Here is a 111,033-nt window from a genome sequence, read left to right as displayed (position 1 = left end):
CGCCGGGCCGCTTGCCCTTGAGGTCGTCGACCTCCAGCTGCTCCATCCTCGCCAGGGCGATGCGTTCGGCCTCCTTGCGGCCGGTGCCGTTGAGCCGCAGAGGCAGCGCGACGTTCTCGACGCAGGTCAGCTCGGGCACAAGCTGTCCGAACTGGAAGACGAACCCGAACTCGGTGCGCCGCAGGGCACTGCGCTGCGTGTCGTTCATCGTCGCCATCTCGCGGCCGTTGTACCTGATCGAGCCCGAGTCGGGCGTCACGATTCCGGCGAGGCAGTGCAGCAGCGTGGACTTGCCGGAGCCGGAGGGGCCCATCACCGCGACCACCTCGCCGGGGTGGATGGAGAACTCGGCGCCGTCCAGCGCGGTCGTCGTTCCGTACGTCTTGCGAAGGTCCGCCGCGGTCAGCAGTGAACCGGGAGGTGCAGTCGGCTGGCTCATCTCGCTCATCGAAGTCGTAGGGGTGGTCGGGCTGATCGGGGTGATCGGGGTGTTCATCGGGGCGTCACCGCCTCGGCGAGTCTGCTGAGGCGCGCGGCGGTCAGTTCCAGCCACCGCAGGTCGGCCTCCAGATGGAAGAGGGCGTGGTCGCAGATCAGTTGGTCCGCGAGATCGCCCTTGCGCTTGCGGTCCGTGAGGATGCGCATCATGCGCAGGTGCTCCGAGCGCTGCGTGTCGAGGATCCCGCTCGCGTCGCGGTGGGTGAGGAGCGCGAGGACGACCTTCGTGTAGAGGGTCGACTGCAGATACGGCTCAGGCTTCTCGGGAGTCGCGAGCCACTGCTGTACGTCGGTGATCCCGGCCTCGGTGATCGCGTACCGCTTGCGCTCGGGACCGTCGCCCGCCTCTATGCCGTCGACCTCCACGAGACCGTTCTTCAGGAGGCGCGACATCGTCGAGTAGACCTGGCCGTAGTGCAGCGGCCGGTCGTGACCGAACTTCTCGTCAAAGGCCCGCTTCAGGTCGTAACCGTGACGGGGCCCGGACTCCAGGAGTCCCAGGAGGGTGTGACCGATGGACATGGAGAGGACTCTACACACGGCGTATACATGGTGTGTATACACGCTGCGTATAGAGGGAGGTGGAGAGGAAGTAAGCGCAGGCCAGGGCCCTTTGTCACGGTTCTGTCACCGGCTGAGCGGAGGGCGGGCTTCAGCCCGTCCGGCGTTTGAGGACGAGCGCGTTCAGCGCGAAACGGGGGTCTGGGGGCGGAGCCCCCGGGACAAGGGACGGGTAGGGGCGGAGGGGGCGAAAAACCCAGCCCCCGCGAGCGCACGCGCTACGGCACCGGCCGCCGCACCGGCGCCACTTCCACCGCCGTCGCGCCCCCGGGTTCCTCGGAGGTGTACGACCGCAGATAGCCCACCACCGTGTTGGTGACGGCCACCAGCGGAACCGCCACCACCGCCCCACCGATCCCGGCGACCATGCCACCCGCGGCGACCGACAGGACGACCGCCAGCGGATGAACCCGTACAGCGCGGCCGAGAATGAACGGCTGCAGGACGTGCCCCTCGATCTGCTGCACCGCAAGCACCACGGCCAGCACCATGACGGCCGTGAAGGGCCCCTGCGTCACCAGCGCGACCACCACCGCCAGCGCCCCCGAGATCACCGCACCCACGAGCGGGATGAACGCGCCCAGGAAGATGAAGACGGCGAGCGGTACGGCCATCGGGACGTCGAGGAAGTAGATGCCGAGCCCGATGAAGATCGCGTCGATCAACGCCACCACGACCGTGCCCCGGACGTACGCCGTCAGCGTGCGCCAGGCCCGCGGGCCCGCGCCCGCGACGCCCGGACGGGCCGCCGCCGGCACCAGCTTGAGCGTCCACTCCCAGATCTGCTTGCCGTCGTAGAGAAGGAACAGCGTCGAGAACATCGTCAGCAGGATGCCGGTCAGGGCCTCGACGATGACGGTCACGCCTTCGAGGCCGGCCGACGTGATCTGATCCGTGTTCGTGCCGATCGCGTCGCGCAGGTTCTTGGCGATCTCGTTGATCTGCTTGTCCGTCACATGGAACGGGCTGTTGAGGAGCCAGTTCCGCAGCTCGTCGACGCCGTCCTGGATCTGGTCGGAGAGGGTGTCGATGTTCTCCTGGACCTGCCAGACCACGAACCAGCCGATCAGGCCGATCACGACGAAGCCGAGGATCGCGGTGAGTGCGGTGGCCAGCCCGCGCGGCACCCCGTAGTCCTTCAGCCGGGCAACGGCGGGTTGCAGTATCGCGGTGATGAGGAGCGCGGCCACGAAGGCGAACACCACCAGCTGTACGGCGCCGATGACCCGCATCAACACCCAGAGAGCGCCCGCGAGTACGAGCAGCCGCCAGCCGGCCTCGGCAGCGACCCGCATCCCCCATGGCACGGCCACGGCGGGGTCGGGGCGGGCGGCCACGGCTGTCACGTAGGCGGGAGGGGCGGGCGCCGAGCCAGGAGCCGGAGCGGAGGCCGAGGCGGGTTCGACAGGGGCACCGGAGAGATCAGTGACGCCCGAGGCATCTGAGACACCCGCGGCACCGGCGGCCCCTGAAGCCGCGGCCGCGTCGTCGCGGGGGCCCCGCGCGTCCGGGCCACCCGACGAGGACCGGACATTCGACAAGGGCGGGACATCACCCGGGGACTTGTTGTCTCCCGAGGCCCCGACCGTCTGCGCAGACGACGAGTCCGCCGAGGATCTGCCGCGCGACCCGGCACCCCGTGCCGACTGTTCGTCCGGCCCGGACTGCGACTCCCGCTCCACCTCGGCCCGTCGCTCGTCCAGACGTCGGCCCAGTTCGGTCAGTCCGGCCCCGGCCCGGCCGAGCCATCCTGGTACGCGCGACATGATCCGTCCTTTTTCCCGGCCCCCGCTGCTCCCCACCACTCCCCCTGGAGTCGTCGGATCCGACCGTACATGGCCGAAGCCCCTCACCGTAGGACGGGGAGGGGCTCCGAGTGGTTGAGCGGCCGTTGTGCTGAGCGCGGGCTCAGTACCAGTTGTTGGCCTGCCAGAACGACCAGGCCTCACAGGGACTGCCGTAGCGGTCGTTCATGTAGCTGAGGCCCCACTTGATCTGGGTGGCCGGGTTGGTCTGCCAGTCGGAGCCGGCGGAGGACATCTTGGAGCCGGGCAGGGCCTGGAAGAGACCGTAGGCGCCGGAGGAGGCGTTGACGGCCGTGTAGTTCCAGCTGGACTCGTGGTCCACGATGTTGCTGAAACACTGGTACTGGCCGCTCGGCACCATCGACTGGGCCATCGCCTGGATCTGCGCGGTGGAATACGAGGACTGGACGGCGAAGCTGCTGGCGTCGGCCGTCGCGGCCTTGCTGGCCGCTTCCTCGGCTTCCTTCTTCTCCTTGGCCGCCTGCTCGGCTTCCTCAGCAGCCTTCTGCTTCGCGACAGCGTCGTCGGCGGCCTTCTTACGGGCGGCCTCTTCGGCGTCCTTCTTGGCGCTCGCGTCGGCCTGGATGGCCTGAGCGGTGGCCTGCTGCGTCAGGGATGCGGTCTGTACCTGTGCCTGCTGGCCGACAGGTATGTCCGCGAGGAGAGTCGCGTCGCTTGCCGTCGCCTCGGCGTCGTTCGAGGGGGCAGCGACGCTGCCCGAGGCAACTCCGACGACGCTTCCGACAGCGGTGACCGCGGTGGCCGAGGCCACTGCGAATCCCCGGACCGAAATCCGGCTCACACGGTTTCCTTCCAGCATCGACCGCTTAGGTGACCCTCGCGGACGCAATCGTGCCCCTCGGCGCTGGCCTCCCAACTGCGGGGTCACGGGAGGCGCGGGCCCGGTGGGCAACTCCCTTGCGGGGATCGCCACGTGGTGCGCGGGCGGCATACGACGGCTCTATGGAGTTCTGAGGTTCCTGTGGTGCCGTACCGCTGGGGGTACAGGTGTGTCGTATGCGGGGCCTGACAGGAGTGAGACTCTGCCGTACCTCGACGCCGCAGGGCAATTCCGAGTTGCGTGTGAAAGCTCACACCTCGTTTGCCCCGGGAGTTTCGCGGAAACAAGCGCGCACCAAGACGCCGCCCGGCTAGGCTCTTCGCCTTTGCCGGACGGCGCCAACTACCGTGCATCCGCCACCCATTGCCGGAACGGGGCCAGCTGGGTCAGACGGTTCAGATGTGCCCTTCCTCCAGCATTTCGGTCACTAGTGCCGCGATCTGGGACCTCTCGGACCGGTTCAGGGTCACATGCGCGAAAAGCGGATGGCCCTTCAACTTCTCGACGACGGCGACCACTCCGTCGTACCGGCCGACCCGCAGATTGTCCCTTTGTGCCACGTCATGGGTCAGAACGACCCGTGAATTGGCCCCGATCCGGGACAACACCGTCAGGAGCACGTTCCGCTCCAGCGACTGCGCCTCGTCCACGATCACGAACGCGTCGTGGAGGGAGCGGCCGCGGATGTGGGTGAGCGGCAGGACCTCCAGCATGCCGCGTGCGGTGACCTCTTCGATGACCTCGCGCGAGGTGACGGCCGACAGGGTGTCGAAGACCGCCTGCGCCCACGGACTCATCTTCTCCGACTCGGAGCCCGGCAGATAGCCGAGCTCCTGCCCGCCCACCGCGTAGAGCGGCCGGAAGACCATCACCTTCTGGTGCTGACGCCGCTCCAGGACGGCCTCCAGACCCGCGCAGAGCGCGAGTGCGGACTTGCCGGTGCCGGCCCGGCCGCCCATCGACACGATCCCGATGTCCGGGTCCAGGAGCAGATCGAGCGCGATGCGCTGCTCGGCACTGCGGCCCTTGATGCCGAAGGCCTCGCGATCACCGCGTACGAGCCGGACGTTGCCCTCGGACGTGACGCGCCCCAGTGCCTTGCCGCGCTCCGACTGGATCGTCAGGCCCGTGTGCACCGGCAGGTCGGCCGCCTCGGGGACGTAGGCGTGGCCTTCGTCGAAGAGGAGGTCCACCTGCTCGCCCGCGAGGGTCAGTTCGGACATTCCGGTCCAGCCGGAGTTGCCCGTGATGGCGAGCTCCGCGCGGTACTCCTCGGCGAGGAGTCCGACGGAGGAGGCCTTGATCCTGAGCGGCAGGTCCTTCGACACAACCGTGACGTCGTACCCCTCGGCCTGCAGATTGCGGGCGACCGCGAGGATGCGGGAGTCGTTGTCCCCCAGGCGGTAGCCACTTGGCAGCACGCTGGGGTCCGAGTGGTTGAGCTCGACTCGCAGGGTCCCTCCGAGATCCCCGATCGGGAGAGGAGCGTCGAGGCGGCCGAACCGCACCCGGAACTCGTCGAGCAGGCGCAGGGCCTGCCTGGCGAAGTAGCCGAGTTCGGGATGGTGCCTCTTGGCCTCCAGCTCCGTGACCACGACGATCGGAAGCACGACTTCGTGCTCGTCGAAGCGGTTCAGTGCGTTCGGGTCGGCCAGCAGGACGCTGGTGTCGATCACATAGGTGCGCCGGTCTGGCATACGGCGCTTTGTGCTGGTCACCACGGAAGGACGTACCCCCTCGGATGAGGTCGGGGAGCGACGGAGAAGATCTGGACCGGTCTGCGGCGCCGATGCGCGGGCCGAAAACCGGCCCTCCGCTTCGTCCGTACTGACCGCACGGTCGGGCTGGTGCAAAGGGCCTCCCGGGCGGACGGCCCCGTGCCGCCCGCTGAGATCCGATGCCCGTGGTTCGGGCATCGACCTGGAAGGCTTATGCCCTCGAACGCACGCTGCCATGCCATGACTCATCACGGCGCGTTCGTTAACTCCTGATGACGTACGTCCCTGACGGCGTCCTGAGTGGACCTGCGGGTCAGCCGCCGAAGCGGCGGTGTCGCGCCGCGTAGTCGCGAAGGGCGCGCAGGAAGTCGACCTTGCGGAAGGCCGGCCAGAAGACCTCACAGAAGTAGTACTCGGAGTGGGCCGTCTGCCAGAGCATGAATCCGGACAGCCGCTGCTCACCACTCGTACGGATCACGAGGTCGGGGTCGGGCTGGTCGCTGGTGTAGAGGTGCTTGCCGATGCGGTCGACGTCGACGGACTCGGCGATCTCCTCGATGGAGGAGCCCTTGTCGGCGGCGTCGAGGATCATCGAGCGCACGGCGTCGGCGATCTCCTGGCGACCGCCGTAGCCGATGGCGACGTTGACGACTATCCCGTCGACGTGCGCGGTGGACTCCTCGGCCTCTTTGAGGGCGTGCTGCAGATGGCCGGGCAGCAGGTCAGCCGTGCCCACGTGGTGGACGCGCCAGCGGCCGTCGGCGGCGAGGGTGCGGACGACGTTCTCGATGATGCCGAGGAGGGGGACGAGTTCCTCCTCGGGACGGTCGAAGTTGTCCGTCGACAGCAGCCACAGGGTGACGACCTCGACGTCGGTCTCGGAGCACCAGCCGAGGAACTCCTCGATCTTCTCGGCCCCGGCCCGGTGCCCGTGGGCGGCCGTGGAACCCGCCGCCTTCGCCCAGCGCCGGTTGCCGTCCATGATGACGCCGATGTGCTTGGGCACCTGGTCGTGGTCGAGGTGGCCTTCCACCCTGCGTGCATAGAACCTGACCAGCAGTCGGCGCAGGTTGTCGCGCAGCAGGTTCACGTGTTTGTCAGCCCCTCCGTGCAAATGGCGGTCCCCCAGGGGCGACACCCTACCCCCGTCGGAACGCAGTGTTCCCTTGGGGTACAGGGCTCTCCTGTGATGAAGGCAGGGCTCTCCTGAGAGTTGTCAGTGAGCTGGCGTAGCTTCGTATTCATGAACGACATTTCTGTATACGGCGCCACGGCGGAGCGGTACGACTCGATGGAATACCGGCGTACGGGGCGCAGCGGACTGCTGCTGCCCGCCGTCTCGCTCGGCCTGTGGCACAACTTCGGTGACGACCGGGGCCTGGAATCCCAGCGCGCGATCCTGCGCCGCGCCTTCGATCTGGGTGTCACCCACTTCGACCTGGCGAACAACTACGGGCCGCCGCCCGGCTCGGCCGAGCTCAACTTCGGCAAGTTGCTGAAGCAGGACTTCGCGCCGTACCGGGACGAGCTGGTCCTGTCGACCAAGGCGGGCTACCTCATGCACCCCGGCCCGTACGGCGAGTGGGGTTCCCGCAAGTACCTGCTGTCGTCACTGGACGCCTCACTGAAGCGGATGGGCGTCGAGTATGTGGACATCTTCTACTCGCACCGCTTCGATCCGGACACCCCGCTGGAGGAGACGATGGGCGCGCTCGCGTCCGCTGTCCAGCAGGGCAAGGCGCTGTACGTGGGGGTGTCCTCGTACACCGCCGAGCAGACGGCCGAGGCGGTCCGCATCCTGATGGAGCTGGGGGTGCGTCCGCTCATCCACCAGCCCTCGTACTCGATGATCAACCGCTGGACCGAGGACGACAGCCTGCTCGACACCCTGGAGGCGGCCGGCATGGGCTGTATCTCCTTCGCACCGCTCGCGCAGGGCCTGCTGACGGGCAAGTACCTCAAGGGCATCCCGGAGGGCTCACGCGCCACTCAGGGCAAGTCGCTCGACCCGGGCCTGGCGGGCGACGCGGATGTCGTACGCCGGTTGAACGGGCTGAACGACATCGCGGCCCGCCGCGGCCAGTCCCTCGCCCAGCTGGCGCTCACCTGGGTGCTGCGCGACGAGCGGATGACCTCCGCCCTCATCGGCGCGTCCAGTGTGCGACAGCTGGAGGAGAACCTGGCGGCGCTGTCCGCGCCGCGGCTGACGGACGAGGAGCTGAAGGAGATCGACGCGTTCGCGGTGTCGACGCCGGGGACGAACATCTGGGCCGGTCGGCGCTGAGTCACCGGAGCTTCGGTTCGCGGAACCGAGGGGCGCGCGGGGGCGCCCGTCGGGCGGGCCGGGTGCGGGGACAAAAAACGGGCCGGTCCGTGGGGGGGAGACGGACCGGCCCGAGGGGGGGTTTCCACCATAACCCTTCGTAAGTGATGCTGCGTGCATCGGCGTGCCACAACTACTCTCCGGAGTTGCCCGACGACGCCGGGGTGGGCGCGGAAGCCCGGATTCAGAGTGTGATCATGGCCGAATAACAGCGGATTCAAAGGGATTCTCCTGCGCTCGCGGAGGATTCGGAAAGATCCGGGGGATTTGCACACCGTTGTGCTCTTCACTGGCGGCCCACCGGACGTACTCCAAGAGAGTGACCCGCGTCAGGAACGTCCGCTTGACGCCCCCGCTAACTTCGCAGCCATGGCCACGTTCACCACCCCCGAGACGTCAGAGCCGGTGCCACTGGAGTTCGCCGAGTCGGCGCGGGCCCGGGCGCGCGGGCTGCTCGGGCGGGACGGGATCGACGGGGCCCTGCTGCTGAGTCCGGCGAACTCGGTGCACACGCTCGGGATGCGGTTCGCGATCGACGTCGCTCACCTGGACCGCGAATTCCGGGTTCTGGCGGTACGGACGATGCGTCCGGGCCGGGTGGGGCTGCCGCGCCCGCGGGCCAGGCATGTTTTGGAGGCGGAGGCGGGGGCGATGGAGCGGTGGGGGGTACGGCGCGGGGTGCGACTCGCGCTCCAGGCCGGGTGATTCGGGCCGAGGCCGGGCGGCGGTCCGTAAACCGAGGGCAGCGGCGCCACCGCGGGCCGGTGACATCGCATCAGGTCGGTCGGGCCACCTCAAGGGGCGGAAACGGCACCGCGCAGCCCCCTCCACTGCGCGGTGCCACACGCGCAGCTTTGCTCACGCGAATTACCTTGGTCTGAACTTACGTGAGGCAAACGGTCGAGGCGAGCCTGTCTCGATAACGATGCGGACAACCCGTGAGCCGTGCGCCACACCCCGGACATATGCGCGCCAGGCCCCAAACGCCGCCCGTCTCCCGCCCGTGCGGCGGCCATACGCCCGCGATACGCCCGGCATGCGCCCCCACGCCTCCGCCGTAGTCCGCCATTCGGACGGACATCTCACGCAGACCAGTCTGCATCGGCATGTTTTCGGTCAATCAGCCGGACGGTCGGCTCCGGCCCCCTCAGAGGACGGAAACGGCCGAGCTCCTCGGCACCGCTCAGGGGACCAGCGGCCGAGCTCCTCGGCACCGCTCAGGGGACCAGCGGCCGCACCTCGCCGGCCACGAACCGTACGAAACCCTCGGGGTCGGGTTCGTCGGCGGTCGGCTGGAGGATCACGGTGTCGGCTCCGGCGTCCGCGAGGCGGTGGACGGCCTTGGCGACCGCGCCCGCGTCACCGGCGACTCCGTGCTCGGGCAGCGGAGCCTCGCCGTTGGCCTCGATCTCGGCGCGCAGACGGGCCTCGGCATCGGGCCCGGTGGCCGCGTGCAGATAGACGACCACCCGGTGGTCATCGGTCCGCCCGGCTTGCGCCCGTCCCTCGTCGATGAGCCGACGCGCTTGCCGTACGCCCTCGGGTGCGGTGGCCGCGGTGAGGATGGTGCCGTCCGCCGCCGCGCCGGAAAGCCGGAGCGTACGGGGCCCGGTGGCGCCGGTGAGAACCTCCGGCACCTCGGTCGGCGGCCAGTCGAGGGCGACACCGTCGAGCTTCACGTACCGCCCGTCCGTGCTGACCCGCTCCCCGCGCAGCAGCGCGCGCAAGGCGTCGAGGTACTCGCGCAGCAGGGTCACGGGCGACTCGGCCCGCGCCCCGACCTGTCCCATCCAGTCCTGCACGCCGTGACCGACGCCCAGGATCGCGCGCCCCGGGAACAGCCGGTGCAGCGTGGCGGTCTCCATCGCGGTGACGGCGACATTGCGCAACGGAACGGGGAGCAGGCCCACGCCGACCCGCAACCGTTCGGTCCAGGCGAGTGCGGCCGTCGCGGCCGAGATCCCGCCCTCCAGGAAACAGTCCTCCCAGAACCAGAGCTCCTCAAGGCCCGCCTCGTCCGCCACGCGCGCGACGGCACGCAGACGCTCGGGGGGCAGTTGAGGCCGGAACACCGCGCCGAGTCCAGTCATAGGGCCTTCTTACCTGCGGTGGTCCCAGGGGACAACTGCTTTAACCCGCACCGCCGTTGTCGGAGAGTCAGTCCTCCCCCTCGCCCTACGGAGTGCGGGCGGTCTGTCGGACCGGCGAGGCCCCATTGCCGCCCTCTCCTCCCATTGCTAGCCTCGCGCGAGCCCGCAAGATCAACTCTCGTACCCCGCAGGGGAGATGGAGATGAGACGGATGGGAACAGCACAACGCCCGTGGGAAGCCGACTTCGACGCCGGGTTCGCCCGGCGGCTGGGGCGGTCGCCGCAGGAGCTGGGGCTGACCAGCGCCACCGAGAGCTGCCCTGACATATGGGAACTCGACAACGGCGACTTCGCGTTCATAGGACGCGAGGCGACGGACGCGTACGACGAGAGGCTGCCGGCCGGGGTGTCCGTGGCGCAGGACGAACGCATCGTGATCGTTCCGCGCAGTACCCTCCTCGCCGCGAAGCGGGACATCCCGGATGCCTGACACACCTGATCTCCACCCTGCCCATCACCGTCGCCGTCGCCGTCGCCAGGGCTCCGGCAAGTCCACCCTCGCCCGCATCGCGGAGCTGCGCGACGCCGGAACCCCACTGTCCCGCGCGGACTACCTGACGCGTTTTCGTGAGGAGTACCCGCGCTCCGCTCTCGTCGACAAACTGGAGGCCGGGCAGAGCTTCCGGGAGCCCGGATACGGTCCGTGGGAAGCCGCGCACCAGGGTGAATGGAGCCGTGCGCTGCGGCTCGCCGAAGCCGAACGTCCGGCGCTGGCACGCCAGTACGAGGGCGCCCGGAGTCGGGGCTCCCGTCTGCGTCGCGTTCGCATCGTCCAACTCCCGCCCTCCGACTACGTGCTGTGGGAAATGAGCATCCTGCGCCTGCGCGCCGAACTCGGCGAGGAGATCCGCGTGATCTGCGACGCCGAGCCCGACCCCGAACCGGTCCAGGACGGCATGCAACACCCCCCCCCAGCGCATATGCCGGAACTCGTCCTCCTCGGGACCATCGCTCTCTACGAGTTGCGGTACACCCATGACGGAGACCTTGCCGGCGCGGTGCGCCACACCGATCCGGAGCTGATCGGAGGCTGCCGCCGGGACATCGAGCAGCTCCTTGCCGAGGGTGAGGAGCTGCTCGCGTTCCACAACCGCGTGACCGGTCCGCTGCTGGCCGCCCGGGTGACAGCCGGTTCGGCGGAAGCGGGTCCGGCGACAGTGGGTTCGCTGGAAGCGGGTCCGGCGACAGAAGGTCCGACGGAAGAGGGTTCCGCCGATGAGCGGTGACTCCTCGGGGACCGGGCGCGACGGGCACACGGCCCGGCGTCGGTTCAGCAGGCCTTCTCCCCCGGTCAGGATCGCCCTGAGCGTCCTCGCCCTCGTCGCCTCCACGGCTCTCGTCCTGCTGTCCCCGCTCGCTCTGCGCGCCTTCGGCCCGAGTGACACCGGCTCCGACCGCGACTGGCAGCGCGTGGGCAACATCGCGCAGGCGTACGGTGCCGTTTCCGCCCTGATCGCGGGCCTCGCCCTCGCCGGTATCGGCGCGTCGCTCGTGTTCCAGGCCCGGGAGAGCAAGGCCAACCGCGAGCAGGGCATGCGTACCGCTCACACCGAGCTGATACGGATGGCCATGACCGACCCATCCCTCATGGCCTGCTGGGGCAGGCTCGACGCGAACACCTCGGAGGTGGCCCGGCGCCAGCATCTGTACCTGAATCTGGTGCTGTCCCACTGGGAGATGATGTACGAGCTGGGCGCCCTGACCGAGGGCCAGCTGCGGCAGGCAGCCGACAGCATCTTCAGGGCGACACCGGGCCGCACCTTCTGGGCAGCGTCCCGCGGCCCCCGCGGCGATGCCGCCGAAACCCGTCGCGCCCGGCGCTTTCATCAACTCGTGGACGAGAGCTATGAGAGGTCTGGGGCCGCTCCCCCCAGCCTGCCGGGTGGGTGATATCGGGTGAGTGGGCACCTCGGCGGACGGGGACTGCACGGACTGTCTTGGGAGCACCGAGTCCCCCCGATCTCGTTCCTCGGTCCAGTCCGTTCCCGTCCCATCGGCTAAGCCGCGCGTTCGCCGAACGCCACCGTGTTGTGCCCGTCGGACACCACATGAAGGTCCACGGTGACCTGGAGCGCCGCCGCCAGTCTGACCAGGAGGTCGGCGGTGACGGGCAGCATTCCTCCCAGCTCCAGTGTTTCCACCTCGTCGACAGTCATGCCGAGGCGCTCGGCCAGCACAGGCTCCGAGAGCCCAAGAGCCGTACGGCGGTCGTAGACCAGCTGCCCCAGGTCGTGCGCCAACCGAATCTGCTCACGCTCGGCGACGACCTCCGCGGGCTCGGTGTATCCATCGACAGCGGCCCGCTCGCGCGCCAGCTTCCAGCGGGTGTGGTTCACAGCGCCTCCCGGAAATCGCGGGTGAACTCCTTGTGTGCGGGACCGTGCTCGGCCTCGCACAGCGCCTTCGCCTGTTTGGCTCGCTTGACCTCTGCGTCCTCCCGCATCTTCGTCTTCCTGAAGACTGTCAGCAGGACGATGCGCCGATCTGGCGCCAGCCAATACGGCACCCGTATGGCATTGCCATCCAGGGCGAACCGCAGCTCACGTACGACGTCCCCCAGATTACGGGAGTGCGGCTCGCCGAGCGTGGTCGCAGACGACGCCAGGAGCTCGGCCTTCTCCTCGGCCTGTCGGTAGAGCCGAGGCAGCAGGGTCTCGAGCCAGAGTCTGACTTCCGGTTCCAGCTCGATCAGATAGGGCTTGATCACGCCGAGACCGTAGGTGTCAGCGTCGGTTCGTTGCGGCTGCTGAGGAGCATCTCGATCAGGCGGCGGTCGTCGGTCACGGCACCGTCGGCGTCGACCTTGTAGACGCGGAGGGTTAGGCGGGAGCGGCGAGGGACGGGGTTTCCAGGTGTTCGCGTACGTCCGATCCCCGTCCCGGTTGTGGGCAACCAGGCCGCCAGAGAACCACACGCCATGAAAGGCGCCGCCGGTCAACGCTCGCGGAAGGATGAACGGCATGGCGCACGGAGTCCCAGTTCGTGGCTCGATGTCTTGGCAAGGGGCATGGAGAACGGGAGAACGGGAGAACGGAGGTAACTAGGACGGCGCGTCCGGCGAGGCACCCTCCTCCGGTTCCAGATCCCAGACCGCCACGCTCACCTTGTGCGCCAGCTCTTCGATGTCCTGGGCGGCCCGGATGACCCGTGCGGTGTCTTCGGTGGCGGTCCACAGCACCACGTCGGCGCCGACCTCCTCGTCGCGCCAGGCGTAGCGGAGTGAGGCGATCACTTCGGGGGTGTCGTCCTGCCGGAGATAGCGGAATGTTCGCAGCCCCGCCCCGAGACGTTCCGTGTGGAATGACTCGACGACCGGGGGCTCGACAGCGTCCGGGTCCTCCGCTCCGACGAGGAAGCGCAGCGTCTCCTCTCGGTCACCCTGCGCGGGCTTGACCATGCTGAAGACCTGGAGGGGCATGCTCGTCGGTTCCCACATACGCAGCAGCACCCGAGTATCGAAGGGCTCCGGCGCAAAGGCTTCCGCGAGGCGCCGCAGCACACCCGCCAGGAAGGCGATGCCTGACTCGCCTGGATCCTGTCCGTACGACCGCCAGAACAGCTCGGCGCACGAGCGCGTCCAGACGTCGATGTCCCGCCACTCCTCGGTGTCCCAACGAGGGGGAAGCTCCAGCCATCGGCTCGGGTCGTACTCGATGTCGAGGCTGAACTCGTGCTCCAGTTCAACCAGGGGCTCAGTCATGTCCAGCTCCACCGGAAGGTCGTCATCAGGGCGTCGAACCACTCGACCATCGCATCAGCCAAATCGTCTCGGGGGTCCCCCGCGCCGATCGTCGAGAAAGCGACCACGAGCCACTGGCTGGGGTCACCGGGTACCGCCACGAGGTACTCCACCCTGCGGCTGCCAAGCTCCGCACCACGCTCCGGGGCCGCAGGCACAACGCGCTCCCGGCGAACCGCAAGGGCTCCATCGACCTCGCCGCTGCTCAGGTCCATCTCCGAAGCACTCGCCATACCGTCAACGGAGAGCAGCTGTACGGCGATCTCCGCGGGGTCGGACACCTCACCCGAGGCGGCAGGGTCAGGCTCGGAGCGCGCCGGAAGACGCGCGTTGGAGACGGTGAACGATGCCCCGAGGTTCACCTCCCCCGCCGGCTTCACCGGCAGATACATCTCCAGCGCCCTAGCCCTGCGAGCCTCGGCAACGGCTACCCGGAGTCTGCGCTCCAACTCCAGCCGAAGAGGCGTCAGTTTGTCGCGCGGCACGTCCGCCGGCACGCGTGCAAAGGCGGACGTGACGAGGGAACGTACGGCGTCCTCCGCGTCTCCTTGCCGTAGTGGGATCTGCACCCAGTCCTCGGGCAGGAGGAACCCGTAGTCGGTAGGCGGCGAGGCCGGTTCGGTCACGGGATCAGTCATGACTGCGGGCCCGCGTGTTCGAGTACCAGATGCCCGCGTGCACCGCAGCGCTGATCACTACCCCGGGCCACAGCTGCCAGTATCCGCCGAGTGCGGCTCCCAGGAGGGCCATGAGGAAGTAGAGACCGCTGATGACCCGCAGGTCGAATTCCAGGGTGTCGCTCTTCCTCCTGGTCTCCGGGTTCCAGAACCGCATCAGCACCAGCAGAGGACTGAGCGCGGCAATGTCCAGCGCCCACGTGGGCATGGGCAGTTCCAGTCCCCATGTCTTGTGGCTCTGCATCGCGACGATGAACCACAGCAGCATGACGAGGGCGAGGGCGAGCAGCACGTAACGCACTTGGGCTGCCCGCCTGAGGAACCTCTCGTCTCCTGGGTCGGACGCACGTGTTCCGGAGTCGGCGGTGTTGGTCCCGGGATGGTCTTCCGCTCCACGGGGAGTCCGCGCAGACCCATGAAGGTCCTGATCCGCTTCTACTCGGACGCGCTCTTGGGCCTGGCGCGCCTGTCGGGTACGAGCGCTCTCCGTGAGGCCGGTTCTCCGCTTCTCCGGTTTGGGCCTCACCATTGCGACCCGAGCCCTGCTGCTGGCGCTGTCATGTCTGCCTTTGCATTCACATAGGTAGGAGACCATGCGTCTCCGGCCCGTCCACCGAGGTCGAGTGCCGTACTCGTCCCCCAATAAGCTTGGGATACGCCCTTCTGGCGGGCTGCTTCCGAGGCGACCTCGCTCAGTCGCTGATTGTCCGGATACCTGCCGCTGATGCGCTCGACGTCCTTCACCTGCTCCGCCATGCGCTTGTCTCCGAGGGCCTTGTAGGTCTCTTTCCGCGTCACCTCCGGCATGGCCTCGTCCCGGGTCTTCACGCCCGCCGCCCGCCCCCGCTGGTTGTCCGCGGTTCTGCGGAGTTGGCCGAGCCGTCCACTACCACCCCGTCCGCCGACGGCACGGTTCATTCTGGCCGCTCGCTTGGCCTGCTGCTCCGCGACGTCCTTCGCGATGCCTCGCCCTTCCTTCTGCAGCGCCTTGACCGCCTTGGCCGCCTTGACGCCGTTCTTGGCCATCTTGAACGCTGCGATGTCGGTGATCACATCGAACCAGGAGCCGTTGCCGGTCAGGGCCATGAGGAGGTGGATGCCGAAGACGATTCCGGTGAGGATTCCCGCCAGCACGCCAAGGGCGGGGAAGAAGATCGCGGCGAAGGTGAGCAGGGTGGTGATGTTGCTCAGCACCTCGGCGAGCGTCCCCAGCCAGTCCGCGTCGCCCACCCACGCCTTCAAGTCGTTCCACCAGCTGTCCTCCATGTCGTCGTCGATCGACGACCGGATCTTGCCGGCGTAGTGGTCTGCACGCTCGTCGTAGAAGGAGACCGCGGTGTTCAGCTTGCCGCGGGCGGTCTCCAGGTCCTCCTTGGCCCGCTTGACGGCTGGGTCGTCTGCGGGGTCCGAACCGTCTTCCGCGGAACCCGTCTTCCCCTGGTTCTCCGGCTTGTGGCTGTCCAGGACCCGCTGGGCGTCCTTCGCGTCCTCCAACGCACGGTCGGCCTTCTTCTGCGCGGTCTCCATGTCGTCCGCCCAGCCCTTGAGGTGCCCCTTCACCTCCCGATAGCGGTCCTCGGCCAGGTCCAGCCTCTTGGACAGCCCGCCCGCCTTCTCACTCAGGGTGTCGGCGTACTTGCCCTTCAGGCCGTCACTGTCTCCGATCGCCTTCATCGCCGCGGCCTGCGTGCGGAGCTTCTCCGCCATCTTCTTCATGTGCTCGACCTCGTCGCGGATCCCCTCCGGGTCGCCCGGAACGGGATCCGCCTCGGCGAGTGGTGCCCAGTCAGCGGGCCGCGCCATGGATGTTCCCCCTGCGAAGAGTCATCGGTCCGTCCACGCCCGAGGCGCTACTTCTTCCCCTTGTTGACATTGGCCAGGTCGTCGTCGAGGCCCTTGAAAGCGTCACTGGTCGTCTTGACCATCGCCCCGACCTCTTCGATCTCCTTGACCAACCGCTTGCGGTTCTTGTCCCAGTTGTCCACGAAGTCGCCCATGGCCTTCTGGACACGGGAGTCACCGACGAGCGCCTTGACGTCCTTCTTCCACTCCTCCAGACCGTTGAACTCGTCGCGGATCTGCCGGAGTTGCCTGGCGCTCGTCGCCAGCAGGTCGTAGTCGACCTGAAGATCGGATCCCTTCGACATGCTCAGTCCTCGCCCCTCATGGTCCGCCCGTCAGCGGTTGACAGCCTGGATCTCCTGGACCTGCACGTCGGTGGTGGTGGCGAAGGTTCCGTTCGGAAGGTCGCCGGCCGTGCCGCCCGCGCCCGTCCAGGAGATCTCCCAGGTGAGAGTCGCCTTGAGCGCGTACGAGTCGTCTCCCGAGGACCTGAGATACGTCACGCCACACGGCGGCGTCTCGTCCGCCTTGCCAGTGGCGTACGGCTCACCGATCGACCCGTCGTCCTTGATGGTGCACTCACCGGACGAAGGCGAGGTCAGGGCGTCATCCGAACCGGGATCGATGTGCAGGCTCACCGGCTTCGCGGTCGTGGTCGCCCACAGGCCGGTGCCGGCCAGGCTCGCCGTGACGGAGACGGTCTTGAACGTGGCCTTGTCCAGCCAGGCCCAGGTAGGCAGATTTACCGTCGACTTGCCGGCCGGGGCCATGGAGATCTCGGTGTCCGGCACCTCGGTCCGCTGGTAGGCGAGACCGGCGAGGGTCTCGGTGTCGATGGCCTGCGGGACGTCCGGGTTCTCGCCGTTGACCACCCAGAAGGGATCACGCGTACAAGTTCCGGCTGCCGGGTCATCCTTCATGTCCGGGTTCTTGACGGCCACCCACCACATGCCCTCGTCGTTCTTGTCAGCGTTGAAGTCCTTGTAGCGCGCCTTGTCGTCCGCGATGTCCTCGGCCGCACCGCCGACGGACTCGTGGATCGACCACTGGGCTTCCATGAAGGTCTTGAAGTCCTTGGCTTTCCAGTACGGCTCGTACCAGCACGCCGGGGGCTCCCAGTCCACGGAGGTGGAGGTGAGAGGGCCGGAGCCTTCGGACTGGGCGCTGCCCTCGACTTTGAAGCTGACCCGGGACTCCAGGGCCGGACCCGAGGAGTCACCGCCTGTCTTGACCTCGCGGGAGCCGGCGCCACCTCGCCCGCCTGCCACCGCGGCGTGCGTACCGAGGAGACAGAGCAAGGCTGTGAGCATCGCGGCTGTCCTGTACCGCGTCATGGCTGGCACTTCTGCGACCCCCGGTCCTCGGTGAGGCTCCAGATCTGCCAGACGCCGTCCTTGTTCTTCTTGACCGCGGTGTTGTAGTAGACGTAGCTGTCGGCCGAGGTGTCCGTCTTCTGGACCTCGTTCGTCTTGCTGTTCTTCAAGTTCGACTGGCTCTCGTCCACGCAGTACGTCACCGCTGCCGACGCCGTGCTGAACACCGTCACTTCCCGATCGAAGTAGCGCACGGTGCCGGTCCAGCTGATGTTCTCGGCAATGGCGTTCTTGGCGTACTCGTAGACCCCCGTCAGCGCAGTGTCCGTGTAGTAGAAGGCCATCCCGGAGCTCTTCAGATCACCGGATGCCATCGCCTGGTCCACCGAACTGACGCTCCGCGCGTTGTCCGCCAAGATCACGTCCTTCACCGCGTCACCGGCGCTTTGCCCCTCAAAGACGTTCTTCATGTCATCAGGAAGCTTGATCTCCGGCCGGTCGATCCCGTCCGCCGGAGCGGACACCGACGGCGATGCCGACTTGGTCTCGCCCGTGCCAGCACCGGCGATCTTGTCGGAGCTCGAGCCGTCACCTCCTGCCGAGCCACAGGAGGTCAGCAGCAAGGCCGCAGATGCGGCGAGCGCGGCTGTCACGAGCCGGGCGGGGCGGTTCACTCTGGACTCCTGGCGAGGTGGGGGGTAACTCAAGCGAACTAACGCTATCCAAATGGCGCCTGAGGACACCAGGCGGGTATCCGTCTGGTTCGAGCCATTCAACGCCGGGCTCAACCCGATTAGCCCGCATTGCCCTTTACGCGATGCCCTCTGTCGTGCGCATCAAGTGACCAACGGCATTCCTGTCGATCACCGCAGGCAAGCTGCTGCGGCTACACCGTTTGCCAATGCGCCCTTCGCTCCTGTCTGCACCGCCGCTCCGCAATCCAGGTAGGGCGGCGAGGTCGCGGATCTGGGGCGGCGGGCAGCTTCAGGGAGGCGGCGAAGTCGAACTCCTCCAGGGCGACCTGCCACTCGAACTTCGCCCGGTCCAGGCGGCGCTGGAAGGCGACGGTGTCGCGGCGGGCGATCTCGTCCTGGCAGAGCGTCTGCAGGAATTCGAGGTGTCCGAGTTCGCCGCCGTGGGCCTGGGCGAGGCAGGCGTTCCGCCCCTACCTCCGCGCGTACGAGCGCGACGAGAAGGCCCGGCTCCAGCAGCTGCGCCGCGACACCCTCTGGTACGCCACCTACGGCATCGACCTCGACACCCGTGACATCCGCGGTTGGTTGGAGGCGGCCTGATGGAAGGCGCCAGGGATGACGACAACCACCGGCACGTACGCCTGCTGCCCTGGACCGGCACCGACGGCAAGCGCTGCTATCTGCTCGGCGACGGCACCGGGACCGGAGTGCTGTCACGGCACGCGGACCACATCGAGGCCGTACAGCTCGGACTCGCGGGCAAGTTGCTCGACCGCGCCCGGCAGCTGACCGACGTACTCGACACGAACGCCCAGACGGATCAACTAGGGCTGTTGGCATCCCAGTTGACTCTCGCCCTGCATGACGCGCTGCTCATCGCCGAAAGCCGCGGCGCCCGCCTTGCTCACGGGCTTCCGTCGACCGCGGTCGACGCGGTGGGGCGCGGGACGCAGCACGCGGACGACCCTGCGGCGACGAACCCTGCGAGACGCGTGAAGTGTGGCGGAGCAAGGAAGACCGTCGACGGCGGTCAGGCAGATCCCGGCGTAGTCGGCTCCGACCGCCAGCAGGTCGTCGATACCGAGGGCGCACATGACTGCGAACCTCGTCCTGTCCTCCTCCGGCGCGCCAGGGAGTGCCTTGTCCGCGAGTTCCCCCAGCAGCCGTACTGCCTCGTCGTCGTCCGTTTCGTGGATGGGGAGATCATGGAAGATCTCCGGCATCACCCAACGGACATGAATGTCATCGACGCGCAGGACAGTTGGTGCGGGCTGAGTCGGTATGAACGCGGACGGCTCGAGTTCGGTCGTCACCTAGCCTGGTCCCTCTCTGGAACGGGGCGGTCCGGAGCCTCAGGAAAGAACTTCTGGGACGTGGCGTACATCCCGTAGTAGGGGTAGAGGCGTGGGATGTCAGCACCACCCCGGCGAGCAATACCGGTGATCTTGCGATAGAGGCGGGCTCGACAACGCGTGTTCCGCAGGGTCTTGTCGCGTAGATCGCGCAACCTCCGGAGGAAGAGCAGCGCCGAAATGGTAAGCAGCAAGATCGCGTCCACGACGATGAAGGCGATCTGGAACCGCTGGGACTTCTGGGACGCGACCAGATCCCAGAACGGCCAGGCACCGAAGCCGAAAATGAAGATCGGAATGACAAGCAGACAGCCCTGGAGGCTGGCCTTCTCGGTCTCTTCTCGCCGTTGGAACAACATCCAGTGCACGGCCCGGTCGTCCAGGAAGTCGAAGCGGACCTCGCCACCAAAACGTTCGGCCGCTGCTTTAGCCGCAGGAACAGCTGCGATCACCGACGAGGAGACCATTTCGTGGACTGTTCCTTGGTCATCGACGAACTTTCCGAACTCGAGGGCTTGGTAATCACCCATGAACTGAGTCTCCTTATCCGGCGGGCGCCAAAGCTGCGTGGAACGACGTCGACGACGGGCTGGGCTGCGGCGTCGGCGACGGGAACTTCGAACCGCCGGAAGGACTGGGAGTCCTGTCCGGCACGGGAGTAGGCCTGACATCACCGGGTGGCGGGCTCACCTGATGCGGTGTGTCGTCGGCGGAAACGTAATGCCGCAGCTTCACCACGCCATGCACGAACGCGTTGCCCAGCGCGGCACCTTTTATGTACCGCGTGAGGACCTCCGGATCGAATCCTCCCCCGGGAAGCTTCACCCTGGTGATGCCCTTCTCGGAAAGGATCAGCTGCGGAGAGCGCGACTGTCACGAGCCGGGCGGGGCCGTTCACTTGGGACTCCTGGCGAGGTAGTGGTAACTCAAGCGAACCAAGTTATCCAGGAGACCTGGGTGACACCAGGGCGGGTTCCGTCAAGGGGTTCCCACCGGCCAGGCGAAGTAAGGCGATTTACGCAGATTCGCCGACACGGCATGCACTGCCGCCCCGTCGAGAGCCAGAGGCAAATATCGAATGACGCACATGGATTTCACTTGGCGCACATAAGGCCTGCATGTCGCACGTCGCTGTATTCTGTTCGACATGACCGAAGACGAGCGGGATACGACCATCACGGTCCGTGACCTTCAGCGCAACGCCGCCGCCGTACTCAAGCGGCTGGAGCATGGCGTGACCATCACCGTGACTCGCCACGGCCGTACGGTTGCCCGGATACTGCCCCCGGATCCCGTTGAAGAGGCGATCAACCAGGCCGTGGAGGACGGTGTCATCGACCGCGCCGACCTGACCCGCGCCCGCACGGCGGCGCAGACCGCCAAGATCCGGCGAGCCCCGGCCTCACCGGATGGCGACGTGGCCAGCCAGTCGCTCCAGGAACTCCGGGACATGGAGGGGGATCGCTGATGTCGGTGATCTACCTGGACACATCGGCAGCGATCAAGATCTTCAAAACCGAGACGGAAAGCGCCGCTCTCGAACGATGGCTCACCCAGCAGGGCTCCCTGACGGTTCTCACCAGCGATCTGACGCGCACAGAACTACGACGGGCCCTGACAGCCTGCGGATCGGCGGAGGAAACACTCCGCGAGGCGGACGAATGGCTGGAGGACTGTGCGCTCGTACGTCTGCGCCCCGCAGTGTTCGACAGGGCCGGCCGCCCGCCGCACACCGGACGTCTCCGTTCACTCGACGCACTGCACTGCGCCGCGGCACTCAGTCTGGGCAGCGCTGTCAGCGCGTTCGTGGCGTACGACAAACGGCTCATCGAGTGCGCACACGCGCTGAGTCTCCCGGTCCAGAGTCCCTCGGACCTGTGAACCGGCGTCCGACCGGCGCTTCCCGGCCCCCGCTTCAGGGTCGTCTCAACTCCACGTGACATGCAGGAGCCGGCAGCGACTGTGCGTGTGCGGAGCATCTCGTCGTGATCCGCGTCTGGTCCTCGACGGACGCCCAGGTAGTAGGGCCTACGCAGGTGCCTGGAAGCCGCCGATTTTCTGCTCGAGCAGGTCGGCCAGCCGTAGCGGGGTGCGGTCCTCGAACATCGGGCCGATGAGCTGTACTCCCACCGGCAGGCCCTCGGGGGACCGGCCCGCTGGTATGGCGGTGGCGGGGAGACCGGGCATGGTGGCCAGGCCGGCCCAGACGAGCTGGTCGAAGTACGGGTACTCGACGCCGTCGATGTCGATCCGGCGATTCATCAGGTCGGGGTCGTGGTCGTGCGGGAACGCGGGGGTGGGGGTGATGGGACACACCACGGCGTCGAACTCGGCGAAGAACTGCCGCCAGCCGTGGCGGTGGAACTCGCGACGGCTGTTCGCCTCCATCCAGTCGCAGTGCCTGAACAGCATGCCGCGCAGCCGCGCCGCGTCGAGACTCTGGTCGTCTGCACTCAGTCCGGCGGCGAGGGTCTGCAGCTGCTCGTACGACTCGACGGGGAAGCGTGCGACGGAGCTCGAGAACAGCAAGTGCGTGTAGAGGATGGCGGATTCGGTCAGATCGGGCAGCAGTGCACTGTGCCGCTCGACGCGGGCACCGCTGTCGACAAGCGCGTCGGCGACCCGGTTCACGCCCGCCCGCACAGCGGACCCGGTCGCGATGAGCGGATGCTCGTCGAGGATCAGGACCCGGAAGTCGCCGAGCCGCTCGTGGCGCGCGGGCGGCAGCCTCAAGTCGTACGCCATACCGAGGGTCAGCGGGTCCGGGCCGGCCATGACGTCCAGCAGGAGTGCGAGGTCACGGGCAGTTCGCGCCATCGGACCGACGACGGCAAGGTCACCCTCGGCAGGCAGTGCCGGCCCGGGCGGCGGGACCATACCGCGGATCGCTGCCAGCCCGAGCGTCGGCTTGTGTGCGTAGACACCGCAGAAATGTGCGGGGGTGCGCAGTGAACCACCGAGGTCGGAGCCGATGGACAGCGCGCCGAACCCGGACGCCAGGGCCGCCGCCGATCCACCGGAGGATCCGCCCGAGGTGCGAGCGTGATCCCACGGGTTGTTGGTGGTGCCGTAGATCTCGTTGAAGCTCTGTATGTCCTGCAGTCCCAACGGCACATTGGTCTTACCGAGCACCACCGCGCCTGCGGCCTTGAGCCGCGACACCTGCACCGCATCCTCGGCCGGCATGTAGTTCCGGTGTGGCGGCATGCCCCAGGTCGTGGGCAGCCCGGCGATGTCGTAGCACTCTTTGACCGTCACCGGAATGCCGAGCAGTGGCCGGTCCTCACCGCGGGCACGCGCCTGGTCGGCACCGCGCGCGGCGGCCCGTGCACGGTCGAAGTCCGGCACACAGATCGCGTTGATCGCCTTGTCGTCCCGCTCAATACAGGCGATCGCCTCATCAGTCAGTTCCGTCGAGGTCACTTCACCGGCACGCAATGCAGCCGCGATTTCTTCGGCCGTCTGAAAATTCCACTCCATGAATCCGACCGTATCGGCCGCTGGAAGAGGCCATAAAATGCCGCTTCGCACAACGGGGTTGATGTCGACATACTCATGATGTTTTCTCCGGCGTTCTCCAGCAACAGACAGTTCGCCCGCCCGTCGGCGATGGCAACGCTCCGGGCTTCGCCTCAGGGTCGTGCGGGGGTGCTGAAAACCCGAGAATTAGCCGTACAGAACGATGAGGGCGGCCAGGAGGAGCGTGGCTGCTATGGAGAGGCACACCATCCGGTGGCGACTCACTGCGGCCAGTGCGAGGGAGCAGGACCATGCTGCGCCCACGACGGCAGCAGTCCACCAACCGCCGGTCGACTGCGCGGCGACGACTGGGATGGGCGCAAGTAGAAGGGTCGGCGGTATGACTGCGATCCTTGGTCGGATGTCCAGTGCCTTGTAGGCGATGATCAGGACAGCCAGGGCCGTCCCAAAGGTGACGGGGATCTCGGCCCAGTCCCACCACGTCCAGCACAAGCCGTCAGTTGCCGCGCAGGTTTGCTCGTGTTGTTGTTCCGTTGAGGCGAATACGTAGCAGGCGCCATAGGCCAGCCCGGCACCGGTGACGGCGGCACCCGCTGCTTGCAGCTTCACCGGCCGTGGTTCTGTGTGAGCGGTGTTCATGCCGGTACCCTCCCAGGCGCTGATCCCAGGGGCCTGAGTCAACGTACTCAGACCCCTGGATCAGTTGCCGGTCACACCCCCTGAAGCGTGTGCTCCAGAGCATTCGCGTAGAGGGTGGCTCCTGCGGGCTTGGGATGGAACGACTGCATGGACGGCGCGGAACCGCAGCGTCAGCTCTGTCCTGGGCCGGTTTCGGTCTCCGCGACCCGCGGGAACGTCACCTCGACGCGGCGGTTCTTCCTGCGGCCCTCTTCCGAGGTGTTGTCCGCGATCGGGTAGTCCTCGCTGTAGCCGCGTACCTCGAAGGTCACGTCCATCGAGCCGAGGTAGGAGGCCAGTTGGTCGTGGACCACTTCGGCGCGGTTCTTGGAGAGGGTGAGGCCGTGGGCGTACGAGCCGAGGTTGTCGGTGAAACCGAAGACCCGGACGGTCGTCGCGTTCTGGGCCTTGATTTCGTCCGCGATCGCCTGGATACGGGAACGGGCCTCGGGGTTCAGTTTCGAGCTGTCCTTGGGGAACAGCACTTCGGCCTGCAGCGCGAAGGTCACGTCCGAGTTCGTGTCCTCGCGGCGCTCCTCGCCGCCCAGGTCTTCTACTACTGACTTGATGTCGAGGACTTTGGCGGGGGCGAGGGTTGCACCGTCGGAGAGCTTCAGGCCTGGGCTGTTGGCGTCCACCTCGGGGGGTGAGGGGGTGGTGACGCTGCCCGGGGGGGCGCTCGGGTCATCGGCGGCAAGCGCCGGGGCGGCTGGGAGGCTGAGCGTGATCAGAACGGCCAGGGCGGTGAGGGTGATGGCGGTGCGCTGAGGGCGGGCCATGGGTTACTCGCCCTCGGTGAGTTCGATGGAGGCGGGGGGCATGGCGCCGACCAGGAAGTCGACCGCAGTGGTGTCGGCGGGTGGGGCGGGGAACTGAGCGAACCATTGAGTGGTCGCTCCCTGGGTGAGGCCGCCACTGAACTGCGTGCACAGGCATCGTCCCGAGGTGTCCCGGAGGACGAGGTACTTCTTCTTGCCCTTCTGGTCGATCAGGCTGGCGCCCGCCATGGAGGCGCCGTTCTTCGCCAACTCGCTCTCGTCACCACGCCAGGTCCCTGCAATCCAGCCGTCGCCCGTGTTGTTCGTGACCGTCCCCTCGACAGTCACGAACCCGCCCTCGTCGCGCTGGGCGGACGTGATCGCCAATACCAGACCGTTCTCACCCTTGACTTCTGCAAGCACCGTCTCGGGCTCCGGCGTCTTCGATTCCGCGTTGCCGCCGTCGCTGCTGCCGCTCGTCGCGGAAGTCGAGGGGGTCGGGGCTCCCTTGTCGGAGTCCCCGTCGTCTCCCCCACCGCAGCCGGCCACCGTGAGGAGCAGCCCAGCCGTGATCGCCACCGCGCTCAGCGCCCTGCGGCCCTTCATGGTCTGCCGAATGCCCATCGGTACGACTTCCTCTCACTCGGCCAGATACACAGAGAACAGCACGGACGCGTCCGGAAGGTCGATCGGATCGAAATCTCCTGGATCGATGTCCACGATCTCTCCGTCGCAGTCCAGTTCGACGGGATTCTCGGGATCCGCGTCCAGATCGAAATCGCACCGCGGCTGGATGACGGCAACAGCGTGGGCGCCGGCCTGCATGCCCTCCGTACCGGGAATGATCGAATCACCGACCGTGTAGTTGGTCTGGATGTCGGCCTCGAACCTGGGAAGGCCGTTCGTCGTGACGAACTGGATCCCCTGAAGGGTCGAGTCGTTCTCGGCGGCCAACTGCTGGGCCGCGGCGGCCGCTCCCGCACCCGTGGGGTCGATGTCGCCGTCCAACCAGTCCAGCCAGTTGTCCTCCTGGCCGATGGCGCCGCCCAGTTCGTCGAGTATCTCGTCCCGTGCGGCCTGCGCGGCCGCCAACGCCGCAGCGTCCGCCGCGGATTGAGCTCCATTGCGGGCGGACGCTGCTTGGGCAAACGCGAAGAAGGCGAACGCAGCGAACAGCAGGATCGTGGTCAGCCAGATGTAGATCGGGAGAGTCTGCCCTCTGTCGCTGCTCAGGTTTACGGAGGTCAGCCGCCGACGACGTCCGAGACCGCATTGAAGATCGCGGTCGATATCATGTTGTCCAGCCCCAAGCTGTCGATGAGCGTGAAAATCCCCGCAATAATGATCATCAGCCCCGCATACTCCACGAACCCCGCCCCCGCGTCCCGCGCCTCGCCCCGCATCCGGGAGGCAACGGTCCGCGTCCACGCCTCGAACCTGCTCATCGTCTCTGCCTTCCCAGCCGACGCCATCAATACCAACCCGAGCACCGTACGTGAGAACGGGTCTACGGCGAGTGGGTCCATGGGCCCAACTTCCGTGTATCGGCGTCCGTGATGGGGTCACCGGGTCCACCCCTCGCGTGCGGTGCCCAGCCAGTGGGCGATCGCTTCGCTGCGCGAAGAACTGTGCAGCTTTGCGAAGATGCGGTTGATGTGGTTCTTGACGGTCTTCTCACTGATGAAGCAGGTGGCGGCGATCTGGCGGTTGCTCATGCCGGATGCGATGAGATCCATTACCTCCACCTCCCGGGAACTCAGGCCGAAGTCGGATTGGTTGGGGGTGCGACGGTGAAGGGCCGCCGCATATGTGAGCCGAACCTTTGACGACTGTGACACAGTTGGTTGCATATGCGAAGAGTTTTTGTTCGGTTCGTAGGAAACACCGAGTGATTTCGTGAACGTCGGTGTGGCGTGCCGCAAGTTCCGTACGGCTGTGGTCAGTTCGGCGGCCGTGAACTCGCCGTGGACGAGGTAGCCGGTCGCGCCGCGGCGCAGGGCCTCGGCCACGACCTCGGGTTCGCGGCTGTACGTCAGCATCATCACCGGGGCGAGGCGGGCCAGACCGGGCAGGGCGGTCAGACCGTCGGTGCCGGGCATGCGGACGTCGAGGAGTACGACGTCCGGGGTGAGGCGGGCGGCAAGCGCGAGGGCCTCTTCGCCGTCGGCCGCCGCCGCCACGACCTCGATGTCCGGGTGGCCGCCGAGCAGCGCGGTGAGGCCGGCCCGGACGACCGGGTTGTCGTCGGCCACGAGTACGCGCAGGGGCGGCGGGCCGGGAAGTGCCTGGTCAGGCATGTTCGGCCTCCTGTTGGGTGGGGCGAGGTGCGCCGGGCGGAGCGGGGTGGGTGACTGGGAGCGTTACGGCTACCTCCGTGCCGCCCTGTGGGGATGGGCCCAGGTGAATGCGGGCGTTGAGGGTGGCGGCCCGTTCCGTCATACCCAGTAGGCCGAAGTGGCCGGTTTTCGTTGCGTCTTGGAGCGTGGTGGCGGCGGGCAGGCCCCGTCCGTCGTCCTGTATTCGGACCGTGAGGGCGGTGTCGGAGGCTTCCAGTTCGATCGTGACCTGCTTCGCGTCCGCGTGACGGTGGGCGTTCTCCAGTGCCTCGGAGACGATCGCCAGGACGTGGTGGGCCGTGGTGTCGGGGAGGGACGGGCATCGGCCGCCCTTGTGGTTCAGGAACGTTCTGATCTGTGTGTGCGACTCGAAGTCCGCCGTGCGGAGAGTGAGTTCGGAGACGAGGTCCGTGTGGTGGCGCAGGTCCGAGAGGAGCGCGCGTGACTCCGCCGCGGCTCTTCGCGCCGCGCCCGCCACCGTCGCCGCCTGGTCCTTGAGCGCGTGGAGTGCGTCGAGTGCGCTGAGCGTCTTCGGATCCGAAGGGCCCGAGGTGCGAGACGTGCCAGAGGTGCCAGAGGTGCCCGAAGCGCCGGCCGACGCCGCCAGCGCCTCCGCCGCCAACGCCAGACCGTGGAGGGTCTTCGCGACCGAGTCGTGCATCTCCCGGGCCAGCCGGGCTCGTTCGGACTCCACGGCTTCCGCCACGGCCAGCCGGGAGGTCACCTCGGACAGTGCCTCGCTGGCCGCGCCGAAGCGGAACATCAGGTTGCGCAGGGTGACGCCGATGATCCCGGCGCCGACGCAGAAGCCCGCGATGAGGAGGGTGTTGGCGCCTGTTCCCGGGTGGTGTGCCCAGGCTCGGTACACGGTGAGCAGGACGATCAGCTGCAGGCCGGTGAAGACGCCCGAGCCGCGCCAGCCGTACAGGAGGCCTGCCAGGAGCGGAGTGCAGACCGTCGCGTAGGCGAGGGGGGAGGCCGGGGACGCGGTCAGAAGCAGGATCGCGCCGAAGCTGAGGTCCACGGCCATGAGGGTGGGGTGGGCCAGGAGACGGGGGCCGAAGCGGTCCCAGTCGCGGAGCATGGCGTACGACCCCATGACGCCGAGGACGGCAGCGGCGAGAACGGCGTAGCGGGGTGGGCCGTCCGTCGCGTTGGCCATCGCGACGGGGGCGCCGATCGCGATCGCTGCGAGGCGTACGGCGAAGGCCTGGCGGCATAGGGCCTGTAGGGCGTTGAGCTGGAGGCGGATGCTTCCCGGGGGCGGGGCGTCGTCTGCCAGGTAACCGGCGTCGCCGTTGGGCCAGGCTGCGCCGACTGCCGGGTGCTCGGCGTCGGGGGGCCGACCTGTGCTGGTGCTCGCCTCCTCCACGTCGTGCCCGGCGTTCGGGGTGCCGTAGGGGTGGGTGCGCTGCTCGGCGCTTGCGAGGTGCCGCCCGCTTTGGGACGGGCGCCGCCCCAGCGGCACGATTGCCCACAGCGAAGTTGGTCGGCGGGTGGTCATCAGCGGCCCAGGATCGAGCCGAAGTCGGTGCCCGAGCCGAGGAACATGCCGGTGGCGATCAGGATCATGGTCGCCGGGAGCATGAAGACGAGGGTGACCATCGTCGCCTTGGGGATGGTTTTCGCGGCGCGGCGGCGGGCGTTCTGGGCGTCGGTGCGGCGCATGTCGTTGGCGAGCTGGATGAGGGTGTCGGCGATCGGGGAGCCGAGTTCCTCACCCTGCTGCAGCGCCGAGACGAACTGGGCGACCTGCTCCGAGGAGTTGCGTTTGCGGAGTTCGTCGAAGGCCTGGCGGCGGCTGACGCCCACGTCCATCTGGCGGAGCGTGATGCGCAGCTCGTCCGCCCAGGGGCCCTCGTACTTCTCGGCGACCCGGTCCAGGGCCTGGCGGAAGCCGAGGCCCGCCGAGACGACGACCGCGAGGACGTCGAGGAAGTCGGGGAGGGTGCGGTCGATGACCTCCTTGCGTTCGCGGACGGCCTGCCAGATCAGGGCGTCGGCGGCGACCAGGCCGAAGGCCAGGGTCAGGGCGGCGAAGAGGAGTTGCCCGTTGGAGAGGAAGACGAGGCCGAGTACGACGCCGAAGACGCCGTACACCGCCCGGCGGGCCGCGTAGCGGTTGAGGGTCAGGCCGCCGGGGTTGCCCGCCATGTCGATGCGGCGGCGTTTGGCGTCGACGCGGCGGTGGCCCATCAGACGAAGGACCGTGGGCGCGAAGCGCATGCCGAGACGGTCGACGGCCGAGTCGGCCTTGGAGACGCGGGTTCCGCCGACCTCCAGGGCGAGTTGGAGGTCGGAGGGCAGTTTGGCGTCGGCCCGGATCATGCGGATGCCCAGCAGTACGCCCGCGATCGAGGCGGCCATGAGGAGCGCAAGCAGCAGGGGCAGCAAGGTCATCCCTCCCTCATACGTCGATCTTGCCGAGGCGGCGGATGACGAAGAAGCCGACGGTGTAGAGGCCCAGGGAGAGGAGGACCAGGCCCTGGCCGAGCGGGGAGCCGGTGACCCGGGCCAGCGCTCCTTCGTTCGAGGAGTTGATCAGCACGAGTGAGCCGATGCCCAGGAACGGGACCGTGAACGCGGTGGCGTTGACCTCGGAGAGCATCGTGCGGACCTCGCGGCGGGTCTCCTTGCGGTCCTCCAAAGTCTGGGTGAGGTTGCGCAGCGAGCTGACGACCGATCCGCCTGCCTTGTTGGCGAGCACCAGAGTCGTGACCAGGACGATCAGTTCGCGGGACGGGAGGCGTTCGGAGAGTTCCGCGAGGGCGTCCTCGACCGTCCGGCCCATCGTCAACTGGTCGGCCACATGCGCGAGTTCCTCGCCCGCCGGGGCCTCCAGCTCCTCCGCCGCCATCGCGAGAGCGGTCCGCAGCGCGAGTCCCGCCGCCGTCGCGTTGGCCAGCAGGCGTGCCACGTCGGGGAGTTGACTGATGAAGGCCTCGATGCGTTTCTGCCGCTGCCAGTTGAGGAAGACAGCCGCGCCCCAGGCGCCCATGAGGGCGGCGATCGGACCGAAGAAGGGGGCCAGCGCCGCCGCCGCGATCAGCCAGAGCGCCACGACCACGGCGGTGACGTAGGTGAAGAACTCCCCCGCCGTCACGTCGAGTCCTGTCGCCGACAGCCGTAGGTGGATGGTGCGGCCGACGCGGGTGCGGCGCAGCCGCCGGTCGATGCCGGCGAAGCGGCGTACGCGGCCGGCCGCGGTGCGCAGGGCGCCGGTGCCGGTGCCGGAGAGGCGGTCGACCAGTGCCTGGCGCTGGGCCCGTCCGGAGGCGTACGCGTGGACGCCCGCGACGGCGAGTGTGCCGCACAGGACCGTCGCGCCGAGGGCGAGCAGGGCGGGGTTGTTCATGGCTCACACCTCCCAGGCGTAAGGGTCGTCTGGCTTTCCGGCCCGGGGGTCATCCGGATCTCCGGCCCGGCGGTCATCCGGATCTCCAACCCGGGGATCGTCCGGCTTTCCGGCCCGGGGGTCATCCGGCTCTCCGGCCCGGCGGTCATCCGGATCTCCGGCCCGGCGGTCATCCGATGGCCTGCCTTGTGTTCAGTACGTCGACGGGGGCCTCGGTCACGCCGAAGGCAGGCGGGAGCGGTTCGCCCGCGACGTACAGCTTCTCCGCGACCGCGCGCGGGAGCGGGAGGTGCTCGAAGTAGCCGCGCACGACCCGGTCGGGGCCCACGGGGCGGGGTACGAAACGGGTGACGGGCGCGATACGGAACTGTTCGCGGCCGTGCGAGACGAGCAGCGCGATCTCCGTGACCTTGCGGGAGCCGTCGGCGTGCCGGGAGAGCTGGACGACGACCTCCACGGCCGAGTTGATCTGGTCCTTCAGCGCCTCGAAGGGGATCTGGACCTCGGACATCGAACCGAGGGTCTGCAGGCGCATCAGCGCGTCCTCGGCGGAGTTGGCGTGGACCGTGGCGAGGGAGCCGTCGTGGCCCGTCGACATCGCCTGGAGCATGTCGAGTGTCTCGCCGCCGCGGACCTCACCGACGATGATGCGGTCGGGGCGCATCCGGAGCGAGTTGCGGACCAGGTCCCGGATGGTGATCTGGCCCTTGCCCTCGACGTTCGGGGGACGGGATTCGAGGCGGATCACGTGCTCCTGCTGGAGCTGGAGTTCCGCCGAGTCCTCGATGGTGATGATGCGTTCGTGGGACGGGATGAGCCCCGAGAGGGCGTTCAGCAGGGTCGTCTTCCCGCTGCCCGTGCCGCCGCTGACGATGACGTTGAAGCGGGCCCGGACGAACGCCGCGAGGAGCATCAGCATCTGCTCGTCGAGGGTGCCGAGGCCGATCAGCTCCGGGAGGGTGTACGCGCGGGGGAAGCGGCGGATCGTGAGGGTCGGGCCGGTGAGCGCGAGCGGCGGGATGATGACGTTGACGCGCTCACCGGTGGGGAGGCGGGCGTCGACCATGGGGTTCGACTCGTCGACCCGCCTGTTGACGGTGGAGACGATGCGTTCGATCGTCTGCATCAACTGCTCGTTCGAGGCGAAGCGGAGGGGAAGCTGCTCCACTCGTCCCGCGCGCTCCACGAAGATCGAGTCCGGGCCGTTGACCATGATCTCGGTGATCGACGCGTCGGCGAGCAGTGGCTCCAGGACGCCGAGTCCGAGGGCCTCGTCGACGACTCGGCGGATCAGCTGGGAGCGTTCCGCGGAGGAGAGGACCGGGCCCTCTCGGCTGATGATGTGGCCGAGTACGCGTTCCAGGCGCAGCCGGCGTTCGGCCGCCGTCAGGCTCGACATCTCGGCGAGGTCGATCTCTTCGAGCAGTTTGGTGCGGTACAGGGCGACGAGGTGTCCGTCCTCACGGGCGGGTCCCCCCTCGTCGGGGGCGGCGATGCGGGAACGCAGGCTCATGGATTCGGCTCCTCTCGTACGGGCGGTCAGTCGTCGGTGGGCATGGTGGCGTGGCGTACCACGGTCACGTCGTCGAAGAGCGGGATGACTGCGGGGACTTGGACGGTGACGGTGGCGGTGGTGAGGTCGGGGCCCTCGGGGGCCGAGACCGCCGGGTCCAGCCACCCGCTCACAGCGGCCTGTCCGGCCGCGTTGCCATCCCCTCCCTGCGAGGCGACCCGTGCCGCGGCTCGCGCCCCGGTGCCGGCCTGGTTGATGCCGTATCCGATCAGGCCCAGCTGGATGGCGGCCATCCCGACGACGAGCAGGATGGGCAGGAAGCCGGCGAACTCCAGGATGGAGACACCTCGGTCTTCGCGGAGTCGATGCCTCAGGCCCCTGAGCCTCGTAGGAAGCCTCATCCGCCATCGCCCTCCAAGGCCGCGCCCGCTTCACCGTTCACGGTCCACCCGGCGTCGAACCCGGGGAAGAACAGCGGCACTTCGACGCTGACGCTGGCCGTCATCAGCGAGCCGGCCGGGGTGCAGCCGATCTCGGCGCCGCTCCAGGCCCCCGGCAGATGCTCGCTCCCCGCCGCCTGGCACGCGCCGCCCACATCGCCGTTCACCGCGTACGCCGCCGTCGCCGCGCGAGCCGCCTCGTCCGCCGCGTTCCCGGCGAGCGAGTACGAGTAGCCGTACAGCACGCACTGCCAGAGGATGGTCATCACGACGAGCAGCAGTGGGAACATCCCGGCGAATTCGAGGGTCACGGCACCTCGGTCGCCGCCTTTTCGCCTCAGTGCCAGCACGCCCCGGTCCGAGGTCGGGGCCTTGCGTCGCCTGCCGCCGCCTCCGCCCTCCTGCGCGATCACCAGTCCCAGTTCACCCGCGAGCGCCCACAGCGCCTGCTTCACCGTGGAGCGGGCGTCCAGGTCCTGGAGCCGGCCCGCGTCGACGACGGACTGGAGTTCCTTGAAGGCGGCGGGTATCGCGGAGCGGGCGACCTTCGTGCCGGTGACTTTCTCGACCAGGGACGGCTGGATCTCCGTACCGCGGGCGAAACGGTTGACGACCGTCGTCGTCTCCTCGGCCTTGCGGATCTGGAGGCGGTCCCACATGCGGATCACGCGTTTGGCGGCGCGTACGGCGATGACGTCGGGGGTGACCAGGAGCAGGGCGTGGTCCGCCATCTCGATGGCGGCGGCGGTCGCGGAGTTCAGCTGGGAACCGCAGTCGACGATCACGACGTCGTTGCGGGAGCGCAGGGTGCCGAGGACCTGGCGGGTCACCCGGTCGGTGACCTCTTCGCCGCGTTCGCCCTCGGAGGGGGCGAGGAGCAGGCCGAGGCCGCTGTCGTGGGTGTAGACGGCGTCCTGGAGTACGCGGGGGTTGATGTCGCTGATCCCGGCGAGGTCGGCGACCGACCTGCGGAACTGGACGTCCAGGTAGGAGGCCACGTCGCCGGACTGGAGGTCCAGGTCGACCAGGGCCACGTCACGGCCCGAGGCCCGCGCGGCGAGGGCGAGCTGTACGGCCGTCACCGTCGCGCCGACGCCGCCCTTGGCGCCGGTCACCGTGACGAGGGTGCCGCCGGGTCCCGCGTACAACTCCGGCGTACCGCTGACCAGATGGCGGCGCATGCCGCGCGACCAGGCTGCGGCGGCCTGGACGCGTTCCGCGAGGGAGTCGTAGCCCAGCGGCAGGCCGACGATGCCGCGGGCGCCGGAGTCCATGGCCGCGGTGAGTACGCCGTTGCCGGTGTCGGCGGTGATGAGGACCACGCCGACCGCCGGGAAGCGCATCACGAGGTCCCGGATCAGGTCCAACGCCGGGACGGGGCCTATCCGCTCGTGGACGAGGACGACCTCGGGCAGCTCGTCCAGCGACTCACCGGCGAGCCGCGCGAGGGTGTCGAGCAGCGCCGTCGAGTCGGGGACCGGCGGGGCCGGTTCGGCGTCCGCGAGCTGGCTGAGCAGTGTGGTGAGCGCGCGGGCCGAGTCGATGTCGCCGACGGCCGGGAGGATACGGATGGTCATCGGACCCGCCTGTGGGTCGTCACGCCGGACCGTGCGCTCGTCATGCCGGGCCGCGCCCCCGTCATTCCCGGCCGCGAACTCATCACGCCAAGCCGCGAACTCATCACGCTCATCGCGCCGGGCCTCCTGGTCGTCATGCCCGGCCTCCTACTTGTCCTCGTCGAGGGTGTACGTGCGGTCGCCGGGAGCGACGGGGGTGTTCGAGCCGCCTGCCACCAGGGCCAGCCGGACGTGTTCGGCGAACGACTCGGCGAACGCGACGCGTTGGGCGTCCGCGGTGTCGAGCGCGAAGGTGATGGGGACGGCCTGGGTGGCGGTCTGGCTGCGCTCGGCGGTGGACTGGCCGGGGTCGAGTGCGGTGAGCTTGCCGACGTCGATGACACGGGCGTTCTCGACGATGACCTTGGACTGGTTGACGCTGGTGTCACCCTCGGCCTTGAAGGTGGCGTAGATGTTGACCCGGGAACCCGGGTTGATCTTGCCCGCGACCCCCGTCGACGCGTCGATCATGATCGCGATCTCCTGCTGGCCCGCCTCCAGCGCGGGCCGGTCCACGATCATGTCGGTCTGGAGCAGGGAGCCCTTCTCCAGTTGGGTGACCGCGATCTTGCCGCGGATCTGGGAGAGGTCGGTGACGGCCGTGGACGACAGCCACCGCTCGGGCATCTCGACCTTCTCGAACTGGTCGGCCGACAGTTCCTTGTAGGGCGCGATGTCATCCTTCAGGCGGTACGCCGCCACCTCCGGGCCGACCTTGGAGTTCACGTCGCGGATCACCGAGAGCACTCCGGCGAAGGCGCCCATGGCGCACAGGGCCGAGAGGACCAGCAGGATGACGCCGCGGCGCTGGCGTGAGTTCACTGATTCCCACCTCGTAGGGTCGTGCCGGGGACCGTGCCGAGCTGCTGTTCCTGCCGGGGGTCCGGGGGTGGTCCCCCAGGGTGATGCAGCATGATCCGGACAACCTCGATCGTGGAGCGGGGACGGCGGGGTCGAGCGGTCGTACCTGTTGTTGCTCGGCTGTGCTTATGTGGCGCCCGGGGGCAGGGCGCGTACAGAGGCTGCCCGTACGGCGGCAGCCGGAAGCTCCGTCGACGATGACGGTGCGGACAGTGACCGCGCCGGCGACGACTGTGACGAAGGCTGGGGCCCGGACGGCGACAGTTGTGACGACGACTGGGGCCGGGACGGCGACGGCTGTGACGCCGATGCCGGTGGCAGTGGTGCCGACGCCGGTGACAGTGGCGCCGCACAGAACCCGCAGCGGTCACCGATGAGTTCGAGCCCGCACCAGTGGCACTGCTCCCGCCGGACGGACGACACGAGCTGGTAGAGCACGGACACGTCGTACAGCCCGGCGGCGAACTCGACGAGCTTTCCGGTTCCCCACCAGCGGGCGGACGCCTCCGGCAGCGGTACGGTCGCGACGCCCTGCACGCGCCAGGCGGGAGCGAGCGTCGCGGTGACCCAGTCGGAGGGTGCCTGACCTGCGGCGGCGAGCAGCCGGGTGCCGAACTCCGGCCCGGCGAGCTCCTCCTGGCCGACGCGCACGAGCTGTGGCCGCGGATTGGCCAGTACGGCGAACTGGGCGCCCGGCACCCACGACTTGGCGTGGGACTTCAGGGACACCGGGACCTGGTCGAGCTTGGCGACCGAGCCGAGCAAGGCGCCCGCGTAGATGTAGTGGGCGAGCAGACGGGCGGCGGAGGCGAGCACGCCCGGACTGAAGTCGCAGACCGATAGCTGCCTCAACTGCTGGGCCAGCAGCGCCACTCCGAGCGGCGGGAGGTCGATGCCGAGCAGGGCGATGCGGTCGCTCTCCAGGACGGAGCGGACGGTGCGCAGCCGTTGCGTCACGGCGTCGGAGGCCGAGGCGGGGTAGAGCGAGATGACGTACCCGTGCTGCTCGATGAGCGCGTGCATTCCCAGGAGGGAGTTTTCGAGGGTGTCGAGGGGCTGGACGACGGCGGGTGGGGTCTGCCGGTCGTGCGGTGGGAGCACCAGATCGGGACTGGTGACGGCTATCGCGGTCGGCATGCTGCACACACCCCGTTCGCTGGGGGCTGCCGGTCGTGCGGTGGGAGCACCAGATCGGGACTGGTGACGGCTATCGCGGTCGGCACGCTGCACACACCCCGTTCGCTGCGGCGGGCCCTTCACTGCGGCGGAGTGGTCAACCACCGCCCCAGATCGCCCCTTTTTCGCCATGGACCGTCACATATGGCCATAGATCGCCACCGTGACGCCCTTCTGCATCAGCACCATATCCACGCCATGCCCCCCTCAACACCGACTTCGCGAGATCAACTCACCGAAGGTGCGGGCATGATCAACGGAGAGTGAGCCGCATATGCCACAACTCCTCGCACCAGCAAGGGCGTTGAGCGGTCCGAGAGCCGCCAGAGGTCTTGACAACCCAATTGGTCTGGACCACCTTGTACCCAGCAACGGTCGCCACCGTTCCACACCCGCTCCCCAGCACTGCTCCCATCCCGTCCCCCTCACCGGAGGTCCCAGTGGACCGCGTACCAGGCATGCCCGGACGCAGACGCACCTGGGCGGGGCTCCTCGCCGCCGCCGTCACCGCTTCCTTCCTCACCGTCGCCGGCCTCGCCACCGACGCCTCGGCCGCGGACATCAACAACGCCAAGAACGCCGGCTACGAGTCCGGCCTGGCCAACTGGACGTGTTCGGCGGGCAGCGGTTCGACCGTCACCTCGCCGGTGCACGGTGGCGCGGCCGCGCTGAAGGGCACGCCGGCCGGGCAGGACAACGCCAGGTGCACGCAGGCCGTCGCGGTCAAGCCCAGCTCGACGTACACACTGAGCGCATGGGTGCAGGGCGGGTACTCCTACCTCGGCGTGACCGGCACCGGTACGACGGACGTGTCGGCCTGGACACCCGACTCCGCCGCCTGGAAGCAGCTGACGACCACCTTCACCACGGGCGCCTCGACGACCTCGGTGACGGTCTACACGCACGGCTGGTACGGGCAGGCCGCCTACTACGCCGACGACCTCTCGGTGTTCGGCCCCGACGGCGGCGGTGGCAGCGACCCGGTCCCGGCCATCCCGGCGGCCCCTGCCGGTCTGGCCGTCTCCTCCACGTCCTCGTCCTCCGTGTCCCTCGCCTGGAACACGGTGTCGGGCGCGACCGGCTACAACGTCTACCAGGGCGCCACGAAGGTCCAGTCGGTGACGGGGACCTCGGCGACCGTCTCCTCGCTGGCCGCCTCGACCTCGTACACCTTCCAGGTCAGTGCGACGAACTCGGCCGGTGAGTCCACGAAGTCGGCGACGGTCACCGGCACGACGACCGCGTCCGGCGGGGGCGGCGGCGGCACGCTGCCGAAGCACGCCGTGACGGGCTACTGGCAGAACTTCAACAACGGCGCCACGGTTCAGAAGATCTCCGCCGTCCAGTCCCAGTACGACATCATCGCGGTCGCCTTCGCCGACGCCACGGCGACGCCGGGCGCGGTGACCTTCAACCTCGACTCGGCCGGGCTCGGCGGCTACACCGTCGACCAGTTCAAGGCGGACATCGCGGCGAAGAAGGCCGCGGGCAAGAAGGTCATCATCTCCATCGGCGGCGAGACCGGCACGGTGGCGGTGAACAGCTCGACGTCCGCGACGAACTTCGCCGACTCCGTCTACACCCTGATGACGACGTACGGCTTCGACGGCGTCGACATCGACCTGGAGAACGGTCTCAACGCGACATACATGACGCAGGCACTGCGCTCCCTCTCCACCAAGGCGGGCCCGTCGCTGATCATCACGATGGCGCCGCAGACGATCGACATGCAGTCCACGTCCAACGCCTACTTCCAGACGGCGCTGAACATCAAGGACATCCTCACCGTCGTCAACATGCAGTACTACAACAGCGGTTCGATGCTCGGCTGCGACGGCCAGGTGTACTCGCAGGGCTCGGTGAACTTCCTGACCGCGCTCGCCTGCATCCAGCTGGAGGGCGGCCTCGCCCCGTCCCAGGTCGGCCTCGGCCTCCCCGCCTCCACCAGCGGCGCGGGCAGCGGCTATGTCTCCCCCACCATCGTCAACAACGCACTCGACTGCCTCACCAAGGGCACGAACTGCGGCACCTTCAAGCCGTCCAGGACCTACCCGGACCTGCGCGGCGCGATGACCTGGTCGACGAACTGGGACGCCACGGCGGGCAACGCCTGGTCCAACTCGGTGGGCCCGCACGTGCACGCGCTGCCGTAGGACCTCCGTTTCGTCCAGTGGGCCGCACTTCCTACGGGGGTGCGGCCCTCGGCGTTGTTGCGGCCGCCTGGCCGTTGCCGTCGGGGGGTCGGTGGGCCGGGGGTCGGGGGGTCGGGGGTCGGGGTCGGGGGTCGGGGTCGGGGACGCTCGAAGTGGCTGACGGTCGGCTGACCACCCACAAACGGGGCCTGGCCTTGGCGATGGCCAAGGCCCCGTACCGCCCCGAGTACACCTGTCCGGCTGATTTTCGGCCGATTCCCGGCACCAACCCTTGGGGGATACTTGACCTGACCATGCCAGACCTCCACGATGAGCGCCACACCCGCACCAGCACGTCGCACTGATCCACCCCCCACCGCTCCACTCCTCTCGTTCCGGAGATCCCGGAGCGCCCGGAGAAACAAGGAGATTTCATGCGACTTCGCATTCGCGGCAGCGGCGCCGGAAGCACCGGAAGCAGACGCCGTCGCCGCACCGCCGCCTTCGCCGCCCTGCTGGCGCTCGCGCTCGCGGCCCCCCTCACGGCAACGGCCACCAACGCCACGGCCGACGGGGCGAAGGCTCCCGCGGCCGAGTCGGACCCCGTCCGCCAGTACGAGGTGCACATGCACTCGGACTCCAAGTCCCGTACGGCGCTCCAGCAGGCCGGCGTGACCGTGGACGAGGCCGACTCGGAGACAGTCGTCGTCTCGGGCCGCGCGGACCAGATCAAGAAGCTGCGCTCGCAGGGCTACGAGGTCTCACTGCTCGGCTCGGCACCGGACCGTTCGAGCGCGGCCGACGTCGGGATCCTCGACTTCCCCACGGCCGACTCGACGTACCACAACTACGCGGAGATGACGAGCGACATCAGCACCGTCATCTCGCAGTACCCGAGCCTGGTGAGCCAGCGGGTCATCGGAACCTCCTACCAGGGCCGGAACATCGTCGCCCTCAAGATCAGCGACAACGTCGGTACGGACGAGGCCGAGCCCGAGGTGCTGTTCACCCACCACCAGCACGCCCGCGAGCACCTCACGGTCGAGATGGCGCTCTATCTGCTGAAGGAGCTGACCTCCAAGTACGCCACGGACTCCCGTGTCGCGAGCATGGTCAACTCCCGTGAGATCTGGATCATTCCGGACCTCAACCCGGACGGCGGCGAGTACGACATCGCGACCGGCGCGTACCGCTCGTGGCGCAAGAACCGCCAGCCCAACACCGGTTCGTCGTACATCGGTACGGACCTGAACCGCAACTGGAACTACCAGTGGGCCTGCTGTGGCGGCTCGTCCGGGACGACGTCCTCGGACACCTACCGCGGTACGGCGCCCGAGTCCGCCCCCGAGGTCAAGGTGGTCGCCAACTTCGTCCGCAGCCGCGTCGTCGGCGGCGCCCAGCAGATCAAGGCGGCCATCGACTTCCACACGTACAGCGAACTGGTGCTGTGGCCCTACGGCTACACGACCGCCAACACCGCGACCGGCATGACGCTGGACGACCGCAACGCCTTCGCCGCGGTCGGCGGGAAGATGGCCGCCAGCAACGGCTACACGGCCGAGCAGGCCAGTGACCTCTACATCACCGACGGCTCGATCGACGACTGGCTGTGGGGCAACCAGAAGATCTTCTCGTACACCTTCGAGATGTACCCGACATCCAGCTCCGGCGGCGGCTTCTACCCGCCCGACGAGGTCATCGTCCGGGAGACGTCCCGCAACCGGGACGCGGTGCTGCAGCTCCTGGAGAACGCCGACTGCATGTACCGCTCGATCGGCAAGGAAGCGCAGTACTGCGCGTGAGCGCTCCGCTCGGTGAGGTGCACGACCACAGGTCGTGGGGGAACTGCGGGCCTGCCGTGGCCGGTCGCGCAGTTCCCCGCGCCTCTTACGGGGCGCTCTCCTCGACGTCCACGCTCTCCTCGACGTCCTCGCTGTCGTCGCCGTCGTCGCCGTCCTCGAAGTAGGCGTCGAGGACGGCGTCGAGCTGGTCCTCCCAGTCCTTGAAGCGTGCCCGGGCCGGCGCCTCGATCTCGATCGGGTACCAGCGGCGGTCCGGGGTGTGCACCGTGATGGTGAACCGCTTCCCGAAGCGGGGCGACTCCGTCTCGACGGCGCCGATCTCCTCCCAGCGGAACTCCGCCTGCTGGTCGTCCAGGCGCAGCTGTACGCCGCTGTGGTCGGCCTTGATCGAGGCGCGCCGGTCGGAGGCCTCGAAGACGGGACCGTCGACGTCCGCCCCGGCTTCCTCGGACGCCTCGGTCTCGTCCTCGTCGTCCCCGTCGTCCTGGTCGCCGACCTCGTCGTCGGAGTCCTCGACTTCCTCGGCTTCCTCGGAAACCGCCTCCTCGGAGGTGACCTCCTCAGCCTCGGCTGTCTCGGCCGCGTCGGCGTCCTCGACCGCCGAATCCTCGACCTCCGCGTCCTTGTCGGCCGCGTCCGCGGCCGACTGCGCGGGCACGGGTGACGTGAGCCCGGGGATGTACGCCGGGTCGACCGCGGCGGCATCCAGGGGCTGGCTCTTCGAACCTATGCGCTGCTCCACAGCGGGCAGTATGGTCGACGATCCTGTGTCAGGAACAGCCAGCCCCTACATAGCTGCACGGCCGTTATGACAAACCGGCCGTTATACGAAAACGCTCACCACCGCCGCCACCGCGAACCCGGCGACCGACAGCACCGACTCCAGAACCGTCCAGGACTTCAGAGTGTCCCGCTCGCTGATGCCGAAGTACTTCGCCACCATCCAGAAGCCGCCGTCGTTGACGTGCGAGGCGAAGATCGAGCCGGCCGAGATCGCCATGATGACGAGGGCGACGAAGGCCTGGGAGTGGTCGCCCTCGGCGAGCAGGGGCGCGACGATGCCGGCCGTCGTGACGATGGCCACCGTGGCCGAGCCCTGGGCGACGCGAAGGACCAGCGAGATCAGGTAGGCGAGGACGAGCACCGGCAGGCCGACGTCGTTGAAGGTGTCCGAGAGTGCCTGGGCGACCCCGCTGGCCTTCAGCACGGCGCCGAAGATCCCGCCCGCGCCGACCACCAGCAGGATGTTGCCGACCGGCTTGAGCGACGAGGTCGACACCCTCTCGAGGGACTTGCGGGACCAGCCGCGCCGGATGCCGAGCAGGTAGTACGCGAGCAGCAGGGCGATGGTGAGGGCGACGAAGGGGCTGCCGAAGAACTCGATCACGGAACGGAGGGTGGAGGGGTCGAGCGCGATCGAGGAGAACGTCGCCGCAAGGATCAGCACCAGCGGCGTACCGATGATGCCGAGGACGGTGCCCAGCGGTACCGGGCTCTCGCGTGGCTCGACGCCCGACGCCCGCTGCTCCTCCCGCACGGCCAGCTTCGCCTCCGCGGCGGCCTCGACCATGTCCTGCGGTACGGCGACGAAGATCCGCTTGCCGATCCAGGCGGAGTAGACCCAGGCGGCGGCCACGGCGGGGAGTCCGCAGACCACGCCCATCAGGATGACCCAGCCGAGATCCACGTGCAGGAGTCCGGCGGCGGCCACCGGACCGGGGTGCGGCGGCAGGAACGCGTGCGTCACGGACAGGCCGGCGAGCAGCGGCAGGCAGTACAGCAGGATCGATTTGCCGCTCCGCTTCGCCGCCGCGTACACGATCGGCGCGAGGACGAAGATGCCGACGTCGAAGAAGACCGGGATGCCGAAGATCAGGCCGGTGAGCCCCATCGCGAGCGGGGCCCGCTTCTCACCGAACAACCCGAGCAGCCGGGACGCCAACACCTCCGCCCCACCGCTGACTTCGAGGATCGCGCCGAGCATCGTGCCCAGGCCGATGATGATCGCGACATGGCCGAGGATGCCGCCCATGCCGGACTCGATGACCGAGACGGCCGTGGACCGCTGAACCGTGCCGAAGAGTTCCGTCACCGAAAGGCCGGCCGCCAGGCCGACGGCTATGGAGACGGCGAGCAGCGCCACGAAGGGCTGGAGCCTGAGCTTGATGATCAGGACGAGCAGGAGGGCGATGCCGAGGGCGGCGACGGTGAGGAGACCGGTGGTGCCGTCGACGAGGAGGAGCAGCCCGCCGGTGTGGGGTGGGGTCTCGGGGGCGGGGGGTGTCGCAGCGAGCGGAGACGAGAGCAAGGGGGGACCTCTTCTTAAGTGCATAGGGCTTTCGGGCGTGGGGGATCGCGGCACGGCGCCCAGGGGATGACGGGCGCCGCACCGTGATGACGTACGGGATGCGGGAGTTGTGCGGAGAGAGACGTCAGGCAAGTACGGGCAGCGCGTCGGCCTCGATGAGGAGGCCGGCCGGCAGACCGACGTCAGCCGAGTACGGCCAGCGCGTCGATCTCGATGAGGAGGCCGGCCGGCAGACCGACGTAGACCGTCGTGCGGGCGGCGGGAGGCGCGGTGAGGCTCTGCTCCTCGAAGTAGGCGTTGTAGATGCCGTTGAACTCACCGAAGTGGTCGACGTCCGTGAGGTAGACGCGGATCATCATCACGTCGTCCCAGGTCGCGCCCCCCTCTTCGAGGATCGCCTTGACGTTGGCGAGGGTCTGGAGGGTCTGCTCGCGCAGGCCGGGTCCCGCGGGCGTGGGTGACTGGCCCTCGACGGCCGGGAGGAAGCCGACCTGTCCGGCGACCTGGAGGATGTTCCCCTTCTTCACGCCGTGCGAGAACTTGGCCGGCGGAGTGGTGTGGGTCTTGGGGGTGAGGGCGGTCTTCTCAGTCATGCCGTGCTCATTCCTTCGGGGCTTCCTTGGCGGGGGACTTACCGGAGTACTCGCGGCTGATGGCGTCCGTCGTACGGCGTACCAGCGGGAGCAGGGTGAGGAGTTCGTCGGCGGTGACGACGACGTTCGGGGCGGAGACGGACATCGCGGCGACGACCCGTCCGTCGGCGCCGCGGATGGGTGCGGCCACGCAGTTGATGGACTCCTCGTGGCCGCCGAGGTCGGTGGCCCAGCCCTGTTCGCGTACCGCCGCCAGCTCCTTGAGGAAGGCGGCGGCGTTCGGGATCGAACGGGCCGTGTACATGGGGTAGTCGAGCTTGTCGGCGAGTGCGCGCCGCTCGGCCTCGGGCAGGTCGGCGAGGAGCAGCTTGGCGACGGCGGCGACGGTGATGGCGACGGGCTTGCCGATCCGCGAGTACATCCGGACCGGGTAGCGGCTCTCCACCTTGTCGATGTAGAGGACCTCGTTCTCCTCGTGGACGGCGAGGTGGACGGTGTGCCCGCACTGCTCGTTGAGGCGTACGAGGTGGGGGTGAGCGATCTCCCGGATGTCCAGGTTCTCCACCGCCTGCTGGGCGAGGGCGAAGAGGCGGGCGCCGAGGCGGTAGCGCTGGTCGGACTGGCGGTAGACGAGCCCGTGCTCGTGGAGCGTGCGCAGCAGGCGGAGCGCGGTGGACTTGTGCACGCCGAGCCGGTCGGCGACCTGGCCGAGGTCGGCGGGGCCCTCGGCGAGCAGCGGCAGGATGCTCAGCGCTCGGTCGACGGTCTGGCTCATGGGGTGGGTACCTCCTCGTCGGCCCGCGTGACGGCTTCGGTCCAGCCGGGGCCGAGTCGAAGTGTCTCCCACGCCCGGTCGTCCAGAGCGGCCAGCCGGTCGGCGTGGTCGCGGGAGGGAGGCGCGGCGAGGTCCCCCGGCACGGTGAGGGCGGCGGCGGCCATGAGGTGGCCGTGCCGGAGCCGGTCCTTGGCGGGGAGCCCGCGCAGGGTCGCGGAGAGGAAACCGGCGGCGAAGGCGTCGCCCGCGCCGACGGCCGCGACGACGTCCACGCGCGGGGCGCGGACGAGCGTGGCGGTGCCGTCCGCGTCCTCGGTCCCCTCGATGTCCCTGTCGAACATGACGGCTCCGCCTTTGCCGTACTTGACGACCAGGACGTCCGGCTCCGGCAGCGCGTCACGGATCGCCGGTGCGCCGCGCAGCCCCCAGGCGTCCCGCGCCTCGTCCTCGCCGACGAACACGATGTCGGCGTCGCGCGCGAGGTCGAGCAGCACGCGCGGTCCGGCTGTGTCGTGCCACAGCCCGGGGCGGTGGTTGACGTCGAAGGAGACCAGCGGGCGGCCGGGCCGGCGCGCGGTGAGCTCGCGCATCAGGCCGAGGCAGTCGTCGGAGAGCGCGGCCGTGATGCCGGAGAGGTGGAGGACGCGGGCGGACCGGACGGCGTCCAGGTCCAGGTTGTCCACGGTCATCGCGGAGGCGGCCGAGCCGGCCCGGTAGTACGCCACCTCGTGCGCGTCGGTCGCCCGGTCGCCCGCTGTGCGGAAGTAGATGCCCGTCGGACGCGTCGGATCCCTTTGTACGCCGGAGATGTCCACGCCGTACGAGGCGATCGCCTCCACCAGGTGATCGCCGAAACCGTCCGCGCCGACCCTGCTGACCCACTGCACGGAGTGCCCGGCGGCGGCGAGCACGCAGGCGACGTTCGACTCCGCGCCGCCGATCCCCCGGGTGAAGGAGGGGACATCGGCGAGACGTCCGGGCCGGGAGGGTAGGAACGTGACCATGGACTCGCCGAGCGCTACGACGTCGAAGGCGGTCACGATGGCTGGGGCCCCTTGCTCTCTCGGGCGACGGCATCGGCACCGTTGACCCTGCGTTGGCTGGGATGTTAGACAGCAGTAAGCGTCATACGCAATGGCCGTTGCAGAGAATGCAACACAGCAGAACGACAACCGCACCTCGTCCAGGAACACGCTCGTCAGAACACCAGGGAGTCCCCATGGGCGCCGACACCGCCGCAGCACAGCTCACCGCTCTCACGGCGGACCGCGTCGACCTCCGCTTCAAGGGCCTTCCGCCGGACGCCGGGGGCCTGACGGTCGGCGAACTCGCCGCCCAGCGCCGCAACCTCTTCACGGACGGCTTCACCACCCCCGTCCTCGCTCTCTCCGCCGAGCGCCTGAACCACAACCTCGCCCTGATGGAGACGTACGCGACCCGCCACGGCCTCGCCTTCGCCCCGCACGGCAAGACCTCGATGGCCCCGCAGCTCTTCTGGCGGCAGATCGAGCACGGCGCCTGGGGCATCACCCTCGCCGTCCCCCACCAGGTGCGGGTGGCAAGGGAGTTCGGCATCGACCGGATCTTCCTCGCGAACGAACTCGTCGACGCCTCCGCCCTGCGCTGGATCGCGTCCGAACTCGCGGCGGATCCGGACTTCCGCTTCATCTGTTACGTCGACTCCGTGCGCGGCGTGGAACTGATGGACGCCGCGCTCTTCGGAGCCCCCCGCCCCGTGGACGTGGTCGTCGAACTCGCCGCCGGCGAAGGCGCCCGTACCGGCGTCCGTACGGAGGCGGAGTGCGCGGCGGTCGCGGACGCGGTGGCCGGGGCGGCGACGCTGCGGCTGGTGGGCGTGGCGGGTTACGAGGGCGAGGTGCCGGGGGCGGACCCCGACCGGGTGCACGCGTGGCTGCGCCGGCTCGCCGCCCTGGCGGCGGACTTCGACAAGGCGGGCCGGTTCACGGGCCTTGCGGAGATCGTCGTCAGCGCGGGCGGCAGCGCCTGGTTCGACGCGGTGGCCGACGTGTTCGCTGAGATCCCCGAACTCTCCCTGCCCGTACTGAAGTTGCTCCGCTCCGGGGCGTACGTCTCGCACGACGACGGCCACTACCGCAAGCTCACCCCCTTCACCCGGGTCCCCGAGGAGGGCGCCCTGCACCCCGCCTTCCGGCTGTGGGCGCAGGTCGTCTCCCGCCCCTCCCCCGACCAGGCCTTCGTCAACGCGGGCAAGCGGGACGCGGCGTACGACCTGGATCTGCCGGAGGCCCAGGTGATCCGCCGTGACGGGACCGACCGCCCGGCCATCGGCGTCACGGTCACCGGCCTCTCCGACCAGCACGGCTGGCTCCGTACGACGCCGGAGGCGGACGTCCAGGTCGGCGACTGGCTCGGCATGGGCCTCTCCCACCCCTGTACGTCCTTCGACAAGTGGCAGCTGATCCCGCTGGTGGAGGCGGACGGGACGGTTGTGGACTACGTGCGGACGTTCTTCTGAGACGGGCGTATGTGTTTTCCGGCGAAGCCGGGTGAGCCGGCCGAGACGAGTGGCCGTGGGTGGGCGACACCGCGCGGAGCGCGGGAAACGAGCAGCGCGGGCGAAGCCCGGAAAGGCGGCAGCAAGTGGAGCTGGCGATCAGGGACGTAAACGTCGTCGACGGCACCGGCCAGGCCCCGTACCAGGCCGACGTGGGCATCACGGCCGGCCGGGTAACCGAGATCCGCCGCGCGGGCCCACCCCTCGGTGGACGCCGGACCCTGGACGCCCAAGGCCTCGCGCTGGCCCCCGGGTTCATCGACATGCACGCGCACAGCGATCTCGCGCTGCTCCGCGACCCCGACCACAGCGCGAAGGCCGCGCAGGGGGTGACCCTCGAAGTCATCGGCCAGGACGGCCTGTCGTACGCCCCGGTCGACGACCGTACGCTCGCCGAGGTCCGCCGGTCGATCACCGGCTGGAACGGCAACGGCGACGACATCGACTTCAGCTGGCGCTCCGTGGGCGAGTACCTGGACCGGCTCGACCACGGCTTCGGCGGCGAGGGCATCGCGGTGAACGCCGCCTACCTCATCCCGCAGGGCACCTTGCGCATGCTCGCCGTCGGCTGGGAGGACCGCGAGGCGACTCCCCAAGAGCTGGACCGTATGCGGGAGTTGGTGGCCACCGGAATGCGCGAGGGCGCCATCGGCATGTCCTCCGGGCTGACGTACACGCCCGGCATGTATGCCAAGGACGCCGAACTCACCGAACTGTGCCGGGTGGTGGCCGAGCACGGCGGCTACTACTGCCCGCACCACCGCTCGTACGGCGCGGGCGCCCTGGCGGCCTACGAGGAGATGGTCACCCTCACCCGCGAGGCCGGCTGCCCGCTCCATCTCGCCCACGCCACCATGAACTTCGGCGTGAACGAGGGGAAGGCCCCCGACCTGCTGGCCCTCCTGGACAAGGCGCTGGCGGAGGGCGCCGACATCTCCCTCGACACGTACCCGTACACCCCCGGCTGTACAACCCTGGTGGCGATGCTGCCGAGTTGGGCGAGCGAGGGCGGCCCGGAGGCGACCCTCGCCCGTCTCGAGGACGACGGGACGGCCGAGCGCATCCGGCACCACATGGAGGTCGTGGGCGCCGACGGCTGCCACGGCGTCCCCATCGAGTGGGACACGATCGAGATCTCGGGAGTGGCCGACCCGGCGCTCGCGCCGTACGTGGGCCGGACCGTGCGGGCGTCCGCGGATCTGCACGGCGAGGCTCCCTGGGTCACCGCCCGCCGGCTGCTGATCGCCGACAGCCTCGGCTCGACGATCCTCCAGCACGTCGGGCACGAGGAGAACGTCCGCGCGATCATGCGGCACCGGGTGCACACCGGCGGCTCCGACGGCATCCTGCGGGGCGACAAGCCGCATCCGCGCGCGTACGGCACCTTCCCGCACTATCTCGGCTACTACGTAAGGGAGTTGGGCGTCCTCTCCCTGGAGGAGTGCGTCGCCCACCTCACGGCCCGCCCCGCGGCCCGGCTACGGCTGCCCGACCGCGGGCTCGTCCGCGAGGGCTACCGCGCCGACCTGGTCCTCTTCGACCCGGCCACGGTGGCGGCGGGCTCCACCTTCGACTCCCCCCGCACCCTCCCCACCGGCATCCCGCACGTCCTGATCGACGGCCGCTTCGTGATCGAGGACGGGCGCCGGACGGACGTACTGGCCGGGCGGGCGGTCCGCGGGACACCCGCGTGACCGCCCGCTCTTTCCGCCGCTACGGCTGGGGCAGGGTGCACCCGGGGCGGCTCAGGTCGAGCTTGTTGTCGAGCCCGAAGCACGGGACGATCTGGTAGGTCTCCTGGGCGTAGTTGATGCCCTGGCGGACGGTGACGGTGCCGTTCGCGTCGACCTCACAGGGGTTGTTGACCGTGCAGCTGGCGCCGTCCTCGTTGCCGGTGTTGTTGACGGCGACGACCTTGCCGGTGGTGTTGTCGATGACGGGCGAACCCGACGTACCACCGATGGTGTTGCAGGCGGAGGTGTAGCGGAGCGAGTCCGTCCAGGTCCAGGAACCCTCCTGCAGGCGGTTGACGAAGCCGTCGACGTTGCAGGTGTAGATCCGCTTCCAGTACCCGGAGACGACCTTGATGGCCGTGCCCGCCGTCGGGTGCGCGTCGTCAAGCGTCAGCGCGCTGATGCCGTACGTGCTCTGGATCTGCGCGTACGTGCTGGTGAGCTGGTAGATCGAGACGTCCGTGTCGGTCATCGTGCCGTACGCGATCTTGCTGGCGCGCAGGGTCGCGACCTTCGTACCGGCGGAGTTGAGCAGGCTGAAGGTGCGGGTGGACGCGCGGTCGACGATGACCTGGCCGGCCGCCGGCATGCCGGTCTCCAGGCAGTGGCCGTTGGACAGCACGAGGGCCGGGTCGTCTGCCTCGGAGGCGGGCATGCGGATGACGGAGCCGGAACAGTTGCTGAGCGCGACGGTGCCGGCGAAATCGACGGCCTGGATCGCGGGAGCGGCGGCGCTTTCCGCTTCCGCCGACGCGGACGCCGACACGGACGCGGACGCGGACGCGGACTTCGGCTCGGGTGCCGGTGCCGGTGCCGCGACCGCGGGTGCCGCGCCCGCCCCGGCGATCACCAGGGCGAAGAGCGCGGCGACGAGAGGCTTTCTCATGTGGGGTCCCCTCTTGCGACGTGAGTGACCGAAGGTTTTCCGGTCACCTTCTGTTTTGTCATGCGCATTGTGAGGGGATCTGCGAGGAGGCGACAAGGAGCGGTTTCCGGCCTGCGGGCCCGCCGGCTCTCACCACGGCAGGGGAGATAAGGGACAGAACATCCCGTCTCACGTGGTGGAAAACACGCGCCGCCGAGCGTTACCCGGCCGTAAGCTCACGGACATGCAGGTGATCCAGTCGACCAAGCTCGCCAATGTCTGTTACGAGATCCGGGGACCGGTGCTCGAGGAGGCGATGCGGCTGGAAGCGGCCGGGCATCGGATTCTCAAGCTGAACACGGGGAATCCGGCCGCCTTCGGGTTCGAGTGCCCTCCCGAGATCCTTGAGGACGTCCTGCGCAACGTCTCCTCGGCGCACGGTTACGGCGACGCCAAGGGACTGCTCGCGGCGCGCCGGGCGGTCGTGATGCACAACCAGACCCTGGGCATCGAGACGGACGTCGAGCACGTCTTCATCGGCAACGGCGTGTCCGAGCTGATCGTGATGGCGATGCAGGGCCTGCTCGACGACGGCGACGAGGTGCTCGTACCGGCGCCGGACTATCCGCTGTGGACGGCTGCCGTGTCACTGTCCGGCGGTACGGCGGTGCACTACCGCTGCGACGAGCAGTCGGACTGGATGCCCGACCTCGCGGACGTGGAGCGGAAGGTCACCGACCGCACCAAGGCCATCGTGATCATCAACCCGAACAACCCGACGGGCGCGGTGTACGACGACGCGATGCTGCGCGGGCTCACCGACATCGCCCGCCGCCACAACCTGCTGGTCTGCTCCGACGAGATCTACGACAAGATCCTGTACGACGGCGCCACGCACACGGCGACCGCCAAGATCGCCCCGGATCTGCTGACGCTCACCTTCAACGGGATGTCGAAGGCGTACCGCGTGGCCGGATACCGGGTCGGCTGGATGGCGATCTCGGGCCCGCGCGCACACGCCGACTCCTACATCGAGGGCCTGACGATCCTCGCGAACATGCGACTCTGCGCGAACATGCCGGGCCAGCACGGTGTGGTCGCCGCGCTGAGCGGGCGGCAGACCATCAACGACCTGGTGCTGCCCGGCGGGCGGCTCCGGGAGCAGCGGGATGTGGCGTACGAGCTGCTGACCCAGATCCCGGGCGTGACCTGCGTGAAGCCGAAGGGGGCGCTGTATCTCTTCCCGCGCCTGGACCCGCAGGTCTTCAAGGTCAAGGACGACCGGCAGCTGGTGCTGGACCTGCTGCGCCAGGAGAAGATCATGGTCGTCCAGGGGACGGGCTTCAACTGGCCCGAGCCGGACCACTTCCGCGTGGTCACCCTGCCGACGGTCGGGGACCTGACCGACGCGGTGACGAGGATCGGGACCTTCCTGGACGGCTACAGCCAGCCGTGACACTCACGCGGTGTGTGTGATGAAGGTGGCGCTGCGTACAGGCCGCGACCGGTCACGCGATCCGGCTCAACTTTAGACGAAATCCAAGCTAGGATGGGATCCTGTCAGAGCACAGGAGGCTGTCCCATGTACGAACCGATCCGCACCAAGTCGGTCCACAGGATGGCCGGCACCACCCCCGACTTTCCCCATCGGTCGCGCGAGGAGGAGCTGGACATCCAGTTGGCCGGCCATCTCGCGGCGCTGCTCGCGGTGACCGACGAGATCCGTGCGATCGCGCCGTCCGGCGAACTGGACGCGGCGGCCGAGCGGCTCGCCGAGCAGGTGGCCCGGCTGCGGGACGGGGCGGCGCCGGTTCGGTCGTCGGTGGCCGACGCCCTCCACGAGCCGCATCTTCTCTCCCTGCACCAGCGTGCGCACGCCCTCGCCGGCCGCGCCCTCGTCGTCGCGGCCTCCCGCGCCGACACCGCCGCCGCGATCCTCGCCGCCGAGCGCATGGACGCCCACGCCTCCGCCACCGCCCCGCAGTCCCTCGCGGCCCACTGAGCCTCCGGGCTCCCCTCGTACGGCCCCGGTCCGCGTGTCCGCAGCGACGTGCGGACCGGGTGCCACAGCACCGCGTTCGACCGCGAGGACCGCCGTGCTGCCCGACACCTTCAAGGGATCACTGACGGGCGTGCGCACCCCGCTCACCTCGCTCCAGGGTTCGTTGCAGGATGTCCCAAGTGTCCCGCGAAATCCCGGTCGGGGCGGAGCCGTTGCGAAAAATATCGGCGGAGCCGATGCCGGGGCACACGAGAGGGGGGGGGGGGGCCCCCCCCCCGGGGGGGGGGGGGCGGGGGGGGCGGGGGGGGGGGGGGGGGGGGGGGGGGGGGGGGGGGGGGGGGGGGGGGGGGGGGCCGCCCCGGGGGGGGGGGGCGGGGGGGGGGGCCCCCCCCCCCCCCCCCACGCCTGTTTGACTCGACGCATGGGGTTCACCAGGGGGCGGCGGAGTCAGGCCGAGCGTGACGCGATCACCGTCGAGATCGGATACGCGCTGTTGAGCGCGGCGTTCGCGGGAGCCCTCGTGTTCGGGGTCGTGGCCGGTCCGGCGCTGCTCTTCGACCTCCCCGGGCCGGTCCGCAAGGGGCTGCTCGGGGCGGGAATCGTGCTCGCCGCCATCCTCTTCGCGCTGCGCACGGTCAGCGTGCTGCTCCGCTTCGGCCAAGAGGGCGGGCGTCAGCCGAGCCAGCCCGGCCGCACCAGCCCCGACTCGTAGGCCAGCACGACCAGTTGGGCCCGGTCGCGGGCACCCAGCTTGACCATCGTTCGGCTGACGTGGGTCTTGGCCGTGAGCGGACTGACGACAAGGCGCCGCGCGATCTCGTCGTTGGACAGTCCGATGCCGACCAGAGCCATCACCTCCCGTTCCCGCTCGGTGAGTTCGGCGAGGGACTGGACCGCGGCGGGCTCCTTCGACCGGGCCGCGAACTCGGCGATCAGCCGACGGGTCACGCCGGGCGAGAGCAGCGCGTCGCCCTGGACCACGGCCCTTACCGCGCGCAGGAGTTCCTCCGGCTCGGTGTCCTTGACCAGGAAACCGGAGGCGCCGGAGCGGATCGCCTCGAAGACGTACTCGTCCAGCTCGAAGGTGGTGAGCATGACCACCTTGACGTCCTTGAGGTCGGCGTCGTCCGTCACACGGCGGGTGGCGGCGAGGCCGTCGAGCCGGGGCATCCGGATGTCCATCAGGACGACGTCGGGGCGCAGTTGGCGCACCTGACGCAGCGCCTCCTCGCCGTCGGCGGCCTCGCCGGCCACCTCGATGTCCGGCTGCGCGTCGAGCAGTGCCTTGAAGCCCGCCCTGACCAGCAGCTGGTCGTCGGCGAGCAGGACCCGGATCACCGTTCCTCCTTGGCCTTCAGCGGCAGTACGGCCATGACACTGAACCCTCCGTCGTCACGCGGACCGGCCTCGATCGTGCCACCCAGGGCCGCGGCCCGCTCCCGCATTCCGGCCAGCCCGTTGCCGCTGCCGCCCGCGGCCACGCCGGTCGCGGGTCCGTCGTCGTCGATACGCAGCCGCAGCACGCCCTGCGTCGACTCGACCAGCACGCGCGCGTGCCGCGAGCCCGAATGCCGTACGACATTGGTGAGCGCCTCCTGGACGATGCGGAAGGCGGCCAGGTCCGTACCCGGCGGGAGTTTCGGGGCCGCGCCCTGGAGCTCGACCGTCAGACCCGCGCCCGCCGCCTGTTCGACGAGTTCGGGGAGCCGGTCGAGTCCGGGCGCCGGGGCGCGCGGCGCCTCCCCCGGCGCACGCAGCGTGTCGAGCACCTGCCGGACCTCACCGAGCGCCTCCTTGCTCGCCGCCTTGATCGTGGTGAGCGCCGTGCGCGCCTGTTCCGGGTCGGAGTCCAGGAGAGCGAGACCCACGCCCGCCTGGACATTGATCACCGAGATGCTGTGTGCCAGGACGTCGTGCAGCTCGCGCGCCATCCGCAGCCGCTCCTCGTCGGCGCGCCGTTCGGCGGCCTGCGCCCGCTCGGCCCGGTCGCGGGCCCACTGCTCGCGGCGTACCCGGACCAGCTCCGACAGGGCCACGATCGCAACGATCCAGGCGGCAACGCCCATCTCCTGCCCCCAGGCGGCGGGCGCGTCCCCCGACGGCGGCAGCCATCGGTACAGCCAGTGCGCCACCAGCACGTGCCCGGCCCAGAGCATCCCGACAGCCGCCCAGGCGGCTCTGCGGTGCCCGGCGACGATCGCGCTGAAGCAGCCCAGGGCAACGGTGAAGAAGACGGGCCCGTACGCATATCCGGCGCCCAGGTAGAGCATGGCCGCCGCCGCGGTGCCGAAGGCGACGAACACCGGGTACCGCTGACGCCACAGCAGCAGACCGCACCCCACGAGCAGCAGCGCCCGTGCGAAGAGGTCCAGGGATGCGCGTTCGCCCTCCTGGGCCTGGCCGGCGAAATTGGAGCCGACGAACACGAAGACGGTCAACGCCAGCGTGGAGCGCCACGGCCAACGGGCGCGCCGCTCCGGCTCATCCCCTCCGTGCCACCCCGGCGGTCCGTGCCGCCACCACGCGGGTGGGCCGCCCCATGCCGGGGGCCTCGGAGTGCGCTGCTCATCCATGAGGGTCACGCTAGACGCGCCGGGCCGCCCAGGGCGTCAGCCGGGCGAGGTGATCACACGTACTCCCCGCGTAGTACCTCCTGCGGCTCTTCCTTCATGCCGATACGCCGGTGAAGTCGCCGCAGCGGCTTCGGCGCCCACCAGTTGGCACGGCCCGCCAGCCGCATCGTCACGGGCAGCAGCACCACCCGGATGAGGGTCGCGTCCACGAGGATCGTCAGGGCGGTGCCGAGGCCCAGCTCCTTGAGGAAGACGACGCCTCCGGTGACGTACGACAGGAAGGAGAGCGCGAGGATCCCGGCCGCGGCGGTGATCAGCGGTGCACTGCGCCGGATGCCCTCGCCGACCGCGCGCTCCGTGTCGCCCGTCCTGTCGTGTTCCTCCTTGATACGGGCGAGCAGGAACACCTCATAGTCCATCGACAGTCCGTACGCCACACAGAACATCAGCACCGGGACGCTCGGCTCGATCGAGCCGGTCGGGGTGAAGCCCAGGACCCCGGCCAGATGCCCGTCCTGGAACACCCACACCAGGCAGCCGAACATCACGCCCAGACTGAGCAGGTTCAGCACCGTCGCCTTGAGGGGCAGCAGCACGCTGCCCGTCATCAGGAAGAGGATCAGGTACGTCGCCCCCAGGACCAGCCCGATCGCGAGGGGCAGCCGGTCCAGGAGCGTCGAGCGGAAGTCGGTGGTCTCGCCGGGGTAGCCGCCGACGAGTGCACGGGCAGGTGCCGGGGTGTCCCTGACGCGTTCGACGAGCGCGGGTACGTCGCCGTGCATCGCCCCCTGGGTGGGGATGAGCGCGAGGCGTACGCGGCCGTCGGGTGCCGTGAGCCCGTCCTGGCCCGGCGGGCCGGTGCGCCGCCCGTCGCGGTAGGCGCCCTGCGGGGCGTCGACCTGGAAGATCCCCGGGATCCGGGAGAGCTCGGCGGCGTACTCGCGGGTGTCGGCCGGCTTGTCGAGGACGACCTGCACGGTGTCGGTGGGTTCGGCGGGGAACTCCTCGTGGACGATCTCGGACGTGGTGCGTGAGGAGGTGCCGGCGGGCAGGGTCCGTTCGTCGGGGAGCCCGAAGCGCAGGCCCAGCACGGGGGACGCGGCGAGGAGGAGAGCGGTGAGGACTCCGGCGCCGGTGACGAGCGGGCGGCGCATGGCACGGAGCGCGGTGCGGTGCCAGAAGCCGGCGGCGGGTGCGGCTGGGCGTTCCACACGGTGGCCCCAGCGGGCCAGGGCAGCGGGCAGGAAGAGCACCGCTCCGGCCACCGCCGTGAGAACGACGAGGACGCCCGCATACGCGAACGACCGCAGGAAGAAGAACGGGAACACGAGCAGCGCACACAGCGACACCGCCACCGTGACTCCGCTGAAGACGACCGTGCGTCCGGCGGTGGCGGTCGCCCGCACGACGGCGGCCTGCTGCGGGTGCCCGGCCACGCGTTCCTCGCGATACCGGTTGATCACGAACAGGCTGTAGTCGACGCCGAGTCCGAGACCCAGCACGAGCGCGAGATTCGCCGCGAACGTCGACACCTCGGTGAACTGTGCGAGCAGTCGCAGCCCGGCAAGCGTGCCGAACACCGACAACAAGCCCACGGCAACGGTCAGAAGGGCGGCGACCGTACGCCGGTAGACGAGGATCAGCAGGAGTACGACGGCCGGGATCGCCAGCGCTTCCGCGCGCAGGAAGTCGGCTCGGGCCTGCTCGCCGACCTGCCGGGAGATCTCCTCCTGTCCCCCTACTCGCACGGTGAGTTCGGGTGTGCTCCGGGTCAACCGGGGCGAGAGAGCGGCGAGTTCCTGGCGGGTCTCGGTCGCGCTGCCTTCAAGGCGCACGAGTACGAGGGCACGCGTGCCGTCGGCGCTGCGCAGGGCGGAGCTGCCGGCATCCCAGTACGAGGTGACGTCGGTGACCAGGGGCAGGCTCTCGACCTCGGCGGCCAGGGCGCGGGCCGCACCGGCCGTGCCGGAGCTGTCCACGTCGCCGTCGCGTGCCGTGACGAGCAGCGCGAGATTGGGATTGCCGGTGCCGAACTCCTCGCGCAGGACCTCACCCGCCCGCACCGATTCCGTACCGGGCGCACTCCAGCGCGAGAGGTCCAGGTCGTCCTGGGCTCCCGCGCCGTACGCGCCGAGACCGAGGAGGACGAGGAGCGCGCCGAGCAGAACGGCGCGACTGCGCCGCACCGCCTGCCGGCCGAGGCGGGTCAACATCGTGGTGGCCTTTCTCCGGAGGTCCTTGCCAGGCCACGGTCACCGGCACCACTGACCATCCGCTGGAAGATCCACTGGAATACCGGAGCCGCGCTTCGCAGGGTCCGGGCTAACCTCGAACCCATGGGTGACGGGACACCGCACAGCTCGCAAGACGGTCTGCGCTTCGAACTGCTGGGCCCGCTCCGCGCATTGCGCGACGGGTCAGAGATTCTCCTCGGCCCGCCCAAGCAACGCGCGGTCCTCGCGGTGCTGTTGCTGCAGGACGGGCGCCCGATCTCCTACGACGGTCTGGTCGAGGCCGTGTGGGGCGGCGCCCGGCCCGCGCATGTCCGCAATCTCGTGCAGAAGTACGTCTCCGGGCTGCGCCGCGCCCTCGGCGACGGGGTGGAACTGGCGTGGACGGGCAGCGGATACCGGCTGACCGGCGCGGAGGCCGACGACCTGCGGGAGCGGCGGAAATTGGTGAGCGCGGCGCTGGCGGCACGGGACGCCGGGGAGCTGCGGCGCGCGGGCGAACTGGTCGCAGATGCCGAGGAGTTGTGGCGCGGCGAGTTCGTGGAGGGGCTGCAGGCGCCCTACTTGGCGGCCGAGCGGCTCCGGTGGGCGGAGAAGCGGCTCACGGTACTCGAAGCACGGCTGGCCGGCGAGATCGAACTCGGCAGGTCCTTCGAGTACGTCCATGAGCTCGTCCGGCTGGTCGCCGCGCACCCTTTGCGCGAGCGGCTCGCGGAACTGCTGATGCTCGCGCTGTACCGGACCGGCCGGCCCACGGACGCGCTGGTCGCCTACGAAGGCGTACGGCAACGTCTTGCCGAGGCTGTGGGCGCGGACCCCGGGCCGGCGCTGCGCTCGCTGCACGCGCGGATTCTGCGTCAGGACCCGGAGCCGCTGGGTCCCTTGGCCACCGCTTCGGCGGGCTGAGGGAACACCAGGCCGACACCGTGGGCGAGTTGATCCGCCGCGTGCCTGAAAAACGTTTCGCGGTCCTCGACGACTCGGTGGAACTGGCCGAACAGTTCGAAACTGATCAGCCCGTAGAGCTGCGCCCAGGCTGCCACGAGCGCCGTGACGACCTCGGGCGGGAGGTCGGGCGCGAGGTCGGCGGCCATCCGCTGCGCCTCGGTCTTGAGGTCGGCGGGCAGACGGGGGCGGGCGACCCCCTTGCTTTGGTACGCGTCGCGGACGATGCCGATCAGGAGCAGGCCTACACGGGACGCGGCCGGGACGGTCGTATCCGGTGCGGTGTACCCGGGCACGGGCGACCCGTAGATGAGCGCGTACTCGTGCGGATGCTCCAGTGCCCAGCGGCGCGCCGCCACGCAGGCCACTGTCCAGCGCTCGCGGGGTGCGGTGCCGGCGACTCGGGCGTGCGCCGACTCCGCGGCCTCGCCAAGGGAGTCGTACGCGTCGATGATGAGTGCGGTCAACAGGTCGTCACGGCTGGGGAAGTAGCGGTAGAGCGCGGAGGAGACCATGCCGAGCTCGCGGGCCACGGCCCGCAGCGAGAGCTTGGCGGCGCCCTCCGCCGCCAGCTGACGGCGCGCTTCTTCCTTGATGGCCGCCGCGACCTCGATCCTGGCTCGGGCGCGTGCCCCTCGTGCGGTACTCATGCGGGGCAGTGTGCCATGTTTCCGGATCAGTGCACACAAAGGAGAGCGGTGATCTGAAAGCGGAGCGGTGCTTCCGTGGCACCTGGCGCGGGGCGCGAGGCCGGACATCGCGAGCAGCGCACAAAAAAGAGAGCACCGCACAAAAAAGAGAGCACCGCACGAAATAGAGAGCAGTGCTCTTGATTTGGATCACCGATCTCGTACAGACTGCTCTCAAACGAGAGCAGTGCTCTCCAAACCCCAGGAGGAACCATGTCGTCGTCGGCCCACTACCTCAAGCCCAAGCCCTTCGACAGGGCCATGAACGGCTTCGTCGGCTGGCTCGCGCGCCACGGCGTCAGCCTCCTCGGCAGCGCCGAGCTCTCCGTCAAGGGCCGCAAGAGCGGCGAGTGGCGGAAGGTTCCCGTCAACCCGCTCCCGTACGAAGGCGGCCCCTACCTCATCTCCGCCCGCGGCCACTCCGAATGGGTGCGCAATCTGCGGGCGGCCGGCGGCGGGCGGCTCCAGGTCGGTCGCCGGACCCAGGAGTTCACGGCGGTCGAGCTGGCCGACGCCGAGAAGCCGGTGGTCCTGCGCACCTACCTCAAGAAGTGGGGCTGGGAGGTAGGCCGGTTCTTCGGCGACGTCGATGTGAACTCCAGCGACGAGGAACTCCTCGCCGCCGCGCCCAGGCACCCGGTGTTCCGGATCACGGTCAAGCCGTGACCGCCTACCGGGCCCCGGGCCCGGAATCTACCGGTCGAGCGCGTTCAGCGCGCGCCCGATGATCGGGCGGGAGCGGACGACCTCGCCGAGCGAGGTCGAGCCACGCGTGATGCCGGCGAAGGCACTCCAGGCAGGCCTGAAGCCCGTGATCACCGCGTGGAGCACACCCGGTCGGCGTTCGAAGGCCGAGAGCATCCGCTTGCCGACGCTCATCTCGACGCCGAGTCCCGCCTTGATCGCGAAGGCGTAGTTCAATGCCTGGCGCCGCGTGTCGACCGCGTCGTGCGCCTCGGCGATCCGCACCGCCCACTCCCCCGCGAGCCGCCCGGAGCGCAGTGCGAAGGAGATGCCCTCGCGGGTCCAGGGTTCGAGGAGGCCCGCCGCGTCCCCGCACACCAGCACCCGGCCGCGCGCCAGCGGCGAGTCGTCGGCGCGGCAGCGAGTCAAGTGACCGGAGGAGATGCTCGGTTCGAAACCGGCGAGCCCGAGCCGGGCGATGAAGTCCTCCAAGTACCGCTTGGTGGCCGCGCCTTCACCGCGCGCGGAGATCACACCGACGGTGAGCGTGTCACCCTTGGGGAACACCCAGCCGTAACTGCCGGGCATGGGCCCCCAGTCGATGAGCACGCGTCCGGCCCAGTCCTCGGCGACGGTCTCCGGGACGGGAATCTCCGCCTCCAGGCCGAGGTCCACCTGGTCGAGCTTGACACCGACGTGCGCTCCTATGCGACTGGCGCTGCCGTCCGCGCCGACGACCGCCCGTCCCAGCACCGTCTCACCGCCCTGCAGGACGACGGCTACGGTACGCCGGTCCGGTACGGCGGAACCGTGCTGTTCGACGCGCGAGACCGTGACGCCCGTACGCAGGTCGGCGCCCGCCTTCTGTGCGAACTCGACCAGCTGCTGGTCGAACTCGGGGCGGTTGATCAGCCCGAAGAGCATCTGGCGGGAGCGCCTGGTGCGCGTGAACTTCCCGTCCAGCGAGAACGTGACCGCGTGCACGCGGTCACGGAACGGCAGTTCGAAGCCGGGCGGCAGCGAGTCGCGTGAGGGGCCGATGATTCCGCCGCCGCACGTTTTGTAGCGCGGCAGCTCCGCCTTCTCCAGCAGCAGGACGCTGCGTCCCGCGACCGCTGCCGCATAGGCGGCAGAGGCGCCTGCGGGCCCCGCGCCGACCACGACGACGTCCCACACCCGCTGCCCGTCGTCCGCCGAAGAGTTCTCGCTGCTCACGATGGTCTTTTGCTCCCAGTCCAGCCGTCTGCCGCACGTGTCTCCCGCATCCTACGGCGGGCATCGCCGCAGGCCACTGTGGGAGGATCGGCAGCGTAGGTGCCCTGCACACCGGGAGACGCTTACACACCGCACGATCACCTGTACAGAAGTACAACGTCGCACCCACAAGGAGCGTGCCCATGTCGTCGAATCCGGTCGCCGAGACCGTCGCCTCCCTGATGCCCCGGGCGAAGGCGGAGCTCACCGAACTGGTGGCTTTCAAGTCGGTGGCGGACTTCGATCAGTACCCCAGGAGCGAGAGCGAGGGCGCCGCGAACTGGATAGCCGGCGCCTTGCGCGCCGAGGGTTTCCAGGACGTGGCGCTGCTCGACACCCCTGACGGCACGCAGTCGGTGTACGGGTTCCTGCCCGGTCCCGAGGGCGCGAAGACCGTCCTGCTGTACGCGCACTACGACGTGCAGCCGCCGCTGGACGAAGCGGCCTGGGTGTCGCCGCCGTTCGAGCTGACGGAGCGCGACGGCCGCTGGTACGGGCGGGGCAGCGCCGACTGCAAGGGCGGTGTCGTGATGCATCTCCTCGCGCTGCGTGCGCTGAAGGAGAACGGCGGCGTGCCCGTGCACGTCAAGGTGATCGTCGAGGGTTCGGAGGAGCAGGGCACGGGCGGCCTTCAGGCATACGCCGAGGAGCACCCCGAGTTGCTGACCGCCGACACCATCGTCATCGGCGACGCCGGCAACTTCCGGGCCGGTCTGCCGACGGTCACCTCGACACTACGCGGTATGACCCTCGTACGCGTCTCGGTGGACACCCTCGAAGGGAACCTGCACTCGGGCCAGTTCGGCGGCGCGGCGCCCGACGCTCTCGCCGCGCTGATCCGCGTACTGGACTCGCTGCGCGCCGAGGACGGTTCGACGACGGTCGACGGGCTGGCCGACGACACGGAGTGGGACGGCCTGCAGTACGAGGAAGAGGTGTTCCGTGAAGACGCCAAGGTGCTCGACGGGGTGCAGCTCATCGGCACCGGCACGGTCGCCGACCGCATCTGGGCACGTACGGCCGTCACCGTCCTCGGCATCGACTGCCCGCCGGTCGTCGGCGCGACCCCGTCCGTGCAGGCGGGCGCCCGCGCGCTGATCAGCCTGCGGGTGCCGCCGGGCGTGGACGCGGCCGAGGCGACCAAGCTCCTCGAGGCCCACCTGGTGGCCCACACGCCGTGGGGCGCACGGGTGAGTACCGAGCAGATCGGCGAGGGCCAGCCGTTCCGCGCCGACACCTCAAGCCCGGCGTACGCGTCGATGGCCGAGGCGATGTCGATCGCGTACGAGGGCCAGGAAATGCAGTACGCGGGCATGGGCGGCTCCATCCCCCTCTGCAACACCCTCGCCTCGCTGTACCCGCGGACCGAGATCCTCCTCATCGGCCTCAGCGAGCCGGAGGCACAGATCCACGCGGCCAACGAGGGCGTATTCCCCGACGAGTTGGAGCGCCTCTCCGTCGCCGAGGCACTCTTCCTCCGGAACTACGCGGCCAGTTGAGCACACGGGCGGGCGGCTGAGCCGGTCGCCCCGGCGCAGGGCCCTCGCCCCTGGTGAGGGCCCTGCGCCACGCGGGGAGAGTCGGCCGGGCGGCAACCCCCCGCGGAGACTCACAACCCAAGCAGAGGTGGCAATCTTGGCGCGGTGGACACCTCCGACCTGACACACGCAGTGCGCCTCGGCATCCACAGTGAGATGTCCACCTCCCTGGCCCAGTACGGCGATCGCGAACTCGGCGACCTGGTGGCGACCGCCAAGCCCCTCGGCACCGGCTCCGGCAGGAGACCCCGCGGACGCCGTATCCGGCGGAGGAACTGCTCCGGCTCGGCAGTTCCCGACGCCCCTGACGTCACCTCGTGCCGACCGTGTCAACCGACCGGAACCCCCGCCTCCAGGTACAGCGCCGCCCCCCGCTCCCGCGCCCGCAGTGCCCACCGCAGCCGCTCGTAGCGCACCGGGGGCAGCAGATTCGCCGCTTCCTGCTCGCTCACGAAGCGCCAGTCGCGCAGTTCGGGTCCGGGGAGGAGCAGGCGCCCGGCGGCGGCGGCGTCGAGTCGGCCGCCGTCGAAGAGCAGGCGCAGGCCGCCGAAGCCGGGCGGCGCGGGCGGCTCCCAGTCGACGACGAGCAGAGCGGGTACGTCCTCGAGCTGCAGGCCGGTCTCCTCGGCGACCTCGCGTACGCCCGCGCGCGCGGGAGCCTCGCCGGGCTCGACGACACCGCCGGGGAATTCCCAGCCCGCCTTGTACGTCGGGTCGACGAGCAAGACACGGTCCTGCTCGTCGAAGAGGAGCACCCCGGCGGCGACGGTCTCCGCGGTGGGTTCGGGGGTCTGCACGATCTCGCACACGGGCACGTCACCGGCGTGTACGGCCTCGGCGATGCGCAGAGCGGCCTCGTACGGGGTGAGCGCGCCGGTGTCCACGGGGTGGGCGTCGGCGAGGAGCCAGGAGCTGAGGGCTGAGCGGTAGGGCTCGATGTGGTCGTAGGACCACTGGCGCACCCGTATCTCACCGTCGGGCAGCTCCAGGGGAACCTCACGTCCCGCTATTCGCTTGCGCAGGATCGTTTCCGCCGGGGCGAGGAGCACATGCCTCACGGGGATCCGGCGCGCGGCGAGACCGCCGAAGATCTCGTCGCGGTACTCCTGACGCAGCAGGGTCATCGGGACCACAAGGACACCTCCGAGTTCGGCGAGCAGCGCGGCCGCGGTGTCGACCACGAGGCGTCGCCAGATCGGCAGGTCCTGGAAGTCGCCGACCTCGGCGAGGCGCTTGGGCGGCAACAGCTGCGGAAGCGTGCCACCGATGACCTCGGGGTCGAAGAGCGTGCTGTTCGGGATCAGCTCGATCAGTTCCCGTGCGGTGGTGGTCTTCCCCGCACCGAACGCACCGTTGATCCAGACGATCACGGTTCCCCCTCTTCTGTTGGCCCCCTGAGGCTTGCCCGCTTCACCCTGCCACGGAAACCAGCCCCTGATGAGGGAGCCGCAAGCAAGACGCCGGCGCCCCCGCCCAGGGGACACCGGCGCCGCGGATCGAACCTCTCAGCTGCTCCCGCCCAGTGCACCCTCGTCCAACGCCAGGCTGTCGCTGCTGACGGTGTGATCGAGGGTGCTGAGCGTGTCGTTGACGTCCAGGTTGTCGAGTACGTCCGTGTCGGCGTGGGAGGGCGTGACCGCCGCGACGACGAATCCGGCGGCCAGGGAGGCAATGGCAAGCATGCTTCGCTTCTTCATGCCCGGTTCAACTGCGAAGCCGGACATCAGTAACGGGTGAGTCACGCAACCCAATTTCACACCATCGGGCACATCCGCAGCACTACCGTCATCCCCCTCGAAACAGCCCTGGGGGGACAAGATGACCAACCCGTACACACCACCGTCGCCCGCACCTGCCCGCCGCGGCCTCAGCTCGGCACGCGAACGATTCCTCCTGCCTGCGCTCGCCGTGGCGTTCCTCATAGGCATCGGCATAGGCATAAGCGCCAACGGAGACGACAAGGAGCCCGCAGCGGCCGCTCCCCAGCCGCCGGTCACGGTCACCGCCACCACGACTGCCACCGCAACCGCGACGACGACGGCGACGGCGACCCCGAAGCCCGCAGCCACCGTGACGGTCCGGGCGACGACGACAGTGAGAACGACTGTCACCGCGCAACCCGCCGCCGGCGACACCGACGACAGCGGCGGAGGCGGAGACGACGTGTACTACGGCAACTGCGCCGCCGCCCGCGCCGCGGGAGCCGCTCCCGTGCACGTGGGCGAACCCGGCTACGGCCGCCACCTCGACCGCGACGGGGACGGCGTCGGCTGCGAGTAGAACGGCGTCAGCCCTACGACGAGCCCAGAGCGTTGGGGACCACGTCCGAGGTGCGTTGATCCCCCCGCAGGCTTCGTTCCCGTTTCCGGCAGGTCCATCGCAGGTCACCAAAGGCAGGGCGCCGAGCGCGTGACCGTGACGACTCCAACACCCGCGCCACCCAAGTGACTTAGCCAGGACATCGGATGTTCGAGCACGCCTGCAACAGGATCAGCCTCTTCACCTCAAGCTGCACCCCTGTCCACCTCCCCGGCCGTCTAGCAACACAACCGAACAAGAGGCTTGGATCTCACTCTCATTCGAGGGCACCGTCAAGGGTTCTGACCATATTTCGCACAGCCTGTTATCGCGTGACGTCCGTCCTGACGCAACCCTTCCAACAAGGTCCGACACGTCCTACCGTAAACGCACAGAGATGACACAGACATGACGTCATCCCACCTTTCGCGTGCTCGGAGGAACGTAACGATGCGTCGCCTTCACACCCGCACAGCCCGCCGAAGAGTGGTCGGAGCTCTCACCGCAGGATTATTGTGTACGTTCGGCCCCGCCGCGCCGGCCCTGGCCGCCCCCGCTCCCACCGTCGCCGCTCCCGCCGCCGCCGATGTCGCCCCGACCGTGGACGACGGGCTGGCCCTCACGCCGCCCATGGGCTTCAACAACTGGAACTCCACGCACTGCCGCGCCGAGTTCAACGAGGACATGGTCAAGGGGATCGCCGACATCTTCGTCGAGAAGGGGCTCAAGGACGCCGGATACCAGTACGTCAATCTGGACGACTGCTGGGCTCTGCAGTCCCGCGACGCGAACGGCAAGCTGGTGCCCGATCCCGTTCGATTCCCCAACGGAATCAAGGCAGTTGCCGACTACGTCCACTCCAGGGGGCTGAAGCTCGGCATCTACACCAGCGCCGGCACCAAGACGTGCAACGAGGCGGGCTTCCCGGGTGCGCTCGGCCACGAGTACAGCGACGCCCAGCAGTTCGCGGACTGGGGTGTCGACTACCTCAAGTACGACAACTGCAACAACCAGGGCGTGGACGCCCGCTTGCGTTATACGACCATGCGCGACGCCCTACTGGCGGCCACCGGGACAACGGGCCGCCCGATCGTCTACAGCCTCTGCGAGTGGGGCCAGAACAAGCCCTGGGAATGGGCGTCCGACGTCGGACATCTGTGGCGTACGACCGGTGACATCAGTGACAACTGGGGCTCGATGCTGTCGATCCTCAAGCAGAACCTGCCCCTTGCCCAGTACGCCGGTCCCGGACACTGGAACGACCCCGACATGCTGGAGGTCGGCAACGGCGGCATGACCGACACCGAGTACCGCTCGCACTTCTCCATGTGGTCGATCATGGCCGCGCCTCTCCTCATCGGCTCCGACCTGCGCGACGCGTCCGACGCGACCTTCGACATCCTCGGCAACAAGGAGGTCATCGCCGTCGACCAGGACCCGCTCGGCAAGCAGGGCACGGTGCTCTCCTCCGAAGGCGGGCGCTGGGTCGTCGCCAAGGAGATGAAGGACGGCAGCCGGACAGTGGCGCTGTTCAACGAGACCGGCAGCGCGCAGCGCGTCGCCACCACCGCGCGGGCCGCCGGACTGCCCGCCGCGGGCGCCTACACCGTGCGCGATCTGTGGCAGCACAAGAGCTACAACACCGCGGGCACCATCTCGGCGACCGTTCCCGCGCACGGCACGGTGCTCGTACGCGTCTCCACCGACGCCAAGTGGGCCAAGAACCCGCCCGCCGTCGAACTCGGCCTGGACGGCGGCCTGTTGGTCGAGGCGGGCAAGCCCGTGAAGCTGACGTCGACCGTCACCGACCTCGGCCGTACGGCCGCCGCGCAGGTCTCCGTGAAACTGAGCGGACCCGCCGGCTGGGCGGTCAAGGCGACCTCACCGGCCGGCACGCACACGCTGCCGACGGGCCGATCGCTGCGTACGACATGGCAGGTCACCGCTCCCAAGGGCACGCCCGCGGACTCGTACGACCTGACGCTCAAGGCGAGCTATCGCTCGCCCACCGGAGTGCGTGCCGAAAACGTGCTGCCTCTGACGGCGTCCGTCGTCGTGGCGCCGCCCGCGGGAGTCTCCTCTCTCGGGGACCTGCCGTGGCTGTCGACGACCAACGGCTGGGGCCCTGTTGAGCGCAACACCAGCAACGGTGAGAACGAAGCGGGCGACGGGAATCCGATGACTGTCAACGGTGTCGTGTACGCCAAGGGGCTCGGCGTGCACGCCGACAGCAGCGTCGAGTACTACACCGGCAAGGCGTGCGAGACCGTCACCGCTCAGGTCGGTGTCGACGACGAGGAAGGCGACGACGGTTCCGTCGCCTTCGAGATCTGGGCGGACGGCACGAAGATGGCCGCCTCGGGTGTACTCAGCAACGCCCAGGCTGCGCAGGCGATTTCGGCCGACGTGAGGGGCGCCCAGACGGTGCGTCTCGTCGTCACCGACGGCGGTGACGGGAGCACCTCGGACCACGGCGACTGGGCGGACGCGCAGCTCACCTGCTGAAGCGCCGCCCGGCCGCCACCGGGTCAGCCGCTCACACCTGCGGCGGTCGTGTCCGCCCCCCGGGTGAGCGCGGCCGCCGCCGCACCGACCAGACCGGCGTCCGTGCCCATCAGTGCGGGCGCCACGGTCAGGCGCTGCACGAAGGACAGCGTCGCGTAGTCGGCCAGTGCCTTGCGCAGTGGCGTGAAGAGGACGTCCCCGGCCTTGCCGACGCCTCCGCCGATGACGGCGATGTCGATCTCGACGAGGGTCGCGGTCGCCGCGATGCCCGCCGCGAGGGCCTGCGCCGCACGCTCGAAGGAGACGGTGGCGACCGGATCACCCGCGCGGGCGGCGGCGGCCACCGCGGCCGCCGAGGTGTCGCCGTCCGGACCTGGCTGCCAACCGCCTTCCAGCGCGCGGCGCGCGATGTTCGGGCCACTCGCGATGCGCTCGACGCAACCGCGGGATCCGCACGGGCAGAGGTCGCCGTCGAGGTCCACACTGATGTGGCCGATGTGGCCCGCGTTTCCGGTGGGTCCCGAGTGCAGTTTGCCGCCGAGGACCAGCCCGCCGCCGACACCCGTCGACACGACCATGCAGAGCGCGTTGGCGTGGCCGCGTGCCGCGCCCTGCCAGTGCTCGGCCGCCGTGATGGCCACGCCGTCGCCGATCAGCTCGACGGGCCGGCCGGCCGTGGCCCTGCGAACCCGCTCGACCAGGGGATAGCCACGCCAGCCCGGTACGTTCACCGGGCTCACCGTGCCCTCCGAGGCGTCCACGGGTCCCGCGCTGCCGATACCGACGGCGCCCGCCCTGCTCCACAGCGGGGAGAGGGTCAGCTCGCTTATCACTTCCTCCACGGCCCCCATCACGGTGTCGCCGTCCTCCTGCGCGGGCGTCGCACGCTGCGCGCGGAGGAGAATCCGGCCGTGGCCGTCCACCAGCGCTCCGGCGATCTTGGTGCCGCCGATGTCGAGCGCGGCCACGAGGTCGGTGTGCATCAGTGTCAGATCTCCCAAGGCGGTGTCGAATCGGGCCCGCCGCGCTGCGGGCCCGTGTCCCCGGCCGGAAACAGGATCGAACGACGCGCCTCTGGGGGAAGACGCAGGCCGGAGAATGCGGTGGACAGTGTCTCCCGCATCTGACAACGTTGTCCAGGCTCTATGCTCGACGCCACATCCTCATACAACCCCATGGACCGACGCATCCCCCTAGTCCATTCTCATGGATCATTCTTTATGGAGCGACGCATCCCCGTGGACGACAGGACAGGACAGCGCATCGTGGCAGAGACCGCCCGCCGATCCGAGAACCGCTACGGCAACCGTCCCACCATGAAGGATGTCGCCGCGCGCGCGGGGGTCGGTCTCAAGACGGTCTCACGTGTGGTCAACGGCGAACCGGGGGTCACCCCGGACACCGAGCGCCGCGTCCAGGAGGCCATCGACGCCCTGGGCTTCCGCCGCAATGACAGCGCGCGGGTGCTGCGCAAGGGCAGCACAGCGAGCATCGGTCTCGTCCTGGAGGATCTCGCGGACCCGTTCTACGGGCCGCTGAGCCGAGCGGTCGAAGAGGTCGCCCGTGCCCACGGCGCGCTGCTGATCAACGGTTCCAGCGCCGAGGACCCGGACCGCGAGCAGGAGTTGGTCCTCGCACTCTGCGCGCGCCGGGTGGACGGGCTCGTGGTGATTCCCGCCGGTGACGACCACCGTTATCTGGAACCCGAGATAAAGGCGGGCGTCGCCACGGTGTTCGTGGACCGCCCGGCGGGCAGGATCGATGCCGATGTCGTGCTGTCCGACAGCTTCGGCGGGGCCCGTGGCGGCGTCGCCCATCTCATCGCCCATGGCCACCGCCGGATCGGTTTCATCGGTGACATGCCCCGTATCCACACGGCCGCCGAGCGACTGCGCGGCTACCGCGCCGCGATGGATGACGCGGGCATAGAGGTCGAGGACGCGTGGATGTCCCTGGGCGTCACCGACCCGCAGCGGGTGCGCAAGGCGGCCGAGGACATGCTCTCCGGCGAGTCCCCCGTCACGGCGGTCTTCGCCGGCAACAACCGCGTGACCGTCACGGTGGTCCGCGTCATCGCCGAGCGCGGGCGCCCGGTCGCTCTCGTCGGCTTCGACGACATCGAACTCGCCGACCTCCTCCAGCCCGGCGTCACCGTGGTCGCCCAGGACGCCGCCGCCCTCGGCCGCACCGCGGCCGAACGCCTCTTCCGCCAGCTCGACGGCAGTCTCATCACCCCGGAACGCATCCAGCTCCCGACCCGGCTGATCACCCGCGGCTCGGGGGAACTGCCGCCCGCGGTCTGAGCCATGGGTCGCCCGGGCCCCGTATGCGCGAAGCGCTGGACCTGCGATGCCGTCCGGCCCGGAGAAGTAGGTGCGGTCTCAGCAGACCGGAAGTCCCGGCACCGGTGCGTCGTTGTCGCCGCCCTGGATGTAGACGTCACTGACGAAGACGTTGGTGTTGCCGCTGTCGTCGTCGGTCCGGGCCCACCAGACGTTGGTCCACTCGCCGTAGGTTTCCCGGCGGCCCAGGTTCTGCTGGCAGTAGAAGTAGTTGGTGCCCTCGTTGAGGGTGCCGACCTGGGTGCCGGAGGCGGTGTAGGACGTGGCGGTGCGCCAGACCTGGCAGTTGTACCTGCCGCCGCCGATGGGGTCGCAGACGGGTTCGGGAGGGGGATCAGGGGTGGGAGAGCTGCTCGAACCGCCCCCCGTTGTACCGCCGTCGGTGGAGCCGCCCGAGGCTCCACCCGATGTACCGCCTGTGCTACCGCCGTTGACGGGCGCCTGTGATGACGGCTTCGGAGCACTCTCGGCTGTGTGACTGGGCTTCTCCTCCGGGGGCCCGGACTTCTTGTCGCCCTGTTGGGTCGGTTTGGCGTCGTCCGACAGGTCCACCTCCCCGCGGCCGGCTGCGTCGGAGGGCGCCGCGCCGTCGGCCCGGGGCGGCGCCGGTCTGGCCGCGTTGCCGGTGTCGTCCGGGCTGTTCAGCAGCACGACGGTGACGCCGGCCGCCGCGAGGACGACGGTGACGGCCGCCGCTGCGAGGAGGGCGCGGCCTCGGCGGCGGGGCGCGGGAGAAGGGCGGACGGCGACCGGCTGCGCGGGAACGGCGGCAACAGGCGCCGCCGCGGGAACGACGGGCTCCGGCGGTCCGAAACCCGGCGGTATGGAGGGCACGCTCAGCTCCGTGGTCGCACGCGGCTGTGGCTCCGGCCGTCTCAGGCCCCTCGTCTCGGAGTCCGTCTCAGGAGCTCCCGCGACCGCTTCCAACAGCTCGCGCGCCCGGTCGGCGTCCGGACGCTGCGCCGGCTGCTTGTGCATGAGCTGCTGCAGAACGGGGCCCAGCGGCCCGGCCCGCCGGGGTTCCGGCAGCGGCTCGGCCACTATCGCGGTGAGCGTGGACCACGTCGACGTACGGCGGAAGGGGGACAGCCCCTCCACGGCCGCGTACAGCGTGGCGCCCAGGGCCCACACGTCCGACGCAGGGCCCGGGTCGTTGCCCTGGGCTCGCTCGGGCGCCAAGTAGTCCAGCGAGCCGACCAGTTCACCGCTGCGGGTCAGGTGGGTGGCCGAGCCGTCACCTGGGTCTTCCATCGTGGCGATGCCGAAGTCGGTGAGGACGACCCGGCCGGAGCGGTCCAGAAGGATGTTGCCCGGCTTCACGTCGCGGTGCAGGACGCCTGCGCGGTGGGCCGCGGCGAGCGCGTCCATGACCTTGGCGCCGATGGCGGCCGCTTCGCGGGGGTCCAGGGTGCCGCGCCGGCCCAGGACGTCGTCCAGGGAGGGGCCGTCCACCAGTTCCATGACGATGAGCGGTCGTCCGTCGACCTCCGCCACGTCGTGCACGGCTACGACTCCGGGGTGGCGCACCCGAGCCGCCGCGCGCGCCTCGCGCTGCATCCGGCGGCCCAGGTCGGCCAGTTCGGGGGCGGCGGCGTCCGTGAAGGTGCGCAGTTCCTTGACGGCTACCTCGCGGCCCAGCACCTCGTCCCGGGCTCGCCAGACGACGCCCATGCCGCCGCGGCCGAGTTGGGCCAGCACGCGATAGCGCCCGGCCAGCAACCGGCCGGTTCCGTCCGCCTGTTGGTTCTCCGCCGAAGACACCGCTGCCCCGTTCCTTGGTCACGCCAGTGGATGGCGTCCACCCTACGGGGCAGCAGTGACGGCCGGTGTCGGGAGTCGACCTCTGTGACGTGGTCGCTACGCGACCGGGTTCAACGTCCGTGCTGAAGCCGCAGAGCGTGCGGGGCTGCTCGCGCCCACGCGGCGGAGCCGCACAATGTCACAGCCCCGCGTCCCCGAAGGCCCTACTGGGCCGAGATCGTCAGATCTCCCCGCCTCGGCACCGCGAAACCCTCCAGCTCCGCCCGCGTCAGTCCTGTGACCCGCGCCACCTCGGCGATGTCCAGGGCCCCGCAGTCAAGCCCGCGCAGCAGATAGCCGCTGAGGGCCTTGGCGGTGGCGGGTTCGTCCATGACATCGCCGCCGGACTGGTTGGCGTACCGGGAGAGACGGGCGGCGGCCTGCTCGAAACCCTCGCGGTAGAAGGCGAAGACGGCCGCGTAGCGGGTCGGGATGTGGCCGGGGTGCATGTCCCAGCCCTGGTAGTAGGCGAGGGCGAGGGCACGGCGGGTGAGGCCGTAGTGCAGCCGCCAGGCGTCGTGGACCTTCTCCGTCGGGCCGACCGGCAGGACGTTGGTGGATCCGTCGCAGACGCGTACGCCGGTGCCCGCGGCGGCGACCTGCATGATCGCCTTGGCGTGGTCGGCGGCGGGGTGGTCGCTCGCCTGGTAGGCGGCGCTGACGCCGAGGCAGGCGCTGTAGTCGAAGGTGCCGTAGTGCAGGCCGGTGGCGCGTCCTTCGGCGGCCCGGATCATGCGGGCGACGGTCGCGGTGCCGTCGGCGGCGAGGATCGACTGGCTGGTCTCGATCTGGATCTCGAAGCCGATCCGCCCGGCCTCCAGACCGCGCGCCTTCTCGAACTCCTCCAGGAGCCGGACCATCGCGGTGACCTGCTCGGCGTACGTCACCTTCGGCAGGGTCAGGACGAGCCCCTCGGGCAGACCGCCGGCCTCCATCAGGCCGGTGAGGAAGATGTCGAGGGTGCGGATGCCGCGGGCGCGGACCGGGGCTTCCAGGCACTTCATGCGGATGCCCATGTACGGGGCCGCCGTGCCGTTCGCGTACGCCTCCGCGATCAGCCGGGCCGCGCGGGCCGCCGCTTCGTCCTCCTCGGCGTCCGGCCGCGGGCCGTAGCCGTCCTCGAAGTCGATGCGCAGGTCCTCGATCGGTTCGCGCTCCAGTTTGGCCCGCACGCGGTCGTACACGGGCTTGGCGAGGTCGTCGGTGAGGCCGAGGACGGCGGCGAAGGAGGCGGCGTCCGGGGCGTGTTCGTCGAGGGCCGCGAGGGCCCGGTCGCCCCAGGTGCGGACGGTATCGGCGGCGAACGCGTCACCGGGTACGTACACGGTGTGGACGGGCTGCCGGGTACCGGGGTCGCCGGGGTAGTGGCGCTCCAGCTCGGCGTCGACCGGGGCAAGGGAGGCGCTGATCTCCTCGCTGACGGCGCCCGCGAGGCTGGTCGCCACCTTCTCCTGCTGACCCTGACCCATTCCACGCCCTCCTGTTTTCCGCAGTACGGAATCAACAATCCGTAGAACGAAGTTATCCGGGGACCTTCCCGCCGGTCAACACCCCTCTTGGGCAACACCGGCCCCGAAATGAGCAGGGGCCCCTGCGACCGCGTCAACAGCGGTCGCAGGGGCCCAGATGCCTCGTACGGCGGAAACTCAGCCCTTGCGGGACTTGATCTCCTCGGTGAGCTGCGGGACGACCTCGAAGAGGTCGCCGACGACGCCGTAGTCGACGAGGTCGAAGATCGGGGCCTCGGCGTCCTTGTTGATGGCGACGATGGTCTTCGAGGTCTGCATGCCCGCGCGGTGCTGGATCGCGCCCGAGATGCCGGAGGCGATGTACAGCTGCGGGGAGACCGACTTGCCGGTCTGGCCGACCTGGTTGGAGTGCGGGTACCAGCCGGCGTCGACCGCCGCGCGCGAGGCACCCACGGCCGCACCGAGGGAGTCGGCGAGCCCCTCGATGATCGCGAAGTTCTCGGCACCGTTGACGCCACGGCCGCCGGAGACCACGAGCGCGGCCTCGGTCAGCTCCGGGCGGCCGCTGGCTGCGCGGGGCGTGCGCGCGGTGACCTTCGTGCCGGTGGCCTTCTCGGAGAAGGACACGGCGAGGGCCTCGACGGTGCCCGCGGCCGGGGCGGCCTCCACCGCGGCGGAGTTCGGCTTGACCGTGATGACCGGGGTGCCCTTGGACACACGGGACTTGGTGGAGAAGGAGGCGGCGAACGCGGACTGCGTGGCCACCGGGCCCTCGTCGCCGGCCTCCAGGTCGACGGCGTCGGTGATGATGCCGCCGCCGATACGGAGCGCGAGGCGGGCCGCGATCTCCTTGCCCTCCGCGGAGGACGGCACGAGCACGGCGGCCGGGGACACGGCCTCGTACGCGGCCTGGAGGGCGTCCACCTTCGGTACGACCAGGTAGTCGGTGAACTCGGGGGCGTCGGCGGTGAGGACCTTGACCGCGCCGTGCTCGGCGAGGGCGGGGGCGGTGGCCTCCGCGCCGGCGCCGAGAGCGACGGCGACGGGCTCGCCGATGCGGCGGGCCAGGGTCAGCAGCTCAAGGGTGGGCTTGCGGACGGCGCCGTCCACGTGGTCGACGTAGACGAGAACTTCAGCCATGGGACTTCTTCTCTCCTGCTTGCGAAAGATGAGGGGCGGTCAGGGAGCCTGCGGCAGGCCGGTGTTCTCAGATGAACTTCTGGCCCGCGAGGAACTCGGCGAGCTGCTTGCCGCCCTCGCCCTCGTCCTTGACGATCGTGCCGGCGGTGCGCGCGGGGCGCTCGGTCGCGGAGTCGACCTTGGTCCAGGCGCCTTCGAGGCCGACCTCGTCCGCCTCGATCTCCAGGTCCTCCAGGTCCCAGGCCTCCACCGGCTTCTTCTTGGCGGCCATGATGCCCTTGAAGGACGGGTAACGCGCCTCGCCCGACTGGTCGGTGACCGACACGACCGCCGGGAGGGAGGCCTCCAGTTGCTCGGAGGCGGAGTCGCCGTCGCGACGGCCCTTGACCACGCCGTCCTCGACGGTGACCTCGGAGAGGAGGGTGACCTGCGGAACGCCCAGACGCTCGGCCAGCAGGGCCGGGATGACACCGGCGGTGCCGTCGGTGGACGCCATGCCGGAGATGACCAGGTCGAAGCCGGCCTTCTCGATGGCCTTCGCCAGCACCAGCGACGTACCGATCACGTCGGTGCCGTGCAGACCGTCGTCCTCGACGTGGATGGCCTTGTCCGCGCCCATCGACAGCGCCTTGCGCAGCGCGTCCTTGGCGTCCTCGGGGCCGACGGTCAGCACGGTGATCTCGGCGTCATCGGCTTCGTCGGCGATCTGCAGCGCCTGCTCCACCGCGTATTCGTCGAGCTCCGAGAGCAGGCCGTCCACGTCGTCACGGTCGACGGTCAGGTCATCGGCGAAGTGCCGGTCGCCGGTGGCGTCGGGCACGTACTTCACAGTGACAACGATCCTCAAGCTCACGCCGGCTCTCCTACTGCATCGTCAATTTTTGGCTGCCTTCTTATCGGCAGCATAGGCGCCTGAAGCGGCCGATCCCGGTCGGGGCGGCCCGCGCTCCGACCGAAATATTACTCACCAGTACATCCAGTGGATGCCCACTAAGCAAGCGCTTTGAACTGTGACGTTCGCAACGCTGCGTAACCGACGGACAGAACCGAGGCACGGACGCCCACGAACAGGACCGAGGTGCGGACTCGGTTCAGTCGCGCAGGCCGTTGAAGCGCCCCTGGTGGTAGAGCAGCGGGCGGCCGGCGCCCGACGGGTCACCGAGGACGACCTCGGCCAGGACGATGCGGTGGTCCCCCGCGGGCACCCGCGCGACGACACGGCACACCAGCCACGCGAGGACGTCGTCGAGCACCGGAACACCTTCGGGGCCGTTACGCCAACGGGTGGAAGCACCGAAGCGGTCGGCGCCGCTCCTGGCGAAGGTGCCTGCGAGTTCCTGCTGGTGCTCCCCGAGTATGTGCACGCCTATGTGGTCGGACTCGGAGACCGCGGGCCAGCTGGACGCACCGACACCGATCCCGAAGGAGACGATCGGGGGCTGGGCGGAGACCGAGGTGAGCGAGGTGGCGGTGAAGCCGACGGGGCCGTCGCCGCCGGGAGCCGTGATCACGGCGACACCGGCCGCGTGCCGCCTGAAGACGGAGCGCAGCAGTTCGGGGGAGGCGAGCTGGGGTGTGCCGAGGTCGGGCGTGGCCGTCATGGACTTGTCCTTCTACGAGAGGTGACGGGCTGATCCGTGGCTGCTCAGCAGCCCGGACAGCGCGCGCTCGCGGTTCGGGCCAGGTCCACGTGGACGCGCTCGAACAGAAGGAGTTCCGGGGGCATACGGTCAGGCTGACGATAGATGGTGGGTGCAGTCAAGTGCGTTCCGGTATCTGGGAGGTGCCTCACCTTGGTCGCCACGTCAGACAGCCTCCCCCAGTGCGGCGATCACATCCGCCTTGCGCGGCTGCCCCGTCGCCCGCCGCACGATCCGCCCGTCGGCGTCGAGCACGAGCACGGTCGGCGTCTTGAGAATGTCGAGTTCGCGTACGAGGTCCAGATGACCCTCCGCGTCGATCTCCACGTGGGACACCCCGGGGACCAGCTCCGCCACCTCGGTGAGGATCCGCCGGGTCGCCCGGCAGGGGGCACAGAAGGCGCTGGAGAACTGAACGAGCGTGGCCCGCTCACCGAGCCCCTCCCCCAACTCCGCCGCGCCGAGCAGCTTTCCGCCGTCGCGCCCGCGCACCCTCACCCTCCCGCTCCGCCGCCGATGCAGCACTCCGTAGGCGCTCGCCATCGCGAGCACCGCCACACACACCACGAGTCCGGTCATCTTCTCCACAAGCATTCACGAGACCGCAAAGATTCCCGGCTACGGGAACGGCGCCCGGTACGGAATGCTTGGTTCATGGAAATCGATGTGAGAGGGCCGCGGTTCGGTGCGGCCGTGACGACCTTCGTGCTGGCGGTCGTACTGATCACCGGCAGCGCCTGGCTGCTCGCCTGGCAGACGCTGGCGTTCGCGCTGGGCGCGGCGGGCGGTGTGGGGCGCTCTCCGTACGGCTGGCTGTTCCGCAAGGCCGTACGCCCGCGGATCGGGCCGCCCACGGAGTTCGAGGCGCCGGAGCCGCCGCGTTTCGCGCAGGCGGTCGGGCTCGCGTTCGCGGTCGTGGGGCTCGTCGGCTATGCGGTGGGGCCGCAGTGGCTGGGGCTCGCGGCCACCGCGTGTGCGCTGGCGGCCGCGTTCCTCAATGCCGCGTTCGGCTACTGCCTCGGGTGCGAGATGTACCTGCTCGTGCGCCGAGTCACAGTACGCGCGGAGTAAAGGGGGCTTAAAACTACGAGGTGGATCTAGGGGTGACGTGACGAGGATCTCGTCCGGTCCGGGCACTGGGACTGGCCACTCGTCCGTTCTTCGGGCACGATCTGCGCAATGCCGTAAACCTACGGCTGCGTAACTTTTCCGCCGGGGGACTTCTTCCCCAGGCAGAGAGAAGGGTCCACCCCGTCCATGGCAGAGCTTGTCTACCGTCCCGTCGTCGGTCTCGCCCAAGTGTTGTTCAAGGCCTGGGACCTCAAGATCGACTGCAAGGGATCGGAGAACATTCCGCGCTCGGGCGGCGCTGTGCTGGTCAGCAACCACATCAGCTATCTGGACTTCATCTTCGACGGCATGGCCGCCCTGCCGCAGAAGCGTCTGGTGCGCTTCATGGCGAAGGAGTCGGTGTTCCGGCACAAGATCTCCGGACCTCTGATGCGGGGCATGAAGCACATCCCGGTGGACCGCAAGCAGGGCGAGACGGCGTACCAGCACGCGCTGGACTCGCTGCGCTCCGGCGAGATCATCGGCGTCTTCCCCGAGGCCACCATCTCGCCGTCGTTCACCCTTAAGAGCTTCAAGTCGGGTGCCGCGCGTATGGCCCAGGAGGCCGGCGTCCCGCTGATCCCGATGGCGGTGTGGGGCACCCAGCGCCTGTGGACGAAGGGCCACCCGCGCAACTTCAAGCGCAGCCACACCCCGATCACCATCCGGGTCGGCGAGCCCGTCGAGGCCCCGAAGGACCAGTACGCGGGGGCGATCACCCGGCGGCTGCGTGACCGCGTACAGGAGCTCCTCGAAGCCGCGCAGCGCGCCTACCCCGTGCGGCCCAAGGGGCCGGACGACACCTGGTGGATGCCCGCGCACCTCGGCGGCACCGCGCCCACCCCCGAAGAGGTGAAGGCGGCCGAGGCGCGCTGAATCGTCACTCCGGGGCGTGGACGGTGATCCGCGCCCCGGGGCTGAACTTCTCCAGGAGTTCGGCGAGTTCGGCCCCCGCCCGCGCGACGTCGGCCACCGGCATCGGCGCCAGGCTCTCCAGCAGGAAGACCGCGGAGACGGACTCCTCCGTGAGCCGCGTCCGTGGCCCCTGCCGCCAGTTCCAGCGGCGGCAGGTCACCCCCGCGTCGTCGCACCACACCACCTCGCCCGCGTCGGGGTGTTCGATGGCCTCCTCGCCGCCCGCGACGGTCACGAAGTCCTCGTCGCCCGTGGCCCGCACGAGCCGCATTCCGCCCTGGATGCGGTCGATGTCCTCCCCGCCGACGGGGATCAGGTGGGCGACGCTGATGGCGTTGTAGACGTCGACGAGCACGTTGATCCGGGGCAGTCCGGCGTCCGAGAGCGCTCGTTTGGCCAGCGCCTCCGCCGAGTTGCGGGTCCGCGAGGGCTTGGAGCCGAACGCCGTGTAGGTCTCCCGCCAGGCCGCCATGTGCGGGTCCTCGTGCGGAGGGCGCCCGTCCAGTCGTACGGCCAGACGGCGGGCCGCGTCGTCGAGCAGCGCCGAAGTCCCTTCGGTACTGGGCCCGTTGACGAGCCCGTACGCCTCGATGGCGACGTGGGTGAAGCCGGGCGCGAGGGCGCGCACCTCGTCGGACACGGTGAGTGTGAGGGTCATGGTTGCCTCAGAGTGCGGTAGGGAGCGTCTGCCAGAGCTGCGGCCGGTCGGGGGCGGCCTTGAGGGCGCTCAGCACAACCGGGTGAGGTTCAGCGTACAGTACTGGATAGTCCATCTCATTGAACTCCCGGTCGGGGGTGAAGGCCAGCCGTTCGCCGTCCAGGGAGAACTGCGCGTCCACTCCCGGTTTGTTGCCGCGAGGGTCCTGCCGGTGCCAGGCACCGTTGAACCGCACCGCGACGAGCCCGTGCACCTCGCCGAACTTCTGGTAGCACAGCGCCGTCGGGATGTCCTCAGCGCGCAGCAGCGCGGCCAGGGCGTGGGCCTTGGCGTAGCAGATCCCGGTGCGCTGCTCCAGCACGTCGGACGCACGCCAGGTGACACGCGGGTCGCCGGAGTCCTGCGAGTGCGGGATCTCATCGCGGACGAATTCGAACGCGGATCGTGCATAGGCATACGAGTCAATGGATCGCTTGGCGAGCCGTGCGGCCACCTCGCGCACCAGCGGATGGTGATGGTCGATGACCTCGTCGGCGGCCAAGTAAGCGGACAGGTCTGTGGTGTTCTGGATCAGCTCCATGCCCGCAGAGCATAGGAACGCGATCACCCCGGAGTCAATTACTTTCCAGAACACCGCATACCTATGCATCCATTCCTTGGGTTACGGGTGGGCCATCTCCTCCTTGAGCGCCGCCACGAACCCGTCGACATCGTCCTCGGTGGTGTCGAAGGCGCACATCCAGCGGACGTCGCCCGCGGCCTCGTCCCAGAAGTAGAAGCGGTAGCGCTGCTGCAGGCGCTCGCTCACGTCGTGCGGAAGGCGCGCGAAGACCGCGTTGGCCTGCACCGGGTGGAGGATCTCCACGCCGTGCACCGCGCGCACACCCTCGGCGAGCCGCTGGGCCATCTCGTTGGCGTGGCGTGCGTTGCGCAGCCAGAGGTCCTTGGCGAGCAGCGCCTCCAACTGCACGGAGACGAACCGCATCTTGGAGGCGAGCTGCATCGACAGCTTCCGCAGGTGCTTCATGTGGCTGACGCCGTCCGGGTCGAGGACGACGACGGCCTCACCGAACAGCGCGCCGTTCTTCGTGCCGCCCAGCGAGAGGATGTCGACGCCGACCGCGTTGGTGAACGTCCGCATGGGGACGTCCAGGGAGGCGGCCGCGTTGGATATCCGGGACCCGTCCAGGTGCACCTTCATGCCGTGCGCGTGGGCGTGGTCGCAGATCGCGCGGATCTCCTCGGGCGTGTAGAGGGTGCCCAATTCGGTGCTCTGGGTGATCGAGACGACCTGCGGCATCGCGCGGTGTTCGTCGTCCCAGCCGAACGCCTGCCGGTCGATCAGCTCGGGTGTGAGCTTGCCGTCGGGGGTGGGCACGGTGAGCAGTTTGAGGCCGCCCATGCGCTCGGGGGCGCCGCCCTCGTCGACGTTGATGTGCGCGCTCTCGGCACAGATCACCGCGCCCCACCGGTCGGTGACGGCCTGCAGCGCGACCACGTTCGCACCCGTTCCGTTGAAGACCGGGAAGGCCTCTGCGGTGGCTCCGAAGTGGCTGCGGACGATGCGCTGGAGGTTGGCGGTGTAGTCGTCCTCGCCGTACGCGACCTGGTGTCCGCCGTTGGCGAGGGCCAGGGCGGCGAGCACCTCGGGGTGGGCCCCCGCGTAGTTGTCGCTGGCGAAGCCCCGGACGGCCGGGTCGTGGTGACGCCGGGCATCGGTCCTGGGCGGGTTCACGGCTTCTCGGTCAGCCACAGACGTTTTCCGTTCACTTCACCGGCGGGCTTGTCCCAGACGCCGGCGATGGCGTCGGCCAGCTCCTTGACGTCGGTGAAGCCCGCGAACTTCGCGTTCGGGCGCTCGGCGCGCATCGCGTCGTGCACCAGTGCCTTGACGACCAGGATGGCAGCCGCGGATGTCGGCCCGTGCTCGCCCCCGGCCTTGCGGAAGTAGTCGGCCATGGCGAGCGTCCAGGCCTCGGCGGCGGCCTTGGCGGCGGCATAGGCCGCGTTGCCCGCGGTGGGCTTGCTCGCACCGGCGGCGCTCGTCAGGACGTACCGGCCGCGTTCGCTGCGCTGCAGCGCCTCGTGGAAGGCGAGAGAGGTGTGCTGCACGGTACGGATGAGCAGCAGTTCGAGCAGGTCCCAGTCGTCGAGGACGGTCTTGGTGAAGGTCTCGCTGCCCCGCCAGCCGCCGACGAGGTGGACCAGGCCGTCGACGCGGCCGAAGTCGTTCTCGACGCGGTTGGCCCAGTCGCGCGTCGACGGCAGGTCGAGCAGATCGACCGTTTCTCCGACGACCTTGGCGCCGCCGTACGCGTAGCGGGCCGCGTCCACGGCCTCCGCCAGACGCTCGGGGTCGTTGTCCGAGCCGACGACGGTCGCGCCCGCCTCGGCGAGCCGCAGCAGCGTCGCGCGGCCCGCGGGGCCGCCGGCGCCCGCCACCGCGATCACCGCTCCGTTGAGTGCTCCGTTGCCGTTTCCGTGGGACATGGTCTTCGCCTCCGGTACGTCCTCGGCACGGGCACTCACGCGGCGGCCTGCCCGGCCTTCGCCGCGGTGATGCCCTTGGTGGAGGCGATCACGTGCTTCAGCTTCTTGGCGAGCGCCTCATAGAACATGCTCAGGGGAAACTCGTCCGGAAGCACGTCGTCGACGAGCTTGCGCGGGGGCTGGGTCACATCGAGGGCGTCCGGGCCCTTGGCCCAGCGGGAGCCCGGGTGCGGGGCGAGATAGGTGGCGACCAGCTCGTAGGCCTTGAACCAGTGGACGAGCTTGGGGCGGTCGATGCCGGCCCGGTAGAGGTCCTCGATCTCCGCGCACAGCTGGTTGGTGACCTTCGGGGCGCGCTGCCAGTCGATGTGCAGCTTGTTGTCGGTCCAGCGGACGACGTCGTGCTTGTGGAGGTAGGCGAAGAGCAGCTGGCCGCCGAGGCCGTCGTAGTTGCGGACGCGCTCGCCGGTGACGGGGAAGCGGAACATCCGGTCGAAGAGCACCGCGTACTGCACGTCACGGCCCTGCGGGAAACCGTCGGCCTCCAGCTTCACGGCCTCCTTGAAGGCGGTGAGGTCGCAGCGCAGCTCCTCCAGGCCGTACATCCAGAACGGCTGGCGCTGTTTGATCATGAACGGGTCGAAGGGCAGGTCGCCATGGCTGTGGGTGCGGTCGTGGACCATGTCCCAGAGCACGAAGGCCTGCTCGCAGCGCTCCTGGTCCTGAACCATCGCGGCGATGTCCACGGGCAGCTCCAGACCGAGGATGCCCACGGCGGCATCGGTCACGGCACGGAAGCGGGCGGCCTCGCGGTCGCAGAAGATGCCGCCCCAGGAGAAGCGCTCGGGTGCCTCGCGCACGGCGATGGTCTCCGGGAAGAGAACGGCCGAGTTGGTGTCGTATCCGGCGGTGAAGTCCTCGAAGGTGATGCCGCAGAACAACGGGTTGTCGTAGCGGGTGCGCTCCAGCTCGGCCAGCCAGTCCGGCCACACCATGCGCAGCACGACCGCTTCGAAGTTGCGGTCGGGGTTGCCGTTCTGCGTGTACATCGGGAACACGACCAGGTGCTGGAGGCCGTCCTCACGGTGCGCGGCGGGCCGGAAGGCCAGCAGCGAGTCGAGGAAGTCGGGCACCTGGAAGCCCTCGTCGGCCCAGCGGCGCAGATCCTTCACGAGCGCCTCGTGGTAGGCGGCGTCGTGCGGCAGCAGCGGGGCGAGCCGCTCGATCGCGTCGACGGCACGGCGTACGGCCCGATCGGCGGAGGGCGCGCCCGGCGCGCCCTCCGCGTCGAAGTCGATCGAGCCGTCCTTGGCCTGCCACGGCCGGATCTCTTCCACGGCATTCTTGAGGACAGGCCATGCGGGGTGGTCCACCACCCTGACCACGGACGGAACCTGTCCCTCCGCACCTACCCGCACAAGAATTTCCGTCATGTCCCACCCTCCACAGGAGAACCTCGCGTCAGAACACCGTATGCGAGCGGACTTCCTTCCCACAAGCACGAACTCGGGGCATTATCCTGCACGCCCGCTTCTTCACCGCTATTTTTCCTGCCGGAAACCGTTCTGGCGGCTACCACTGCCGGATGCGGCGAGGGCGTCGCCCTGAGTCAACCGGTGCCGGGACTCGCCCACCGCGGAGTGACCTGGCACGGCAACGCCGGGCGGGTCTTCCCTGACCGGCCGGGCCATTGGCCCGCGTACGAGCGGGTACATCGCACAGCAGGGCCATTAGGCTGCGGCCTTGCCGCGTGGGCGCCGCCGTCGGAACCACGCGCGAGCCGAGCCGCCGTCGACGGAAGCGAGCCGCATCTTGAACTTCCTCACCATCGGTCACCGCGGAGTGATGGGTGTCGAACCCGAGAACACCCTCCGTTCCTTCATCGCCGCCCAGCACGCGGGCCTCGACCTGATCGAACTCGATCTGCATGTGAGCAAGGACGGCGCCCTCGTCGTCATGCACGACGCCGAAGTGGACCGTACGACCGACGGGTCAGGGCCGATCGCCGAGAAGACCCTCGCCGAACTGCGCACGCTCGACGCGGGGCGCGGTGAGCGCGTTCCCGTCTTCGAGGAGGTGCTCGACGCCATCACGACGCCGATCCAGGCCGAGATCAAGGACGTGGCGGCGGCGCGGGCACTGGCCGAGGTCATGCACCGGCGGGACCTGGTCGGACAGGTCGAGGTGTCCTCGTTCCACGACGAGGCGATCGACGAGGTCGCCCGGCTCGTGCCGGGCGCCCGCACCGCGCTGATCGCGAGCCGGTACGGCACCGACGTGGTGGACCGCGCCGTGGACGTCGGCGCCGCGACCGTCTGTCTCAACATCCGACGGCTGACTCTGGAGGTCGTCGAGCACGCCCGCAAGGCCGACCTGCGGATCATCGGCTGGGTGGTGAACACCCAGGACCAGCTGCGGCTGGTGCGCGCCCTGGGACTGGACGGCGCGACCACCGACTATCCCGAGATCAAGCGCACCGGCCGTTTCACCGCGTGAACGTCACGCCAGCGGCTTGACCAGCAGCTCGAACTGCAGGTCGTCGCGCTGCGGGATGCCGAACTGTTCATCGCCGTACGGGAAGGGGGTCATCTTTCCCGTACGGCGGTAGCCGCGCCGTTCGTACCAGGCGATGAGGTCATCGCGTACGGAGATCACCGTCATGTGCATCTCCTCCGCGCCCCAGACCTCGCGCGCGTGGCGCTCCGCCTCGGCGATGATCACCTTGCCCAGGCCCGCGCCCTGGAGTGCGGGGCTGACGGCGAACATACCGAAGTAGGCGTGGTCGCCGCGGTGTTCGAGCTGGCAGCAGGCCACGATCGCGCCGTCCCGCTCGACGGTCACCAGCCTGCTGTCGGTGGACTTGATGACTGCGAGCACGCCCTGGGGGTCGGTCCGCTGCCCTTCGAGGATGTCCGCTTCCGTCGTCCAGCCCGCCCTGCTGGAGTCCCCGCGGTACGCCGACTCGATCAGCGCCACCAGCGCGTCCACATCGCTGTCGGTGGCATCGCGGAAGGAAAGTCCACTGGAGGCGGTGGTGTCCATGGAGCGGTTCTCCGTTCGGTGGCGCGGCTCGGGCACCGACGAGCGTAACCCTCCTCTAGGCTTCGGCTGCATGGTGCATGTACTGAGCAGCCGAACCCTCCTGCGCCCTACCGATCCGGACCGCTCCCGTGCCTTCTACGGCGAGAAACTCGGACTCGCCGTCTACCGCGAGTTCGGTACCGGCCCCGAACGGGGCACCGTCTACTTCCTCGGCGGCGGCTTCCTGGAGGTCGCGGGACGCTCCGAGACCCCGCCGTCTCCCGCGCTCAAGCTGTGGCTCCAGGTCGCGGACGCGAACGCGGCACACGAGGAACTGGCGGCCGCCGGTGTCGAGATCCTACGGCCGCCGGTGAAGGAGCCATGGGGACTGATCGAGATGTGGGTCACGGATCCGGACGGCACCGAGATCGTGCTCGTGGAGATCCCGGCGGACCATCCGCTGCGCTCTCGGCCCTGAGGCTCCCGATGGCCACCGCGGCGGCCCGGGGCTAGCGTTTTCAGGGGGCTCGCCTCGGAAGGAACCCTCATGAAGCTCGACAGGCCGGTGACCGGCGGTCCCTGCTGGACGGAGTTGGGGACCAGCGACCTGGAGGCGGCCAAGCGCTTCTACGCCGACCTGTTCGGCTGGCGTCCGGAGACGGACGCACGCCAGGAGGCGGGCGGCTACACCATGGCCCACCTCGGCGACGCCGCGGTCGCCGGGCTCGCGCCGCTGTACCAGGAGTCGCAGCCCGTCGCCTGGAACGTCTCGTTCGCCGTGGCCGACGCGGACGCCGCCGTGGCCGCGGTGGAGGCGGCCGGCGGCACAGTGGTCCTCGCCCCCGCGGACGTGTTCGACCAGGGCCGTTTCGCGGTCGCGTTCGACCCGGGCGGCGCCGCCTTCCAGTTGTGGCAGGCGCGGGCCTTCCCCGGTGCGGGGCTGTTCAACGCACCGGGCGCCCTCGGCTGGGTGGAGCTGCTCACCCGAGCCCCCGACCGGGTCACCGACTTCTACACGACGGTGTTCGGCTGGACGGTGAACGCCTCGGAGCACTACCCGCAATGGGGTGTCGACGGCGCCGACTTCGGCGGGATGGTGACCATGGACGACAAGTTCCCGCACGAGGTCCCCTCGCACTGGCTGCCCTACTTCACCGTCGAGAACGTGGACGCCACCGCGGACGCCGCCCTTCTGGCGGGGGGCCACCTGCTCATGGAGCCCATGTCCGTGCCGCACGGCCCCCGGATCGCCGTCGTACGGGACGTCCAGGGGGCGGCCTTCGGCATCCGTGTGGAGGGCGAGGAGGGCGAGGAGGGCTAGGCGTGTCTGATCGTTTCCGGAGCCTCAGGCGCGCGGCACGCTGAGCCGGCCCTCCAGTTGGCCGAGCAACTCGGTCGGCAGGTCGGCCAGTTCGCACTGCCGACCCAGGCCGGTGCCCGACAGGACCGTCGTCTCGTAGGAGAGCTCATCGGGGAGGACGCCGTCCAGCAGGTCGCGTCCCTCGTCGAGCGAGGGCGCCCGCGCGGCGTGCGTTGCCCCGCGGCGTGCTTTGCCTCCGCGGAAAGCGCAAGTCTCGCCGCCTCCACCTGCGGTGCGCTCAGTACGCTCCCCCGCGTACACCCTTGCGCTCGCTTGCGCCCCGCCCGGGCCGGGCATGCCCTGACCGACTGTCCGACGCAGGCGACCGGGGAGGTGCCCGATGCACGGACCGGCTTCGCCCGGCTGGCTGCTCGTCACGCTGTGCGCGGCGACCGGGGCCTACTGCCTCCTGCGGATGCGCAGCTCTGTCGAAGAGCAGCGCCGCGCGGCTGGTGGTGAGGCGCTCATGGGCTTCGGCATGGCCGCGATGGCCGTGCCCGCGACAGTGGCCGCGCCGCCGCGCTGGGCCTGGCTCGCCTACGCCGCCGTGTTCGGCGCGGCCGCGGTACGAGCCCTGTGGGTGGCCCGTACAGGCCCGCACCACCTGCACCACCTGGTGGGCGCCTGCGCGATGGTCTACATGGCGGGGGTGATGGCCACCGCTCCGGGCCGGCACACCCACGGCGGTTCTGGGGTGCCGCTGCTGACCGGGGTGCTCCTGCTCTACTTCACCGGGTACGTGCTGCGCTCGGGTCTGCGGCTGCTGCCGACGGGCAGCGTGGTCGGCGGCCCCGGGACCGTCGGCTGGGCCGACCGCCCCGAGCTGTCACAGGCGTGCCGGCTGTCCATGGGGATAGCGATGCTGGCCATGCTGGTCACGCTCTGAGACCGACGACCCCACGACCGCAGGAAGCTGCCTCGACCAGGAAGGATCGCGGACAGCTGCAGCGACAGGACCGTGGCGTACGTCACTTTGCCGTCGTGGCCCGTATCCTCCGGCGACATCCCGCTCATAGGCTTCGGCCATGATGGTCCCCGCGGCACTGTTGCTGCTCGGCGCGCTGGCTGCCGTGGTCGCTCCGCGACTGCTCGCCAGGGCGGACTGGGTGGACCGCGAACCGGTGGTGGCCCTGTGGGCGTGGCAGTGCGTGGTCGCGGCCGTTCTGCTGTGCTGTGCGCTGTCGATGACCCTGAGTGCGGCCGCCGCGTGGATGGTGGTTCGGGGGCAGGTCTTCGGTCCGGCACCGCACGCGGTCGTGGACGCCTATGCGTTGAGCACCGGAAGTCCGTGGGCCGCGGCGACCGCCGTCGCGCTCGCGTGCGGTGGCGTGTGGACCGCGGCGATGCTGGTCCGCGAGATCGCGGGTGCCCGGACTCGCCGTCGGCAGAGCCGGAGCGAACTCCTTCTGCGCGCCCCGCTGTTGCCCGGCGAGGAGCCCGCCGCCGACCGTCTGGTGGTCCTGGAGGGGGTGCGCCCGGACGCCTGGTGGCTGCCCGGCGCGGCACCACGGCTGGTCGTCACCACGGGCGCTCTGCGCCGCCTCAAGGGGCCTCAGCTGGATGCCGTACTCGCCCATGAGCAGGGGCACGCGCGGGCCCGGCACGACTGGCTGCTGCACTGCTCCGGGGCGCTGGCCAACGGATTCCCGCAGGTTCCGGTGTTCGCCGCGTTCCGCGACGAGATGCACCGGCTGGTCGAACTCTCCGCCGACGACATGGCGTCGCGCCGTTTCGGCCGCCTCACGATCGCCCTCGCCCTGGTGGAACTCAACGAGGACCGGGGCGTGTTCGGCCCCTGCCCCACCCCGCAGGCCCACGTCCCGCACCGTGTCCACCGCCTCCTCACTCCCCCGGACCGGCTCACGGCGGCACGGCGCCTGCGGCTCACCGCGGCGGCCGCGCTGGTGCCGGTGATCCCGCTCCTGGTGACGTTCGTCCCGGGGCTGCGAGCCCTGGGCTGACCGGGCGCGGGCCCGTTCGTCCCGGGGCTGCGGGCCCGGGGCTGACCGGCGCGGGCGCGGGGCACGAGTTCACCGGCCGCCCTGCGGTTGGCTTCCGGCCCCGCCCGTCAGCGAGGATCACTCCATGCACTCCCCGCCTGTCGACGCACCTCCCCACCCGCCGGGCCCGCGGACCGCGGCGCTCACGGCTGCGGCACTCGCCCTGCCCACCCTGCTGCTTGTCCTGCTGATCGCGTTCTCCTGGCAGCCGCTGCTCACCCTCGACGGGGACATCGCCCGCACCACGCACCCCTGGGCGGTCGACGAACCCGGCCTCACCCAGGCGTTCCGCATCCTGACGGACTGGGTGTGGGACCCCTGGACCATGCGCGCGCTGTGTGCCGCCGCCGTGGTCTGGCTGGTGTGGAGACATCGAGCATGGCGGCAGGCCCTGTGGGTGACGGCCACATGTGTGCTGGGCACAGTGGTGCAGCAGGGGCTGAAGGCGGCGGTGGGCCGCGAACGCCCCGTCTGGTCCGATCCCGTCGACTCCGCCCACTACGCGGCCTTCCCCTCCGGCCACGCCATGACAGCGGCGGTGGTGTGCGGGCTGCTGCTGTGGCTGCTGCACCTCTACGACGCCGGAGACACCCTTCGGCGTACGGCGCTCGCCCTGGCCGTCGTCTCGGTCGTGGGCGTCGGTCTGACCCGAGTCTGGCTCGGCGTCCACTGGCCGTCGGACGTGGTGGGCGGCTGGCTTCTCGGCGCGCTGACGGTGGCGCTGGCGGTGGCCTCCTACGCACGGTGGCCCGCCTCAAAGCGGCCTTGACCGGTGGGGGCCGCACCGCGAAGGATCTCCCTCATGACGATCAAAGGCGTGCTCTTCGACTTCTCCGGAACACTCTTCCGCGTCGAGTCCAGCGAGTCCTGGCTACGGGCGGTGCTGGCGGAGGCCGACATTCCGCTGTCCGAGGCCGAGTTGATCCGCGCCGCCCAGGACCTGGAGTCGGCGGGCGCGCTTCCCGGCGGCGCCTCCCCGGCAGAGCCGCTGCCGGCCGGCCTCAGCGAGATGTGGGCGCTCCGGGACGAAAGCGCAGAGTCGCATCGGACCACCTACACCGCGCTCTCCCGTCGGGTGGCGCTGCCCGATCCCCGGCTGCACGACGCGCTGTACGAGCGCCATATGGTCCCGGACGCCTGGCGGCCCTACCCGGACGCGGAGGCGGTGCTGGGCGCGTTGCGCGAGCGCGGGATCGCCATCGGTGTGGTCAGCAACATCGGCTGGGATCTGCGGCCCGTCTTCCGCGCGCACGGCCTCGACCCGTACATCGGTGTGTACGTCCTGTCGTACGAACACGGTATCCAGAAGCCGGATCCGCGGCTGTTCGCGATCGCCTGTCAGGCTCTCGGGGTCGCGCCCGAGGACACGTTGATGGTGGGGGACAGCCGTCCTGCGGACGGGGGTGCGGCGACCCTGGGCTGCGCCGTGCACTTCGTGGACCATCTGCCGGTGGCCGAACGTCCGGACGGGCTGCGGCCTGTCCTCGACCTGACGAGCTGACGTCCCGGTGCGGCCCGCGCCTTGCTGAGGAGGCCGCCCCAGCCCCGCACGTCCGCCTCGGATGATCCCCCGCGTCACCCGAGGCGGACGGCAGCCCGGAACGGCCCCATTGAGGGGCTCGGTCCGGACAAGCTGAGTATAGTTGGCTGACAGCCAGTCAACGCAGGAGTTTCAGAATGTCCCCGCGCAGCCGATCCGTCAACGAAGAGTTGCGGCGGCGTTCCCGGGAACGGCTCCTGCAGGCCGCGGTGGAACTGGTGAGCGAGCAGGGGTACGAGGCGACGACGCTCGGCGACATCGCGGATCGCGCGGGATCTGCGCGCGGACTGGTGTCGTACTACTTCCCCGGCAAGCGCCAGCTCGTGCAGTCCGCGGTGCACCGGCTGATGCACCGCACGCTGGAAGAGGCACTGGAGCGCGAGCCGCGCACCGAGGACGGCCGGGAGCGGATGGCGCGGGCCATCGACGCGATTCTGGGGCTCGCCCGGGATCAGCCGGTGCTGATGCGCCAGCACATGGCCGGGATCCTGCAGCCCGAGGGATTCATGCAGTGCCCGGATCAGCAGCGCCTCGCGCAGCTGCTCAGCGAAACCGTCGCTCGCTTCGGCTCACCCGACGCCACTGCCGAGTACCCGATGCTGCGCGCACTGCTCATGGGAGCGGTGTACGCGGCCGTGGTGCCCGGCGCCCCGATGCCGATCCCTACGCTCCGGGCCGAGCTCTTCAAACGGTACGGCCTGGAAAGGGAGTTGGGCGTCCCGCCGGACACCGAAGTGCCCGGCCGGACGTGCGACACGGACCTGTCACGGTTCTTCGCGACCGACCGACAGCCGGCCGATCAGCCCGGTGTTCACTACGACGACCGGTCCGATCGGCCGGACGATCAGTCGAAGTAGTCCGGCTGCGTCTGGACGTTGAGCTCGGGGAGCTTGACCCGCTTCGCCGGGTCGGTGCGCCGGTCACTGAGCTTCAGCACATCGAAGCCCTTGATGATGTCGTTCGAGTAGATGTAGCCGTTGTAGTAGTACGCCGACCACGAGCCGCCACCCGAGAACGTGCTGGTGCTCAGCGGGCCACGCTCGAAGTAGGCGATCTCCTTGGGCTGGGCCGAGTTGGTGAAGTCCCAGACGGACACGCCACCCTGGTACCAGGCCTGGACCATGATGTCCTTGCCCTCGACGGGGATGATCGAGCCGTTGTGGGCGACACAGTTCTCGGTGTCGGCCTGGTAGCGGGGGATCTTGTAGTAGCTCTTGAAGACGAGCTTGCGCTCGTCGCCCTTGCCAACGATGTCGTAGATTCCGTCGGCGCCGCGGTCCGGACCGATGGCCGCGTTGCAGGTGGCCGCGCCACCGCCGCCCAGCTCATCGGTGAACACCACCTTGTCGGCGTCCAGGTTGAAGGTCGCCGAGTGCCAGAACGCGAAGTTCACGTTGTCCTGGACCCTGTCGATGACCTTGGGGTTCTCCGGATCCTTGATGGAGAAGAGGATGCCGTCGCCCATGCAGGCGCCCGCGGCCAGGTCCTTGGACGGCAGGACCGTGATGTCGTGGCAGCCGGTGGTCTTGGAGACGCCGGGGTTGGTGGGCGAGCCCGGGTTGCCGCCGCCGTCCGGTCCCTCACCGGGGAAGAGGACGGGGAAGCCCACCACTGCCGCCTTCTCAGGGGCGTTGCGCGGCACCTTGATGACCGAGATGCCGTCGTGCGGCGGCTGGCAGTCGGGGTAGGTGGCGTTCGGCGAGTACGAGGAGACGTAGATGTAGACGTTCTTCTTCTCCGGCACCAGCGTGTGGGTGTGCGAGCCGCAGGCGGTCTCGACAGCGGCCACGTACTTCGGGTTCGCCTTGTCGGTGATGTCGAAGACCTTCATGCCCTCCCACGACGACTTCTCCGTCACGGGCTGACTCGTGCTGGCGCACGAGTTGTCGCTGCGTGAGGAGTCGGTGGACAGGAAGAGCAGGTTGCCGGAGACGGAGATGTCGTTCTGCGAGCCCGGGCAGAGCACCTGCGCGACCGTCTTGGGCGCCTTCGGGTTGCTGATGTCGAAGATACGGAAGCCGTCGTAGTTGCCGGCGAACGCGTACTTCCCCTGGAAGGCGAGGTCCGAGTTGGTTCCGGGCAGCGCCTCCTTGGGGATGTTCACGAGGGGTTCGATGTTGGCCGAGTGGACGATCTCGTCCTGTCCGGGTATCTCGCCGGCGGTTATGGCCGCCGCCGCGGCCTCGGCGTCACTCTGGGAGACCTTCTCCTGCACGGCGGGACCGTCCCCGGGGTCGGGGGTCGCGGCTGCCGGGCCGGCGGTGAGCAGCGCGGCCAGGAGTCCGGCCGCGGTAAGGACAACTCCCAGACGTCTGTGTCGCGTTCGGGGGTCTTTCAACAGGGTCACTGCATCCTCCCTTGTAGCCGTTCGCAGTCGAACGGTTCACACACCCCGCAGTATCGTCTTCGCCATGCACAGATCAACAGGCGGCAACGCAGTCGTAATGAAAGTTTCTGATCATCCTGGTTCGCAGGCATGCTAGGAAAGTCCTCAACGCCCTTGAGGTGTCCGCCCCTTCGTGCGCCCCTGGAGGCCGCTGTGCTCTTCCGCCGTCCGTCCCACGCGTCTCTGGTCACAGCGTCGCTGGCGGTCGTCGTACTCGCTCTGGGAGGCTGCGACTCCGACACCGGGGCCAAGTCCCCCACGACGAGCGGGCCTTCGGTGATCGTGCCCGGCAAGCCCGGTGAGGCGGCTCAGACCCTCTCCGCCGAGGACGCCGAGAAGCAGCGGACGGACGACGACACCCCCAACTCGGCGGACATCGCGTATGCGCGGATGATGATCGAGCATCACACGCAGGCGCTGGAGATGACCGAACTCGCCGCGAAACAGGCCGAGTCGAGCTCGGTGAAAGCGCTCGCCGAACGGATCGCGGCCGCGCAGGGGCCGGAGATCACCACCATGGAGAGCTGGCTCAAGGCGCACGACGCGGAGAGCACCGCCACGGAGCACACGCACGAGGCGATGCCCGGCATGGCGACGGAGGCGCAGCTCAAGAAGTTGCGCGCGGCCAAGGACAAGGCATTCGACCAGCTCTTCCTGACGCTGATGATCACGCACCACGAGGGCGCGATCACGATGGCGACGGATGTGAAGGCCCAGGGCAACAACATCCAAATCGAGGAGATGGCCGACGATGTGATCGCACAGCAGGCGAGTGAGATCAGCAGGATGACGGACATGTCGTAGCCGCATGGCACAGCAGGAACTGCCCGCAAACTTCGGACGCAGGGCACTACCGGCGCACATGACGCGGCGTCAGGAATCCGGCGTCGCGCGCCCCGGCGATCAGTTTGAGGGACCTGCGGCGGCTGTGTCCGGTCGCGTCCATCACCGCGAGCACCGGGTCGCGACCTTCGCCCTGAGCCGCGAGGTACTCCTCGGCGACGAGCCGGCGGCCCTCGACACCGCGCGGAAACGGGGGCCGGGCGCGACGCGAGGCCCCTTCCTCGCACGACGCTTCGTGCGAGAGCCCTTCCCCGCGGGACCCTTCGCGTGCGAGCCCTCCCCCGCACGACCCTTCGCACGCCGGCGCGGTCCGCACGCCGCACGCCGCGGCGAGCGGTTCCTCGATCCAGTCGGCGAGCAGGTCGAGGTCACCGAGGGAGAGCGGGGGCTGGGCCCGTACGTCCTCGATCGACACAGCGCCCTCGCGCACCACCGCGAGCAGATCGACCCGGGCACCGTCGGCGAAGGCCAGCCGGACGTCGAACCAGGAGGTCACCCCTTCACGCTCGCGCACTTGCCACGCGGGCGACACCGACACAGCACCGTCGGGACCGCGATGGTCGGAGTCACCCAGGCGATCGGACAGATTAAGAGAGGATGCTTCTAGCACATACGGAACGTAACCGCATGATCACATTCCATACGAACGGACACGCTCGCACGAGCCGCGCGCCTGACCCTGTCAGCGGAGCACCGGTGGTGCGATCCTGGAGGAGTCATCAGCGATCTCCTCGGACTGTTCAGGTTTCGGACAAGGAGTTCCGCGTGCTGCGTGTCGCCGTCGTCGGCTCGGGTCCCAGCGGGGTCTACACCGCCCAGGGGCTCGTCCAGCAGAGCCTGGTACCCGGAGTGCGGGTGGACGTACTGGACCGGCTGCCCTGCCCGTACGGCCTGGTCCGCTACGGCGTGGCACCCGACCACGAGAAGATCAAGTCCCTCCAGAACAATCTGCGGACGGTCCTGGAGGACGAGCGGGTGCGATTCCTGGGCGGCATCCGGATCGGCCCGGACGCGCTGCCGGCGGCCCGGCTGCGCGAGCTGTACCACGCGGTCGTCTACTGCGTGGGCGCCGCCACCGACCGGCATCTCGGAGTGCCCGGCGAGGAGCTGCCCGGCAGTTGGTCGGCGACCGAGTTCGTGTCCTGGTACAGCGCGCATCCCGACTCCGGGGCCGAGGGATTCGTGCTCGGCGCTCGGTCCGCCGTGGTCATCGGCGTGGGGAACGTGGCCGTCGACGTCACCCGCATCCTGGCTCGCGGCGCGGCCGAGCTGAGCCCCACCGACATGCCGCAGTCGGCGCTCACCGCGCTGGCCGCGAGCCAGGTGACGGAGATCAGCATGGTGGGTCGTCGCGGCCCTTCTCAGGCCCGCTTCACCACGAAGGAGCTGCGCGAGCTGGGCGCCCTGCCGGACACCGAAATCGTCGTGGATCCGGGAGAGTTGGAGCTCGATCCGGCCTACAACGATCCCTCCGGTCTGCCGGCCGCCAACCGCCGGAACGTGGAGGTGCTGCGGGGCTGGGCCTCCGCGCCGCCGCGGAATCCCGCTTCGCGCAGCATCCGGCTGCGCTTCTTCCTGCGCCCGGTGGAGCTGCTCGCCGGGAAAGAAGGCGACGGCGGCGGCCGCGTGGACTCGGTCCGCTTCGAGCGGACGGTGCCGGACGGGCATGGCGGCGTCACGGGCACGGGCCGGTACGAGGACATCGACGCGCAGCTGGTGCTGCGCTCGGTGGGCTATCGCGGCGTGCCACTGGACGGGCTGCCGTTCGACGCGCAGCACGGCACGGTGCCGCATCTCGCCGGGCGGGTCGTACGGGACGGCGCGATCGCACCCGGCGAGTACGTGGCGGGCTGGATCAAGCGGGGTCCGACCGGCGTCATCGGCACCAACCGGCCGTGCGCCAAGGAGACGGTGACCTCGCTGCTCCAGGACGCCGAGACGCTCCTGCGACGGGAAGTGCCCGAGGATCCGCTCGTGGCGCTGCGGGCGGAGGGGCTGACCCCGGTCGAGTGGGCGGGATGGCAGGCGATCGAACGGGCCGAGGCGGAACTGGGTGCCTCGCTCGGACGGGGCGTCGTCAAGCTTCCGGACTGGGCTTCGCTGCTGGCCGCGGCGGCGCGGACAGCAGGGGCGTAGCGGGGACACCGCAGACTGCAGTGGGTGCGTCGCGGGTCTACGGCGGGGCGGCGGGAACTCCGTGGACAGGACACACATCGGCAACAAGTCAGAAATCAACAAACTGTTCAATTCGCCTACGGTCTGATGCTGCCCCCCCCGAAGTTCAGCGTCCACGCGCCCTCGCGTCCCCGCCACCCCGCTGCTCCTGGAGTGCCCATGGCAACCACCACACCCGTGCATCCCGTCGACGAGGTCCCACCCGTACGCCAGTTGGCAGCCTTCGGGCTCCAGCACGTGCTCGCGATGTATGCGGGGGCAGTCGCGGTTCCGCTGATCGTGGGCGGGGCGATGAAGCTGTCGCCCGCGGACCTGGCATATCTGATCACCGCGGATCTGCTCGTGTGCGGGATCGCCACACTGATCCAGTGCGTGGGTTTCTGGCGCTTCGGAGTGCGGCTGCCGATCATGCAGGGCTGCACCTTCGCGGCGGTCTCGCCGATGGTCCTCATCGGGACGACGGGGGGCGGACTGCCCGCGATCTACGGTTCGGTGATCGTCGCGGGGCTCGCGATCGTGCTGCTGGCGCCCGTCTTCGGGAGGCTGCTCCGCTTCTTCCCGCCGCTCGTCACCGGCACGGTGATCCTGATCATCGGGGTCTCGCTGCTGCCGGTTGCGGGCAACTGGGCGGCGGGCGGCGCGGGCGCGGCGGACTTCGGTGAGCCGAAGAACCTGGCGCTCGCGGGCTTCGTACTGGCCGTGGTGCTGGGTGTGCAGCGGTTCGCGCCGGCCTTCCTGAGCCGGATCGCGGTGCTGATCGGCATCGCGGTGGGCCTCGCGGTCGCGGTGCCGTTCGGGTTCACGGACTTCGGCGGGGTCGGCGGCTCCGACTGGGTCGGGATCAGCACGCCGTTCCACTTCGGGGCACCCACCTTCCACGCCTCGGCGATCATCTCGATGCTGGTCGTGGCGCTGGTGACGATGACCGAGACGACCGGTGACCTCATCGCGGTCGGCGAGATGACCGACCGGAAGATCGAGCCGCGGTCGCTCGCCGACGGGCTGCGGGCCGACGGCCTCTCGACCGTCCTCGGCGGGGTGTTCAACACCTTCCCCTACACGGCGTACGCGCAGAACGTGGGCCTCGTCGGGATGACCCGTGTCCGCAGCCGCTGGGTGGTCGCCGCCGCGGGCGGCATCCTCGTCCTGCTCGGCCTGCTGCCCAAGCTGGGCGCTGTCGTCGCGGCGATACCGGCTCCGGTGCTCGGCGGCGCGGGTCTGGTGATGTTCGGGACGGTCGCCGCGAGCGGGCTGCGGACGCTGGCCCAGGTGGATTTCAAGGACAACCACAACCTGACCGTCGTGGCCGTCTCGGTGGCCATCGGCGTGCTGCCGGTCGGGGTGCCGACGGTGTACGAGAAGTTCCCGGACTGGTTCCAGACAGTGATGAACAGCGGGATCAGTGCCGGGTGCCTGACGGCGATCGTACTCAACCTGCTCTTCAACCACCTTCCCACCAAGGGCGGTTCAGCCGCTGCCGAGCCGGCGGGCCCGGCCGCCGGCGGCAGCGAGGAGACTCTCGAAAAGCTCCGGGAAGAGGTCGTCTAGGGCATCCCGGCGCGGGCCGTTCATCTTGGCCGCGCCCCGGTCGACCCGCCGAATGTCGGGGCGGGCATCACGTCGATTCCCGCACGGAACGGCCGAACAGGTGCCGGTGTGCTGCCTGTTCGGCAGCCACCGGCACCCGTTGCGTCAGGCGGTCGCCGTCAGGCCGCCAGGGCGGTCGGTTCCACGTGCGCCGAGGTGACCGGCGCCCTCATCGGCTCGCCGGCCTCGGCCAGCAACGCGACCATGGTGGCGCGGGCACGTGCCACCCGGGAACGGACCGTGCCGATCGGGCAGTCGCTGAGCGCGGCCGCCTCCGCGTAGGGCAGCCCCATCAACTGGGTGAGGACGAAGGCCTCGCGGCGCTCGTCGGGCAGAGCGGCCAGCAGGTCGAGGAGCGCGATGCCCTCGTCGAAGCCGGGCAGGTCGCACGGCTGGGCGAGCTCCGTCGCCAACTGCCAGTCGCGGGTGTCGCTCAGCCGGGGCCGGGCGGCGGCGTGCCGGAAGCTGTCGATCACCGCACGGCGTGCGATGGACAGCAGCCACGCACGCGCCGAGGAACGTCCCTCGAACCGGTGCAGGCTGCCGAGCGCCCGCAGGAACGTGTCCTGGGCCAGGTCGTCGGCGGCCTGGGGGTCCGAGCTGAGATGGGCGACATACCGCACGACATCGCGGTGCAGGGCCCGTACGAAGCGCTCGACGGCGTCCGGGTCGCCGCCACGCGCGGCCAGCGCCCAGGCGGTTATCGACTCGTCGGCCGACGACGTGTCGTCGAGTGGAATGAGCAGGGCAGAAGTGATCACGAGGTGTCCTTCTCGGGTCATCCGCGATCCGGACCGGCGCGCGCCAGGCGCGACGGACCCGGTATGGGGTGAGGCCGTACGACCACAGGAAGTACGACCGAGACCCGAGGCACGCGACAGCGCCGCCTCGGGGAACCGGCTGCCTCAGACGACAGCGGTGCCCGTCGGCGGGCCCCGAGAAGTGATCGCGTGAACGAGAAGGAGACGGGCGGGCGCCCGGTCCGAGGAAGCCCGGACCGCGCCCACGCGCGGCCGGTGCGGCGGCGTGGGCAGGGCGTGCAGCAGCCGCAGCGGTGCGGCCAGCCGGCCGGCCAGGGCTCGCAGGATGCGGAAGGCGGCGCGTTCGCCGTACCCGAGCCACAGGCCGCACAGCAGCGCGGCCACCAGGTGAGCGGCGAGCATGGCGAACCCGGACGTGCCGCCCATGCCATGGCCCATGTGCGCCATGGGGTCCGCGGGCATGTTCCCCATGTCCATGGGGTTCATGGAGTCAATGGGCATGGAACCCATGGACCCCATGTCGTGCCCCATGGCGGCCGAACCTGAAGCGGTGCCCAAAAAAGTAACCGGCGTCACCGACTCCCCGGCCGACTGTACGAGCGAGAAGGCCGAGTGGAGTGCGCCCTGGGTGACCACCACCACGGTCATGACGAGTGGAAGCCCGCGTTCACGGCGGGCCAGGCACCAGCCCAGGCCGCCCGTCAACACGGCCGCCGCAGCCACCGCCCACCAGGGCACCGCGGAACCGGACATCAACACGTGCCCCAGTGCGGCGAGCAGCACACAGACGGCCGCGAACATCGCGGCCCGCACCGTGCGAGAACACCACCCAGCAATCATGACGGGCTCATCCTTGCATCCGGAGCTCGTGCCTCATGGTGCAGTACGGGAATCACCCCCGATCCATCTCACCACGGTCCGGGTGATCCGGAACACACCACCGGCCTGGAACCCGACGGGCGTTGGGCCCGACGTCTCGTTGGGACCGACGTCTGGTGGAGAGACGCCCCGCGACGGCCCCACCCCCTCCGGTGAACCCGCCGCCTCGTCGGTCAACCCGTCTTCCGCCCCCAGATCGGCCCGAACCGCTGCCACTCCTCGTCCCACTGGTCCATGCGCCGCCTTTCCAGGCGGCCGCGGACGAGCCGCCCGCAGACCCAGGGCACGGCCGCGACGCCCAGGCCTGTCAGGACCCCCACCATGGAGGCCCGCAGCTGGGCCTGGGACGCGGTGGCGGGCCTGGTGACGAGGCGGCCCTCGGGGTCTGTCCAGACGGTGACCGGGGTGCCCTCGGTGGTACCTGCCCGCACCCGCGCCTGACCGGTACGGGCGGAGCCGTCCGGCGCGGTCCAGCGGACCTTCACCCAGACCCGGTCGGCGCCGCTTTCCATGAGGACCGACTCGGTCGCGTCCGCGATGAGCAGTGCCGGAACCGAGTGCCACTCGGCGCGCTGCCGGGCCAGGCTGTGTTCCACGGACTGTGCCGCCGCCAGGCCGGTGAACAGCCCGCCGAACACGGTGAGCGCCCAGGCGACGAGTACGACCCAGGCCTCCAGAGCGTCACTGCGCCGCCGCAGCGGATTGCGCCGCCATCGCCACAGCCACACCTTCGGAACACGGAATGCCGCCATGACCGGCCATCCTCCTCACGACCGCACGGACACGCCACACCCCCCTCCCCTACGCGACCGGTCCGCGCGTTGCTCACGCCCACTGAGTCGACTCGTCCGTCTCCGGACCTCGCCCCTTCCGTCCATCCCCGGCGGGGATTGTCGCAGATCCGCAGTGACCTGCGGAAACACCAAGTCCAGAGGTGACTGTCAGTGCTGGGGTGCAGACTGGCCCGTACCTGAGACAACGACGTCACGGAGGTGGTCGGCATGACCGACGTACTGCTCACCGTGGGCACCCGCAAGGGGCTCTTCATCGGCCGACGGCGCGCCGGCGCCTGGGAGTTCGACGAGAGCCCGTACTTCAACGCGCAGGCCGTGTACTCGGTCTCGATCGACACCCGGGGCGAGACACCCCGGCTGCTGGCCGGAGGGGACAGTGCGCACTGGGGCCCGTCCGTCTTCCACTCCGACGACCTGGGCCGCACCTGGGCGGAGCCGGCGCAGCCCGCCGTCAAGTTCCCCAAAGACACCGGGGCTTCACTCGAGCGGGTGTGGCAGCTGCACCCGGCCGCGGCGGAGCGGGACGTGGTGTACGCGGGCACGGAGCCGGCCGCGCTGTACCGCTCGGAGGACCGCGGTGAGTCCTTCGAGCTCGTGCGTCCGCTGTGGGAGCACCCCACGCGCTCGCAGTGGGTGCCGGGAGGTGGTGGGGAGGGGCTGCACACCATCCTCACCGACAAGCGCGACCCGCTCGCCGTGACGGTCGCCGTCTCCACGGCCGGGGTCTTCCGCACGGACGACGGCGGCGCGAGCTGGACGCCGTCCAACTCCGGGGTCTCCGCGGTGTTCCTGCCCGATCCGAACCCGGAGTTCGGCCAGTGCGTGCACAAGATCGCACAGGACTCGGTGACCCCGGACCGCCTGTATCTGCAGAACCACTGGGGTGTGTACCGCAGCGACGACGCGGGCGGACGGTGGACCGACATCGGCGAGGGCCTGCCCTCCACCTTCGGGTTCGCCGCGGCCACGCATCCGCACCGCGGTGACACGGCGTACGTCTTCCCGATCACCGCGGACGCGGACCGCGTCCCGGCGGAGCACCGATGTCGGGTCTTCCGCACGGCCGACGCGGGCAAGAGCTGGGAGCCGCTGGCGGCCGGCCTCCCGGCGGAGGACCACTACGGGACGGTGCTGCGCGACGCCCTGTGCACGGACACCGCGGACCCGGCGGGCGTGTACTTCGGCAATCGCAACGGCGAGGTGTACGCGTCCGCCGACGACGGGGACAGCTGGCAGCAGTTGGCCTCGCATCTGCCGGATGTCCTCTGTGTACGTGCCGCGGTCCTCGACTGAGACTCCGAAGGCCCCGCACCCGCATGAAGGCACGCACCACGGCCAGGGCGCTCAGTCCCGTCCCGCTCACAACCCCGCCCGGGAGGCGCCTTGTTCGACAGCTGACCGGTCATCCTCGGTCGCGCTCCGGCCATCGGTTGATCTCCGCCGCATGTACGGCAGTAGGGTGACGCCCGTGGCACCACGACCGTTGCATGAAATCGTCGAACCGGGCTGGGCGAAGGCCCTGGAACCGGTGGCCGGACAGATCGCCGGGATGGGGAACTTCCTGCGTGCGGAGATCGCCGCGGGACGCACCTATCTCCCGGCGGGGGCCAATGTCCTACGGGCCTTCCAGCAGCCCTTCGACGAGGTGCGCGTCCTCATCGTCGGACAGGATCCCTACCCGACGCCGGGGCACGCGGTGGGTCTCTCCTTCTCGGTCGCACCCGAGGTGCGTCCGCTGCCGGGCAGCCTGATCAACATCTTCCGGGAGCTCAACACCGACCTGGGCCTGCCCCAGCCGTCCAACGGCGACCTCACGCCCTGGACGCGGCAGGGCGTGCTGTTGCTCAACAGGGCGCTCACGACTGCCCCGCGCAGTCCCGCGGCGCACCGCGGCAAGGGCTGGGAGGAGGTCACCGAGCAGGCGATACGCGCGCTGGCCGGGCGAGGTCGGCCGCTGGTGTCGATCCTGTGGGGCCGCGACGCCCGCAATCTGCGCCCGCTCCTCGGTGAACTCCCCTCGGTGGAATCCGCCCACCCCTCCCCCATGTCCGCGGACCGCGGCTTCTTCGGCTCCCGGCCCTTCAGCCGGGCGAACGACCTGCTGGCCGGGCAGGGCGCCGACCCGGTGGACTGGCGCCTGCCGTGACCCGCGCGGGCCCGCGGTCCGGTGTGCTGGCGGTGGACTCGGGAGGTTCGGGAGTGCGCGCGGCACTCGCCGTGGGCGGGCAGGTGCACGGGGTTCCGCTGACGTCGAATGAACCGGTGCGCACCGGTCCGCGCGGTATCGATGCCGGTCATCTGCTGGAGCAGCTGGTGCCGATGGCCCGGCAGTTGATGGCCGCCGCCGCGGTCGAGGAACTCGGCGCGGTCGCCGTCGGTGCCGCGGGCCTGGCCACACTGGGAGACGAGCTGCGCGCCGAACTGCCGGCGGCCCTGGAGCGTGAACTCGGCGTGCCGCGGCTCGCGCTGGCCGCCGACGCGGTGGCCGCGTACGTGGGCGCGCTCGGCCGGCGGACGGGTGCGGTCGTCGCCGCCGGCACGGGCATGATCGCGGTCGGCACTGACCTGAAGAGCTGGCGCAGGGCCGACGGCTGGGGCCATCTGCTCGGCGACTGCGGCGGCGGGGCCTGGATCGGCCGCGCCGGTCTCGACGCGGCCATGCGGTCCTTCGACGGGCGTCGTGGCGGATCGGCGGTGCTGCGGGCGCGCGCCGAGGAGATGTTCGGTCCGCTACCGGGCCTGCCGGGCGCGCTGTATCCGCGGACCGACCGGCCCGCCGTGCTCGCCGCCTTCGCACCCGAAGTAGCGGCCTGTGCCGAGAGCGACCAGGTAGCGGCGGACATTCTGCGCGCGGCGGCGCGGAGCATCGCCGAGTCTGCGGCCGCCGTGTGCCCGCGCGCGGGAGAGCCCCGGGTCGCCCTCACCGGTGGCCTGTTCAAGATGGGCGCCCCCCTCCTCCTACCCCTGGGAGAGGAGCTCGCGGAGCACCTGCCGCACGCCCGGCAGGTACCGGCCGCGGGTGACCCGCTGCACGGGGCCGTCCTCATCGCCGTCGACCTGGCGAACGACGAACTCGTCCTCCCCCGGGACCGCCGGATGTTGTACGTGGTGGCCGAAGAGGCGGAGAGGGCGGAGAGGGCGGAGAGACCCTCTCGCCATAGTGATCACTTCTGATCCGTACGTAACTCATCAGACAAAAGCGGACGGATACCGCTCACCTGCACCCTCCCCGAACAAGGGAACCCAGGAAACCAGTAACATTCGGCGCCATGAGCTCCCCCACTGGGCCCGCGTCCGGCCTGCCAGTACGAATGCCGCGACCCCGCCAGCCCGGGCGGCACCGCCGTCCGGAAACCCTGGTGGCTCCCGAGGGCGCGCCCGCGCTCGTCCTCGCGGTACCGGGCACCCCCAGCGCGGCCATACGCAGCCTCACCGAGGAGGTCGTGAGCATCGCGCGCTCCGAGCTCCCCGGTCTCGACGCCCGGATCGGGTACCTCGACGGCGACGACGCCGAGTTCCCCACCCTGCAGTCCGTGCTGGTCCGCGCCTCCGAGGAACGCACCGCCCGCGTCGAGCAGTCCCGTGCCGCCGGTAATGACGTGACCGAGCCCGACGGGCCCGTGGCCGTCGTGGTGCCCCTGCTCGCCGGGCCGGACAACGCACTGCTGCGCCGGATCCGCCAGGCCGTCATGGACAGCCGCGTCGCGGCGGATCTGGCCGACGTGCTCGGCCCGCACCCGCTGCTCGCCGAGGGGCTGCACGTGCGCCTGTCCGAGGCGGGTCTGGCCCGCGCCGACCGTGCCCGGCTGTTCACCGTGGCGACGGCCGCGGACGGCATCATCCTGGCCTCCGTGGGCGGCGAGGAGGCCGTGCAGGCGGCCGGGATCACCGGCATGCTGCTGGCCGCGCGGCTCGCGGTGCCGGTGATGGCGGCGGCGCTCGACGAGGAGGGCTCCATCGCGGCCATCGCCGAGCAGCTGCGCGACGCCGGCGCCCAGCAGTTGGCCCTCGCGCCGTATCTGATCGGTCCCGAGCTCGACGCGGGTCTGCTCGACGCGGCTGCCAAGGAGGCGGGCTGCGCCGCCGCCGAGGCGCTCGGCCCGTACCCGGCCATCGGCAAGCTGGCGCTGGCCAAGTACACGACGGCGCTGGGCATCGCCCCGCAGCAGCCGCAGGGGGCGCCGGTGCGCTGAGGCCGGCACCGCGGAGTACAGCGAAAGGGCCCGCTCTCATGGCAGGAGCGGGCCCTTCGCGTGCGTACGGCGACGACGTCAGCCGAAGATCACGCAGGATGCCGCGGGAGCGTCGACCTTGCCGCCCCGCCTCGGTACGCCGGTGTCGGCATCGAGAGCGAACCAGGTCACGTCGCCGGAGCGCTCGTTGGCGGCGTACAGAAAGCGCCCTGCGGGATCGAGGGCCAGCGCGCGGGGCCATGTGCCGCCGCAGGGCACCGTGGCGACCAGCCGCAGCCCCTCGCCCACCGCGTCGGGCGCGAGTACGGAGACCACGTCCTGGCCGCGCGTGGCGGTCCAGACGAAGCGGCCGTCGGGCGACACGACGATGCCCGACGGGTACGCGTCGCCGTCCGGTACGCCGGGCAGCACCGGCGTCTCGCCGACGGGCCGCAGCGCACCTGCGACGGCGTCCCAGCGGCAGACGGTGACGGTGGGGGCGAGTTCGTTGAGGACGTACGCGTGCTCGCCGCGCGGGTGGAAGGCCAGGTGACGGGGTCCGGATCCGGGGCGCAGCGCTGTCTCGCGGTGCAGCGTGAGCTTCCCGTCGTCCAGCGTGCACACCCGCACGGAGTCCGTGCCGAGGTCGATGCTCACCGCCCAGCGGCCGCTCGGGTCGGGCTGCACCTGGTGGGCGTGCGGGCCGTGCTGGCGCGGGGTGTGCGGGCCGGAGCCGGTGTGCTGGAGCACGCTGGAGGCGGCGCCCGCGAGTCCTCCGTCGGCGCGGACGGGCACGGCGGAGACGCTGCCTGAGCCGTAGTTGGCGGTCAGGACGTGTCCGGCGAAGACGCTGAGATGCGTCGGGCCGCTGCCGCCGACGCTCACGAACTCCCCCGTGAGCTCCGGCTTGTCGCCGGTCACCCGATAGGCGGCCACCGCGCCCTCGGCCGTCTCGCTGACCGCGTACAGCATGTCCCGGGCGGGTGACAGGGCGAGGTACGACGGGTCGGGGACTCCGTCCACCGCGCTCAGGACGGTCAGCGCGCCGCTGACCGGGTCCACGGTCGCGGTGAGGACGCCGAGACCTCCCGCCGCCGTGAACGAGCCGATGAACGCCCGTTGTTGCCGCCTGACGCCGTCTACCACTGGGGTCCCCTCTCGCTCCCGCGCTGTCGGAGGCGACGGTAGCAGTCCATGATCCGAGGTCTAGACCAGGATCGCGCCGCGGGCGCGTTCATGTGCCTCCGGGTGGTGGACGTAGGCGGGGCGCCGCTCGACCACCTCGTAGGTCCGGTGGAAGACGGGGGTGGCGCTGCCCGAGATGGGTGGCACGATCCAGGACCAGTCCGCGCCGACCCGGCGGCCCTTGCGTTCCTCGCGGCCGAGGTGGGTGAGGAAGCGCCGGGATTCGGTGTGGTGGTCGGTGACCGTCACGCCCGCGCGGTCGAAGGAGTGCAGGACGGAGCGGTTGAGTTCGACGAGCGCGCGGTCCTTCCACAGGGAGCGGTCGGTGCGGGTGTCGAGGCCGAGGCGCTCGGCGATGTGCGGCAGGAGGTCGTAGCGATCGGTGTCGGCGAGGTTGCGGGCGCCGATCTCGGTGCCCATGTACCAGCCGTTGAAGGGTGCGGCCGGGTAGCAGATGCCGCCGATCTCCAGGCACATGTTGGCGAGCGCGGGCACCGCGTGCCAGCGCAGTCCGAGCGCGTGCCACCAGGGGTACTCGGGGTGTGCGAGTTCCACTTCGAGCACCGCGTCCTCGGGCAGTGCGAACCAGCGGGGCTTGTCCTCGGCACCCTGGACCACCAGCGGCAGTACGTCGAAGGGGGTGCCCGGGCCGCCGGGCCAGCCGAGCCGCCGGGCGAGGGCCGTGAGCCCCGCGTTGCGCGGATCGCCGGTCACGGCGCCGTCCGGGCCGGCGTAACCCGCGTACCGGATGAGCTGTTCGTTCCAGATCCGCGGACCCGGGCGGCCGGGTTCGTCGGGGGCGAAGACCGTGATGAGCGCGCGGATCCGGCCGTCGCGGGTCGCCTCCCGGAGGTGGTCCGCAGCTGCCTCGGCAACGTCTTGGGTGTCCCGCACGTCCCGGCGGTCGTGTACGCGCAGGCAGTGCCAGTAGAGCCGTCCGATGCACCGGTTGGCATTGCGCCAGGCGACGCGCGCGCCGAAGACGAGTTCCTCGGTGGTGTGACGGTACGTCCCCCTCTCCGCGATCTCCGTGTGCGCGGCGGCGATCCGCCGGGCCGGGTCCCCGAGGCCTTCCTCGGCGTGGTGGAGGGTGAGGAACTCGGCGGCGGCGCGCTGGAGTTCGTACGGGGCGAGCGGGTGGCCGGCGGGGAGGCGCGTGGCCGGGCCGGCGACGTGGTCGGGGGCCGGGGTGTCCTCGACGGGACCACCGGTCGCCGGCGGCTCCCGCAGGGCTGTCACCGGGGCGGATCGGCCCGTCGGCCAGGGGCAGGTACCGGCGTCGGCCTGGACGTACTGTGCGCCCGGATCGGCGTCTTTGTCCTGACGGGGGCCCGGTGCCGAGTCCTCGGCTCCACTTCGGTCCGCTCCCTGTCCCTCTCGGCCGCCCGCGGTTCGTTCCAGCCACCCGCCCTGTTCCGCGGCCCACGTCACCGGGAGCCCCGAGGTCCCTTCGTCGGTGAAACGCTCCCCATGTCCGGATCCGTGCAGGAAATTGCGCATGGTGCCACCGCCAAGGGCTTCGGCCCGCGGACCGCTCCCGCACGGTCCGCGGGCTCCGTGCGTCTGATAGCCGCGGAATTACCCGGCCAGGGGGCTGATCCACCCTCTACCTGTCCGAAAAGTGCCCCATTCCGGGGTTCGGTGTCCATGCCCCGACGTCAGGCGCTGATGAGTCGGGAGACGGACGGGCGGTCCCACGGTCGACCGTGGGGGTGGCAGTCGCCGTGAGCGGTTCTTCAGGCGCCGGCCAACGGGGAGTACCGGGAACTACGCAGCGGCACCGCGAGTTCGGCGAGCGCGCGCTCCAGGCCCTGCAGGTGGGCGAGTGCGGGCTCGGTGGCAGCGAGGTGCGGCAGGGTTTCGGTGGCTACGGTCGCACCGCGACGCCCGCTCTCGCTCACCGTCAGGGCCTCCACGACCGTCTTGACGCGACTGCAGGCCTCGGCGAGGCGGGCGTCGTGACCCGCGTCCGGGTCGGCGGCGACGGCCACCAGGCCGCGCACTTCGCGCGCACAGCCGTCCAGCAGCGTGATGACCTGGCCGGCCCGTGCCTTACGGGCGCGGAACGGATTGAGCGGATGCACCAGGGGAGCGAGCGCCATCCGAACACGGGCGAGCAGTACTTCGAGTTCTGCCGCGTGCGGTGCGGGGTCTGCTGTCCGCGAGCCCGCGAGGCGGGCGGCGGCTTCGGCGGTCGCCGCGTGAACACAGTGCAGCGCGCGCTGGATCCACGCGTCGTTCGTGGCGTGGGTGGTGACCGGCAACACCAGAATCACGGCGACCGCCGCTCCCACCGCGCCGATGGCCGTCTCCTCCAGACGCAGGACGAGAAGGCTCAGGTCCAGGACTCCCAGCAGGCCGTAGAGCAAGCCCGCCATCACCGTCACCGCCAGCACCATCAAGCTGTACGAGACGGCGGCCGTGTAGAAGATCGCGAAGACGCAGACCGCGACCAGGACGGCGGTGGGTACCGGCGCCCCGTGCAGCGGGACGGCGATCAGAACGCCGACGACAATACCCACGACCGTGCCCAGGACCCGGCGGAATCCGCGGACCAGGGTCTCGCCGCGCGAAACCGTGTTGACGAAGATCCACCAGACGGTGCCGACCGCCCAGTACCAGCGCTCCTCGGACAGGGCCTGCCCGAGTACCAGGGCGAAGGCGCAGGCCGCCGTGGCCTGGAAGGCCTGCCGGGTGGAGGGGCGAGCCAGTCCGGTGCCGGGCAGCGGCCGGGGCGCGGGCACAGGAGGAGCCGCACCGCGCTCCAGGGGCCAGAGAACGAAGCGTACGAGACCTGCGGCGCCCAGGGCCAGGCCCACAGCGGCGTAGAGCTCGGGCAGTTGCTCCGGGACGGCGTGCAGGAACTGCGTGATGAAGAAGTTCATGAACGCGAAGATCCCGAGGGCATGTCCCCGGGGACCCCAGCGACGGACGTACACCCCGCCGAAGACCACCAGCAGGAAGGCCCCGTCCCGCGCCGGGGGCACACCGTGCAGCAGGGTCGCCAGCGCCAGTACGGGGAATCCGGCGACCGGAAGCAGAGCAGTGGTCACCCGCTGAGCGCGCACTGTCGCGTCGGCGACTGTGAAGAGGGCGAGCAGGGCAGCAAGTCCGCCGGTGATGGAAGCCGTCAGGGACAGCCCGGCGAATTCCGCAAGGGCGACGGCGAAGCCGATGCCGATGACGGCACGGCAGGAGTTCCGCAGCCGGACCTGTCCCGGATCCGGAGCCACGAGCATTGTCTTCACGGCGTTCCGCCCGCCCCCTTCGACTGCCTCTCGCCGGAGCGCGGGCGCCCCGGGTGGCGGGGAACTCCCGAACACGACGAAGCGCCGCGGTCCGGTACGGCCTCGTCGCCGTCCGGCGCTGCGCGGCGCCGATTGTGCATGGATACCGCACAGATAAGCATCCGGAGGCACAACGGCTCAAGTCGTGCTCGAATGACTGGACCATTGGCTCACCCCAGGAGAGCGACGGCGGTCAAACAGCCGACCAACGGACCATCGCGGTGGCCGATGACCGCAGACACTCTTCGGTGTGTAACTCGGAAGGACCGGGGCACTTGAGGTCTCGGAGACTGATACCGATGCTTCCCGCACTTCCGGTTCCTCCGGCTTTCCGCGGGCGGTACGGCAGTCGGTTCGAGAATTCCTGCCGGGAAGGACAAGAATTGATGTCGAAGTCCGCATCCCCCAAATACACGGTCCCCGGGCTCAGTACGCACGAGGGCGGAGTGATCATTGATCTGCTCCGTATGCGCCTGCACGCGCTCAACGACCTTTCTCTCACTCTGAAGCACGTTCACTGGAATGTCGTGGGCCCGCATTTCATCGCCGTGCACGAAATGCTCGATCCTCAGGTGGACCGGGTGCGCGAAATGGCCGACGCCACCGCCGAACGCATCTCCGCCCTCGGCGGGGTACCGGAAGGCACACCGGGCGTTCTCGTCACCGAGCGGACGTGGGACGACTACGGCGTGGGGCGGGCCGACGCCATCGCCCACCTGGGCGCCCTCGACCTCGTCTACACCGGCATCATCGAGGGCCACCGCGCGGCGATGACCGAGATCGGCAAGAGCGACGCGGTGACGGAGGATCTCATCATCGAACAGCTCCGCTCTCTGGAGCAGTTCCAGTGGTTCGTGCGCGCTCACCTCGAGAGCTCTGGCGGAACCCTGGCCACGGCGCGCACTCACACCGAGCGCCAGGCTGCCAAGGCCGGCAAAAAGGCCGCCAAGCCGACCAGCACGCGCTAGCGGCGGCGCACCGCCCACGCGTTGGCATCCAGACGGTGGTGGCAGACATCGGCGAAGCAGACGGTGGTGGGTCAGTAATCCGCGAAGGCCCGGTCCCCTTTCGGCGATTTTCAGGGGTCCGGGCCTTCGCGTGCGCACCGTACGCACCGCGTCCGCCCGCCAGCCAGCCAATCAGTCAGGCGGCACGGATCACTTGCAGGGGATGTAGCTGCGGACTGTCGTGCCGCTCTCGCCGGTGTGTACCCGGACGAGGTCGGAGAGGAAGTGGACGAGGAACAGGCCGCGGCCGCCGAGTTGTTCGGGGCGCACCGGGTAGCGGCCGGCGAGCGGGTCGGCCAGGTGTCCGTCGTCCTGCACCTCGCAGACTATCTGGTCGCTCTCCGCCCAGATCCGCAGTGTTCCCGAACCGCCCCCGTGCACGACGCTGTTGGTCGTCAGCTCCGCGACGACCAGCGCCAGATCCTGTAGACGGGCGCGGCTCATTCCCCGCTCCCGTGCCTCGTGCAGCGCGAAGTCGCGGGAGGTCGGCAGGTCGTCCGTGTCGAAGTGGACGGTCGCCGCTCCCGGCGGGTGGCGCAAGGTCTCGTTGCAGCGGTCGAGCACCGGGTCCGGCGCGTAGGCGGTGCTGGCCCGCTCCCGGCCCCCGTCGATGACCACGGGATGCGTGGCGTGCGCGTCGGCGATCACGTCGGCGGAGAGAGCCCGCGCGTCGTAGGGACACAGGATCGTCACGTCGCGCCCTTGGAAGGCCAGGTTGATCAGCGCCTCGTGCTGGACGCAGGCGGGGTACTCCACCTCGGTGCGGCCTGGCCAGATCGGCTCCCCGATGATGCGGACGCGGCTGTCGGTCCGGGCGTCGGCGAACGACCGCAGGACCGACGGGATGATGCGGCCGGGGTTCCGCCCGGCCTGGGTCATGTCGACGAAGTGCACGGCGGTGGCCGCCGCACCGAGTTCGGCTCGGATCAACTCCAGCCGCGGGACGGGCGCGGCCACGGCGACCGGCTCGGCGGCGGCCATGCCCTCCAGGAGGAACGACACCGTCCCGTCCACGTACTCCTGGTCACTGCGGTAGAACAGCGCGGGGTGGACGAAAGGCTCTGTCCGGGTGGCCGAATTCGTCATGCCGCCACCTCGATCATCCGGAGTTCCGGCCAGAACAGCTCGAGGATTCGCGGGAGTTCGGGCGGTGGCCGTTCCAGGACCAGACGCCGTCTCTCGTTCAGGCCCCGCGCGGTGCGGGCGAGTTCGGAGGCACCGGCGACATCGACGAACGTGATCGCGGACAACTCCAGAAAGCAGACGTGCTCACACTGGCCGGACACCTGCTCCAGGGCCTGCCGCCAGACGGGGCGTGTGGATGGGCTGATCTCGCCCACGAGCCGGATTCCGGGGCGTTCCGCGAGTTCGTACAGCCGGAGCACAGCTCCGCCGCACTCGGACGGGGAAGCGCTCGCCGGGTCCCCTTCATCGCCGTACGTCATGTCCACCCCGCGTCCCGGAACCCCGCCGTACGCCATGGCGGCCCCGGCTCTCAGGGCCCAGGATACCGGGCCGCTCCGGACCCCCGACGGGTTCGCCGAAGGGCCGGACCGCGCCGCGACGGGCAATCCGAAGATTGTCGGCGGTCCGGTGGTGTGGTCTCTGCCAACCGGGGCATGCGAGCTGTGTCAACGATGCCTTCGAGGATTTGGGGTGGGCGACATGGCAGCCGTGACGGTGCTGGAGACGACGGCCACGGCACACCGGACGGTCGAAATGGGCGAGGTGGGCGGCGAGTTGACGCTTCCGTTCATCGAGGACCCGTCGAAGGTCAAGCCGAAGGACGCGCGTGAACTCTCCCGCCAGTTCTTCGACCGGCTCGCCGCACTCGAAGAGGGCACGCACGAGTACCAGTACGCGCGCAACACCCTGATCGAGATGAATCTCTCCCTGGTCCGCTACGCCGCCTCCCGCTTCCGCAGCCGCGGCGACTCCATGGAGGACATCGTCCAGGTGGGCACGATCGGTCTGATCAAGGCCATCGACCGCTTCGAACTCACCCGGGAGGTCGAGTTCACGTCCTTCGCCGTCCCCTACATCGTCGGCGAGATCAAGCGCTTCTTCCGCGACACCAGCTGGGCGGTGCACGTACCCCGCCGTCTGCAGGAGGCCCGCGTCGAGCTCGCCAAGGCCACGGAAGAGCTGCAGACGCGGCTGGACCGGATGCCCACCACCCGCGAGCTGGCCGATCTGATGTCCCTGCCCGAGGAAGATGTCATCGAGGCCCGCAAGGCGGCGAACGCCTACACCTCCACTTCCCTCGACGCCGCCCTCACCAGTAACGGCGTGGGAGAGGGCGAAAGCGCTCTGGCCGACTTCATCGGCGAGGAGGACCCCTTCCTCCAGCTGGTCGAGGACTTCAACTCACTGGCTCCGCTGGTAGCCGAACTCGACGACCGCGAGCGACTGATCGTTCACCTGCGCTTCGTCGAAGAGCGCACCCAGGCACAGATCGGCGAAGAGCTCGGCATTTCCCAGATGCACGTGTCCCGGCTGATCACCCGCATCATCAAGCGTCTTCGCACAGGGCTGCTGGACCCGGCCGTCGCCTGAGTCCGCGCCTTCGCACAGGGCTCCTGGATCCGGCGGTCGCGTGAGTCCGCGCCTTCGCGCAGGGCTCCTGGATCCGGCGGTCGCGTGAGTCCGCGCCTTCGCGCAGGGCTCCTGGACCCGGCCGTCGCCCGGCTCCACGCCTTCCAAGGCTCCGATCCCGCCACCCGGCGGTCACCCCTGCGCACAGTGACCCCGGGACGGCGGGATCTTTGCGTGCAGCCCCGTCGGCAGCGGAGCACCTCAGGGCCCCCGACAGCACGGGAGCACCTCGCGCCCGGGCAGACCGAGAGGGTCCTGTGTATCCCCATCTCGCGTTGTTATGCCTCGTTTCCCGAAACTTTTTTGGCCACGCGGGAGTTCCGGCCACCACTTTGTTCATCGCATGATTTCTGGGTTAGCCTGCGGCGTATTTTCTCAGCGGGCGCATCCGTGATTCTGCGGGAATGCTGCGGACTACACATAGACCGTGCGTGAGTCCGGCGTGGTTCCGAGTCCCACCCCGGGGCTCCTGGGGAGCGGAACGAGGGTAAGCATGACCGTGACAGCGACCGGGCCTTCGAGTCGAACACCTGGCGAGCAAGAACTCCGTCAGTTGCTGGCGGGCCTGACCGCCGTGCGCGACGGGGACTTCGGCACACGTCTGCCGGACGATGCCGGTGGTCTCCTCGGCGACATCGCCACCGTGTTCAACGGGATGGTCGACCAGTTGTCCGTGTTCACCTCCGAAGTGACCCGCGTGGCACGTGAGGTCGGCACCGAGGGCACCTTGGGCGGGCAGGCGGAGGTCCCCGGTGTCTCCGGGACCTGGGCAGATCTGACCGACTCCGTCAACGCCATGGCCGGCAACCTCACCACTCAGGTCCGTGACATCGCGCAGGTGGCCACCGCCGTCGCCAAGGGGGACCTCTCCCAGAAGATCGACGTTCCCGCCCGTGGCGAGATCCTGCAGCTCAAAGAGACCGTCAACACGATGGTCGACCAGCTCTCCGCCTTCGCCGACGAAGTCACCCGCGTCGCCCGCGAGGTCGGCAGCGAAGGGCGCCTCGGCGGACAGGCCCAGGTGCCCGGCGTCGGCGGTGTCTGGCGTGACCTCACCGACTCCGTGAACCTCATGGCGGGCAATCTCACCGCCCAGGTCCGCAACGTGGCACAGGTGACCACCGCCGTCGCCAAGGGGGACCTCTCCCAGAAAATCACCGTCGACGCCCGCGGCGAAATCCTCGAACTCAAGAACACCATCAACACGATGGTCGACCAACTCTCCGCCTTCGCCGACGAAGTCACCCGCGTCGCCCGCGAAGTCGGAACCGACGGACGCCTCGGCGGACAGGCCGACGTGAAGGGCGTCAAGGGCACCTGGCGCGACCTCACCGACTCGGTGAACTTCATGGCGGGCAACCTCACCGCCCAGGTGCGCTCCATCGCCCAGGTGGCCACCGCCGTCGCCAAGGGGGACCTCTCCCAGAAGATCACCGTCGACGCCCGCGGCGAAATCCTCGAACTCAAGGACACCATCAACACGATGGTCGACCAGCTCTCCGCCTTCGCCGACGAAGTCACCCGCGTCGCCCGCGAAGTCGGCACCGCGGGAAATCTGGGCGGGCAGGCCACCGTACGAGGTGTCTCGGGCACCTGGAAGGACCTCACCGACAACGTCAACGTGATGGCGTCGAACCTGACCGGGCAGGTCCGCTCCATCGCCCAGGTGGCGACGGCCGTCGCCAAGGGAGACCTCTCCCAGAAGATCACGGTCGAGGCGAAGGGCGAGGTCGCGGCGCTCGCGGACGTCATCAACACGATGGTCGACACGCTGTCCGCCTTCGCCGACGAGGTGACCCGCGTGGCCCGCGAGGTCGGCACCGAGGGCCGGCTCGGCGGACAGGCGCACGTGCCCAACGTGGCCGGCACCTGGAAGGACCTCACCGACAACGTCAACTCGATGGCCAACAACCTCACCGGCCAGGTCCGCAACATCGCCCTGGTGACCACGGCGGTGGCCAAGGGAGACCTCTCCAAGAAGATCGACGTGGACGCCCGCGGCGAGATCCTGGAGCTCAAGACGACCATCAACACGATGGTCGACCAGCTCTCCGCCTTCGCCGCCGAGGTCACCCGGGTGGCACGGGAGGTCGGCAGCGAGGGCCGGCTCGGCGGACAGGCCGAGGTGGAGGGCGTTTCCGGTACGTGGAAGCGCCTCACGGAGAACGTGAACGAACTGGCGGGCAACCTGACCCGCCAGGTGCGGGCGATCGCCGAGGTGGCCAGCGCAGTGGCCGAGGGAGACCTGACCCGCTCGATCACCGTCGAGGCGTCGGGCGAGGTCTCCGAGCTCAAGGACAACATCAACTCCATGGTCGAGTCCCTGCGCGAGACCACGCGGGCCAACCATGAGCAGGACTGGCTCAAGACCAATCTGGCCCGTGTCTCCGGGCTGATGCAGGGCTACCGCGACCTCGACATCGTGGCCGACCTGATCATGGACGAGCTCACCCCGCTGGTCGCCGCGCAGTACGGCGCCTTCTACCTCGCGGAGGAGACCGCGCACCGGACGGAACTCCGGCTCGTCGGGTCCTACGGCTATCCGGACGACACCGGCCGGCCCGCCCGCATCCCGATGGGCCGCTCGCTCGTCGGCCAGGCCGCCCGCAACCGCCGCGCCATCACGGTGGACGAGCTGCCGCCGGGATACGTGACGATCTCCTCGGGACTCGGGCAGACCGCGCCGA

The 111,033-nt window shown here is 69.7% G+C and carries 112 protein-coding genes (2 of these 112 only partly in view); 42 read left to right on the top strand and 70 right to left on the bottom strand.

The window, feature by feature from the left end; translation table 11 throughout:
* The 6 genes from ACFYPC_RS01615 to ACFYPC_RS01590 all read right to left on the bottom strand — a co-directional run.
* Positions 1-439 carry the 5' portion of an ABC transporter ATP-binding protein gene (locus tag ACFYPC_RS01615; RefSeq protein ID WP_388668960.1) on the bottom strand. It extends 260 nt beyond the left edge of the window, so only the first 439 of its 699 coding nucleotides appear in the window; its start codon is at positions 437-439; the stop codon falls past the left edge of the window.
* A gap of 53 nt (positions 440-492) precedes the next feature.
* The gene (locus tag ACFYPC_RS01610; RefSeq protein ID WP_388668957.1) at positions 493-1,020 is read right to left on the bottom strand and encodes a PadR family transcriptional regulator; all 528 of its coding nucleotides are present in this window, start codon (positions 1,018-1,020) and stop codon (positions 493-495) included.
* Positions 1,021-1,277: 257 nt separating this feature from the next.
* On the bottom strand, positions 1,278-2,825 hold the full coding sequence (locus ACFYPC_RS01605) for an AI-2E family transporter (protein WP_388668954.1): 1,548 nt from the start codon (positions 2,823-2,825) through the stop codon (positions 1,278-1,280).
* Between the two features lie 142 nt (positions 2,826-2,967).
* Positions 2,968-3,666: a lytic transglycosylase domain-containing protein gene (locus tag ACFYPC_RS01600; protein ID WP_388668951.1), complete on the bottom strand. Its 699-nt coding sequence runs from the start codon at positions 3,664-3,666 to the stop codon at positions 2,968-2,970.
* A gap of 434 nt (positions 3,667-4,100) precedes the next feature.
* Positions 4,101-5,426, bottom strand: coding sequence for a PhoH family protein (locus tag ACFYPC_RS01595; RefSeq protein WP_388668948.1), 1,326 nt, complete (start codon positions 5,424-5,426; stop codon positions 4,101-4,103).
* Positions 5,427-5,736: 310 nt separating this feature from the next.
* Positions 5,737-6,507 (bottom strand): isoprenyl transferase, encoded by a 771-nt coding sequence (locus ACFYPC_RS01590; RefSeq protein WP_388670003.1) that lies wholly within the window; start codon positions 6,505-6,507, stop codon positions 5,737-5,739.
* Positions 6,508-6,666: 159 nt separating this feature from the next.
* Here ACFYPC_RS01590 and mgrA point away from each other — a divergent pair, with 159 nt between their 5' ends.
* Positions 6,667-7,707 carry an L-glyceraldehyde 3-phosphate reductase gene (gene mgrA, locus ACFYPC_RS01585; RefSeq protein ID WP_388668945.1) on the top strand — a complete coding sequence of 347 codons (1,041 nt, stop codon included), beginning with the start codon at positions 6,667-6,669 and terminating at the stop codon, positions 7,705-7,707.
* A gap of 408 nt (positions 7,708-8,115) precedes the next feature.
* A complete protein-coding gene (locus ACFYPC_RS01580) occupies positions 8,116-8,451 on the top strand; it encodes a DUF192 domain-containing protein (RefSeq protein WP_388668942.1) in 336 nt (111 codons plus the stop codon).
* A gap of 512 nt (positions 8,452-8,963) precedes the next feature.
* On the opposite strand, the gene ACFYPC_RS01575 is transcribed toward ACFYPC_RS01580, so the two are convergent.
* Positions 8,964-9,836 carry an LLM class flavin-dependent oxidoreductase gene (locus ACFYPC_RS01575; protein ID WP_388668939.1) on the bottom strand — a complete coding sequence of 291 codons (873 nt, stop codon included), beginning with the start codon at positions 9,834-9,836 and terminating at the stop codon, positions 8,964-8,966.
* Positions 9,837-10,047: 211 nt separating this feature from the next.
* Between ACFYPC_RS01575 and ACFYPC_RS01570 the strand changes: the two genes are divergently transcribed.
* The 3 genes from ACFYPC_RS01570 to ACFYPC_RS01560 are packed head-to-tail and all read left to right on the top strand — an operon-like array spanning position 10,048 to position 11,786.
* Positions 10,048-10,326, top strand: coding sequence for a hypothetical protein (locus ACFYPC_RS01570; RefSeq protein ID WP_388668937.1), 279 nt, complete (start codon positions 10,048-10,050; stop codon positions 10,324-10,326).
* Positions 10,319-11,122 (top strand): DUF6879 family protein, encoded by an 804-nt coding sequence (locus ACFYPC_RS01565; RefSeq protein WP_388668934.1) that lies wholly within the window; start codon positions 10,319-10,321, stop codon positions 11,120-11,122. Before ACFYPC_RS01570 ends, ACFYPC_RS01565 begins: the two co-directional genes overlap by 8 nt.
* Positions 11,112-11,786, top strand: coding sequence for a DUF6082 family protein (locus ACFYPC_RS01560; RefSeq protein ID WP_388668931.1), 675 nt, complete (start codon positions 11,112-11,114; stop codon positions 11,784-11,786). Before ACFYPC_RS01565 ends, ACFYPC_RS01560 begins: the two co-directional genes overlap by 11 nt.
* Before the next feature lie 107 nt (positions 11,787-11,893).
* Here ACFYPC_RS01560 and ACFYPC_RS01555 read toward each other — a convergent pair whose 3' ends face one another.
* The 10 genes from ACFYPC_RS01555 to ACFYPC_RS01510 form a co-directional block, all read right to left on the bottom strand.
* The gene (locus tag ACFYPC_RS01555) at positions 11,894-12,232 is read right to left on the bottom strand and encodes a helix-turn-helix domain-containing protein (protein ID WP_388668928.1); all 339 of its coding nucleotides are present in this window, start codon (positions 12,230-12,232) and stop codon (positions 11,894-11,896) included.
* Positions 12,229-12,603 carry a type II toxin-antitoxin system RelE/ParE family toxin gene (locus ACFYPC_RS01550; protein ID WP_388668925.1) on the bottom strand — a complete coding sequence of 125 codons (375 nt, stop codon included), beginning with the start codon at positions 12,601-12,603 and terminating at the stop codon, positions 12,229-12,231. The genes ACFYPC_RS01555 and ACFYPC_RS01550 overlap by 4 nt, the downstream gene beginning before the upstream one ends.
* Positions 12,604-12,936: 333 nt before the next feature.
* Positions 12,937-13,596, bottom strand: a complete 660-nt coding sequence (locus ACFYPC_RS01545; protein WP_388668922.1) for a hypothetical protein — start codon at positions 13,594-13,596, stop codon at positions 12,937-12,939.
* Positions 13,593-14,273 (bottom strand): hypothetical protein, encoded by a 681-nt coding sequence (locus tag ACFYPC_RS01540; protein WP_388668919.1) that lies wholly within the window; start codon positions 14,271-14,273, stop codon positions 13,593-13,595. Before ACFYPC_RS01540 ends, ACFYPC_RS01545 begins: the two co-directional genes overlap by 4 nt.
* Positions 14,266-14,613 carry a hypothetical protein gene (locus ACFYPC_RS01535; protein ID WP_388668916.1) on the bottom strand — a complete coding sequence of 116 codons (348 nt, stop codon included), beginning with the start codon at positions 14,611-14,613 and terminating at the stop codon, positions 14,266-14,268. The genes ACFYPC_RS01540 and ACFYPC_RS01535 overlap by 8 nt, the downstream gene beginning before the upstream one ends.
* A gap of 221 nt (positions 14,614-14,834) precedes the next feature.
* A complete protein-coding gene (locus tag ACFYPC_RS01530) occupies positions 14,835-16,115 on the bottom strand; it encodes a putative T7SS-secreted protein (protein WP_388668913.1) in 1,281 nt (426 codons plus the stop codon).
* Positions 16,116-16,162: 47 nt separating this feature from the next.
* Complete coding sequence (locus ACFYPC_RS01525) at positions 16,163-16,459, bottom strand: hypothetical protein (protein ID WP_388668910.1); 297 nt, start codon at positions 16,457-16,459, stop codon at positions 16,163-16,165.
* 30 nt (positions 16,460-16,489) lie between these two features.
* A complete protein-coding gene (locus tag ACFYPC_RS01520) occupies positions 16,490-17,464 on the bottom strand; it encodes a hypothetical protein (protein WP_388668908.1) in 975 nt (324 codons plus the stop codon).
* 20 nt (positions 17,465-17,484) lie between these two features.
* Complete coding sequence (locus ACFYPC_RS01515) at positions 17,485-18,141, bottom strand: hypothetical protein (RefSeq protein WP_388668905.1); 657 nt, start codon at positions 18,139-18,141, stop codon at positions 17,485-17,487.
* A 212-nt stretch (positions 18,142-18,353) separates the two neighbouring features.
* Complete coding sequence (locus tag ACFYPC_RS01510) at positions 18,354-18,575, bottom strand: hypothetical protein (protein WP_388670000.1); 222 nt, start codon at positions 18,573-18,575, stop codon at positions 18,354-18,356.
* Here ACFYPC_RS01510 and ACFYPC_RS01505 point away from each other — a divergent pair.
* Complete coding sequence (locus ACFYPC_RS01505) at positions 18,535-18,762, top strand: hypothetical protein (RefSeq protein WP_388668902.1); 228 nt, start codon at positions 18,535-18,537, stop codon at positions 18,760-18,762. The genes ACFYPC_RS01510 and ACFYPC_RS01505 overlap by 41 nt on opposite strands.
* Positions 18,762-19,553: a hypothetical protein gene (locus tag ACFYPC_RS01500; protein ID WP_388668899.1), complete on the top strand. Its 792-nt coding sequence runs from the start codon at positions 18,762-18,764 to the stop codon at positions 19,551-19,553. The genes ACFYPC_RS01505 and ACFYPC_RS01500 overlap by 1 nt, the downstream gene beginning before the upstream one ends.
* On the opposite strand, the gene ACFYPC_RS01495 is transcribed toward ACFYPC_RS01500, so the two are convergent.
* Entirely contained in the window at positions 19,472-20,044 is a 573-nt protein-coding gene (locus ACFYPC_RS01495) for a hypothetical protein (protein WP_388668896.1), read from the bottom strand. The two genes, ACFYPC_RS01500 and ACFYPC_RS01495, sit on opposite strands and share 82 nt — an antisense overlap.
* A gap of 617 nt (positions 20,045-20,661) precedes the next feature.
* On the opposite strand from ACFYPC_RS01495, the gene ACFYPC_RS01490 reads away from it, so the two are divergent.
* A complete protein-coding gene (locus ACFYPC_RS01490) occupies positions 20,662-20,982 on the top strand; it encodes a type II toxin-antitoxin system Phd/YefM family antitoxin (protein WP_388668893.1) in 321 nt (106 codons plus the stop codon).
* On the top strand, positions 20,982-21,395 hold the full coding sequence (locus ACFYPC_RS01485) for a type II toxin-antitoxin system VapC family toxin (protein ID WP_388668890.1): 414 nt from the start codon (positions 20,982-20,984) through the stop codon (positions 21,393-21,395). The genes ACFYPC_RS01490 and ACFYPC_RS01485 overlap by 1 nt, the downstream gene beginning before the upstream one ends.
* 147 nt (positions 21,396-21,542) lie before the next feature.
* Here ACFYPC_RS01485 and ACFYPC_RS01480 read toward each other — a convergent pair whose 3' ends face one another.
* The 15 genes from ACFYPC_RS01480 to ACFYPC_RS01410 form a co-directional block, all read right to left on the bottom strand.
* Positions 21,543-22,994, bottom strand: coding sequence for an amidase (locus ACFYPC_RS01480; RefSeq protein ID WP_388668887.1), 1,452 nt, complete (start codon positions 22,992-22,994; stop codon positions 21,543-21,545).
* A 186-nt stretch (positions 22,995-23,180) separates the two neighbouring features.
* Positions 23,181-23,633 (bottom strand): hypothetical protein, encoded by a 453-nt coding sequence (locus tag ACFYPC_RS01475; RefSeq protein ID WP_388668884.1) that lies wholly within the window; start codon positions 23,631-23,633, stop codon positions 23,181-23,183.
* A 170-nt stretch (positions 23,634-23,803) separates the two neighbouring features.
* Positions 23,804-24,451, bottom strand: coding sequence for an OmpA family protein (locus ACFYPC_RS01470; protein WP_388668881.1), 648 nt, complete (start codon positions 24,449-24,451; stop codon positions 23,804-23,806).
* Positions 24,452-24,454: 3 nt separating this feature from the next.
* Positions 24,455-25,054, bottom strand: coding sequence for a hypothetical protein (locus ACFYPC_RS01465; RefSeq protein ID WP_388668878.1), 600 nt, complete (start codon positions 25,052-25,054; stop codon positions 24,455-24,457).
* Positions 25,055-25,069: 15 nt separating this feature from the next.
* Entirely contained in the window at positions 25,070-25,663 is a 594-nt protein-coding gene (locus tag ACFYPC_RS01460; protein ID WP_388669997.1) for a pilus assembly protein TadG-related protein, read from the bottom strand.
* A gap of 11 nt (positions 25,664-25,674) precedes the next feature.
* Positions 25,675-25,875: a hypothetical protein gene (locus ACFYPC_RS01455; RefSeq protein ID WP_388669994.1), complete on the bottom strand. Its 201-nt coding sequence runs from the start codon at positions 25,873-25,875 to the stop codon at positions 25,675-25,677.
* A gap of 117 nt (positions 25,876-25,992) precedes the next feature.
* A complete protein-coding gene (locus ACFYPC_RS01450) occupies positions 25,993-26,727 on the bottom strand; it encodes a response regulator (RefSeq protein WP_388668875.1) in 735 nt (244 codons plus the stop codon).
* Positions 26,720-28,270 carry a sensor histidine kinase gene (locus tag ACFYPC_RS01445; RefSeq protein WP_388668872.1) on the bottom strand — a complete coding sequence of 517 codons (1,551 nt, stop codon included), beginning with the start codon at positions 28,268-28,270 and terminating at the stop codon, positions 26,720-26,722. The genes ACFYPC_RS01450 and ACFYPC_RS01445 overlap by 8 nt, the downstream gene beginning before the upstream one ends.
* Positions 28,270-29,166 carry a DUF5936 domain-containing protein gene (locus ACFYPC_RS01440; RefSeq protein WP_388668869.1) on the bottom strand — a complete coding sequence of 299 codons (897 nt, stop codon included), beginning with the start codon at positions 29,164-29,166 and terminating at the stop codon, positions 28,270-28,272. Before ACFYPC_RS01440 ends, ACFYPC_RS01445 begins: the two co-directional genes overlap by 1 nt.
* A gap of 7 nt (positions 29,167-29,173) precedes the next feature.
* On the bottom strand, positions 29,174-30,121 hold the full coding sequence (locus ACFYPC_RS01435) for a type II secretion system F family protein (RefSeq protein WP_388668866.1): 948 nt from the start codon (positions 30,119-30,121) through the stop codon (positions 29,174-29,176).
* 169 nt (positions 30,122-30,290) lie between these two features.
* On the bottom strand, positions 30,291-31,634 hold the full coding sequence (locus ACFYPC_RS01430) for a CpaF family protein (protein ID WP_388668863.1): 1,344 nt from the start codon (positions 31,632-31,634) through the stop codon (positions 30,291-30,293).
* Between the two features lie 26 nt (positions 31,635-31,660).
* Positions 31,661-32,035: a TadE/TadG family type IV pilus assembly protein gene (locus tag ACFYPC_RS01425; protein WP_388668860.1), complete on the bottom strand. Its 375-nt coding sequence runs from the start codon at positions 32,033-32,035 to the stop codon at positions 31,661-31,663.
* Positions 32,032-33,651, bottom strand: coding sequence for a CpaE family protein (locus ACFYPC_RS01420; protein ID WP_388668857.1), 1,620 nt, complete (start codon positions 33,649-33,651; stop codon positions 32,032-32,034). The genes ACFYPC_RS01425 and ACFYPC_RS01420 overlap by 4 nt, the downstream gene beginning before the upstream one ends.
* Positions 33,652-33,798: 147 nt before the next feature.
* Positions 33,799-34,512 (bottom strand): Flp pilus assembly protein CpaB, encoded by a 714-nt coding sequence (gene cpaB / locus ACFYPC_RS01415; protein WP_388668854.1) that lies wholly within the window; start codon positions 34,510-34,512, stop codon positions 33,799-33,801.
* 165 nt (positions 34,513-34,677) lie between these two features.
* Positions 34,678-35,688, bottom strand: coding sequence for a hypothetical protein (locus ACFYPC_RS01410; protein WP_388668851.1), 1,011 nt, complete (start codon positions 35,686-35,688; stop codon positions 34,678-34,680).
* Positions 35,689-36,185: 497 nt separating this feature from the next.
* Between ACFYPC_RS01410 and ACFYPC_RS01405 the strand changes: the two genes are divergently transcribed.
* Positions 36,186-37,880, top strand: a complete 1,695-nt coding sequence (locus tag ACFYPC_RS01405) for a chitinase (RefSeq protein ID WP_388668847.1) — start codon at positions 36,186-36,188, stop codon at positions 37,878-37,880.
* Positions 37,881-38,293: 413 nt separating this feature from the next.
* Entirely contained in the window at positions 38,294-39,661 is a 1,368-nt protein-coding gene (locus ACFYPC_RS01400; RefSeq protein ID WP_388668844.1) for a M14 family metallopeptidase, read from the top strand.
* An 85-nt stretch (positions 39,662-39,746) separates the two neighbouring features.
* Here ACFYPC_RS01400 and ACFYPC_RS01395 read toward each other — a convergent pair whose 3' ends face one another.
* From ACFYPC_RS01395 to ACFYPC_RS01375, 5 genes are all read right to left on the bottom strand, one after another.
* Positions 39,747-40,403: a hypothetical protein gene (locus ACFYPC_RS01395; protein ID WP_388668841.1), complete on the bottom strand. Its 657-nt coding sequence runs from the start codon at positions 40,401-40,403 to the stop codon at positions 39,747-39,749.
* 81 nt (positions 40,404-40,484) lie between these two features.
* Positions 40,485-41,993: a GntP family permease gene (locus ACFYPC_RS01390; protein ID WP_388668838.1), complete on the bottom strand. Its 1,509-nt coding sequence runs from the start codon at positions 41,991-41,993 to the stop codon at positions 40,485-40,487.
* Positions 41,994-42,151: 158 nt separating this feature from the next.
* On the bottom strand, positions 42,152-42,562 hold the full coding sequence (locus ACFYPC_RS01385; protein WP_388668835.1) for a RidA family protein: 411 nt from the start codon (positions 42,560-42,562) through the stop codon (positions 42,152-42,154).
* A 7-nt stretch (positions 42,563-42,569) separates the two neighbouring features.
* On the bottom strand, positions 42,570-43,337 hold the full coding sequence (locus tag ACFYPC_RS01380; protein WP_388668831.1) for an IclR family transcriptional regulator: 768 nt from the start codon (positions 43,335-43,337) through the stop codon (positions 42,570-42,572).
* Positions 43,334-44,377 carry a sugar kinase gene (locus ACFYPC_RS01375; RefSeq protein WP_388668828.1) on the bottom strand — a complete coding sequence of 348 codons (1,044 nt, stop codon included), beginning with the start codon at positions 44,375-44,377 and terminating at the stop codon, positions 43,334-43,336. The genes ACFYPC_RS01380 and ACFYPC_RS01375 overlap by 4 nt, the downstream gene beginning before the upstream one ends.
* 179 nt (positions 44,378-44,556) lie before the next feature.
* Between ACFYPC_RS01375 and ACFYPC_RS01370 the strand changes: the two genes are divergently transcribed.
* Positions 44,557-45,834 carry an amino acid deaminase gene (locus ACFYPC_RS01370; RefSeq protein WP_388668825.1) on the top strand — a complete coding sequence of 426 codons (1,278 nt, stop codon included), beginning with the start codon at positions 44,557-44,559 and terminating at the stop codon, positions 45,832-45,834.
* Between the two features lie 125 nt (positions 45,835-45,959).
* Positions 45,960-47,567 (top strand): amidohydrolase family protein, encoded by a 1,608-nt coding sequence (locus ACFYPC_RS01365; protein WP_388668822.1) that lies wholly within the window; start codon positions 45,960-45,962, stop codon positions 47,565-47,567.
* A gap of 19 nt (positions 47,568-47,586) precedes the next feature.
* On the opposite strand, the gene ACFYPC_RS01360 is transcribed toward ACFYPC_RS01365, so the two are convergent.
* Positions 47,587-48,492 carry a serine protease gene (locus ACFYPC_RS01360; RefSeq protein WP_388668819.1) on the bottom strand — a complete coding sequence of 302 codons (906 nt, stop codon included), beginning with the start codon at positions 48,490-48,492 and terminating at the stop codon, positions 47,587-47,589.
* 223 nt (positions 48,493-48,715) lie between these two features.
* On the opposite strand from ACFYPC_RS01360, the gene ACFYPC_RS01355 reads away from it, so the two are divergent.
* The 3 genes from ACFYPC_RS01355 (at position 48,716) to ACFYPC_RS01345 (ending at position 51,185) form a co-directional block, all read left to right on the top strand.
* Complete coding sequence (locus ACFYPC_RS01355; RefSeq protein ID WP_388668816.1) at positions 48,716-49,927, top strand: pyridoxal phosphate-dependent aminotransferase; 1,212 nt, start codon at positions 48,716-48,718, stop codon at positions 49,925-49,927.
* Between the two features lie 126 nt (positions 49,928-50,053).
* Positions 50,054-50,473, top strand: coding sequence for a hypothetical protein (locus ACFYPC_RS01350; RefSeq protein ID WP_388668813.1), 420 nt, complete (start codon positions 50,054-50,056; stop codon positions 50,471-50,473).
* 421 nt (positions 50,474-50,894) lie between these two features.
* Positions 50,895-51,185, top strand: a complete 291-nt coding sequence (locus ACFYPC_RS01345; RefSeq protein WP_388668810.1) for a DUF6332 family protein — start codon at positions 50,895-50,897, stop codon at positions 51,183-51,185.
* On the opposite strand, the gene ACFYPC_RS01340 is transcribed toward ACFYPC_RS01345, so the two are convergent.
* From ACFYPC_RS01340 to ACFYPC_RS01330, 3 genes are read right to left on the bottom strand one after another with little or no spacing between them, the layout of a single operon-like run.
* On the bottom strand, positions 51,146-51,811 hold the full coding sequence (locus ACFYPC_RS01340; protein WP_388668808.1) for a response regulator: 666 nt from the start codon (positions 51,809-51,811) through the stop codon (positions 51,146-51,148). The two genes, ACFYPC_RS01345 and ACFYPC_RS01340, sit on opposite strands and share 40 nt — an antisense overlap.
* Positions 51,808-53,046, bottom strand: coding sequence for a sensor histidine kinase (locus ACFYPC_RS01335; RefSeq protein WP_388668805.1), 1,239 nt, complete (start codon positions 53,044-53,046; stop codon positions 51,808-51,810). Before ACFYPC_RS01335 ends, ACFYPC_RS01340 begins: the two co-directional genes overlap by 4 nt.
* A 53-nt stretch (positions 53,047-53,099) precedes the next feature.
* Positions 53,100-55,259 carry an MMPL family transporter gene (locus ACFYPC_RS01330; RefSeq protein ID WP_388668802.1) on the bottom strand — a complete coding sequence of 720 codons (2,160 nt, stop codon included), beginning with the start codon at positions 55,257-55,259 and terminating at the stop codon, positions 53,100-53,102.
* A 123-nt stretch (positions 55,260-55,382) separates the two neighbouring features.
* Here ACFYPC_RS01330 and ACFYPC_RS01325 point away from each other — a divergent pair, with 123 nt between their 5' ends.
* Complete coding sequence (locus ACFYPC_RS01325) at positions 55,383-56,183, top strand: BTAD domain-containing putative transcriptional regulator (RefSeq protein WP_388668799.1); 801 nt, start codon at positions 55,383-55,385, stop codon at positions 56,181-56,183.
* On the opposite strand, the gene ACFYPC_RS01320 is transcribed toward ACFYPC_RS01325, so the two are convergent.
* On the bottom strand, positions 56,135-56,872 hold the full coding sequence (locus ACFYPC_RS01320) for a TetR/AcrR family transcriptional regulator (RefSeq protein WP_388668796.1): 738 nt from the start codon (positions 56,870-56,872) through the stop codon (positions 56,135-56,137). The two genes, ACFYPC_RS01325 and ACFYPC_RS01320, sit on opposite strands and share 49 nt — an antisense overlap.
* A 252-nt stretch (positions 56,873-57,124) precedes the next feature.
* Between ACFYPC_RS01320 and ACFYPC_RS01315 the strand changes: the two genes are divergently transcribed.
* Positions 57,125-57,577, top strand: coding sequence for a nitroreductase family deazaflavin-dependent oxidoreductase (locus ACFYPC_RS01315; RefSeq protein WP_388668793.1), 453 nt, complete (start codon positions 57,125-57,127; stop codon positions 57,575-57,577).
* A 27-nt stretch (positions 57,578-57,604) separates the two neighbouring features.
* Here ACFYPC_RS01315 and ACFYPC_RS01310 read toward each other — a convergent pair whose 3' ends face one another.
* Positions 57,605-58,810, bottom strand: a complete 1,206-nt coding sequence (locus tag ACFYPC_RS01310) for a geranylgeranyl reductase family protein (RefSeq protein WP_388668790.1) — start codon at positions 58,808-58,810, stop codon at positions 57,605-57,607.
* Between the two features lie 182 nt (positions 58,811-58,992).
* Here ACFYPC_RS01310 and ACFYPC_RS01305 point away from each other — a divergent pair, with 182 nt between their 5' ends.
* Positions 58,993-60,348, top strand: a complete 1,356-nt coding sequence (locus ACFYPC_RS01305) for a dipeptidase (RefSeq protein ID WP_388668787.1) — start codon at positions 58,993-58,995, stop codon at positions 60,346-60,348.
* A 368-nt stretch (positions 60,349-60,716) separates the two neighbouring features.
* On the opposite strand, the gene ACFYPC_RS01300 is transcribed toward ACFYPC_RS01305, so the two are convergent.
* Both ACFYPC_RS01300 and ACFYPC_RS01295 read right to left on the bottom strand, forming a co-directional pair.
* Positions 60,717-61,757 (bottom strand): NUDIX domain-containing protein, encoded by a 1,041-nt coding sequence (locus ACFYPC_RS01300; protein WP_388668784.1) that lies wholly within the window; start codon positions 61,755-61,757, stop codon positions 60,717-60,719.
* A 135-nt stretch (positions 61,758-61,892) separates the two neighbouring features.
* On the bottom strand, positions 61,893-62,084 hold the full coding sequence (locus ACFYPC_RS01295) for a hypothetical protein (protein WP_388668781.1): 192 nt from the start codon (positions 62,082-62,084) through the stop codon (positions 61,893-61,895).
* Positions 62,085-62,205: 121 nt separating this feature from the next.
* Between ACFYPC_RS01295 and ACFYPC_RS01290 the strand changes: the two genes are divergently transcribed.
* Both ACFYPC_RS01290 and ACFYPC_RS01285 read left to right on the top strand, forming a co-directional pair.
* On the top strand, positions 62,206-62,667 hold the full coding sequence (locus ACFYPC_RS01290) for an excalibur calcium-binding domain-containing protein (RefSeq protein WP_388668778.1): 462 nt from the start codon (positions 62,206-62,208) through the stop codon (positions 62,665-62,667).
* A 468-nt stretch (positions 62,668-63,135) separates the two neighbouring features.
* Entirely contained in the window at positions 63,136-65,190 is a 2,055-nt protein-coding gene (locus tag ACFYPC_RS01285; RefSeq protein WP_388668775.1) for an NPCBM/NEW2 domain-containing protein, read from the top strand.
* A gap of 23 nt (positions 65,191-65,213) precedes the next feature.
* Here ACFYPC_RS01285 and ACFYPC_RS01280 read toward each other — a convergent pair whose 3' ends face one another.
* A complete protein-coding gene (locus ACFYPC_RS01280; protein WP_388668772.1) occupies positions 65,214-66,173 on the bottom strand; it encodes an ROK family protein in 960 nt (319 codons plus the stop codon).
* A gap of 237 nt (positions 66,174-66,410) precedes the next feature.
* Between ACFYPC_RS01280 and ACFYPC_RS01275 the strand changes: the two genes are divergently transcribed.
* Positions 66,411-67,493 carry a LacI family DNA-binding transcriptional regulator gene (locus ACFYPC_RS01275; protein ID WP_388668769.1) on the top strand — a complete coding sequence of 361 codons (1,083 nt, stop codon included), beginning with the start codon at positions 66,411-66,413 and terminating at the stop codon, positions 67,491-67,493.
* A gap of 78 nt (positions 67,494-67,571) precedes the next feature.
* On the opposite strand, the gene ACFYPC_RS01270 is transcribed toward ACFYPC_RS01275, so the two are convergent.
* From ACFYPC_RS01270 to ACFYPC_RS01245, 6 genes are all read right to left on the bottom strand, one after another.
* Positions 67,572-69,293, bottom strand: coding sequence for a serine/threonine-protein kinase (locus tag ACFYPC_RS01270; RefSeq protein WP_388668766.1), 1,722 nt, complete (start codon positions 69,291-69,293; stop codon positions 67,572-67,574).
* 203 nt (positions 69,294-69,496) lie between these two features.
* Positions 69,497-70,801 carry a DUF6986 family protein gene (locus ACFYPC_RS01265; RefSeq protein WP_388668764.1) on the bottom strand — a complete coding sequence of 435 codons (1,305 nt, stop codon included), beginning with the start codon at positions 70,799-70,801 and terminating at the stop codon, positions 69,497-69,499.
* Positions 70,802-70,978: 177 nt separating this feature from the next.
* Positions 70,979-71,941, bottom strand: a complete 963-nt coding sequence (locus ACFYPC_RS01260) for an electron transfer flavoprotein subunit alpha/FixB family protein (RefSeq protein ID WP_388668761.1) — start codon at positions 71,939-71,941, stop codon at positions 70,979-70,981.
* Between the two features lie 67 nt (positions 71,942-72,008).
* Positions 72,009-72,794 carry an electron transfer flavoprotein subunit beta/FixA family protein gene (locus tag ACFYPC_RS01255; protein ID WP_388668758.1) on the bottom strand — a complete coding sequence of 262 codons (786 nt, stop codon included), beginning with the start codon at positions 72,792-72,794 and terminating at the stop codon, positions 72,009-72,011.
* 238 nt (positions 72,795-73,032) lie between these two features.
* A complete protein-coding gene (locus ACFYPC_RS01250; RefSeq protein ID WP_388668755.1) occupies positions 73,033-73,542 on the bottom strand; it encodes a flavin reductase family protein in 510 nt (169 codons plus the stop codon).
* A gap of 204 nt (positions 73,543-73,746) precedes the next feature.
* The gene (locus ACFYPC_RS01245) at positions 73,747-74,160 is read right to left on the bottom strand and encodes a TlpA family protein disulfide reductase (protein WP_388669991.1); all 414 of its coding nucleotides are present in this window, start codon (positions 74,158-74,160) and stop codon (positions 73,747-73,749) included.
* Between the two features lie 75 nt (positions 74,161-74,235).
* Here ACFYPC_RS01245 and ACFYPC_RS01240 point away from each other — a divergent pair, with 75 nt between their 5' ends.
* Positions 74,236-74,652: a DUF4395 domain-containing protein gene (locus ACFYPC_RS01240; protein WP_388668752.1), complete on the top strand. Its 417-nt coding sequence runs from the start codon at positions 74,236-74,238 to the stop codon at positions 74,650-74,652.
* 186 nt (positions 74,653-74,838) lie between these two features.
* Positions 74,839-75,567 carry a lysophospholipid acyltransferase family protein gene (locus ACFYPC_RS01235; RefSeq protein ID WP_388668749.1) on the top strand — a complete coding sequence of 243 codons (729 nt, stop codon included), beginning with the start codon at positions 74,839-74,841 and terminating at the stop codon, positions 75,565-75,567.
* Between the two features lie 4 nt (positions 75,568-75,571).
* On the opposite strand, the gene ACFYPC_RS01230 is transcribed toward ACFYPC_RS01235, so the two are convergent.
* From ACFYPC_RS01230 to ACFYPC_RS01210, 5 genes are all read right to left on the bottom strand, one after another.
* Complete coding sequence (locus tag ACFYPC_RS01230) at positions 75,572-76,264, bottom strand: B3/4 domain-containing protein (protein WP_388668746.1); 693 nt, start codon at positions 76,262-76,264, stop codon at positions 75,572-75,574.
* A 7-nt stretch (positions 76,265-76,271) separates the two neighbouring features.
* Positions 76,272-76,844 carry a transglutaminase domain-containing protein gene (locus ACFYPC_RS01225; RefSeq protein ID WP_388668743.1) on the bottom strand — a complete coding sequence of 191 codons (573 nt, stop codon included), beginning with the start codon at positions 76,842-76,844 and terminating at the stop codon, positions 76,272-76,274.
* 81 nt (positions 76,845-76,925) lie between these two features.
* A complete protein-coding gene (locus tag ACFYPC_RS01220; RefSeq protein ID WP_388669987.1) occupies positions 76,926-77,999 on the bottom strand; it encodes a threonine aldolase family protein in 1,074 nt (357 codons plus the stop codon).
* The gene (locus ACFYPC_RS01215) at positions 77,996-78,754 is read right to left on the bottom strand and encodes an SDR family NAD(P)-dependent oxidoreductase (RefSeq protein WP_388669984.1); all 759 of its coding nucleotides are present in this window, start codon (positions 78,752-78,754) and stop codon (positions 77,996-77,998) included. Before ACFYPC_RS01215 ends, ACFYPC_RS01220 begins: the two co-directional genes overlap by 4 nt.
* A gap of 35 nt (positions 78,755-78,789) precedes the next feature.
* Entirely contained in the window at positions 78,790-80,187 is a 1,398-nt protein-coding gene (locus tag ACFYPC_RS01210) for a DUF6421 family protein (protein WP_388668740.1), read from the bottom strand.
* A 379-nt stretch (positions 80,188-80,566) separates the two neighbouring features.
* Between ACFYPC_RS01210 and ACFYPC_RS01205 the strand changes: the two genes are divergently transcribed.
* Positions 80,567-81,250 (top strand): glycerophosphodiester phosphodiesterase, encoded by a 684-nt coding sequence (locus ACFYPC_RS01205; RefSeq protein WP_388668737.1) that lies wholly within the window; start codon positions 80,567-80,569, stop codon positions 81,248-81,250.
* A gap of 3 nt (positions 81,251-81,253) precedes the next feature.
* On the opposite strand, the gene ACFYPC_RS01200 is transcribed toward ACFYPC_RS01205, so the two are convergent.
* Positions 81,254-81,796, bottom strand: a complete 543-nt coding sequence (locus ACFYPC_RS01200) for a GNAT family N-acetyltransferase (RefSeq protein ID WP_388668734.1) — start codon at positions 81,794-81,796, stop codon at positions 81,254-81,256.
* 70 nt (positions 81,797-81,866) lie between these two features.
* On the opposite strand from ACFYPC_RS01200, the gene ACFYPC_RS01195 reads away from it, so the two are divergent.
* Together ACFYPC_RS01195 and ACFYPC_RS01190 are read left to right on the top strand one after the other, a co-directional pair.
* Positions 81,867-82,253 (top strand): VOC family protein, encoded by a 387-nt coding sequence (locus tag ACFYPC_RS01195; protein ID WP_388668731.1) that lies wholly within the window; start codon positions 81,867-81,869, stop codon positions 82,251-82,253.
* 69 nt (positions 82,254-82,322) lie between these two features.
* Positions 82,323-83,096, top strand: a complete 774-nt coding sequence (locus ACFYPC_RS01190) for a VOC family protein (RefSeq protein WP_388668728.1) — start codon at positions 82,323-82,325, stop codon at positions 83,094-83,096.
* Positions 83,097-83,120: 24 nt separating this feature from the next.
* Here ACFYPC_RS01190 and ACFYPC_RS01185 read toward each other — a convergent pair whose 3' ends face one another.
* Positions 83,121-83,396 (bottom strand): hypothetical protein, encoded by a 276-nt coding sequence (locus tag ACFYPC_RS01185; protein ID WP_388668724.1) that lies wholly within the window; start codon positions 83,394-83,396, stop codon positions 83,121-83,123.
* 79 nt (positions 83,397-83,475) lie between these two features.
* Between ACFYPC_RS01185 and ACFYPC_RS01180 the strand changes: the two genes are divergently transcribed.
* The 5 genes from ACFYPC_RS01180 to ACFYPC_RS01160 all read left to right on the top strand — a co-directional run bounded on the left by ACFYPC_RS01180 (position 83,476) and on the right by ACFYPC_RS01160 (position 87,532).
* Complete coding sequence (locus tag ACFYPC_RS01180) at positions 83,476-84,021, top strand: DUF5134 domain-containing protein (RefSeq protein ID WP_388668721.1); 546 nt, start codon at positions 83,476-83,478, stop codon at positions 84,019-84,021.
* 139 nt (positions 84,022-84,160) lie between these two features.
* Entirely contained in the window at positions 84,161-85,096 is a 936-nt protein-coding gene (locus ACFYPC_RS01175; RefSeq protein WP_388668718.1) for a M56 family metallopeptidase, read from the top strand.
* A gap of 124 nt (positions 85,097-85,220) precedes the next feature.
* Complete coding sequence (locus ACFYPC_RS01170) at positions 85,221-85,904, top strand: phosphatase PAP2 family protein (protein ID WP_388668715.1); 684 nt, start codon at positions 85,221-85,223, stop codon at positions 85,902-85,904.
* A 33-nt stretch (positions 85,905-85,937) separates the two neighbouring features.
* Positions 85,938-86,636 (top strand): HAD family hydrolase, encoded by a 699-nt coding sequence (locus ACFYPC_RS01165; RefSeq protein ID WP_388668712.1) that lies wholly within the window; start codon positions 85,938-85,940, stop codon positions 86,634-86,636.
* A gap of 176 nt (positions 86,637-86,812) precedes the next feature.
* Entirely contained in the window at positions 86,813-87,532 is a 720-nt protein-coding gene (locus ACFYPC_RS01160) for a TetR/AcrR family transcriptional regulator (RefSeq protein WP_388668709.1), read from the top strand.
* Here ACFYPC_RS01160 and ACFYPC_RS01155 read toward each other — a convergent pair.
* Positions 87,520-89,022: an LVIVD repeat-containing protein gene (locus tag ACFYPC_RS01155; RefSeq protein WP_388668706.1), complete on the bottom strand. Its 1,503-nt coding sequence runs from the start codon at positions 89,020-89,022 to the stop codon at positions 87,520-87,522. The genes ACFYPC_RS01160 and ACFYPC_RS01155 overlap by 13 nt on opposite strands.
* A 192-nt stretch (positions 89,023-89,214) precedes the next feature.
* Here ACFYPC_RS01155 and ACFYPC_RS01150 point away from each other — a divergent pair, with 192 nt between their 5' ends.
* Positions 89,215-89,865 (top strand): DUF305 domain-containing protein, encoded by a 651-nt coding sequence (locus tag ACFYPC_RS01150; protein ID WP_388668703.1) that lies wholly within the window; start codon positions 89,215-89,217, stop codon positions 89,863-89,865.
* Positions 89,866-89,911: 46 nt separating this feature from the next.
* Here ACFYPC_RS01150 and ACFYPC_RS01145 read toward each other — a convergent pair whose 3' ends face one another.
* Complete coding sequence (locus tag ACFYPC_RS01145) at positions 89,912-90,442, bottom strand: DUF6214 family protein (RefSeq protein ID WP_388669981.1); 531 nt, start codon at positions 90,440-90,442, stop codon at positions 89,912-89,914.
* Between the two features lie 227 nt (positions 90,443-90,669).
* On the opposite strand from ACFYPC_RS01145, the gene ACFYPC_RS01140 reads away from it, so the two are divergent.
* Positions 90,670-92,040 carry an FAD-dependent oxidoreductase gene (locus ACFYPC_RS01140; protein WP_388668700.1) on the top strand — a complete coding sequence of 457 codons (1,371 nt, stop codon included), beginning with the start codon at positions 90,670-90,672 and terminating at the stop codon, positions 92,038-92,040.
* Positions 92,041-92,238: 198 nt separating this feature from the next.
* Entirely contained in the window at positions 92,239-93,627 is a 1,389-nt protein-coding gene (locus ACFYPC_RS01135) for a nucleobase:cation symporter-2 family protein (RefSeq protein WP_388668697.1), read from the top strand.
* Positions 93,628-93,785: 158 nt separating this feature from the next.
* On the opposite strand, the gene ACFYPC_RS01130 is transcribed toward ACFYPC_RS01135, so the two are convergent.
* The 3 genes from ACFYPC_RS01130 to ACFYPC_RS01120 all read right to left on the bottom strand — a co-directional run bounded on the left by ACFYPC_RS01130 (position 93,786) and on the right by ACFYPC_RS01120 (position 96,058).
* Complete coding sequence (locus tag ACFYPC_RS01130) at positions 93,786-94,427, bottom strand: sigma-70 family RNA polymerase sigma factor (protein WP_388668694.1); 642 nt, start codon at positions 94,425-94,427, stop codon at positions 93,786-93,788.
* Positions 94,428-94,571: 144 nt separating this feature from the next.
* Positions 94,572-95,267: a hypothetical protein gene (locus tag ACFYPC_RS01125; protein ID WP_388668691.1), complete on the bottom strand. Its 696-nt coding sequence runs from the start codon at positions 95,265-95,267 to the stop codon at positions 94,572-94,574.
* Positions 95,268-95,479: 212 nt separating this feature from the next.
* Complete coding sequence (locus tag ACFYPC_RS01120) at positions 95,480-96,058, bottom strand: hypothetical protein (RefSeq protein WP_388668688.1); 579 nt, start codon at positions 96,056-96,058, stop codon at positions 95,480-95,482.
* Positions 96,059-96,307: 249 nt separating this feature from the next.
* On the opposite strand from ACFYPC_RS01120, the gene ACFYPC_RS01115 reads away from it, so the two are divergent.
* The 4 genes from ACFYPC_RS01115 to ACFYPC_RS01100 all read left to right on the top strand — a co-directional run bounded on the left by ACFYPC_RS01115 (position 96,308) and on the right by ACFYPC_RS01100 (position 100,293).
* Positions 96,308-97,393, top strand: coding sequence for a WD40/YVTN/BNR-like repeat-containing protein (locus ACFYPC_RS01115; protein WP_388668685.1), 1,086 nt, complete (start codon positions 96,308-96,310; stop codon positions 97,391-97,393).
* A 175-nt stretch (positions 97,394-97,568) separates the two neighbouring features.
* Positions 97,569-98,246, top strand: coding sequence for a uracil-DNA glycosylase (locus ACFYPC_RS01110; RefSeq protein ID WP_388668683.1), 678 nt, complete (start codon positions 97,569-97,571; stop codon positions 98,244-98,246).
* A 53-nt stretch (positions 98,247-98,299) separates the two neighbouring features.
* A complete protein-coding gene (locus ACFYPC_RS01105; protein WP_388668680.1) occupies positions 98,300-99,274 on the top strand; it encodes an N-acetylglucosamine kinase in 975 nt (324 codons plus the stop codon).
* A gap of 95 nt (positions 99,275-99,369) precedes the next feature.
* Positions 99,370-100,293, top strand: a complete 924-nt coding sequence (locus ACFYPC_RS01100; protein WP_388668677.1) for a sirohydrochlorin chelatase — start codon at positions 99,370-99,372, stop codon at positions 100,291-100,293.
* A gap of 78 nt (positions 100,294-100,371) precedes the next feature.
* On the opposite strand, the gene ACFYPC_RS01095 is transcribed toward ACFYPC_RS01100, so the two are convergent.
* The 3 genes from ACFYPC_RS01095 to ACFYPC_RS01085 all read right to left on the bottom strand — a co-directional run bounded on the left by ACFYPC_RS01095 (position 100,372) and on the right by ACFYPC_RS01085 (position 104,696).
* Positions 100,372-101,418: a lactonase family protein gene (locus ACFYPC_RS01095; protein WP_388668674.1), complete on the bottom strand. Its 1,047-nt coding sequence runs from the start codon at positions 101,416-101,418 to the stop codon at positions 100,372-100,374.
* 60 nt (positions 101,419-101,478) lie between these two features.
* Positions 101,479-102,687 (bottom strand): nitric oxide synthase oxygenase, encoded by a 1,209-nt coding sequence (locus ACFYPC_RS01090; protein WP_388669978.1) that lies wholly within the window; start codon positions 102,685-102,687, stop codon positions 101,479-101,481.
* Between the two features lie 506 nt (positions 102,688-103,193).
* On the bottom strand, positions 103,194-104,696 hold the full coding sequence (locus ACFYPC_RS01085; RefSeq protein ID WP_388669975.1) for an FUSC family protein: 1,503 nt from the start codon (positions 104,694-104,696) through the stop codon (positions 103,194-103,196).
* Positions 104,697-105,130: 434 nt separating this feature from the next.
* Here ACFYPC_RS01085 and ACFYPC_RS01080 point away from each other — a divergent pair, with 434 nt between their 5' ends.
* Entirely contained in the window at positions 105,131-105,712 is a 582-nt protein-coding gene (locus ACFYPC_RS01080; RefSeq protein WP_388668671.1) for a Dps family protein, read from the top strand.
* Between the two features lie 189 nt (positions 105,713-105,901).
* On the opposite strand, the gene ACFYPC_RS01075 is transcribed toward ACFYPC_RS01080, so the two are convergent.
* Complete coding sequence (locus tag ACFYPC_RS01075; RefSeq protein WP_388668668.1) at positions 105,902-106,837, bottom strand: anti-sigma factor RsbA family regulatory protein; 936 nt, start codon at positions 106,835-106,837, stop codon at positions 105,902-105,904.
* A complete protein-coding gene (locus ACFYPC_RS01070) occupies positions 106,834-107,196 on the bottom strand; it encodes an STAS domain-containing protein (protein WP_388668666.1) in 363 nt (120 codons plus the stop codon). The genes ACFYPC_RS01075 and ACFYPC_RS01070 overlap by 4 nt, the downstream gene beginning before the upstream one ends.
* A 274-nt stretch (positions 107,197-107,470) precedes the next feature.
* On the opposite strand from ACFYPC_RS01070, the gene ACFYPC_RS01065 reads away from it, so the two are divergent.
* Both ACFYPC_RS01065 and ACFYPC_RS01060 read left to right on the top strand, forming a co-directional pair.
* Positions 107,471-108,307 carry an RNA polymerase sigma factor SigF gene (locus ACFYPC_RS01065; protein WP_388669972.1) on the top strand — a complete coding sequence of 279 codons (837 nt, stop codon included), beginning with the start codon at positions 107,471-107,473 and terminating at the stop codon, positions 108,305-108,307.
* 532 nt (positions 108,308-108,839) lie between these two features.
* Positions 108,840-111,033: the 5' portion of a HAMP domain-containing protein gene (locus tag ACFYPC_RS01060; protein WP_388668663.1), read on the top strand. It continues 2,084 nt past the right edge of the window; the window shows 2,194 of its 4,278 coding nt (coding positions 1-2,194); it begins with the start codon at positions 108,840-108,842; its stop codon lies beyond the right edge, outside the window.

The sequence above is a fragment of the Streptomyces sp. NPDC005808 genome (assembly GCF_042871385.1).
Classification (GTDB): Bacteria; Actinomycetota; Actinomycetes; order Streptomycetales; family Streptomycetaceae; genus Streptomyces.
The sequence above is the reverse complement of the archived record's forward strand: the minus strand, read 5'-3'. Positions and strand labels throughout refer to the sequence as shown.

What these genes read in the sequence shown, in the direction of transcription:
- ACFYPC_RS01070 (WP_388668666.1), bottom strand. Translation starts at nt 107,196, where the DNA reads ATGACGTACGGCGATGAAGGGGACCCGGCGAGCGCTTCCCCGTCCGAG.
- ACFYPC_RS01545 (WP_388668922.1), bottom strand. Translation starts at nt 13,596, where the DNA reads ATGACTGAGCCCCTGGTTGAACTGGAGCACGAGTTCAGCCTCGACATC.
- ACFYPC_RS01350 (WP_388668813.1), top strand. Translation starts at nt 50,054, where the DNA reads ATGTACGAACCGATCCGCACCAAGTCGGTCCACAGGATGGCCGGCACC.
- ACFYPC_RS01390 (WP_388668838.1), bottom strand. Translation starts at nt 41,993, where the DNA reads ATGCACTTAAGAAGAGGTCCCCCCTTGCTCTCGTCTCCGCTCGCTGCG.
- ACFYPC_RS01360 (WP_388668819.1), bottom strand. Translation starts at nt 48,492, where the DNA reads ATGAGAAAGCCTCTCGTCGCCGCGCTCTTCGCCCTGGTGATCGCCGGG.
- ACFYPC_RS01355 (WP_388668816.1), top strand. Translation starts at nt 48,716, where the DNA reads ATGCAGGTGATCCAGTCGACCAAGCTCGCCAATGTCTGTTACGAGATC.
- ACFYPC_RS01260 (WP_388668761.1), bottom strand. Translation starts at nt 71,941, where the DNA reads ATGGCTGAAGTTCTCGTCTACGTCGACCACGTGGACGGCGCCGTCCGC.
- ACFYPC_RS01295 (WP_388668781.1), bottom strand. Translation starts at nt 62,084, where the DNA reads ATGAAGAAGCGAAGCATGCTTGCCATTGCCTCCCTGGCCGCCGGATTC.
- ACFYPC_RS01190 (WP_388668728.1), top strand. Translation starts at nt 82,323, where the DNA reads ATGAAGCTCGACAGGCCGGTGACCGGCGGTCCCTGCTGGACGGAGTTG.
- ACFYPC_RS01430 (WP_388668863.1), bottom strand. Translation starts at nt 31,634, where the DNA reads ATGAGCCTGCGTTCCCGCATCGCCGCCCCCGACGAGGGGGGACCCGCC.
- ACFYPC_RS01605 (WP_388668954.1), bottom strand. Translation starts at nt 2,825, where the DNA reads ATGTCGCGCGTACCAGGATGGCTCGGCCGGGCCGGGGCCGGACTGACC.
- ACFYPC_RS01500 (WP_388668899.1), top strand. Translation starts at nt 18,762, where the DNA reads ATGGAAGGCGCCAGGGATGACGACAACCACCGGCACGTACGCCTGCTG.
- mgrA (WP_388668945.1), top strand. Translation starts at nt 6,667, where the DNA reads ATGAACGACATTTCTGTATACGGCGCCACGGCGGAGCGGTACGACTCG.
- ACFYPC_RS01420 (WP_388668857.1), bottom strand. Translation starts at nt 33,651, where the DNA reads ATGACCATCCGTATCCTCCCGGCCGTCGGCGACATCGACTCGGCCCGC.
- ACFYPC_RS01480 (WP_388668887.1), bottom strand. Translation starts at nt 22,994, where the DNA reads ATGGAGTGGAATTTTCAGACGGCCGAAGAAATCGCGGCTGCATTGCGT.
- ACFYPC_RS01075 (WP_388668668.1), bottom strand. Translation starts at nt 106,837, where the DNA reads ATGACGAATTCGGCCACCCGGACAGAGCCTTTCGTCCACCCCGCGCTG.
- ACFYPC_RS01455 (WP_388669994.1), bottom strand. Translation starts at nt 25,875, where the DNA reads ATGAGCAGGTTCGAGGCGTGGACGCGGACCGTTGCCTCCCGGATGCGG.
- ACFYPC_RS01225 (WP_388668743.1), bottom strand. Translation starts at nt 76,844, where the DNA reads ATGGAGCTGATCCAGAACACCACAGACCTGTCCGCTTACTTGGCCGCC.
- ACFYPC_RS01250 (WP_388668755.1), bottom strand. Translation starts at nt 73,542, where the DNA reads ATGACGGCCACGCCCGACCTCGGCACACCCCAGCTCGCCTCCCCCGAA.
- ACFYPC_RS01435 (WP_388668866.1), bottom strand. Translation starts at nt 30,121, where the DNA reads ATGAACAACCCCGCCCTGCTCGCCCTCGGCGCGACGGTCCTGTGCGGC.
- ACFYPC_RS01485 (WP_388668890.1), top strand. Translation starts at nt 20,982, where the DNA reads ATGTCGGTGATCTACCTGGACACATCGGCAGCGATCAAGATCTTCAAA.
- ACFYPC_RS01580 (WP_388668942.1), top strand. Translation starts at nt 8,116, where the DNA reads ATGGCCACGTTCACCACCCCCGAGACGTCAGAGCCGGTGCCACTGGAG.
- ACFYPC_RS01370 (WP_388668825.1), top strand. Translation starts at nt 44,557, where the DNA reads ATGGGCGCCGACACCGCCGCAGCACAGCTCACCGCTCTCACGGCGGAC.
- ACFYPC_RS01210 (WP_388668740.1), bottom strand. Translation starts at nt 80,187, where the DNA reads ATGACGGAAATTCTTGTGCGGGTAGGTGCGGAGGGACAGGTTCCGTCC.
- ACFYPC_RS01530 (WP_388668913.1), bottom strand. Translation starts at nt 16,115, where the DNA reads ATGGCGCGGCCCGCTGACTGGGCACCACTCGCCGAGGCGGATCCCGTT.
- ACFYPC_RS01495 (WP_388668896.1), bottom strand. Translation starts at nt 20,044, where the DNA reads ATGGGTGATTACCAAGCCCTCGAGTTCGGAAAGTTCGTCGATGACCAA.
- ACFYPC_RS01080 (WP_388668671.1), top strand. Translation starts at nt 105,131, where the DNA reads ATGTCGAAGTCCGCATCCCCCAAATACACGGTCCCCGGGCTCAGTACG.
- ACFYPC_RS01275 (WP_388668769.1), top strand. Translation starts at nt 66,411, where the DNA reads ATGGAGCGACGCATCCCCGTGGACGACAGGACAGGACAGCGCATCGTG.
- ACFYPC_RS01450 (WP_388668875.1), bottom strand. Translation starts at nt 26,727, where the DNA reads ATGCCTGACCAGGCACTTCCCGGCCCGCCGCCCCTGCGCGTACTCGTG.
- ACFYPC_RS01445 (WP_388668872.1), bottom strand. Translation starts at nt 28,270, where the DNA reads ATGACCACCCGCCGACCAACTTCGCTGTGGGCAATCGTGCCGCTGGGG.
- ACFYPC_RS01165 (WP_388668712.1), top strand. Translation starts at nt 85,938, where the DNA reads ATGACGATCAAAGGCGTGCTCTTCGACTTCTCCGGAACACTCTTCCGC.
- ACFYPC_RS01180 (WP_388668721.1), top strand. Translation starts at nt 83,476, where the DNA reads ATGCACGGACCGGCTTCGCCCGGCTGGCTGCTCGTCACGCTGTGCGCG.
- ACFYPC_RS01380 (WP_388668831.1), bottom strand. Translation starts at nt 43,337, where the DNA reads ATGAGCCAGACCGTCGACCGAGCGCTGAGCATCCTGCCGCTGCTCGCC.
- ACFYPC_RS01540 (WP_388668919.1), bottom strand. Translation starts at nt 14,273, where the DNA reads ATGACTGATCCCGTGACCGAACCGGCCTCGCCGCCTACCGACTACGGG.
- ACFYPC_RS01520 (WP_388668908.1), bottom strand. Translation starts at nt 17,464, where the DNA reads ATGCTCACAGCCTTGCTCTGTCTCCTCGGTACGCACGCCGCGGTGGCA.
- ACFYPC_RS01400 (WP_388668844.1), top strand. Translation starts at nt 38,294, where the DNA reads ATGCGACTTCGCATTCGCGGCAGCGGCGCCGGAAGCACCGGAAGCAGA.
- ACFYPC_RS01115 (WP_388668685.1), top strand. Translation starts at nt 96,308, where the DNA reads ATGACCGACGTACTGCTCACCGTGGGCACCCGCAAGGGGCTCTTCATC.
- ACFYPC_RS01065 (WP_388669972.1), top strand. Translation starts at nt 107,471, where the DNA reads ATGGGCGAGGTGGGCGGCGAGTTGACGCTTCCGTTCATCGAGGACCCG.
- ACFYPC_RS01245 (WP_388669991.1), bottom strand. Translation starts at nt 74,160, where the DNA reads ATGACCGGACTCGTGGTGTGTGTGGCGGTGCTCGCGATGGCGAGCGCC.
- ACFYPC_RS01215 (WP_388669984.1), bottom strand. Translation starts at nt 78,754, where the DNA reads ATGTCCCACGGAAACGGCAACGGAGCACTCAACGGAGCGGTGATCGCG.
- ACFYPC_RS01120 (WP_388668688.1), bottom strand. Translation starts at nt 96,058, where the DNA reads ATGGCGGCATTCCGTGTTCCGAAGGTGTGGCTGTGGCGATGGCGGCGC.
- ACFYPC_RS01490 (WP_388668893.1), top strand. Translation starts at nt 20,662, where the DNA reads ATGACCGAAGACGAGCGGGATACGACCATCACGGTCCGTGACCTTCAG.
- ACFYPC_RS01235 (WP_388668749.1), top strand. Translation starts at nt 74,839, where the DNA reads ATGGCAGAGCTTGTCTACCGTCCCGTCGTCGGTCTCGCCCAAGTGTTG.
- ACFYPC_RS01160 (WP_388668709.1), top strand. Translation starts at nt 86,813, where the DNA reads ATGTCCCCGCGCAGCCGATCCGTCAACGAAGAGTTGCGGCGGCGTTCC.
- ACFYPC_RS01465 (WP_388668878.1), bottom strand. Translation starts at nt 25,054, where the DNA reads ATGGGCATTCGGCAGACCATGAAGGGCCGCAGGGCGCTGAGCGCGGTG.
- ACFYPC_RS01570 (WP_388668937.1), top strand. Translation starts at nt 10,048, where the DNA reads ATGGGAACAGCACAACGCCCGTGGGAAGCCGACTTCGACGCCGGGTTC.
- ACFYPC_RS01475 (WP_388668884.1), bottom strand. Translation starts at nt 23,633, where the DNA reads ATGAACACCGCTCACACAGAACCACGGCCGGTGAAGCTGCAAGCAGCG.
- ACFYPC_RS01135 (WP_388668697.1), top strand. Translation starts at nt 92,239, where the DNA reads ATGGCAACCACCACACCCGTGCATCCCGTCGACGAGGTCCCACCCGTA.
- ACFYPC_RS01325 (WP_388668799.1), top strand. Translation starts at nt 55,383, where the DNA reads ATGGGTGACGGGACACCGCACAGCTCGCAAGACGGTCTGCGCTTCGAA.
- ACFYPC_RS01320 (WP_388668796.1), bottom strand. Translation starts at nt 56,872, where the DNA reads ATGAGTACCGCACGAGGGGCACGCGCCCGAGCCAGGATCGAGGTCGCG.
- ACFYPC_RS01470 (WP_388668881.1), bottom strand. Translation starts at nt 24,451, where the DNA reads ATGGCCCGCCCTCAGCGCACCGCCATCACCCTCACCGCCCTGGCCGTT.
- ACFYPC_RS01410 (WP_388668851.1), bottom strand. Translation starts at nt 35,688, where the DNA reads ATGCCGACCGCGATAGCCGTCACCAGTCCCGATCTGGTGCTCCCACCG.
- ACFYPC_RS01125 (WP_388668691.1), bottom strand. Translation starts at nt 95,267, where the DNA reads ATGATTGCTGGGTGGTGTTCTCGCACGGTGCGGGCCGCGATGTTCGCG.
- ACFYPC_RS01345 (WP_388668810.1), top strand. Translation starts at nt 50,895, where the DNA reads ATGGGGTTCACCAGGGGGCGGCGGAGTCAGGCCGAGCGTGACGCGATC.
- ACFYPC_RS01170 (WP_388668715.1), top strand. Translation starts at nt 85,221, where the DNA reads ATGCACTCCCCGCCTGTCGACGCACCTCCCCACCCGCCGGGCCCGCGG.
- ACFYPC_RS01195 (WP_388668731.1), top strand. Translation starts at nt 81,867, where the DNA reads ATGGTGCATGTACTGAGCAGCCGAACCCTCCTGCGCCCTACCGATCCG.
- ACFYPC_RS01440 (WP_388668869.1), bottom strand. Translation starts at nt 29,166, where the DNA reads ATGACCTTGCTGCCCCTGCTGCTTGCGCTCCTCATGGCCGCCTCGATC.
- ACFYPC_RS01230 (WP_388668746.1), bottom strand. Translation starts at nt 76,264, where the DNA reads ATGACCCTCACACTCACCGTGTCCGACGAGGTGCGCGCCCTCGCGCCC.
- ACFYPC_RS01560 (WP_388668931.1), top strand. Translation starts at nt 11,112, where the DNA reads ATGAGCGGTGACTCCTCGGGGACCGGGCGCGACGGGCACACGGCCCGG.
- ACFYPC_RS01290 (WP_388668778.1), top strand. Translation starts at nt 62,206, where the DNA reads ATGACCAACCCGTACACACCACCGTCGCCCGCACCTGCCCGCCGCGGC.
- ACFYPC_RS01335 (WP_388668805.1), bottom strand. Translation starts at nt 53,046, where the DNA reads ATGGATGAGCAGCGCACTCCGAGGCCCCCGGCATGGGGCGGCCCACCC.
- ACFYPC_RS01385 (WP_388668835.1), bottom strand. Translation starts at nt 42,562, where the DNA reads ATGACTGAGAAGACCGCCCTCACCCCCAAGACCCACACCACTCCGCCG.
- ACFYPC_RS01285 (WP_388668775.1), top strand. Translation starts at nt 63,136, where the DNA reads ATGCGTCGCCTTCACACCCGCACAGCCCGCCGAAGAGTGGTCGGAGCT.
- ACFYPC_RS01175 (WP_388668718.1), top strand. Translation starts at nt 84,161, where the DNA reads ATGATGGTCCCCGCGGCACTGTTGCTGCTCGGCGCGCTGGCTGCCGTG.
- ACFYPC_RS01280 (WP_388668772.1), bottom strand. Translation starts at nt 66,173, where the DNA reads ATGCACACCGACCTCGTGGCCGCGCTCGACATCGGCGGCACCAAGATC.
- ACFYPC_RS01315 (WP_388668793.1), top strand. Translation starts at nt 57,125, where the DNA reads ATGTCGTCGTCGGCCCACTACCTCAAGCCCAAGCCCTTCGACAGGGCC.
- ACFYPC_RS01525 (WP_388668910.1), bottom strand. Translation starts at nt 16,459, where the DNA reads ATGTCGAAGGGATCCGATCTTCAGGTCGACTACGACCTGCTGGCGACG.
- ACFYPC_RS01305 (WP_388668787.1), top strand. Translation starts at nt 58,993, where the DNA reads ATGTCGTCGAATCCGGTCGCCGAGACCGTCGCCTCCCTGATGCCCCGG.
- ACFYPC_RS01330 (WP_388668802.1), bottom strand. Translation starts at nt 55,259, where the DNA reads ATGTTGACCCGCCTCGGCCGGCAGGCGGTGCGGCGCAGTCGCGCCGTT.
- ACFYPC_RS01100 (WP_388668677.1), top strand. Translation starts at nt 99,370, where the DNA reads ATGAGCTCCCCCACTGGGCCCGCGTCCGGCCTGCCAGTACGAATGCCG.
- ACFYPC_RS01575 (WP_388668939.1), bottom strand. Translation starts at nt 9,836, where the DNA reads ATGACTGGACTCGGCGCGGTGTTCCGGCCTCAACTGCCCCCCGAGCGT.
- ACFYPC_RS01405 (WP_388668847.1), top strand. Translation starts at nt 36,186, where the DNA reads ATGCCCGGACGCAGACGCACCTGGGCGGGGCTCCTCGCCGCCGCCGTC.
- ACFYPC_RS01610 (WP_388668957.1), bottom strand. Translation starts at nt 1,020, where the DNA reads ATGTCCATCGGTCACACCCTCCTGGGACTCCTGGAGTCCGGGCCCCGT.
- ACFYPC_RS01265 (WP_388668764.1), bottom strand. Translation starts at nt 70,801, where the DNA reads ATGGGTCAGGGTCAGCAGGAGAAGGTGGCGACCAGCCTCGCGGGCGCC.
- ACFYPC_RS01240 (WP_388668752.1), top strand. Translation starts at nt 74,236, where the DNA reads ATGGAAATCGATGTGAGAGGGCCGCGGTTCGGTGCGGCCGTGACGACC.
- ACFYPC_RS01200 (WP_388668734.1), bottom strand. Translation starts at nt 81,796, where the DNA reads ATGGACACCACCGCCTCCAGTGGACTTTCCTTCCGCGATGCCACCGAC.
- ACFYPC_RS01085 (WP_388669975.1), bottom strand. Translation starts at nt 104,696, where the DNA reads ATGCTCGTGGCTCCGGATCCGGGACAGGTCCGGCTGCGGAACTCCTGC.
- ACFYPC_RS01565 (WP_388668934.1), top strand. Translation starts at nt 10,319, where the DNA reads ATGCCTGACACACCTGATCTCCACCCTGCCCATCACCGTCGCCGTCGC.
- ACFYPC_RS01425 (WP_388668860.1), bottom strand. Translation starts at nt 32,035, where the DNA reads ATGAGGCTTCCTACGAGGCTCAGGGGCCTGAGGCATCGACTCCGCGAA.